We start from the raw sequence: 112,706 nt of genomic DNA on the forward strand, positions 1-112,706 counted from the left end.
CGTAACCGAAACCCCCGCATCCACCAACCGCAACAACGCATCACCGTGACACTCAAAGTCCTCCACAAACGACATGGCCGCCGCAACTCCTCAAATCAAGGTGTTGCGACGACCATGAGAACCCGCCGTAGTCGGGGGCCCTCAGTCAGCTGGCGAAGAGTTGGGTGTCAGCTGGTGGCGGGTCAGCTGAGTGCGGCGGCTTCGGCCTGTTCGGCTCGTAGGGAGCTCTGCAGGGAGGAGTGCAGGATCTTCAGGGTGCTGGCGGACTGCATCAGCGCCTCGCGCTCGTCCGGGTTGCGGTTGGCGAGCGTGGTGATCTCGTGGATGCTCGCCTCGATCCGGGCGATCCGGTCGGCGACGGTGCCCTCACCGCTGCTGGCCCGGCGAACCGCCTCGGAGGTGACGGTCCAGACGTCTTCCTTGTCGTTGGTCCGCCGGGACAGGTCGACCATCTGGCCGAGCGCGGCCAGATCGCTGTCGATCTGCGCGCGCTCCACCGGCGTGGTGATACCGGCCGTCCCCTGCCGCAGCCGGGTGACGTGACCGGACAGCTCCGACCAGCTGCACTTGCCGCTCTTGATCTTGTCCAGCACCTTCGTGTACTCGGTGTTGAACTCGTCGTAATTCACGATCCTTGACTCCTGCCGTTCGTGGGTCGACCAAGACTGTAAGGCGTGCGGACCCGAAACACGGTAACCACACGATCGCAGATCGTGAACGTGTCGGCCAAATTGCAACCTTCGGCCGGGTGAAAACAAAAGCCGCCTGGAACGTGAACGCGTTCCGGGCGGCTTTGTTACTCCGGGATCACCCGGAGATTGTGTCAGTCAGGTCAGGCGACCCGGTTGGAGGCCGAGTTGAAGGTGTTGCAGCGGTTCACGTAGGTCTTCGTGCTGGCCGCGTAGAAGCCGGCCGTCGACCACCAGTTGTGGTTCGCGATCGAGCCGTGGTCACGGACGCCGCCCGGCTGGTCGCCGGAGTGCGAGACGACGTACTTCCACTGCGTGTAGAGACCGCCGGACATCGGGTAGTAGCGCTTGCTGGCGCCGAGCATGGCCGAGCCGAGGCACGAAGCCTGCAGCTCACGGCGACGGCTCTCCTCGAGCTTCGCGGCCAGCGTGGTGAAGGCGTACTGACGGCTCCAGGAGGCGCTGAGGATGCCGCTCTGGTACTGAACGTGGTGGCCGTACTCGTGCGCCAGCGTGTTGGTCGCGTAGGCCCGGGCGTAGGTCGGGCTCTGCTTCCACAACGACGCGATGTAGCCCCACGGGATGTAGATCTCCGACGCGGCGCCGTGCCCGCAGAAGTACGAGGTCGGCGAGCTGATCACACCGCAGTAGGTGGTGGCCTTGGTGTTGTAGATGATCAGCGTCGGCTTGTTCTTGTAGTTGTAGCCGGCCGCGTTGAGGGTGGGCGCCCAGGCCTGCCACATGCAGGTCAGCAGTTGCTGGTCGTAGGCCTTGACGCCGGCCGCGGTCCGCAGCGAGACGTTGACCTCCTTGCACTTCGACGCCATGATCGCGCCGGTGTTGTACAGCTTGTTGAAGCGAACGATGTTGGTGTTCGAACTCGCTGCCTTGGCCGTCGCCTGCTGGCCTTGAACCGCGACCTCGGCGGGCTTGCCCTGGACGGGCGCCGGGACACCGCCAGAGGTCTGGACGGCCTGCGCCGGCATTGCCAGGGCTGCGAACCCGGCGACGGCGGCGACGCCGGCCAGAACACGCAGTTTCTTGCTGGAGAGGTTGACCATAGCTCCACTCTCGGTGAATCGGGGGACCTTGCGGTGTCCATCCTGGGTGACCATGAGGTTCATCCGGACGTGAACACGGGACTCGGACGCTACCGATCGCGAGGAAGTTCCGCTAATCGGAGATTTTCGTACCGAGGAAGGCCAACTGCCCATCCAGCATGCGCCGCCAGTAACCGTTCGTGTGCGCTCCGGCCTGGATTCCACCGTCCGCACCGAGCTCGCCGCGCAGGTCCCGTACCGCCCCGGCAAACGGATCGTCGCGCCCACAATCGATGCGCAAGGCAACATCTTTGAGATCGGCGGCGCGGCCGAACACCTGGTGCTGCTGGAAATCGTCCGGCCCGTCATAGGCGCCGGCCGCGGCCTGGGAAGCCTTGTGCCACAGGGCCGGACTCATCGCCCCGGCCGCCGCGACCCGCGTCGCGCCTTGCTCGGCCGCGAGCAGCAGAGCCCCGTAGCCACCCATCGACCAGCCCAGCACGCCGAACCGCTCGGTCCGCAGGCCGCGTTTCTTCAGCAAGGGAAGGAATTCCGCCATCAACATCCGCTGCGGGTCGTCACCGGATGCGCGCCGATGCCAGTAGTTGTCGGGCCCACCGTCGACGGCTGCGAGCGCGAAGGGCACAGTACCGGCCTGTACTGCGGCTGTGAGGTAGCGGTCGGCGTTCAGGTCGTTGATGGACGACGTGTGGTCTCCACCACGTCCGTGCAGCATCAGGACGACCGGCAGTGCGGCGTCGGGTTGCTGGCCGTTTGGATAGATCACTGACCAGCCGACCTTGGTACTACGTGCAGCCGACTCGAAGCTGCCCGACTCGACCGGGCCGGGCTCAACGTCAGGCGCGACGCCGTCGTCACCAGTCAGGCCCAGTACGTCGTGCAGCCGCGTGCGACCCGGTACTGCGCCCGTCTCCACCAGGCCGACCGCTGCGACCCCTGCGACGCCGGCCGCTGCTCCGGTGAGCAGGAAGGTACGGCGGGACAGCGAACGCGTCATGAGCGCATCATCGCCGCGTCAGGGGTGCATCAGCACATCAGCGCAGCAGCTGGGCGACCACGACGACGACGGCGAGTACGGCGGCGATGGCCAGCTCGGGCACGGCCCAGGTGGTGACGATCCCGGCGTCGGCGGAATCCTTTCCGCCGTACAGGTCGATGTGGTGGTCGACCCGGCCGACGACGAACTCGGCGCGGGACATCGAGGTCTCCGTCTTGCGCTTGCGGGTGCCCGCGCGTTCCTTACGGATGTCCCGCATCACCAGCTGGACACCCGGGCAGCGCAGCCGCCGGTCCGCGGTGTGGATGCGCAGGATGTCGGTCACATCCGCCTCGGTGATCATGCTCCACGGCACGACGTGGTTGCGAACGTGGTTACGGATCAGCAGGCTCTCGGGGCGGAGCGTGACGGACGGGCGGAACAGGCCGACATACGAGGCGACCATCAGCAGGGCGATCACGGCGGCGACCTCGAGACCGCCGAGCGTGCGCCACTCCACCGCGATGTCGACCTGGCCGGCCACGCCGATCACCATCACGATCACGGCGGTGATCCGGTTCGAGGCGGACAGGTACTGCTCGTTCTCCGAGACCTTCGCATTCACCCGGACAACGTAGCCGCAAGCTGTCCACAGACCCAGAATCGGGCGGGCCGAAACACGATTAGACTGCCAAGGGTGACCACTACCGACACTGGCGTCGACAGTCTCGCCGACGTGACCTCGTCCGAGGACCGGCTGCGCCGGTTCCTGCTGGGCCTGCCGGGCGTCGACCAGGTCGGCGCCGAAGCCCGGGCCGCCGCCCTGAGCACCCGGTCGATCAAGACCACCGCCAAGGCGTACGCGCTCGATCTGGCCATCCAGATGATCGATCTGACCACGCTGGAGGGCTCGGACACCCCGGGCAAGGTGCGCGCGCTCTGCGCGAAGGCCAAGCGCCCGGATCCGGCCGACCCGACCGCGCCCTCGGTGGCCGCGGTCTGTGTCTACCCCGACCTGGTGGCCACGGCGAAGTTCGAGCTGCGCGGTACCGGGATCAACGTGGCCAGTGTCGCCACCGCCTTCCCCAGTGGGCGTTCCAGCCTGGCGATCAAGGTGCAGGACACCAAGGACGCGGTCGCCTCGGGTGCCGACGAGGTCGACATGGTGATCGACCGTGGCGCGTTCCTGTCCGGCCGGTACGGGCTGGTCTTCGACGAGATCTCCGCGATCCGCGAGGCTGCCGGTGACGCGCACCTCAAGGTGATCCTGGAGACCGGCGAGCTGGTCACCTACGACAACGTCCGGCGCGCTTCCTGGCTGGCCATGCTGGCCGGCGCCGACTTCATCAAGACCTCCACCGGCAAGGTCTCCCCCGCGGCGACCCTCCCGGTGACGCTGGTGATGCTGGAGGCGGTCCGCGACTACCACGAGTCGACCGGGCTGCACATCGGCGTCAAGCCGGCCGGCGGGATCCGGACGGCGAAGGACGCGATCAAGTACCTGGTCACCGTCAACGAGACGGCCGGACCGGACTGGCTGGACCCGGAGCTGTTCCGCTTCGGCGCGTCCAGTCTCCTGAACGACCTGCTGATGCAACGCACCAAGCTGGCCACCGGGCACTACCCGGGCCCCGACTACTTCACGCTGGACTGAGGGCATTGAGCAGATTCGAGTACGCACCCGCGCCGGAGTCGCGCGCGATCGTCGACATCAAGTCGTCGTACGGGTTGTTCATCAACGGCGCCTTCACCGAGGCGACCGACGGCAAGCCGTTCAAGACGGTGAGCCCGGCGTCGGAGGAGGTGCTGGCCGAGGTCAGCGAGGCCGGTCCGGCCGACGTCGACCGCGCGGTGAAGGCTGCGCGCAAGGCCTACGAGAAGGTCTGGGGCCCGATGGCGGGCCGCGACCGGGCGAAGTACCTGTACCGGATCGCCCGGCTGATCCAGGAGCGGTCGCGCGAGCTGGCCGTGCTGGAGTCGCTCGACAACGGCAAGCCGATCCGCGAGTCGCGTGACGTCGACCTGCCGCTGGTGGCCGCGCACTTCTTCTACTACGCGGGCTGGGCCGACAAGCTCGAGTACGCCGGCGCCGGTGCCGACCCGCAGCCGCTGGGCGTCGCCGCGCAGGTGATCCCGTGGAACTTCCCGCTGATGATGCTGGCGTGGAAGATCGCGCCGGCGCTCGCGGCGGGCAACACCGTCGTGCTGAAGCCGGCCGAGACGACGCCGCTGACCGCGCTGGCCTTCGCGGAGATCTGCCAGCAGGCCGACCTGCCGCCGGGTGTGGTCAACATCGTCACCGGCGCCGGCCGGACCGGGCAGGCGCTGGTCGAGCACGAGGGGGTCGACAAGGTCGCCTTCACCGGCTCGACCGCGGTCGGTCGCGCGATCGCCAAGTCGGTCGCCGGCACGGACAAGAAGCTGACGCTGGAGCTCGGCGGCAAGGCGGCGAACATCGTCTTCGAGGACGCGCCGATCGACCAGACGATCGAGGGCATCGTCAACGGCATCTTCTTCAACCAGGGCCACGTCTGCTGCGCCGGTTCGCGGCTGCTGGTCCAGGAGAGCGTGTACGACGAGGTACTGGCGCGACTGAAGCGCCGGATGTCGTCACTGCGGATGGGTGACCCGCTGGACAAGAACACCGATATCGGCGCGATCAACTCGGCCGAGCAACTGGCCCGGATCCGCGAGCTGTCGCAGATCGGCGAGGACGAAGGCTCCGAGCGCTGGTCGCCCGAGTGCGAGCTGCCCACCCAGGGCTTCTGGTTCCCGCCGACCGTCTTCACCGGCGTCTCCCAGGCGCACCGGATCGCCCGCGAGGAGATCTTCGGGCCGGTGCTGTCCGTCCTGACCTTCCGGACGCCGGCCGAGGCGGTCGAGAAGGCGAACAACACGCCGTTCGGGCTGTCCGCCGGGGTCTGGACCGAGAAGGGCTCGCGGATCCTCTGGATGGCGAGCCAGCTCCGGGCCGGCGTCGTCTGGGCCAACACGTTCAACCGCTTCGACCCGACCTCGCCGTTCGGCGGCTACAAGGAGTCGGGGTACGGCCGCGAGGGCGGCCGTCATGGTCTGGAGGCCTACCTTGCCCACTAAGGACTCGTCGCAGCGCCTGGATGTGCGCAAGACCTACAAGCTGTACGTCGGCGGCGCCTTCCCGCGCAGCGAGTCGGGCCGGTCGTACGTGGTTTCCGATGCCAAGGGCAAGTTCCTGGCGAACGCCTCGCAGGCCTCCCGCAAGGACGGTCGCGACGCGGTCGTCGCCGCCCGCAAGGCGTTCGGCGGCTGGTCGGCCCGGACCGCGTACAACCGTGGCCAGGTGCTCTACCGGATCGCCGAGGTGATGGAGGGGCGGCACGAGCAGTTCAGCTCCGAGGTCGCCTCGTCCGAGGGCTTGTCGATCAGCAAGGCGCGCGCCGTCGTCGACGCCTCGATCGACCGCTGGGTCTGGTACGCCGGCTGGGCCGACAAGCTGGCCCAGGTGGTCGGCTCGAGCAACCCGGTGGCCGGACCGTACTTCGACTTCTCCTTGCCTGAGGCAACTGGTGTGGTCGCGGTGCTCGCGCCGCAGGACTCCAGCCTGCTCGGCCTGACCAGCGTGATCGCGCCGGCGATCGTCTCGGGCAACACGGTCGTCGCCGTGACGTCGTTCGAGCGCCCGTTGCCCGCGGTGACGTTGGGCGAGGTGATGGCGACGTCCGACGTACCGGGTGGCGTGGTCAACATCCTCACCGGCTCGGCCTCGGAGATCGGCCCGTGGCTGGCGTCCCACTCCGACGTCAACGCCATCGACCTGGCCGGCATCAGCGACCACGAAGAAGCGACGGCGCTGGAGGCTGCCTCGGCGGAGAACCTCAAGCGGGTCCGCCGCCCGGCCGAGGAAGACTGGACCGAGTCGCCGGGCCTCTCCCGCCTGACGCAGTACCTGGAACTGAAGACGGTCTGGCACCCGATCGGCCTGTGAGGGCTGGGATCGATCGGCCGGTGAAGGTTGGGCGCGCTGGTGATGCTGCTGTGGAGCGGGGACCGAAATCGGGGCGCTTTCCGGACCGGCACTCTTGTAGTTTGAGCGCATGTTGTTCGCGCGGAAGCTGGTAGCCGGGGATCGGGTAGCCATCGTCTCGCCCTCGGGCGGGTTGCCGGAGATCTTCCCGGGGCCGCACGAGCTCGGCCTGGAGCGGATCCGGGAGTTCGGGCTGGAGCCGGTGGAGTATCCGACGACGCGGAAACTGGGCACGACGCCGCAGGAGCGCGCTGCCGATCTTCATGCTGCCTGGAGTGATCCGTCGATTCGTGCGGTGATCTCCTCGATCGGTGGGGACGATCAGATCACGGTGCTGAAGCATCTTGATCCGGACGTGTTCCGCGCCGACCCGAAGCCGTTCTTCGGGTACAGCGACAACACCAACCTGCTCAACTACCTTTATTCGCTGGGGATTCCGGCCTATCACGGGGCTTGTGTGATGGTTCAGTTCGGGCGGGGTGGCGCGATGCATCCCGACACCGAGCGGTCGGTGCGGGCCGCGCTGTTCGGCTCCGGCGAGTTCGAGCTGACGCCGGCCGCCGGGTGGACGGATCAGGATCACGACTGGGCCGTACCGGAGAACCTCGCGTCGGAGCCGCCGCTGTTCCCCTCCACCGGGTGGAGCTGGTACGGCCCGCGGACGCCGGTGAGCGGGCGGCTGTGGGGTGGTTGCCTGGAGATCATCGACTGGCAACTCGGCGCCAACCGCTGGATGCTGCCCGTCGAGGAGTACTCCGGGGTGCTGTTCCTGGAGACCTCCGAGGACCAGCCATCCGCCGACCAGGTCTATTGGATCCTGCGCAACCTCGGCGAGCGCGGACTGCTGGCCCGGTTCGACGCCGTCCTCTGGGCCCGCCCGAAGGCGTCATCGCTCGACCGTCCGTCGACGCCTGCGGAGTCAGCCGCTTACGTCGAGGCGCAATACGGTGCCGCCCGCCGCGCGCTCGCGGAGTACAACCCCGATGCTGTGCTTGTCACAGGCGTCGACATCGGCCACACCGACCCGCAACTGGTCATCCCCTACGGCGGTACCGCAAGCATCGACCCGGCGGCTCAGCGCATCTCGGTCATTTACTGATGTTGGCGTCGGCTGCGCTTGCGCGAGCCCGGGCTTCCGGGGTGTAGGCGTCGCCGAAGTCGTCTGCCTCGAAGATCTGGCGCAGATCGACGCCGCGCGAGTTGCCCATGTCAGCCTCCAAGCAGCGCGAGGCCCACTCGATCGCCTCCTGTTTCGAGGCCACCTGGATCAGGCAGTAGCCGGCGATCAGCTCCTTCGTCTCGGCGAAGGGGCCGTCGACGATGTGACGCTGACCGTCCCGCACCTCCAGCCGGATCGCCTTGGAGCTCGGGTGCAGCCCGTCGCCGCCGAGGAGCACCCCCGCGGCCGCCATCTCGGCCATCAGCGAGGTCATCGCGGTGATGCTCTCCTCACTGGGCATCTCGCCGTTCTCGTACTCCTCGGTCCCGCGAAACGTCATCATGAAGCGCATCCCCCCATCATGCCCGCCACACAGTCCCACCCACCCCGCCCGCCCATGCGCCGTCCCACCACCCCTTAGAGCACCGCGTAGTCACCGGCCACGCCACATCCGCCCACCTTGTGCACGACGTGAGCATCCCGGCGCCGGGGATCCACTCAGGTGGTGCACAAGGTCGCGAGAGGGGCGGGCCGGCGCGATGGGCGCCGGTGCGATGGGCGCCGGTGCGATGGGTGCCGGTGCGATGGGTGCCGGTGCGGCGGGTTGGTGGCTGGGTGGTGCGCGGGTCAGCGGATTTGGGTTTTGGTGAGGGCGGGATTCGGGTCGGGGTAGCAGGCGATCGGGGACTTGATGGTGATGAACTTCCACTTGATGGTGGCCTGGAGGTTGAGGCCGGGGTTGTCGAAGCTGGTGCCCTGGAGCTTGGTTTCGATCACGCGGCCGCGGGCGCCGGCCTTCAGGCGGACCGATAAGGACGGCAGTTGGTACGACGCTCCGCCGGGCACCGGGCCGCCGACGCGGACGGTCAGCACTCCGCCGTTGCGTTCGAGCGTCGGAGTGGAGTTGAGGCCTGATCCGCCGGTGAGGTACGCGCTGACGAACGAGGTGTTGGCCGGGACCGGGATCCGAAGCGAGAGGTCGCGCACCTCTTTGAGCTTGAACCCCTTGACCTCACCGGGCAGCGAACCCGGCTTGAGGTCCACAGCGACGGTGAACCGCTGGCCGGCATGCACCGTCGCCGGCGCCTTCGCGTCAACACCTTGCCGGAGGGAGAAGGTGTGCCGGCCGAACTTGGCGTCCGCCTGGCAGGCGTAGCTCGCGGTGGGCGCCGCCGCAGCCGCAGTACCGGCGGCTGGTACCGAAAGCAGTAGAGCGATGCTGAGGATTGATGACTTGCGCAACCACATCTTGATGCAGTGAGTAGCCATACAACTACCCTATGTGATCATCGGCCGAAGAGGAACCAGCCTCCGGCGCCCGCGAGCACGAAGAGGACCGGCAGCGCCCCGAGCAGCCACCCGCGGCGGCTCCGGCGGGCCTTAGCCGGCTGCGCGACCGTCGTACGGACCTCGTCTTCCTGGCTGAAGGTCGTGCGCTGGGCGGCGAGCAGCGGGGCTTCCTGCTCCAGGCGGTAGGCCTCGGCCTCCAGGCGCTCGGCCAGGGTGTCCGCGCGGCTCCAGCGGTCGCCGACGCGGAAGGCGAGCGTCCGGGCGAGGATCTCGTCGATCTCGCCGACCGAGTCGTGCAGCAGCGGTTGCAGGCTCGGCGGGTTGCTGTCGGGGTCGCGGGAGATCACGTCGGTGATGGACGAGGCCGCGAACGGCGGCCGACCGGTCATCAGCGCATAGGTCACCGCGCCGACGGCGTACACATCGGCGCGTTCGTCGAAGCCACCGTCACCGCGTCCTTGCTCCGGAGCCATGTACGCCGGGGTGCCGACGGCCTGCGTCAGCCCTGACGCCTCCGCGGCGCGTTTCGCCAGGCCGAGGTCGGCCAGCACGATCCGGTGCGTGCCGCCGCCCGACTCGAGCCCTTGGGAAGGCCGGAGCAGCAGGTTCGCGGGGGTGATGTCGCGGTGGACGACGCCCTCGTCGTGGAGTGCCGCGACGGCCCGGGCCAGGTCTGCACCCCACCAGAGCGCGTCGACCGGATCGAGCGGCCCATGGGCCAGCACTTCGGCGAGCGAGCCGCCGGGGACGAAGTCCATCACGAAGTACGGGCGTCCGTCGGGCAGTTGCCCGAGGTCGAAGACGCGCACGACCCGGTCGCTGGCGATCCGGCGCATCAGCCGGGCCTCCGACAGGAAACGCTCGCGAACGTCCGCGCGGGACGCCCAGTTGTCGGCGAGCACCTTCACGGCGACATCCACGTCGAGGTCGTCGTCATACCCTCGCCAGACCGTCGCGAAAGCGCCTGCGCCGATTTTCGACTGCAGCCGGTACCGTCCGATGACATCCATCCCGGGCTATTGTCGAGCACTGCAGGGATCAAGGCGAACACATAACGCCATGGCGAGTGCCGTCGTTGCGAGCTGGGAGAGAATGAACGAGGAACTGGAAGGCCTCGCGGCCCGCGCGGCAGGCGGTGACGAGAGCGTCATTCCCGAGTTGCTGCAGGCGATCCGGCCGCAGGTACTGCGGCGCGTCGCGAAATTCCTGCCCTTCCGGGAAGACGCCGAAGAGGCCGCGCAGGACACGCTGCTGACGGTCGCGACCAAGATCCACACCTTCAAGGGCACCGGCAGCTTCGCCGGCTGGCTGACCGTGGTGGCGACGAACTGCGCACGGCAGACCTACCGCTCGCTCAAGCGCCGCGCCGTCGAGCAGTCGGCCGAAGTCCTGCCCGAGTCGGTCGACCCACGCACCACCTCGGTGATCGCCGGCTCCCGCCTGGACCTCCTGGAAGCCCTGGAGTCCCTAGAGGCGAACCACCCCCAACTGGTCCAGCCCCTGGTCCTCCGAGACCTAGGCGCGATGACGTACGCCGAGATCGCCGAAGAGCTCGCAGTCCCCCTCGGCACCGTCAAGGCCCGCATCCACCAGGCCCGCAAACAAGTAGCCGAGCACCTCACCATCCGCTGACCAACGCCAGCCGCGCACGTGCCGGCCCCGGGCGACTTGCGCCCGGGGCTTCGTAGTACCGGCTAGCGGAGGCCCTGGCGTTGGGCGCCCGGGTCGATGGTGTTGGTCCTGGTTTGGGCGACTGCTGGGTTGACCGTGACACCCATCCACTTCTGCAAGATCTGGGTGGCTTCGGTGCGCTGGGCTGCCGGCAGGCCGCCGATGCTGGAGCCGTGGTTGCCGTTCGGCTGGGTGTACCAGTGCGAGTCGCGGGTACCCCGCCCCGGCTCGAACTTCTCCGCGCTCCACGGATCGTTCTCGCCGTAGACGAACAGCAGCCGCTTCCCCGACGTCTTCAGCCACAGATCCACGTCGGCCATCGCGAACGGCTCATGCTTCGGCTCGATCGCATCCGGTACTCCGGCCGGCGCGTCGCCCGCCTCGCGGTAGTGCAGCAACCCCTTCAGCCAGGTCGTCTTGCTCGCCACGTCCGGCCAGTTCAGCTGCTGGGTCGCCTGGAAGTAGTACGGGATGTAGTCCGCGATGCCTTCGTCGGAGTAGAACGACCAGCCCGAGATCAGGTCGATGAAGTCGAACAGTTGCTGGTCGGTCGCCGCAGCGGTGCCCGGCACCTCCGGGCAGCTGTCCTGCGTGCTGTACTGCCAGAAGGCGAACGGCGTGTCCAGCACGGCCGCTTCGAGCGCCCGGTCGGCCGACCCGAAGGTGTCCTCGTAGGTCAGCCCGTTCTGCGCCGCGAACTCCTTCAGCTTCGCCACCATCGCCGGCCTGCGCAGCAACGTGTTCCGCTGCAGGTTGCGCAGTGCGAGGTTGCAGGCCGGGTCGGTGCCGGCGTCCTGGATGAAGCCGACGTACGAGTCGCGCCGGTTGTCCACGTCCTGCGGTGCGACGTAGGCGACGGTCGCGTCCACGTCGTTCGGGTAGAACCTGCGGTGGTACACGGACGTCATGCCGCCCTTGCTCGCTCCGGTGGACACCCACTTACCGGAGTACAGGGCTTTCTTGAACGCCTGGACGATCTCGTGGTGGTCGGTCGCCGCCTGCCAGATGTTGAGCTTGGACCAGTTCTTGCTGGCCGGCGTGGAGGTGTTGAAGAAGCGCTGCTCGACGTTCAGCTGGTTGCCGTCGACGAGGCGGGTCGGCTCCGCGGTGAACGCGCCACCGACACCGCCGTACCCAGTCGTGTGCAGCACTGTCGGCCGGTCGAAACCGCGGTGCCAGAGCGTGACGCGTTGCTCGAACTTCTCGCCGCGAGCCTGCTTATGATTGGCCAGTTTGTGATCAGCGGCCTGGGTGTACCAGAGGACGAAGAACGGCTTGCCACCCACGACGCTGCTGCGCTCGATCCGCAGGCCGGGGATCGTCTGCAGCTTCGCCGTCACCTCGGCGACAGGATCGGCAACTGGTGCTGCGGCAGTCTGTACTGCGGGCGCAGCCGCCGCTGTGGTGACCACAGATCCCGCGATCAGGGTTGCAGCCAGGGCTGAACGGATGAACCGGCGCACGGTCGAACTCCTAGGTGTGGGCGACACTCCTGCAGAGCCTAAGCGCCGCCACCGACAACCGCGACCCCCTTGACAACGGGGTACCGTGCGGGCCAGGGGCTCTAGTCCAGCCCGTAGGTACGTCGGACGGCGAGTGCGCGGCGCAGGTCGTCGGTCTGGTCGGCACTGGTGCGGCGGATGCTCGGGGCAACCGTCTCGTCGGCGATCAGAGCCTCGGCTTGGCGGACCGCTGCCTCGTCCACGGCGAACCTCGGGAAGATCCGGGCCACCGTCATCGCGACGGCCATCCCGGCACGGATCTCGCCCGTGTGCGCGATCTCGGTGAAATACCGCTCGACGTACGGCGCCGTCAGCTCGGCCTGAGCGGGATCCCAGAACCCCTCGCAGGTAGCGAACAACTCGCTCACACCGACCGACCCGTCCGTCATGATCCGCTGCCAGGCCGCTTCCCTGCCGTCAGCGGTAGCGGCCAAGCATCGGGCCGCCTGGACGGCACCTTCCGTCGAGCGGTCCTCTGCCAGCTCGGCCTCGACCTCCTCCTTGCCGTAGGCGCCCAGCTGGATCAGGCGTAGTACAAGAGACCACCGGAAGTCCGTGTCCACCTGCAGGCCTTCGGGAACGTCGCTGCCGTCCAGCCAGCACTGCAGGAGCTTGGCGTCGTCAGTGGTCGCTACTAGGCCGCGGGTGATCGCCAGCTGGAGGCTGCTGCCGGCAGGGGTCTCGGCGAGCCTCGCCGTGAGCGCAGCGGCCGCCTGGCCGCGATACGGGTCCTGCGGCAAGTAGGCGCCGAGCAGGCGATCCTCCAGCCAGCGCAGGAGGGAGCCGACGGCGATGTCGCTGTCCTCGGACTGGATGGCTTCGAGCAGGATCGCGAGCGCCTGCCGCGGATCGAGCTCGGCGTCGGTGACGGCGTCCCGGATGCTGTTCCAGATCACCGCGCGCGTGGTGCCGTCGGCGATTTTCGGCAGTACTGCGGGGAGGTTGGCCAGGCTGGTCGCGTCGAGGCGGATCTTGGCCCAGGTGTCGTCGGCCGCGTCGGGCACGATCACGGCCGCCAACGGATCGAGATCCACGTCGACGACCTCTTGGTCGAGCAGCACCTGCACAGAGGTCGCGCGGCCGCTTTCGTCGTACGCGCCGACGGTCAGCTTGTGCGGGCGGTTGGCGGGGTGGTCCGCCGGCGTACTGCGGTGCAGCCTGATCCCCGTCGCGGTACGCTCGGCGCTGATCGTGTCCAGGCCCGCCGTCCGCAACCACTGCTCGGACCAGTTGGGCAGGTCCTCGGCGCCGGCCTCGGTGAGCTTGGCGATGAACTCGTGCAGATCCGCGTTGCCGAACTCGTGCGCGTCGATGTGCGCGTTGACGCCTTTGAGGAAGACCTCGTCACCGAGGTACGCCGCGAGCTGCTTGAGCACTGCGGCGCCTTTGGCATAAGAGATCCCGTCGAAGTCGTCGAGCGACTGGCGGGCGTCCTTGCCGGGCTCGGCGGCGACCGGGTGGGTGGAGGTCCGCTGGTCGGCCTGCAGCCCCCACCACTTGCGCACATAGGCGAAGTCGATCCAGTGACCTTGGTGATCGGTGACGTCGTGCGAGACGCGGTTCGCCATGTACTCGGCGAACGACTCGTTCAGCCAGAGGTCGTTCCACCACTTCATCGTGACCGCGTCGCCGAACCACATGTGGGCCATCTCGTGCACGACGATCCGGGCCCGGAGACTGCGCTCCGCATCCGTCACCGTGGACCGGAAGACCAGGCTGTCGGCGAACGTCACGCAGCCTGGGTTCTCCATCGCGCCGAGGTTGAAGTCGGGTACGAAGACCTGGTGGTACTCGCCGAACGGGTAGCGGTAGCCGAACAAGCGGTGGTACTCGTCGAAGGCCTGCGCGGTGACGGTGAAGAGGTCGTCCTTGTCCTTCTCGAGGTGTTCCTTCAAGCTCTGCCGGCACGCGAGGCTGAGCGGGATGCCGTCATGCTCGTTCTTGATCACGTGGTACGGCCCGGCGACCAGCGTCACGAAGTACGTGGAAAGCGGTTTGGTCTCTTCGAGTTCCCAGCGGCCGGGCGCGGTTCGGATCGCGGCGCCGTTGCCCAGGACGATCCACTCGTCGGGGCATTTGACCGTCATCGTGTACGACGCTTTGAGGTCCGGCTGGTCGAAGCATGCGAAGTACCTCGGCGCCGACTCCAGCGACGACATCCCGTACAGGTAGACCCTGCCGTCGCCTGCGTCGACCGACCTTTGCAGACCTTCCCCGTCGGCCGAATACCTCATCACCGCATCGACCACGAGCTCGTTGTCTGCCTGCAGCCCGTCGAGCCACAACCGCCCGTCGTCCAGCCCGCGGGTGTCGACGCTGCGGCCGTTGAGCGTCACCGCGGCGAGCTCCTGCGGCTTCACATCCACGAACGTCCGCTCATCGGTCGCCGAGAACCGGATCGTGCTGACGGCCCGGAACACCTCGTCCCCAACGGTCAGATCGAAAGCGATCTCGTACGAGCGGACGGTGAGGGTGGCGGCCCGGGTACGGGCTTCTTCCACAGTGAGAGCGGGCATGCCCCCGACGCTACCTAACCCGGCGGCAGCCCGCGCCGCTCACGCTCGTGGCGCAGGTACAACCCGGCCGCCGTCGACACACTGGTGAACAACCAGACGCCGACCCCCGCATCGTCCGCGATCCCGATGATCGGCAACAGATCGGGAAGGATGTCGATCGGCGAGATCAAATACACCAAACCCACCAACCACAAGGCCTTCTGGCCCCCCGAAACTCCCCCATACCCCTCCGCCTTGGCAGCCCGCAACAACCGAGGCAAGGCCCGAGCCCGCTCGAACACATCCCCCACCGGCACCGGCTCGCCCCGCGCAACCTTCCGCTTCCACTTCGCCCGCCTGAGCAACCCGAGCCCGGCAACCACGGCCCCGATCACCAGGAAGGTGCCCCCGATCCCGGCAGCCGGAATCCCGATCACCTCACCGTCGCGAAACACCAGGGTCGCCAGACCCACCAACCCCAGCAGCCCACCAAAGAACACCATCCACCAACCGTAGCCGTCCCCCGGCGCCTACGGACGGACCTCGGACCAAAGCGCGGAACGGATCATGGTCAACACCTGGAAAGCCTCAAAGGCTACGGTGGCCGAGGTGCCGTGCGTCTCTCGGCAGAGGTTGCCTGGCGCAACATAGACCTGACGCGCTTTCCGTCACCCGGCTGCGATTGATTGGATGCGAGTGGCGTGAACAGACGACAGACTTTTGTGGTGGACAGGGACGGGTGGAGCCACACCGAGATGGTCGAGGCGTGCCGGCTGGTTCTGAACGCCGTACAAGGAACAGTGACCGAGTACGAGACCGACGTGCCTCTCACCGCCCCCGACTGGCCCGCGGAGGTGGTGGCAGCGGCCGATGTCCTACGCGGCGTCGCAAGCCGAACCGGGCGGGTTGAAAAGAGCGGCTACGCGGAGACCGGGCTTGTCCGGATGGCCTCTGATGAGCTCTGGTCGGCATTCGTGACCTTCGCCCCCTGGGCGTACTCCGCCACTGCCTCGGATGACAGCGGACGGGTCGTGTCTCTTGCCGATGAAAGCCAGTCGATCGTCGTGTACCTGGACGGGCCCCAACTGGAAGTCCTCCGCCAGGTGATCGAACCCACGAGATTGGTTCCGGAAAAGGAATGGCGGGCGGTACAGAAACAACGTCGCAAGCGCTGAGTGGCCCGCCCGGCATCAGCCCTCGGTCACGAGTACTGCGGGCGACGTGGACCGAACCACGAGAGCGGCAGCCGCCAAACTGGTGCCGGAATGATCATCAGTGGCAATGACGCAGAGCCGCGCAGCACTCCCATCCCGAACCGCAGACCACCTCTGAACGCTCTCGAACCAAACCTCGCGGCCCGGGACAGGTAGCGACCCGCATGGCGCTTCGCACGTCCCCAGAGGTGGCGCCCGAGCGCCCTGAACCCTTCACGCGCGCTGAAAGTGCTTCTTCGATCCGGACTTGTTGAAGTGCCACTTGTTGTCTTTGTCCCACTCGATCGCCCGGATCCCTTGCCAGCCGACGAATTGACAAGAAGCCCGGCCAGCTGTCTCCGCATGTTCAGGCGAAGAAGCCCTGCAAAAGCAGGCGGTCGACCCGCCTCGCGACAGACGCGAAGTGGTCGCACAAGCATGAGATACCCCACAGGCGGACGGGCTCAGATTGGGTTCAGGCGTTGGCTGCCAGGCGGATGTGGTTGGCGAGGGCTTTGATGGGTGGGGTGGTTTGGGGGGTGGCGTAGCAAATGAGGTGGGAGCGGGTGGCCCAGGGGTCTGTCAGGCGGGTGATGTCCAGGGCTGGGTTTCCGTCTACTGAGCGGAGGGGGGCTACGGCTAGGCCTACGCCGGCTGTGGCGAGGGTTATCAGGGTGTGGAGGGTTGGGACGAGGGTGCGGTAGCGGGGAGCCGGGGCGTGGGGGCCTAGGCGGCGGTCCATCCAGGTGCGGAGGGTGGAGCCTAGGTCCAGGCCGATCATGGGGTGTTCGGCTACCTCGGCGTACGTCATCGTCTTACGGCCGGTCAGTAGGCCGCCTGCCTGGCCGATGACTACCAGGGAGTCGTCTACCAGGGGTTCGGTGCGCAGGGTGGTGCCGGTGGTTTCGTCGTCGTCCAGGACTATGCCCAGGTCGGCTTTGCCTTCCGCGAGCAGGCGTAGGGAGCGCGGAGTGCGCTGCTCCGAGACGGTTACGTCGTGTTCTGGGTACTCACGTAGGAAGGATGCGAGGGCGGCTGGGACCACTCGGTGCATGGCTGAGCCGCCGGAGACCAGGATCAGCGGGCGGGAGCGAGCGGCGGTGTAGCTGGCGACGGCGCTGTCCAGGCGGGCGGTTTGGGCCAGTACTTCGCGGGCGTGGCGGGCGAGCGTCGTACCGGCTGGTGTTGGGCGCACTCCACGGCGTTCGCGGATCAGCAGCGGGACGTCGGCGTGGGCCTCGAGTGCTCTGACCCGTGCGCTGGCCGAAGGCAGGCTCAGGTGCATCTGCAGGGCGCCGGCCGTGATCGAGCCTTGGTCCACTACTTGGACAAACAGTCGCAGGTCGTCGAGGTCATAACGCATACCCGACAGCCTACGTCTCAGGCAGAGGCTGGCTGAGGCAAAAACGCATTGTGCTCCTTACCCGGCTCCCCGATGCTCGGAGGGTGACCGCCCTGCTGATCGTGCTGCTCGCCGGGATCGCGGCCGGTGCGCTCAACTCCGTCGGCGGCGGTGGGAGCTTCGTCGCGTTCCCCGCGCTGGTGGCGGTCGGGGTCGGCGCGGTCACCGCCAACGCTGCGACCACCGTCGCCCTGCTGCCCGGCGGGCTGGCCAGCCTCTGGGTCTACCGCCGCGATCTCGAGCCACTGCCCAGTACGTCGATCCGCGTGCTGACCTGGACCAGCGTCGTCGGCGGCGCGCTCGGCGCGGTACTGCTGCTCGCCCTGCCTTCCGAGTCCTTCGACGCGGTCGTACCGTGGCTGCTCGCCTTCGCCACCCTCGTACTCGCCTTCGGCCGCCGGGTCGCCAAGTCCTTGAAGACGAGGATCGCCGGCCGCCCCACGATCATGGCCGGCCAACTGTTGCTCTCGATCTACGGCGGGTACTTCGGCGGCGCGTCCGGGCTCATGATGGTCGCGTTCTGGAGCGTTGCCGCGAGCATCGACCCCGCCCGGGTCAACCCGCTGCGAATGGCCCAGATGGCGGCCATCTACCTGACCGCCGGGGCCGTCTTCCTGGTCGCCTCGGACGTGCTCACCGAGGCGGTCAAACTGCTCGTCATGCTCACCGGCGCGATCCTCGGCGGCTTCGGTGGCGCCACCATCGCCCGCAAACTGCCCACCCCCGTACTCCGGGGGATCGTGGTGACCTCGGCGGCCGCGATGACCGTCGGGTACTTCGTGGTGACGTCGTGATCAGCGAGGAATCCCTGGCCCGCCTGGCGATCGCGTGGGAGGCCTGCCAGCTCGCCGAGACAGCGCGCACCGCCGTCACGCTCGACGGCGACCTGATGGCGCAGGCGCAGGTCGTACTGCAAGCCGCGGAGCGCTACGCGGCAGCCGTCCACGCCTTCACCTCCCGGGAGGCGGCCGGGTCGGTGCCCGGGTGCTGGGGTGGCAGCTTGCGCGAGTACGCCGAAGAGGCGGCTGCGGATCTGGACGACTGGGTGATCCGGCACAGCGACGGCGATGATCCAGGACCCGTACCGATCTCCGGCCGACTGGCAGATGCACCGTGAACCACAACGTCCGGAGAACCCGCTAGCTGGGTTCTCCGGACGCTGTCGTTCTCAGTCGATCAGGCCTTTGACGATCGTCGTCATCCGGTCGACCGGGATGGCGAAGCCGATGCCGATGCTGCCGGAGCGAGACGATGTGCCCAGCGTCGCGATGGCGGTGTTGACGCCGACCACCTGACCGGCCGCGTTCACCAGCGGGCCGCCCGAGTTGCCCGGGTTGATCGCCGCGTCGGTCTGGATCGCCGACTGCCGGTTGCCGTTGTCGCCGAACCGGGCCTGCCGGTCGACAGCACTGACGATGCCGGCCGTCACCGTTCCCTCCAGCCCGAGTGGTGAGCCGACCGCCAGTACCGGGTCGCCCACATGGAGCTGCGAGGACCGGCCGAGCGTGAGCGCCCGCAGTCCCTCGACGTTGCCGCTGACCTGGAGGACGGCGAGGTCGTTGTCGGCGTCGACGCCGATGATGCTCGCGTCCACCGCTCGCCCGTTGGACAGCACCAGTGACACATTGCTCGCTCCCTCCACCACGTGCGCGTTCGTGACCACGTGGCCTTGCTGGTCGATCGCGAACCCGGAGCCGGTCGCCTGGCCGGCGCGCACCGACACCACGCCCGGCAACACGCTCGCCGCAGCCGTCGCGATCGAACCCTGCTCAGTACCGGCCGACGGTGCTGCTGCTTGGGGCAACTCAACCGAGGCTGTCTCCGACGGCGAGTCGCCCCAGTTGCCCGTGACCGCTCCGGCTAGACCGCCGGCTAGTACGGACAGTGCGATACCGGTGGCGAGTACACGGCCAGTACGACGTACCGGCGGTGGTGGGACCGTCACCCCGGCCCGAGGTACCGCGGCCGGAGAGGGGGGAGCCAGCCAGGCGGGGGCCGGGGTGACGGTGAAGGGGACGCCCGGTACGGGTCCATCGGGCAGGGCGGTGGGCGGAGCAGTGGGCGGGGCGGTCGGCGGGGTGCCGGGCTGGTAGTGCGGCCCGCGGAAGGGGAAACCGAGATGAGGGCTCACAGGAGGGCTCCAAAGGAGTTAAGGCAGTCGCGAGAACCACAGCAGCGACGCCAGGCCGGCCAGCAGTGCGACGGCCAGGGCGATTCCCGCCACCAGGTTGGTGATCTCGCGTTCCTCGGTGGTCCAGCCGATCGACGACTGGAGGTCGGAGTAGACGGAGCGCAGTTCCTCGTCACTCTCCGCGGAGTAGAAGGAACCGGAGGTCGCGTCGGCCAGCCCGCGCAGCGAGTCGGAGTCGGCGGGGACCGGGATGTTCCGGCCATCGAGGTTCACCGTGCCATCGGGCGTGCCGTAGGCGATCGTCGTGACCGGTACGCCGGCCTGCGCGGCGGCTTGGGCGGCTTCGTCGATCGGGCGGCCCGCCGTGTTGCCACCGTCGGACAGCAGCACGATCCGGCTCGGCGGCGGGTCGGTGGCCGCGTCGGCGTCCAGGTTCTTCACCGCGGCCAGGCTGGTCAGGACGGCCTCGCCGATCGCGGTGCTGTCAGTCATCGTGAGGCGGTTGATCGCATCGATCGTCGCCTGGTGGTTCGTGCTCGGCGGTGCGACGACGTTCGCAGTACGGGCGAAGGAGACGAGCCCGACGTTGAACTTCTCGGGCAGGCTGTTCACGAACTCGGTCGCGGCGCTCTTGGCGACCTCGAAGCGGTTCGGCTCGACGTCGGTCGCGGCCATCGAGTTGGAGATGTCCATCGCGACCACGATGGTGGCGCGTTCGCGCGGTACCCGGACGTCGGTGACCGGGCGGGCGATCGCGATCGTCAGCACGGTCAGCGCCGCGAGGAAGGCGAACGCGGGCGCGTGCCGGCGCCACCCCGGGCTCTTGGGTGCGACCTTCTCCAGCATCGGCAGGGTCGCGAACCGGACGGCGTAGGTGCTGCGGCGGCGTTGCGCGAAAACGTACGCCACGACCAGAGCCGCGACGATCAGCAGCAGCCAGAGCCACAGCGGTTGCTCGAATTTCATCTGATTCCGGTCCTCCCTCGAGGGCAACGGCGGGTGCTGGCGCGACGCCTTGCGGTGGCGAAGGCGGCGACGTCGCGGACCCAGTCGGTGTCCGTGCGCAGGACGAGATGCGCTGCGCCGGCGGCACGGATCGCTTGGGTGGTGCGCTCACGGTGATCACGCATCGCAGCGGCATACCGCTCCCGCAGCTTGCGGTTGCTGGTCTGTACTTCGCGCCGCTGGCCGGTCTCCGGGTCGACCAGGGTCAGGAGCCCGACCTCGGGCAGCTCGAGTTCCCGCGGGTCGAGGATCTCGACGGCGATCACCTCGTGCCGCGCAGTCAGTCGACGGAGGGGGACTTCCCAGCCTTCGGTGTGAAAGTCCGAGACGACTACCCGCAGCCCGGGTCTCGGGTGCTCGCGGTTGAGGCGGGTGATGGCGTGCGCGAGATCCGTGGCGGGGTGCTCACCTGGCGTTGCTCTAGGCAACGACAACAGCGCGCGCAGGGTACGCCGGAGAGCCGCCGTGCCGCTCACGCCGGGGATCCTTCGTACTTCGTTGCCCAGCGCAACCCGCACGCCGAGGCGGTTGCCGGGGCGGTCTGCCAGCAGGCCTACTGCGCCGACGATGGCGACGGCGAGGTCGCGCTTCTCGGAGAGCGCAGTACCGAAGTCCATGCTGGCGGAGGCGTCGACCAGCGCCCAGGTCTCCAGCTCGCGCTCGGCCAGTGGCGCCCGGACGTGTGGCTCGAGCGATCGCGCGGTGACGTTCCAGTCCATCCGGCGGACGTCGTCCGCGCCGGCCTGGTACGGCCTTGCCTCGTTCGGTTCGCTGCCCGGGCCGCTCCGCAGGCCGGTGATCTCGCCGTGCAGGAAGCCTTCCAGCTTCCGCCTCACCGAGAGCTCCAGCGAGCGGAGCGCCCGCTCCCGCCCGGCCAGCAGGTCGGGACCTGTCATGCCGCTGACCCCTGCTGCTGCTGCGGGGTCTGATCAGCCGGTACTACGTGCGGCTGCTCGATCGCCTGCAGCACCCGCGACACCACGGTTCGCGGATCGATGCCGTCGGCAAGCGCATCGAAGGTCAGCACCAGGCGATGCGCCATCACGTCGTGCGCCACGTCATACACGTCAGCAGGGAGCACGTAGTCGCGGCCGCGCAGCAGAGCGAGCGCACGACCCGCCGCGACCAGGCCCAGCGTCGCCCGTGGGCTCACGCCGAACTCCAGTACACCGGCGAGATCGTTGATCCCGTACTGCTGCGGCACTCGCGTCGCGTGCACCAGCCGGACGACGTACTCCGCCACGGCGTTGTGCACGAAGACGTCTTCCGTTGCCTCCTGCAACTCGGTCACCATGGCCGGCGTCAGGACCGCGTTCGCATGCGGCCGGTGCGAGCTCATCCGCTGCAGGATCGTGAGCTCCTCCAGCGGCGTCGGGTAGTCGACGGTGATCTTCAGCAGGAACCGGTCCCGCTGCGCCTCGGGCAACGCGTAGACGCCCTCGGACTCGATCGGGTTCTGGGTGGCGAGCACGATGAACGGCTCGGGCAGCGGGTAGCTGACGCCACCGATGCTGACCTGGTTCTCGGCCATTGCCTCCAGCAACGCCGACTGCACCTTGGCGGGGGCGCGGTTGATCTCGTCGGCGAGCACGAGGTTGGCGAAGATCGGGCCGAGCTCGGTGTCGAAGCTCTCCGCGGACGGCCGCCAGATCCTGGTCCCGACGATGTCACCCGGTACCAGGTCAGGGGTGAACTGCAACCGGGCGAACCGGCCGCCGATCACCTCGGCCAGGGTCCGGACGGCGAGCGTCTTGGCGACGCCGGGAACGCCTTCCAGCAGACAGTGGCCACGGGCAAGCAACCCGACGAGCATCCGCTCCACCAACTGGTCCTGCCCGACGACGACCCGCTTCACCTCGAAGAGGGCGCGCTCGAGTACTGCGGTCATGCGTTGCTCTGCGGGTTGGCCTGGCTGTCCGAGCCCTGCTCGGGCTGGCTGGGCTGAGCGCCCTGCTGGCCGCCCGAGCCGGCCTTGTCCGGGCAGTCCTTGCCGTCGCGCGCCGTGCCGTCACGACCTTGCGGGGCGGCGCTGGATCCGTCGCTCGGCGTGGTGCTCGGCGTACCGGCCGACGGGCCTTCCTCCACAGTCACATAGCCCTGGTCGGGCGCCGGGTCATTGCCGGCGGCATACGCGACGCCGCCCACACCCAACGCGGCGGCGGCGATCGCAGTACCGAGCAGGAGGCGCTTGCCGGGGAGATTCATGCTGACTCCTTCGAGGTCGAATGATGGAACCAATTCATCAGGTGGCCCCGAAAACGACCGGAAAGCAGAGCGAAAGTCCAGCGAAAGCGCACCCGGCTTTCCGCAGCCTGCGCCGCTACCTTGGACTCGTGCGATTACTGGTGGTGGAAGACGAGGAAGGCCTGGTCAGCGCGCTGCGCTCGGGTCTCGGCCGGGCCGGCTACGCGGTGGATGCCGCGCTGACCGGCGCCGAGGCGGTCGAGAAGCTCGCCACCACGCCGTACGACCTGGCGATTCTCGACATCACGCTGCCGGACACGAGCGGCCTCGACCTGTGCCGCGCAGTACGGCGTGGTGAGATCGAGGTCGCGTCCGGGCGCGAACTGCGGGTGCTGATGCTGACCGCGCGCGCCTCGCTCGCCGACCGGGTGCGCGGGCTCGACGAGGGTGCCGACGACTACCTGACCAAGCCGTTCGCGCTGGTCGAGTTGCTGGCCCGGATCCGTGCGCTGTTGCGTCGCGATGTGACGAACGGGACGACGCAGCTGCATGTCGGCGACCTCGTACTGGACAGCTCGCGTCACCTCGCGACTCGCGCCGGGAGGGAGCTTCCGCTGACGCTGAAGGAGTTCGGCGTACTGCGGTATCTGATGTCGCGGCCCGGTCATGTCGTGTCGGCCGAGGAGCTGCTGGAGCACGTGTGGGACGAGAACGCGGATCCGTTCACCCAGAGCGTGCGGGTCACGGTCGGGACGTTGCGGCGCAAGCTGACGCTGGAGGGCGAGGATCCCCTGCTGGAAACGGTGATCGGGCGCGGTTACCGGCTCAGAGGTGACGTATGAGAAGGCTTGCCCGGCCGACGCTGCCCAGCTGGACGCAGACGATCCGCTTCCGCTTGACGCTGGCCTATTCCGCAGTACTGATCGGACTGTCCGCACTCGTTCTCGGCAGCCTGTACTTCGCGCTGTCGGCCTACCTCGACCCGAAGCCGCTCAACCCGATCACCGTCAAGAAGGTCTACCACGACGAGCACGGCGAGCTGAAGGTCAAGGACGGCCAGACGATCCAGGCGGCCGACCTGTCCAGCATCCAGTCGGCGGTGAACTTCGAGACCCTGGAGACCCTGAAGACCTACTCGGCGGGCGGCATGGGCGTGCTGCTGGTCCTCAGCCTCGGGACCGGCTGGTGGTTGTCGGGTCGTGCGCTGCGGCCGGTACGCCGGATCACCGCGACGGCTCAGGACATCTCGGCGACCGACCTGTCCCGCCGGATCGCGATGGACGGTCCGCGTGACGAGCTGCGGAGCCTCGCGGACACGGTCGACGACATGCTCGAGCGGCTGGAGTCCGCCTTCGTCGCGCAACGGCAACTGGTCGACGACGCGTCGCATGAGCTGCGCAATCCGTTGGCGGTGATCCAGGCCAATGTGGACGCAGTACTGGCTCATGACGACACGACCGCGGAGGATCGGGCGCAGGCCACCGCGATCGTCTCGCGCGCGATCCAGCGGATGACGCGGCTGGTCGAGGACCTGCTGGCGTCTGCTCGCCGGTCGTCGCCCGCTTTCGTCGACGCGGATGTGGATCTGGCCGCGATCGCCGGCGAGGCGGCGGAGGAGTACGCGCTGCTCGCCGCTGATCGCGAGCTTCGGCTGGTACGACGCCTGTCGCCCGGGCCGATCGCCGCCGGGGATGCTCAGGCGCTCCGCCGGGCGGTGGACAACCTGCTCTCCAACGCGGTCCGGTTGGCACGGGGTGGGAGCGAGCTCGTGTTGGCCGTCGGGAGTCGCAACGGCTGGGCCTGGATCGCCGTACGGGACGAGGGCCCGGGGATCGCCGACGAGGACACCGATCGCGTCTTCGACCGCTTCTTCCGCTCCGGCCAACGCCAGCCACCCTCGACCGTCCCACTCACCGACCCCTCCAGCGGTCCGTCAACCAGCCAACGCCGAGCAGGCCTCGGCCTGGCCATCGTCCGCCAGATCGCCGAATCCCACGGCGGCACAGTCGCCCTGCACTCCGAGGTAGGCACCGGCTCAACCTTCATCCTCTGGCTCCCCGAACGCTCCCTCACCAACACCACCCGCAGCTCCCCCACCCCACCCACCGAAGACCCCCTCGGCCCCCGCCCCTAGTCCTCCCCACGCGTTCCTCCTACGCCGCGCAGCCCGACCACGATGGTGCTCGCCGGCCGATGAGGAGGGCAGCCGCGATCAGGAGCAGGAGTGCGCCGAGGCCGCCCAGGAGGTATGAGTCCGTCGATCAGCGGTACTCAGCGGCGAGGAGCGGACGGGTTCCGGCCAGTACAGCGGCGTAGCGCCCGCGGACCGCGGCAGCTTCGTCATCGGTCATCACCTGCGACTCTGGCTTGCTCATAGAGACATCCCAGGTAGGCAGGTTGCCCGAGACGGCCCAGGCGGCCTGGCGAGCCGCGCCTAGCGCGACGTACTCGGCTGGCTCAGGTAGTACGACCGGTGCACCCAGTAGAGCCGGCGCTAGAGCCTGTACTGCGCGGGAGCGCGCCGCTCCGCCGAGGAGCAGGACCCGGTGGACGGGGAGCCCCTGGGCTCGGAGGGCGTCGACCGCGTCGGCCAGGCCGCACAGCATGCCCTCGACCGCGGCGCGCGCCATCGTGGCGGGCTGGGCGGTGGTACGGGTGAGGCCGTAGACGAGGCCGGTCGAGTGTGGGAGGTCTGGGGTCCGCTCGCCGTCCAGGTAGGGCAGCATGACGAGGCCGTTGCTGCCGGTGGAGGTCAGGGCGGCCTCGTCCAATGCGGCCAGGTCCAGGCCGAGCAGTTGGGCCGTTGCCGAGAGCACCCGGGCCGCGTTCAGCGTGCAGACCAGCGGCAGGTAGCCGCCGGTGGCGTCCGCGAAGCCGGCGACGAAGCCACTCGGGTCGGTGGTCGGCGCCGCAGACCGAGCAAACGCAGTACCGCTCGTACCCAGCGAGACAGCCACATCGCCAGGCTGGAGATCAAGGCCGAGGGCAGCAGCCATGTTGTCGCCAGTGCCGGCAGCAAGAGCAGCACCGAAGGCGGTCTGGCCGACGATCTCGGAAGGGCCGGCGACGCGCGGCAGCTGCAGTGAGCGGCCGAAGGCGAGCTCGACCAGGTCGGGCCGGTAGTCGTTCAAAGTCGGCGACCACCAACCGGTACCGGAGACGTCACCCCGATCCGTCGTCAGATCGGCGATGCCCGACCGGTCAGCGGCGAGCTGGTGGGTCAGCCAATCGTGCGGCAACGCAACAGCCTCGGCCCGAGCGGCCGCATCCGGAGCAGCGCCACGCACCCAACGCAGCTTGGTGACCGTGAAGCTCGGCACCGGCACGGATCCAGTCGCCGCGGCCCAAGCCTCGGGGCCACCCAACTCAGAGACCAGTTCAACCGTCGCATCTGCCGAGCTGGTGTCGTTCCACAGCACCGCCGGGTGGACGGCCACCCCCGCGCCGTCCAGCAGGACCATGCCGTGTTGCTGACCGCCGACCGACAATGCGGAGACTCCGTCGAGCAGTCCCTCGGACGCGAGAGACCAGGCTTTCCACCACTCGGCCGGGTCGACCTGGGTGGCGTCGGGATGCGGCGCGCGGCCCTCCCGTAGTACCTCTCCGGTGTCTGCGTCGCACACGACGACCTTGGTTGCCTGAGTCGAGCAGTCGACTCCGGCAACCAGTCTCGGGTCAGTCATCTAGAGATCCTTTGCTGTGTGGTTTCTGCCCCGCCCCCGCCGCCCCGGTCAGGAATCAAGGTGCCGCAGAACATCGCGGGCGAGGTCGGTCGTCGTCACCAGGGTGCTGACCAGGCCGGCCCGGACCGCGGCGATCACCGCCGGGGCGCGATGGGTCCCCGCGGCCAGCGCGACCCGCTCCGCCGGGCGGCGCAGCTGGTCGACCGAGACCGCGATGATCATCTGTTCCAGCGGTGACTCGACCAGTCTGCCGTCCAGGTCCAGAAGATGCCCGCTGACTTCGGCGATTGCTCCTCCGGCCAAGCCTTCTGCCCGGAGCTCCTCCGACACCGCGTCCCAAACCGTCGAGCAACCCGCGCGCCACGCACCGATGGCGACGACCGAGATGTCCAGGCCGTCGGCCAGTGCCAACGTATCGGCGATGCCGGGCTGCCTGCGCAACGCGGTGACGGCCGCGATGTCGTCAACGACTAGTGGTGCGTGGACGGCGTGCGCAGTACCGCCAGCTAGTGCAGCGGCTCGGCGGGCTAGGTCCATCGTGCTGCCGCCACCTGAGGGTGAATGCAGGGAACCGGCCATCTGGATCACCGTGCAGGCAGGCAGTACGTCGATGTGGTCGACCATCGCGTCGACCGCCCGGCTCCAGGTCAGGCCGAGCAGGTCGCCGGCGCGGACCAGCGGCGCGACCGTCCGTGCGGCCGCCTCGGCCACCTGGTCGCGGACCTGCTCGGGCGATCCGGAGGTGTGCGTGGCGACGCAGTGCGGGATGCCGAGCGCCGACGCCAGCTGGTCCGACAACCCGCGATCGATCGGCGACGGGTTCTTGATCTGGATCTGGACGATGCCCCGGCTGCGCGCGTCCTCGAGCAGCCGGGCGACCTTGAACCGGCTCAGGTCGAGCTGCTTGGCGATCTCGACCTTCGAGGTGTTGTCGAGGTAGTAGCGGCGGGCGACCTCGGCCAGCAACTGGTCGTCGTCATCGCCCTCTCCGAGCAGCTGTCCCCGGCTGTTCACCGTCGCCCCGCCACCAATCCTTCTCCCGTGATTCCCCGGCACCGTAACGGTTCAAGGCCCTTGCCGCGAGCCCCTGTTCAGGTAGTCCGCGCTTCGAGCGTTGCTCGCGCTCCGTGCTCGTGCAAGGAGGCCAGCGCCGAGGTGTAGGCCTGCACGAACCGCTCGTCGTCGACGAGGTCACCGAACAGATCCCGGTCGGACACGAAGAGCAGCGGTTCCTCGCGATTGTGCTGCGCCCGCGCGACCAGTTTGTCCCGCAACCGGTCCACTACCTCGATCGGTTCGCCCTGCTCGTCCACGCCCTCGGCGTACCGGGCCCAGGAGGCGATGACGAGTGCGGCGTGCTCGATCCCGCGATCCGCGGCGAGCTGCTCGCGGACGACGGGCACCAGCCATTTCGGGATCCGGTCGGAGCTCTCCGCGCACAGCCGGGCGAGCGTGTCGCGCACCTCGGGATTCGCGAACCGCTCGATCAGCTGGTGCTTGTACCGATCCAGGTCGACCCCCGGTACCGGCGGCAGCGTCGGCGTACCTTCGGTGTCCATGTAGCCGAGCAGGAAGTCGACGAACAGCTTGTCCTGGCAGACCTCGTGCGCATAGCGATAGCCGGCCAGATACCCCAAGTAACAAAGGGCTTGGTGGCTCGCGTTGAGCAGCCGCAGCTTCATCAGCTCGTACGGCTCGACGTCCTCGACCAACTGCACACCGACATCCTCGTACTGCGGCCTGACGCCACCGAAGTCATCCTCGAGCACCCACTGGGTGAACGGCTCGCACACCACCGGCCAGCCGTCCTCGATCCCGTACTGCGTCGCCAGCGCCTCGCGATCCGCGTCGGCCGTGACCGGCGTGATCCTGTCGACCATGCAGTTCGGGAAGCGCACCTCCTGCTCCAGGAAATCCGCCAGTGCCGGGTCCTTCAATCGAGCGAACGCGGCGAGCATCTTGCGCGCCACATGCCCGTTGCCGGGGATGTTGTCGCACGACATCACCGTGAACGGCTCGACGCCGGCCGCCCGTCGCCGGGCCAGCGCCTCGACGATGAAACCGAACGCGCTCCCCGGCAGCGCGCCCGGCTCCAGGTCCGCCGCCAGGCCGGGGTCGGAGGCGTCCAGCTCCCCGGTCACCTGGTTCACGTGGTACCCGCCCTCGGTGATCGTCAGCGAGACGATCCGGGTGGTCGGGTCGGTCAGCCGGGTCAGTACCGCCTCGGGGTCGTCGGGCGCGAACAGGTAGCCGACGATCGAGCCGATCACCCGCGGCTCCAGCGTCCCGTCGGGGTACTTGACCACCAACGTGTACAGGTGATCCTGGGCCGCCATCACGTCGGCCATGTGCCGGTCGTGCGGCAGTACGCCGACGCCCACGATGCCCCAGTCGAGTGCCTTGCCCTCGTTCATCAGCTTGTCGAGGTACATCGCCTGGTGGGCCCGGTGGAATCCGCCGACCCCGAAATGGACGATGCCGGGGCGTACCGAAGTACGGTCGTACGCCGGTACGCCGACCCGCTCGTCGAGGGAACCCACGCTGGCCGCGCTGAGTTGCTGCACCCTGCCTCCTTTGGCGGACTGCTCCGTCACTTGACCGCCCCGAGCGACAGGCCCTGGACGAGCTTGTCCTGGGCCGCGAAACCGGCGATCAGCACAGGCAGCGAAACCACCAGGGAGGCCGCGCAGACCTTCGCGAGGAACAGGCCCTGACTGGTGACGAAGCCGGTCAGGAACACCGGCGCGGTCTGCGCCACGGTACCCGTGAGGACCCGGGCGAAGAGCAGCTCGTTCCAGCTGAAGATGAAGCAGATCAGCGAAGCGGACGCGATGCCCGGCATCACCACCGGTGCGACCACCGAGCGCAGCGTCCGGATCAGGCCGGCGCCGTCGACCTGGGCCGCCTCCAGGATCTCGACCGGTACTTCGGCCAGGAAGCTGCGCAGCATCCAGACCGCGATCGGCAGGTTCATCGACGTGTAGAGCACGATCAGCAGCCAGATGTTGTCCAGCAGCCCGGCGAACTGCGCGAACAGGTAGATCGGCAGCAGACCGGCGACCACCGGCAGCATCTTGGTGGACAGGAAGAAGAACATCACGTCCGTCCACTTCTTCACCGGCTTGATCGACAGCGCGTACGCCGCCGGGAACGCCAGCAGGATCACCAGCAGCGTCGACAGGATGCTCGCGGTGAGCGAGTTCGCGATCGACGGCCAGGGACCGGAGTCGAAGAACGAGCGGAAGCCGTCGAGCGTCAACGGCGCCGTGACGTCCGGCGGGTTCTTCGCCGCGTCCGTCTCGGCGTGGAACGAGGTGAGCGCCATCCAGAGCACCGGGAGCACGAACAGCACGCCCACGATCCAGGCCAGAAAACTCAGTGCCATCCCGCCGCCGCGGTTCTTCTTGCCCGTCACGATCGTCACTTGACCGCTCATCGGCCCTCCTCCTTGAACAGGGTCGAGACCGACCGCAGTGCGAAGGTCGCGATCAAGATGGTGCCGATCACGACGATGACGCCCGCGGCCGAGGCCCGGCCGTAGTCATGGGCGGTGTAGAAGGTCTGGTAGATCGTGTACGGCAGGTTCGCCGTCCCGAGACCGCCGGACGTGATGGTGAAGACGGCGTCGAAGTTCTGCACGACGTAGATCGAGCCGAGCAGGGCGCTCAGTTCGAGGTACTGCCGCAGGTGCGGCAACGTCATGTACCGGAAGATCGCCCACTTGCTCGCGCCGTCGATCCCCGCGGCCTCGATCACGTCGAGCGGCCGGCTCTGCAGACCGGCCAGCAGGATCAGCATCATGAACGGCGTCCACTGCCAGACCAGCGCGAAGATGACCGACCACAACGGCTGGTTGCTGATCCAGTCCGGCTGCGGCGCGTTGTCGCCGAAGATCCACTTGAGCACGCCATTGAAGAGCCCGTACTCCGGGTTGTACAGGGCGTGCTTCCACAGCAGGGCCGCGGCCACCGGTACGACCAGGAACGGCGTGATCATCATCGTCCGGACCGCACCGCGACCGCGGAACTTGCGGTCGAGCAGCAGCGCGATGCCAAGACCGAGCAGCAGGCTGATCAGCACTACGCCCGCGGTCAGCAGGATGGTCACCCAGATCGCCTGCCGGGTGTTCGCATCCGTCAGCACCCGGCGGAAGTTGTCGATCCCGGCGAAGCTGCGCTCGTCGGGGTAGTAGGCGTTCCAGTTCATGAAGGACGCGATGATCGTGACCACGAACGGCAACTGGGTGACGATGATCATGAAGACCAGCGCTGGCATCAGCGGCGCCCGCCGGGCCCAGTCGCCGGTACTGCGCAGCAGGGTGCCCGGCTTCTTGGGCGGGGTGGCCGCGTGGCGGCCCGGACGTACCTCGGTGTCGACAGACATGTCAGCCCCTCACTTCGCTTCTCTGGCGCGATAGCGCTCGGCCACGTCGTCGGCGAGTCCCTGCCCGCGTTTCAGCGCCTCGTCGACGCTCATCCGGCCGGCGATCGCCGAACTGACGTCCTGGCTGACCTGAGTGCCGAGATCGGGGAACTCGGGGATGTCGACGAACTGGATCCCGATCGCCGGCCGCGGCTGGACACCTGGGTTGCGCGGGTCGGCGTTCTCGATCGCCTGCTTGGTCGGATCCGCGAAGGCCGACGCCTCCTTGCGGTAGTCCGCGTTCTCGTACGTCGAGGCGCGCTTGCCGGCCGGTACCCGGGACCAGCCGAGCTCCTTGCCGACGAGCTCCTCGTACTGCTTGCTGGACGCCCAGGAGATGAACTTCCAGGCGTTGTCCTTCTTCTTGCTCGCCTCCTGGATGCTCCACGACCAGGCGTACAGCCAGCCGGAGCTGGCGGTCTTCACGACCGGCGCGGGGGCGTACCCCATCTTGCCCTTGACGGGTGATCCCGGCGCCTCCAGCGAACCGGCGGCGGAGGTGGCGTCGTACCACATCGCGACGTTGCCCTGGACGAGGTTGTTCAGGCATTCGGTGAAGCCGGCCTGCGGTGCGCCGAGCTCGCCGTGCTCGCGGACCAGGTCGACGTAGAACTTGGTCGCCTCGGTGAACTCCGGCGCGTTGACCTTCGCCTGCCAGTCCGCGGTGAACCAGGTGCCGCCGAAGGTGTTCACCACCGTGGTCAGCGGGGCGAACAGCTGACCCCAGCCGGGCTGGCCGCGCAGGCAGATGCCGCGCATCCCGGGCTCGGCGTTGTCGACCTTCGCGGCGATGTCGGCGACCTGCTGCCAGGTCGGCTTGGCCGGCATCTCGACGCCCTTGGCCTGCAGGATGTCCTTGCGGTACATCAGGAACGACGACTCACCGTAGAAGGGTTCGCCGTAGATCTTGCCGTCGTCGGCCGACATCGACTGGGTCATCGGCTTCAGGACGTCGTCCTGGTCGAAGGCCGAATCCTTGGCGATGTAGTCCGAGAGCGGCGCGATCCACTTGCTCTTGGCATAGATCGGGATCTCGAAGTTGCTCAGCGAGGCGACGTCGTACTGGCCGGCCTGGCTGGAGAACTCCTGGCTGATCTTGTCGCGGACGTCGTTCTCCGGCAGGACCGTGTAGTTGACCTTGATCCCGGTCTCTTTGGTGAAGTTGTCCGCGGTCAGTTTCTGCAGGTCGACCATCTGCGGGTTGTTCACCATCAGCACGTTGATGCTGTCGGCGCCACCACCTCCCGCACCGCCACCCCATCCGGCGCAGCCGCTCACTCCACTCACCAGAAGGAGTGCGACGACTGCACCCCCGATGCGCTTGCGCTGTTCCAGCACGGGCTGCTCCTTCGCGATCGGCGGTCACGCTCATATGAGCAGCAGGCTGCTCATCGTTGAGTGAACCTAATGTTTCCGGGGTGTGTCAAGAGTTCGGGTGACAGCCGAGCGGATCGTTGCTCGTTTGAGCGATCTAGCCTGATCGCGGTCCAGCCGCCACACTGTGCCGTGATGCCTGAGGTCGAGACCCGCCTGCTCGGCGGCACCGCCAACCGTGGCCTGGTGGTGCGGGTCGGCGATACCGTGCGCCGCCCGCTGCGGCCGAGCAGCCCTGCCGTGCACGCACTGCTCGACCACCTCTCCGCTGTCGGGTTCGAGGCGGTACCGGAGTTCCTCGGCGTTGATGCGCAGGGGCGTGAGGTGCTGACGTACGTACCGGGCGAGACCGTGACGGCGCCGTACCCGGCCTGGTCGATGACTTTCGGGGCGCTGGAGAGCGTGGCGCGGTTGCTGAGGCGGTATCACGAGGCGGTGGCCGGGTTCGATCCTGCTGGACATGCCTGGGCTGAGGCTGTGCCTTCCGCGTATGACGATGGGCTGGTCGGCCACAACGATCCGAACCTCGACAACATCGTCTTCCGCGATGGGGTGGCGGTGGCTCTGATCGACTTCGATCTGGCCGGGCCCGGGTCGGCGTTGTGGGATGTCGCGGCCGCGGCTCGCCTGTGGGCGCCGTTGCGTCCCGACGCCGACATCCTGGACGCTCGCCAGGGGCAGAACCTGGCCCGCCTTCGCCGATTCGCCGACGCCTACGGGCTCACTGACACCGACCGCAACCGTCTGGTCGACGCAGCCGCCGCCAACCACATCTGGTGCATGGACTACGTCCGCCGGGGCGCCGAATCCGGCCATCCGTGGTTCCACCAACGCTGGACCACCGGCGAATCCACCCTCACCGACCGAACCAACCACTGGTTCACCACCCACCACGCAACCCTCACGGAAGCCCTGGCCTAGCCCCCTCCCGTCAGCATTTCGACGGTTAACCGCCGAAATGCCGACGGGGAGGTGGGGCTCTTGGCTGGGGTGGGGTTGGGGGAGAATGCGCGGGTGAGTGCTCGGGTGGTATTGCTGGCGGGGCCTTCGGGGGCTGGGAAGTCGCGGTTGGCGGAGGTTGTGGGGTTGCCGGTTGTGCGGCTTGACGACTTCTATCGGGATGGGGACGACGCGGCGATGCCGCGGTCGCCGTTGGGGATCGTCGATTGGGACGATCCTGGGTCCTGGGACGGGGACCGGGCGGTGGCGGCGCTGGAGGTTCTGTGCGCTACGGGAGCCTCGGACATGCCGGTCTATGACATCGCCGCGGACGGGACCGTCGGGCATCGCCCTGTGGAGACAGGGGGATCGCCGTTGGTGATTGCCGAGGGCATCTTCGCTGACCAGGTGGTCGGGGCGTTGCGGGAGCGCGGGTTGCTGGCGGCGGCGATCTGCGTCCGGCACCACCGGATCGTGACGTTCGTACGCCGGTTCCAGCGCGACCTGCGTGAGCGTCGCAAGCCGCCGTTCACCCTGCTGCGACGAGGACTGCTCTTGCTCAAGGACGACCCTCGGGTGGTGAAGCGCTGCGTCGACGCCGGCTGCGAACCCCTGCATCCCAAGGCCGCCCGCCGCCGCATCACCGAACTGCTCGCCGCCGCGACCGCAGGCTGAATCGGCCCTCTGTGCTGGGGGCAATTATCACGTTATGGTCCGGTTCCGCGTGAGCTACGTCATGAAGGGCTAGGGATTTGCCTGGTGTTCACCTTTGTCTGGTGGGCTCACGGCGTAATCCCCTGACCCCTGCGGAGGAATCGTGAGGCGAGTTGCGCCCGGTGTTGCCGCTGCGGTGTGTGTTGGGTTGGCAGCGCTGACCGGCTGTGGGAATGACGCCGGTGCCGCGACCACCCCGGTAGCGGCCAGTACGCCGTCTGCGCCGGCTGATGTGGCGGCCCCGGCTGCCGCTGGTGGCTTGGCTGGATTGGCGGTCGTACCGGGTGGGTTTTTGAAGGGTGATCCCGCTGAGCCGGCCCAGGTGAGCGGGCCGTTCAGCCGGCAGAGCTTCGTCGACACGTTGTCCGCTTCGCCTGCGGAAGACCTTGCGCTGTTGCTGAACGCGGGTTGCAAGGAGGGGTACCAGACCTTCCGGCTCAGCCCGGACCGGCACAAGCGCGTCACGGTGCAACTCTTCAAGGCGGCTTCGAAAGCCAAGGCGGATGACCTGCTCAAGGGCTTCTGGGCTCAGGAAGAGCACACCAAGCCCTTCGCGGTGAAGAACCTGCCTGGAGCGCTGACGGATGCACGGACCGAGGTCGCCGGCGTGACCGGGCAGATCGAGGCGATCGCGGAGGCGAGTATCGCGGTCGGCGGGATGGTCGCCGAGGTCACGGTCAGCCAGACCGGCACGCTGGAGAAGCCACCGGTCCCCGACACCAAGCTCGCCGGCACGATGATCCGCCTGCAGCAGGTCCGCCTGACCACCAAGGCAGGCTGATTCCGCGGCACCCCTGCCCGGGGTGGTGGTCTGCGGTCAGCCTGCCCGGGGTGGTGGTCTGCGGTCAGCCTGCCCGGCGGGCACGGCTTGCGGCGGCCGGCAGCAAGTCCTCGATCAGTGCCTCGGTCTCCGGGCTGAGCAGCAGGCCGTGCGCCTGGATCCGCTCGCCCAGCGCCGACACGACCTGCTCGGCCGCTGCCACCCCGCCGTACCGGTGCTCGGCCATCAGCAGGTCGCGCCAGAGCAGGTCCGAGCTGCCGGCCAGCCGCAGGCCGGCGCGCGCCGCGCTGACCGCTCCAGCCGGGTCGTCATCGCCGGCGCTGAGCTCCCAGAGCCGGTGTGCGGCGTCGACGACCAGATCCGGCACCAGCCGTTCCAGGTGGACCCGCGCGATCCAGGAGTAGCTGCCACGGGTCCGCCCGCTGAGGAACGGTCCCCGGACCAGGTGCAGGCTGCGACGGAGCAGTTCGCGCTCGTCACGCTGGGTCTGCGCGGTCCGGCTCCGGCGTACCAGGTCGCAGAAGCAGTCCCAGTCGACCGCGAGTTCGGGGCCGAGCAGGAGCCTGCCGCTCGCGTCCTGGAGCAGGTGATGATGCCCGTTGCTGTCCGCGCCGAGCCACTCCCGAACCCGCGCGACGGTGGTGTCGCGGACCTCGGCGGTCACGCCGCGCGGCCACAGGGACGCCGCGAGCACACTCGGGTGGACGCCACCGGGGTGCAGGGCAAGGAATGCGACGAGCTCGGTGGCCAGCGGGATCCGCTCCGACTCGAGCCGGTTCATCGCCCGTACGTCGACCGGCCCGAGGACACCGATGCGCACGTTCGCCGTCGACCAGTTCGAGTCGTCGCCGAGCCGGCCGCTGTTCGGCACCCGGATCCGGTTCTGGCCGGTCGGCATCGGTACCGACGTCCGGGCCGCGTCCAGCAGCTCGGTCAGTAGCTCGACCGACGGCTCGCTGAGGCGGCTGGCCGACAGGGTGAGCCCGAGCGCCGGGATCCGCAGGGTCCCGGTCTCGTCCACCTGCAACTGCCACCGGGCTCCTGGAACGGTGCCGGCCACCAGCAGGCCGAAGCCCGCCCGGTTGCGGCCAGCCAGGGCGGTCAGCCTGTTGGCCGTCTCCTCACTGGGCGGCGCGCCCAGTACGACGTACTGCGGTGACGCTTCGGCAGACCGGCTGACCCGGCCGGACAGCACCTCGGTCTCGATCCCGCCCGCTTCGAATTCGGGGATGACCAGGTCGATGTCGCCGACCACCCGCAACCGGTCGGCCAGCACCTCCGCCAGCGCGTCCGGCAGACCGGAGGTGGTGACCCGGAGGAGGTCGGTCCAAGGATTCGTAGCCAGCTGGACGGCGACCGAAGTGGCGACCTCGCGGGCCACGACGGTGTCACCCTGCAGGCTCAGGGCACCGCTGGCGGCCTCGAGGTCCACCAGCACGTCACGCTCGTACTCGTCGCGGCCGAGACAGACCAGCGCCGGGAACGGCGCGGGACCGGACCGCTCGGCGGGAATGTCCGCCCGCTCGATCCGCCACCGGCGACCGTCGTCGAGCGCCTGCCACGGGGCGGGCACCTCGCTCTGCGCCGGTGCCAGCAGAAGCTCGATACCGCCTTCGTCGACGAGAACACCGAACAGCGGCGGCAGCGACATGCCCGCAGCCTCACACTGCCCGACCAGCCCGCGCATCGCCCGGTCGAGCGCCCCGGCCCGCTCCGGATCCGCACCAACCCGCAGCGCCACCTCCGCCGCGGCAGCCGCCGCCTCCGGATCACGCCCACGACGCCTGTACCGCTCCACCAGCAACAGCGTCAGCACTCCGGCGGCCACCAGCCCACCGCCGAGCAGGTCCGTCGGCAGCCGCCAGCGGGAGTCCTGCGTCTGGCCGCCGTCCGTGACGTGCTCGCCGCCACCTCCGCCGCCGCCGTTGGGCCCACCCGGTCCCGTGTGACTGCTGCCGGTCTCCCCGGTCGTCGGCGCCTGGACGACGGGACCTTCCTCGTGCTCCGGCGTCGAGGTCGTCGTGGTCGTACTGGGCTTCGCCACCGCGGTCGGGGTCGCCTGGTGGACCGGCACCCGATCCACCCCGACAGCGTCCTCGGGCATGATCAGGTCCCAGCCCGGCATGATCAGCCGGGCGAGGTGCAGGTGCTGGCCGTCGGGCTGCAACCGCTCTTTGTTGAGCTCGTAGATCTCCTTGTACCGGCGGCCGTCACCGAGGTGCTTCTCGGCGATCTCCCACAAGTTGTCGTGGTGGTGCCCGACCGGCGCCTTGACCGTGTAGATCTTCTTGCCGGCCAGCGGATTGGCTTTGTTGTGCGCCCCGTCGAACATGGACGGAGCCCGCTGATCTTCGGCGGCCACCCCCGCCGTCGCGTTCACTGTGGTGGTGGTCGTCGTCGCGGTGACGGACACCTGGGAGCGAGGCTCCGGCGCTCCGCTGCCCGCACCAGTCGCCGCGGCGGCCTGGCCGACCGCGATCCCGGTGAGCAGCAGCGCGCTGACCAGGACCCGCGCCAGCCGTTGGCTGCCACCGCCGAGCGGCACCGCCCGGGGGACGCCGCGGCCGTGGGCGGCGCTGGAGAACTCGGCGACCACGCAGGCCACGAAATGCAGCCAGGCCAGCCAGACGACGGCCCGCAGTACGGTCAGCAGGGCCTCGACGCCGATCGGCGCGGTCAGATCCTCCCGCGTCGGCCAGCCGTGCGGGTACGGCGGCGGACCGCTCAGCACCCACAACAGGACCGGTACGCCGAGCAGGAGCAGGAGCAACGCGAGCGCGGCCACAACGGCCTGCCCCGGCGACCGTCGTACTGGTGGCTGCGCGTCCTGCTGGAAGCGGCCCGGATCCGGTGGCGCTTCCAGGAACCGCCGTGCCCTGGACTCCTGCGTCATGCCTGTCTCCTAGCCGATTTCGGGCTCGGCGACAGCTTCGCCGTGCACGGTGAAGCTGTCGATCCCGACCAGTCCGAGGATCGCGGTGTCGACCGAACTGTCGGCCGAGGCGGTGACCCGGTTCCCGTTCACCGTCACCGAGATGTTCGTGTAGCCGCGGGCGCTCAGGAAGTCCGTGGCCACAGCGCTGGCCTGTCCTTCGTCGATCACCACTTCGTTCCGGTCCCGCAGGACCGCGATGTCGATCGCGCTCGCTCCCGCCCGGGCCGCCTGCTCCGTGTCGTCGGTGAGCTGGCTGCGCTTGTTCAGCGCCAGGCCGCCGTCGACCACCAGACCCGCGCCGACCATCAGTACGGTCGCGAAGCCGAGGACGAAGACCGTCGCCGATCCGCGCTCGTCACCGGCCGGCCGGAGCCGCTTCCAGCAGCGTTTCATCAGCCGGTCCTCCGGTACACGTCGATGGGCGCCGAACTGCTGATCGTGATCCGCTTGGTCCCCGGCAGCCCGATCAGGCCCAGGCCGTCGTAGGAGACCTCGCAGGTGAGGGTGACGGTGATCATGCCGCCCGAGACGAAGTTGCCGCTGAGCTCGGGGTCCTGGCACTGGTCGGGATGCTGCAGCGCCGCGATCGCCGTATCCACCGCGGCTGCCTGGGCCGTGCCGACGTCGCGCTCCAGGGACGCCGCCCGGACGGCGTCGCGGCTCGCGGCCTCGATGTCGCCGCGGACCGCGACGTACCGGCCGCCGGCCACCACCAGCATCATGAAGGCCATCATCACCGGGGCGAGCAGCACGATCTCCACTGCCATCGAGCCACGCTCGCCGCGGCGCTCAGTTGTCCGCACGGAATTCCTCCAGCGGTCCCTGGACGACCTGGGTCACGGTCGGCGGATCGATGAACGGGGTGATCTTCAGGGCGTGGCCGCGGACCTCGACCCGGACCTGGTCGGCGCCGACGGGGGTGACGATCACCTGGACGTCCTCCAGGATCCCCTTGCCGACCTTGCCCGTGTAGGCCACCCCGGCGGCCTCGGCCTGGTTGCGGTCCAACGAGGTCCGCGCCACCCTGGCCGACTCCCGGGCCGCCGCGGAGGCGACCTGGTTGCCCAGATAGATCAGCGAGAACTGGATGGTCAGGAAGATCGCCAGCATCAAGATGGGCATGTAGAGGACGAGCTCGACGGTGCTCGCGCCGCGCTCGTCATGCTTACGCCGGAATCTCCGGGCCCACCTCGCCGTTGCCATCGCCTGAGGTCAGCCCAGATCCAGGTCGTTGGCCTTGCCGGTGAGCTTGTTCAGGATGATCGCGCCGACCGCGATGGCGACACCGATCAGGAGCGCCGAGATCAGCACCCACTCGACCGCGGAGGCGCCGCGCTCCGATCGCCGGGCGCGGTCGATCCGTCCGCCGAGCAGGACCCGCAGGAACACGATGGTCTGGTTGGTCGTGGTGAACATGGTCATCCTTCCTCGGCCGGGTGGTGGCTCACAGCCCCATCACCCGGGCTACTGCTGGATAAGTCAAGAAGAGCAGGAAGCCGACGCACAGCAACATCTGCGCCATCAGCATGGACTGGGACTGGGCCTGGGCCCTGCCTTCGGTGTCGGCCAGCTCACGGCGCCGCATCGACACCGCTCGCGCGACCAGCGAGTCACGCACCTTAGCGCCGTCCTCGGCGACCAGCGCAAGCGCCGCCGACAGGTCCCGCAGCTCGTCGATCGAGACCTCGTCGCCGAGCTCACCGAGCGCTGCCCACGGTGTCACACCTTGTAGCCGGGCAGTCTCCAGTGTGTCCCGGATCCGGACGAACGCCCAACCGTCACTGATCCCGGCCGCCGACGACAAAGCCTCCGGCACACCGCGACCGCCGGCCAGGTTCATCGCGACCAGGTCGAGGAACGAACTGACCACGTGCCGGAAGTCCCGCCGCCGATCGGCGGCCAGCGTCCGCAGCTGCACCGTCGGCAGGAGTGCGCCGACGAGTGCCCCGATAACCCCGAGCCAGACCGGAATGAAGCCAGGCAGGCTGCCGCTGACGATGCTCAGCGGCAGGAGCATCAGGAACGGCGCGACAAACCCCGCCAGAGCTCCGACCAGACTGCTCGCCAGATGCGTCTCCAACGAGCGCCCGGCGATCCCGAGATCGGCCCGGATCGATACCGGCAGCTGCATCCCGCGGGCATCGAGGGCACGGCGCAGGCCGGCCCCGAGCCGGCGCATCCGCAACGACTCCTGCTGGTGCCGCCGGTCAGCGGTCAGGGTCACCTCGTGGCGGTACCGGCGCAGGTCGGCGTCGAGCTGCATCAGCCCGCTCGCTCCGCTCGGAGCCGATCGGGCGAGCAACTGGACGACGAGCAGCAGGCCGACTCCGACCAGTGCTCCGCCGAGCATCACCAACGTCATTTCTGACCCCCGGTCGAGGCGGCGGTCGGCAACCGGTCCCGGGCGTGCAGGAAGCGGGCGGGGGTCTCGAAGCTCGCCAGCCGGCGAAGCCAGAAGAACCCGGCCGCGAACAGTCCAAGGATGACCAGCAGCACCAGCTGCCCGACCGCGGTCGAGTACGGCGCGACGTACGCCCGGTTGAACAACGAGAGTCCGAGCACGAACGCCACCGTCACGACCATCACGATCTGTACGCTCCGGCGGGTACTGCGCCGGCCGGCGTTGACCCGCTGACGCATGTCGAGGGCGGCCCGGGCCGACTCCGACAGCGAGGTCAGCACGTCCCGCAGGCCGGGGCCACGCAGCCTGGCGTTCAGGATCAGGCTCGCCACGATGAGGTCCACGCTCGAGTCGTTCATCTCGTCCGCGAACTTCTGCAGGGCCTGCGACAGTGGCACACGGACCCTGAGACGGTCCGCCAGCGCGGTCAGTTCCGTCGAGATCGCCGGTGCGGCGGCATAGGCCGTCGCGGGAATGGCCTGCTCCAGGCCGACGGCACCGGCCACGGTGTCCCGCAGCGACTCGGTCCACGCCGCCAGGGCCTCCAGCCGGGCGATCGCCTTGGTCTCCGCCCCGGCGCCCCCGAACAACGCCGGCCAGGCGAACACCAGCGCTCCGGTCGCCACCGCGGCGACCGGCCAGCGGGTCAGCAACAAGATCAGCAGGGCGACTCCGATGGCGATCGGCACCCGGGCACCGGCCTTGCGCAACGACTCGAGGAGCGGCGACGGAGCGGACACCGTCTCGGACTCCGGCTGCGGGATCAGCGCCCAGATCAGCACCAGCGCGGCGCCACCCACGATCGCGCCGAGCAGAACGATCAGCAACAGCGTCGGGGACGGTGTGGTCATGACGCCCACCCCGCCGGTGCGGTACCGCGGTAGCCGACCGCCTGGAGCTCGGCCAGGCACGAGATCGGGGCGGCGGGCTGGGCCATACCGTCCGGCCCCGCCTCGAAGATCTCGCTGGACAGCACCCGTCCGTCGACGCCGTTGACCTCACGGACCGAGGTGATCATCCGGCGCAGGCCACCGCCGGCGGAGAAGTCGTTGCGCCGCTCGACGAACACGACGAAGTCGATCGCGCCCGCGATCAGCATCATCGTCGCGTCGGCCGGCAGCCGTTCGGCCGACTGGATCGCGTAGGTGCAGATCCGGTTGAACACCTCCAGCGACGAGTTCGCGTGGATGGTCGACAGCGAACCGTCGTTGCCCTGGCTCATCGCGTTCAGCATGGTGACGATCTCGTCGCCGAGCACCTCACCGACGATCACCCGGCTCGGGTTCATCCGCAGACTCCGGCGGACCAGTTCGGCCATGATGATGGATCCCTGGCCCTCGGAGTTCGGTAACCGTTCCTCGGTGGCCAGCACGTTGGGGTGCAGGTCCTCGAACTCCCCCAGCCCCAGCTCGAGCGACCGCTCGACCGTGATCAGCCGCTCCACCGGCGGGATCTCGTTGGCCAGTGCCCGTAGCAGCGTCGTTTTCCCGGCGTTCGTGGCGCCGGCGATCATGATGTTCTTCCGGGCCGCGACCGCCGCCGACAGGAACGACGCGAGCTCGGGCGAGAGCGTGCCGTACCCGATCAGCATCTCCAGGTTGACCCGGGACAGCCGGGCCCGCCGGATCGACACCGACGGCCGCGGGCAGACACCCATCAGCGCGGACAGCCGGCTGCCGTCGGGCAGCCGCAGGTCGAGCTGCGGGTTGGCCGAGTCGAACGGCCGGCTGGCCAGTCCGGAGTACGCGGCGAGGGTCTGGATCAGCTCGACCAACTCGTCGTCGGAGTCGGCGATCGGCTCACCGATCTCCTCGTGCCCGTCGGCGAACCCGACGAAGACCCGGTCGTACCCGTTGATGTCGATGTTCTCCACCATCGGGTCGTCGAGCAGCGGCTGCAGCCGGCCGACCCCGAACAGCGCGGCATGGATACCGTCCGCGAGTTCCTGCTCCTCGCCGGCACCGGGCGGAGTGCGCCCGGCGGCCATCTCGGCGCGGGCGTGGTTCTCCAGCACTCGCCCGACGACCGCCCGGGCGAACTGGCGTTCGTCCTCCGCGGTCATCTGGGGCAGTCCGTTAGAGGTGTCCTCCCGGCGTTGCCGGGCCAGCACCTCGGCGACCTCTTCGCGCAGTCGGCGTACCAGTGACTGATCCATCAGGCGACACCCCACTCCGCGTTCTGCGACTGCGACACCGGCCGGGCCAGGCGATGCAGGCGCTCGGCCACGGCAGCACCGGAGCGCAGCAGCAACGACTTGGCCGCCCGGCGGCCGTCACCGACCCGGATGGCCTCGGCGGCCTTCTCGTCCTCGGCGAGGATGCCGAGCACGGTCACCGGCAGCCTGGAGCGGTCGAGGATGGACTGAACCTCGCCGACCACCCCGCCGTCGCGGTACGACGTCACCAGCGCGACGCCGGTCGGTACGGCCTCGTGAGTGCCGAACTGGAGCGTCTCGGCGAGACTGTGCAGCCGCTCTCGCAGGTGCGACAGCCCTTCGAGCGTGGGGCGGGCGAGCATCAGCACGGCATCAGCGTGCTGCAGCACCGGCACAGTGGCCGATCCCGGCATCAACCGGCCACAGTCGGCGATGACATCGCGATCCGGAACCACCCGCATCGCCCGGGCAAGATGCAGCCAGGCCGGGCCGAGACCCTGCACCTGGCTGGGCGACGTCACGCCGGCCAGCACCTCAAGGCCGCCGGACACCCGCTGCACGTGATCTGCGAGCCGTACGTCGCTGTTGCCCCGGCGCACCGCCGCTCCCAGCGACAGCAGGCCGCGCTCCGGGTCGAGGGGAGCGCCGGCCTCGTCGCGGTAGCGCAGCGCCACATCTCCACCGGCCGGGTCGAGATCTGCCAGCACGGGCTCGACCGGCCAGGCCCCGGCCAGTACGACAGCCGAGGTGGTGACGCCGGGCGAGCCCTTCGCCGAGGCGACGACGTACAGGCCCACTACTTCTGCCCCAACGAAGAACCCCGGCTCAGCAGGGCGACCGCGATCCGGTTGTTGCCTGAGGCATCCGTAACGGCCATCACGTCCTCGCGATCGACGAGCACGGTCGCCACCAGCGCGCTACTACTCGACTTCTCACCGAGCGAGCTGCCCTTGTCGGCGGCCACCGGCGGCTTGAGCACGACGGCGTCGCCGATCAGCACCGGCGGCACGTTGCCCTGACCGATCCGGACCAGCTCGACCACATCCCCTCCCCGCAGCCCCAAGGCAGGCGTGCGGCCGTCGACGAGGACGATGCCGACCGCGGCCTTGTCCTTGCTGATCGGCGCTTCGTCAGTCAGCAAGGACGCCTCGAGCAGTTGCCCCTTGACCAGGTTGACCGCCGCATACTTCTTGCCGATGAGCAGGCGGGCCTGGTCGGCCGGGATGGTGTTCAGCGCGTCGCCGGACACCCGCGTCTGAGCCAGCAGCTCCTCGGTGATCACGCTGCCGACGTTGATGTTCTGCTTGACCTGGATGACGGCGACCCGCTCGTCCATCCGGACCGCGAGCACCCCCGCGATCAACGCGCCGCCGACGATCAGCAGCGCCGCGAGGGCAGCGATCGCCGGGCGGCGCCGCTTGGAGGCCGCGGGCAGGCGACCGCCCGGCTTGCGCCCGGCACCGCCTGCCCGGTTCGCTCGCTGCCGTTGACTGTCGGCCGTCTCTGTGCCGATGGTGGACATCTGACCCCGCTCCTTGAAATCCACGGGGCAACTCTGCCGGTACGGCGCAGTGGCCCCCGCCTGGCGTCGGGCCGACCCTACCGTCTGCCAGGGGTCAGAATCTCCGGCGACCCGGGCCTCCCCGCCTGCCGGTGATCCATCGCACGTTGCAACAACCTGCAATTCGGCGCAGAAGCTGCCGATTTCCGGGCTCCGAGCCCTCCGGATGCTCGAATGGCGGGATGGAGGAAGACGTCGAGCGTTTGAGTGCCGGCCGCGAAGCCCGGCAGGAGGAGCGGGGCGTCAGCCAGGAGGTGAACAGACTGCAGCGCCAGGTTGATGCCCTGTACGCCGAACGCAGGCACTTCGCGGGCCGGGTGGACCAGCTCAGGGCCGCCGAGGACCATCTCAAGGCCCGGTCCCGCTCGTGGATCAGCTCGTTGTTCTCCCGTGACCTGGCCGCGCAGTTCGAGGCCGCGCGGGAGGAGACCTTCGATGCCGAGGACCGGCTCGACGAGGTGGAGCGCCAGTTCGAGGCCGCCCGGGTGGCGCTGGCAGCGGCTCGCGGGCACCAGGAGGCGATCGCGGGCGTCACGTCCGATTACGAGGCCGCGCTTGATCTCAAGGAGCGCAGGCTTCTCGACGCCGGTGATCCGTGGGCGGAGCGCCTGCGCGAGATCATCGCCGGCCTCGGACAGCAGGCCGAGGTACTACGGGAGACCGACGACCTGCTCACCAGCGTCGGCTGGTCAGACCGGGCGCTGGACACCCTCGAGCACCTGGTCGGCCGCGCGCGCCAGTCGGCCCTGACCGACCTCGCCGACGGCAGCTTCCTGAGCAGCAAGGCCAAGTACGACGAACTCGGTGCCGTCGGCACCGCAGCGGCGTACGCGGAGAGGTGCCTGGCGAAGCTCAAGGACGAGCTGCGGCTGTACGGCGAACGCCGGCCGTTGACAGACGGCCCGCAGGTGGACGCCCGCGCCAGGTTCCTGGACAGCTGGATCGACTCCCCGTACCGCGATCTGCGCAGCTTCCTGGCGATCATGAAGACCCAGAACCGGATCCCCCGGACCCGCAGCCTGCTCCAGCAGATCGGCGACGACCTCCGCCTGCGCCGGGCCGAGATCCTCACCGCGACAGACACCCTGACCGCCGAACGCAGGACATTGCTGTCCCGCTGACCGTTGCCCGGGTCACGTATCGAAGCGCTGTGACGATGTCAATGGCTGCAGTCCGGGGGGCGAATCGGACAGATGAACCCTCGACATGGTTACGTTGGAGGACAGGTGGTGCGGACCGCACCCGGACGAGATGGGGAGATCTATGAACGACATGGTCGGCGGTAGCCTGCCGGAGATGGAAGCTCTGAAGAAGAAGCTTGCAGAGTTCCAGACCGAGCTTGGTCAGCTGAAGACCGCGTCCTCCGGTGTTGTCACGAGCACCACCTGGAAGGGCAAGTACGCGGACGACTTCCGGGGCGCCTGGGAGCAGTGCAAGAAGAACATCAGCAACATCGAGACCGACCTGCAGAACGCGTCGTCGGCCGTCGAGAAGAACCGCCAGGCGATTCAGACCGCCACCGGCGGCTGATCGACCCGGCGAATCGCCTCCAGGAGCCGGCCGGACCGCGAGGTCCGGCCGGCTTCTGTGCGTCTATGGGCGTCTATGGGCGTCTATGGGCGTCTATGGGCGTCTATGGGCGGGCCACCTGCACCGGCTCGTAGCGACCGCCGGTGACCATCAGAGCGCGCCCTGGCGGGGCGCCGCCGGCCATCCCGCGGGGCAACTGGAGGCCGAAGATCTCCGCGTCGTCGTACTTCTGCGGGCTGAGCACGAGGCCGGCCCTGGACTTCTTCATCGACACCACCGGGCCGCGGTACATGCTGGTGAGATCGGGTCCGGTACCGGCGCCGATCATCAGGTTGCCGGTGTCTCGCAGCAACGCGACCCTGGCATCGATCAGCTCGGCCAGCGGGCTGTCCTGCCCGAGCAACTCCAGGTCGTCGACGACCACGGCGAAAGGACTGGTCAGGCCGTCGAGGACCTCCCGCACCATCTCCGCGTCCGCGTCCGCACCGAAGACGCAGGCCACACCGGGTGCCCCGACCAGGTCTCGCAGCGGGCTGCGCCGCGGCGCCACGGCCACCACCTGCCAGCCCTGGGAGGTGACCGAGTCGATCATCGTCATCAGCGTCGTACTACGGCCCGAGCGCGGCGGCCCCACCACGACCAGGCCGGGCCCGTGCTCGAACGCGTCGAACGCCCGTACGTCGAGGTCGTCGCCGCCGACTCCCACCAGGACCTCGGTGGGGCGCAGCGGCGCGGCGGCGAGCTCGAGTGCGGCCGCGACCTCGATCGACGCCGGCAGCGCATCGACCCGAAACGGCCGCAACTGGCGCGGAATCTCCGACTGCGGCGTCGCCTGCGCCCCGATCTGGTGCAACGCGGCCACCTGAGCCGTACCGTCGTCGTCTTCGGCCAGCAACGCGACCTGCGTCTCCAGCAGGCCCTGAGACCGGAAGCCCCGTCCGGCCGGGAAGTGGTCCGGCACCTCTTTGGTCGGCATCCCGATCATCAGGAAGTCCGACGGGTCCGTCATCCGCAGTACCAGCCGGTCCTCCATCAGGGTGGAGATCCGGCCCACCAGCGCGGACCGGTCCGCGGTCATCACCACCTTGACGCCCGCACCGGCGCCCTCCTGCAGGATCTGCAGCCAGGCGTCGACCAGCCGGCCGCCGTCGACCGACTCGAAGGCCGCGACGAATCCCTCCCAGCGGTCCAGCAGGACCACGATGTAAGGCATCCGTTCGTCGGCCGGCACGCTGCGGCGCTGCTCGCCCAGATCGGCGAAACCCTTCGCCGCAAGGTCCTGCTGCCGTCGGCCGATCAGTCCCTGGATCCGGGCCGTGAGCCGGCTGAGCCGGTCCACCTGGTCACGCGACACCACGGCACCGGTGTGCGGCAGGCTGACCATCGGGATCAGGGCGTTGTTGCCGCAGTCGACACCGTACAGATGCACGTCCTTCGGCTCGATCAGCCGCCCGATGGACCCGGCGATGGCCCGCAGGGTCGCCGAGCGCCCACTGCGTGGGGCGCCGATGATCGCCAGGTGGCTGGACGAGCTCAGGTCGTACGTCGCCACCGACCGCGCCTGCTCGGCGGGCACGTCGGCCAGCCCGAACGGGATCGGCGGCAACAGCCCGTCGTCGCCCGGCTTGTCCCCCTCGAGCTCCGCCAGCGTGACGATCCCGGCCAGCGGCGGGAGCCAGGGGCTCGGTGGGGTCTTGACGCCGGCGACCTTGGCGGCCTCCTGCAGCGACTTCACCAAGGTGGCCAGGTCCGTCGGCACCATCACGTCGTCCTCGGCCTCGGCGCCGTCGAAGTACACGGGGCGGCCCAGGTCCTGCCAGCCCACCGGCCGTACACCGATGCTCGCGGCAACCAGTCCCGGCGGGCGGCCGCCGACCCGTGAGGTCTGGAACGGGATCAGCGACGAGTGCCCCAGCCGGGCATAACCACGGCCCGGTGTCGCCTTCGAGATGTGGGCGGCGTCCGCTGCCTCGATCACGTCCGAGCTGTCACCGGCATCGGTCACCCGGAGCGCGATCCGCAGGTTGGTGTTCGCCTTGATGTCGTTGGTGACGACACCGGCCGGACGCTGCGTCGCCAGGATCAGGTGCACCCCCAGCGACCGCCCCCGGCGGGCGATGTCGACGATCCCGGTGACGAAGTCGGGCAGCTCGGAGACCATCGCGGCGAACTCGTCGATCACGATCAGCAGCCGTGGCATCCGCTCGTCGTCCGGGCCCATCCGCTCGAGGTACTCCTCGATGTCCTTCGCGTTGGCGCCCTTGAGCTGGTACTCGCGGCGGTGCAGTTCGGCGGCCAGCGAAGCCAGCGCCCGCGTCGTGAGGTGCCCGTCGAGGTCGGTGACCATACCGACGGTGTGCGGCAGGTGGTTGCAGTCTTTGAACGCCGCGCCGCCCTTGTAGTCCACCAGGACGAACGTCATCTCGTCCGGCCTGTTGCCGATGGCAAGCGATCCGATGATCGTCTGCAGCAGCTCGGACTTACCGGCGCCGGTCGTACCGGCGACCAGGCCGTGCGGACCGTCCCGGACGATGTCGATGCTGAACGGGCCCTCGGCCCCTTCCCCGATCACCGCCTGCGTGGTCCGGCCGCCGGCTGCCCAGTTCATCGCCAGCCGCTGCGGATCGGGCGTCTCCATCCGCAGTACGGTCAGCAACCGGCTCGCGGCCGGGATCGCCGTGGCGCCGTCGCCGCCGGAGACGTCCTGGATCGGGGCCAGCGAGCGGGCCAGCCGGTCGAGCCACTGCGGGCTGACCAGGTCGGGCCGGATGCCGTCCACCGTCGGCGCGCCGGTCTGCCGAAGCCGCCACCACGCACCGTGGGGAGCCAGTACCGCGTGCGCCTCGTCGGGCAGTTGGCGCTCGTCCCCGTCCAGGCAGATGAACCTGACACCGACCGACGGGCCGTCCTTGAGCAGGCCGACCACGCCCGGCAGCAGCCGCAGGCGGCGTGCCCCGTCCATCACCACCACGATCTGCTCGGCGAACAGGGCCGGCTGCGGTGTCGGGTTGGAGGCGTTGAGCGCCTTGCGGCGGGCCTCGACCAGCTTCGCCAGCTCGGTGATCCGGCGCATCGTGGTCTCGTCGTCGTTGCCGAACGAGCCGAGGAAGCCGTCGTCCTCGCTCCCCCGGACGTGCGGCAGCCACCGCATCCACTGCCAGATCGGCGCCGCCTCACGGGGGCACAGCACCATCAGCCGAAGGGTTCGCGGGCTGTGCAGAGCGGCAAGCTGCCCGGCCAGCCAGGCGCCGAGCTGCTGCGCCGATCCGCCGGTACCGGCCACACCGAGCACTCCCACCGAGACCAGCGGCACGGTGGCCGGTACGTCGGGGGCGGTCCAGGTCCGCTTCCGCAGGTGGGCGTCCACGGTCTGGTCCTCGACCATCACCTCGCTCGGCAGGTCACCGATGCCGAGGCGGAGCTCCAGCCAGTCGGGGTCGGTCGGCCTGCGCTCCCACAGCCTCGACCGTGGGCCGGTCGCGAACAACAGCACCGCTGCCGGGTCCGGTACGTCGCGCCGCCGGGCGTTGCGCTCGACCACCAGGGCCCGGCGGGCGTCTCGCTCGACTCTGGCCTTGCGTTCCTTGTACTTGGCGAGCTGCTCGCGGTACGTGGACTTGCCCTCCCGCTTGCTCTGGAAGTACTGGCCGATGTACATGAGCGGGGTGAGCAGGCCGAACAACAGCATGCCGGGCTGCTTGAGGATCAGCGCGAGGGCGACCGCGCCCACCATCGGCAGCAGCATCACCAGCAGCGGGAAGGTCGGCTTCTGGCCCTTCTCCGGCTCGGCGGGCAACGCGAAATCCGTCAGTCGCGGTGGCGGCAGCAGTCTCGGCGGCCGGTTGAAGTCGACCACCCCGCCGGCCGGGTTCGGCGACAGCGAGGCGTCCGGCGGCTCGATCGAGGCCAGTGTCAGCATCACCGGTCCGACCGCGAGCTGCATCCCGGGCTTCCAGTCGATCCCCGCCCACTTGCTGCCCGACTGCAAGGCCTTGCGATCCAGCTCGACCAGCGCGGGCCGCTGGCCGGGCTCGAGGACGTACGTCGTCTCTTCCTCGCCGGTCTCGTCGGGGATCACGATCGGGCCGGCCAGCGGATCGACCGGCCGCTCGGGGCCATTCAGATCGCCCAGCTCGGCCGACCGGATGGAGACCTCGCCGGAGACGTCCACGGTCAGCGTCGCGACCTCTGCGGGAATCCCTTGGCCGACCAGCCTGACGCCGGCCTGCGGCGAGTTGCCGATCGTGTACGTGCCCATGCCCAGCCGGTGGACGGCACCTGCACCGGGCCCGCCGACGATGCGGACCTCGACAACCCCGTGCGGTTCAGGTGGTACGCAGCCGCGTGAGTCACCGACGCTGACCAGCGTGCCCTCTCGCAACGGCGAGTCGGCCAGCGTCACGGCGGGATCGACCGGCCGCCCGTCGACAAAGATCGTCGGCAGGTAGTCGGCGGTCGGCGCTGGGTCGTACAGGTTGATCACCTGGGCCGACCCCGGCCCGGCAACCGGCCGACCGACCGCCTCGATGAGCCGAGGGGTCAACCCGCCAACGGTCAGCCCAGGCTCAGCATCGACGACGACGTCAACCTCGACCCCACGCGCCGGATCAACCACCGTGAGCACGAACCGCATGCAGACATCCCCATCTCGTCGTACAAAACTGTCAGACCGAGGCTACGGCGCACCGCCCCCACTTTGTCCGGCCCGGCCGCTTTCGACCCGGCCGCTTTCGGCTCAGGCCGGCGTGACCTTCACCCAGACGTAGGCGCGTTCTCCCTGCTGGATCGCGGTCACCAGGATGGTGTGGCCTTGCACCGTAGCCTTCTCCCCGACTCCGAGCGTGAGAACTTCGGCCATCTGCTGCCCCTGATGCACGGACAGCATGGCCCGGTCCGGGTTGGTCAGAACGCCGCCGACGCCGACAGTGACACCGTTGACCGTCGGTGCTGTGCCCTGAGGAATCTGCTCGGATCCGTCGGTCGGCGTGGAGAAGGCGCTGGTCGGCCCTGCGGGGCCGGGCTCGTCCTTGGAGCCACAACCTGCCGTCACGAGTGCAACCACCAGTACCAGCGCAGACCACCTCATCGGGTCGCCCCTACCGGCGCGACATCGATCCGCGCGACGTCCAGGCCGCGCTCGTCCTGGATCTCACGCAGGGAGATCCGCCACTCGCCGAACTCGGAGGTCTCGCCGACCGTTATCGTCAGGTAGCTCGCCTCCACATCGTCCCGCCGGTCGGACACCGACAGCATCGCCCGCAGCGGATCGAGCATCACTCCGCCGAGGCCGATGACCAGATCGCCGGCGGTGAACCTGGTGCCCTGCGGTACGAGCACCTCGACCACGCCGTTGCCGCTCTCAGTTGACATCGACACCCTCCACCTTCGTCCCGTACTTGCGTAGATCGTCGATGTGGATGCGCGTGATTCCTTCGCTGCTTCCCCAGGGGTTCTGCAGCAGCACATAGTCGCCGTCGGTGCCCATCACGGTATACGCGTGCGGTCCGAAGAGCGGCCTGGGCTTCAGATCGTTCATCCCCGGATGGTCCTTCGGGCTCTGGGTGCTGAAGGTCACCGCCTGGCCGGCGTCGAGACGCTTCTGGATCTCGCTGGTCGATCCGACATCGCCCGCGTCCGTACGGTCCGAGTTCTGCCCGGTGAGCTCCTCCATCCAGTCGCCCGGCCAGCGGCCCTGGATGTCGTTGTACCCGCCCCTCCATTGGGCAGCAGCCTTCTCGACCACCACCGCCCACAGCTCCGGCGAGGTACCGTCCGGTCGGTCGCCGAAGCCGGTGATCGGCGTACCGTCCGGCTTCCTGAGAACCTCAGGCTGGACGACGATCTGCACCGGCTTGCCGTCCTGGTAGAACGTGACGGTGTAACTGCCGTTGGCGTTGGTGGTGACCATCTTCTCGAGCAGGCCGGGATTCTGCTTGGCCAGCGCTGCCAGCGTCGCCTGCAGACCACAGTCACCGATGCTCATCTGGTCGACGTCGGTCGGATCGGCCCCGCCGTTCTCACCCTTGCCCTGGGCAAAGAGCGTGCCGGTGATCGGGTCCCACCGGTACTCGCTCAGATTGCCACCGACATCCTTCAGACTCGGGCGGAAGTACCCGTTCGCCCACTCCGAGACCTTGCACATCCGCTGGACCACCGGAAGCGAGACCTTGGAGCCGAACAGGTTCAGGAGCTCGCGCTCGCCGTTATCGTCGAGGCCGCCGTCCAGCGCGCCGCCGTCCTTCATCCGGGACAGGAACGCCGCCAGCTCCTTGTCGTTCAGGTCGGCGAGCACTGCCTCCAGCTCGGCCGGCGTCAGCCCGCCCAGCTGTCCCATCACGTTGTCGATGTCGCCCTTGGACAGCAGCAGGAAGTCGTCGAGAACGCCCTTGACCGCCTTGGTCGCGGCATCCACCTTCGCCTTGTCCACCGGGCCCATGTCGTTGAACCAGGTCTGCGGATCCGGGGCCGGCTTGCCGTCCTTCATCGCTTGCATCATCTGCTCGAAGCGAGTCACCCGGCGCAGGTACGCCTGGGAGGAGTCCGTCGCAGCCCCGGCCAGTCCGCGGAGTTGCCCGGACGCGCCCGATCCGAACGGCAGGTTCTCGGTCACCAGCGGCATCGGGCTCCCGCCGGAATCCACCCCTTGACCGATCAGCTCCCGCACCCGGGTCCGGAGCGCCTCGGACGCAGTACTGGTCGTGCCAAGCTCCTTGACCAGAGCCCGGACGCGAGCGGGCGTGATGGAGACGTACCCGGTCATCTGGGACCTTTCTCCTTCTCCGCCTTCTCCTTCTCCGCGCGCCGCTGATCGCCCGCCTGCACATCCAGGTTGTTGGCATCCCGGTCGAAAGCAGTCGCGGCATCCAGGATCGCGGTCTGCGCCGCACCGGCCCTCTTCGCCCAGTCGGTCAACGTCCCACTGAACTCCACGGCAACCGGCCCCTGCCACGTCTCATCGGTATGCAGGTCCTTCACCGGCCCCAGCAACCCACTCACCTTCGTGGCCTCTCTCCGCAAATCAGCCGCAATCTCCCGAAGCCTGACGGCCTTCGCCTCAAGCCCCGCCGGCGTCGTCATCTATTCCTCACCCCGGCATAATGCCCGACCCACAGGGTCGCCCGCCCTCTCCGGTCAGGACGTCGGAGCAGCAGCCGGCCGCGGAAGATGCTCAGACCTCGGCAACCCCAACTGATTCACAACCTGCCGCAACAGAGCCACCGCATCAGCCACCGCATCCCGCCCCTCGACCCTGGGCGTGATCTGCACGAAGTACCTCCAATCACCCCGAATCAGCTGGGCGACAGCAGCTTCACGTCCTTCTTCACCTGCCTGGCCATACCCCTGGCCTTCAGCCGCAGGAAAAACAAAGGTCGACTTCCCAGCCGCCAGCGCCGCCACAACCCTGCTGTAATCCGCCGGTGACGAACCGAGCTGGCTGACAGTGATCGTCAAAGCCGTACCGGGCGCGCCCGTGTAGAAACGACAGCCAGCCAGATTGAGCTTCGACCCGTCAGCATTCTTCATGACTCCAGGCAGATCCTGCTTCGATCCACCCACCGAGAACTTGGTAGTCCCCAACGCAGTGGTCGCACTCTCCTTCGAGACAAATCCGCACACCAGGTCGCCTGGTGCTTTGGTCGGCAAAGGGGCGGTGTCTTTGCTCGAATCCGGTGTGCACCCAGCCAGGAGAAGAGGCACCATCACCAGTACCCCTAGACGCCCCAGGGTCTCAGAGCGCGCCGCTGAGATCGGCGGACACATCAGGACGCCGCCGCCGGCCTGGAGGGAACCAGGTTGTCCCATCTGGCGACCGCACCAATCAGCTCGACCGAGACGTCAGGCGCCTTGAGCGACGCATCCTTGGTGTACGCGCTACAGCCGGCCGTGTTCAGCTTCGACCCATCCTTGTTCTTCGCACCGCCATGCAGATCCTGCTTGGTCCCCTGCAACGAGAGGTCACCGGTACCGAACGCGGTCGCAACAGTCTGCTCGGAGACGAACCCACACACCCGCTTCCCCGACACACTTGCCGTCGGCAACGGAGCCCCGTCTTCGGTCTCGGACGAGTCGGGCGTGCACCCCGCTAGCAGAGCCGACACCACCGGCACCACGACCAGACTTCGTCGTACCCTGCTGATATCCATGCCCGTCATCATCCACCAAACAAGGGGAACTCGTCGCGATAACCATCGACGATGGTGTTCTGGATCCACTCCGTCAGCGCCTGTCCGCCACGCTCACCCTTGTCGAGAACGCCTTGCTCTCGAAATCGAACTCCGGCGGCATGCGCGGCATGCCATCGGCGCCCTTCTTGAACGCCTCCGGCGGCGGGACGACCTTGCTCGGCCGCGGTGTCAGGATGTTGGTGTAGGGGTTGGTCGGGGAAGCGTCTCGACGCTCGGCAGGCCCAGTTGGTTGACGACCTGGCGGACGATCGCCACCACGTCGTCCACCGCGTTCCGGCCCTCGGTCGGCTTCGACAGATAGACGAGGTAGTACCAGTCACCGCGGATCAACTGTGCGGTCGCGGCCGCCTCGCCCGGCCCGCCGGCCACAGCAACTCCTTGGCCTTCCGCCGCGGGGAAGACAAACTCCGCACCCCCGGCCTTCAGCAGGCTCGGAACGGCTCTCTCCTCGTACGGTGGAATCCCGATCAGTTTCACCGAGACATCCAGCCTGTGGTCGTCCTTGGCGAAGAACTCGCACCCGGCCAGATTGAGCTTCGACCCGTCAGGATTCTTGGCGGTCCCAGGAAAGTCCTGTTTCAGTCCGTTACCTGAAAGACCGGACTGACCAAGCGCGATCTCAGCACTTTGCTGCGAGACGAACCCACACGCGTCCCCTACCGCTTGAGCAGGCAACGGCTCTGTGTTCTGCACTGTCTTGTCCGGAGTACAGCCCACCGCCAGCGTTACCCCCAAGACGGCCCCCGCCACCCGGAGCGCGATCACCGGGTCGGAGTACTAGCCGGTCGCGGAAGATGCTCAGACCTAGGCAACCCCAACTGATTCACAACCTGCCGCAACAGAGCCACCGCATCAGCCACCGCATCCCGCCCCTCGACCCTGGGCGTGATCTGCACGAAGTACCTCCAATCACCCCGAATCAGCTGGGCGACAGCAGCTTCCCGTCCTTCTTCACCTGCCTGGCCATACCCCTGCCCCTCAGCTGCAGGAAAAACAAAGGTCGATTCACCCGCAGCCAACGCCGCTACAACCTGGCTGTCGTTAGCCGGCGATGCACCCAGTTGGCTAACAGCGATCGTCAACGCCTCACGCTCGGCATCCGTGCTGAAGCTACAGCCAGCCAGATTGAGCCTCGATCCGTCAGCGTTCTTGTGGGACCCGACCAAATTCTGCACCGACCCTCCCACCGAGAACTCCGTCGTTCCCAACGCGATCGATCCACTGTCCTTGGAGACGAATCCACACACCAAGTCGTCTCCCGCCTTCGTCGGCAAGGGACCGGAGTCCTTGCCAGTGTTGTGCGAAGTACAACCCGCCATGAGCAAGACCGTCGCGGCCGCCACCACCAACCGCCGCAATCCAGCAACCGTCATGACGTCACCCCCCGAACAATGGGAACTTGCTGCGGTACGGGCCGACCACATTCTCCTGGATCCAGTCATATGGCGCTTGACCACCACGCTCACCCCAGTTGATATAAGCATCGCTGGTGAAATCGAACTCCGGCGGGTTCAGCGGTTTCCCGTCCGGCCCCTTCTTGAGTGCCTCCATCGGCGGCGGCACGTACTTGTCGGAGCCTGGTTGGTTGGCGGCAGCATAATGCTTCGGGTCGAAGTAGCCACTCACAAGCAGGTTGTTGAGCGTCAGTTTGGTCAGGCTGTCCTGCGCGTCGCCTGCTGCCGAGTTGTAGAGATTCTTCGCGTCCTGGCTCGGACCCTTCGCGATGGCATCGAACGCAGCCGTCTTCGCCTGATCGAGCAGCAGACCCGTCCACTTCCCGGCGGGTACCGGGATCATCGGCAGCTTCAGAGCGACCCCCAACGCCTTCGAGATATTCTCCGCCCGCTTCTTCTCGAAGGCCTGATCCTTGCTGTCACCCTGGAAGCCGTTTGTCATGATGAATCCGAAGGTATTGCTGAGTTGCTTGGCAGCACCGTTGATCAGTGGCGACTTGTCGCCACCCTGGATCATGTTGACCGCCGCATTCGGATCCTTCTTGATCGCCTCCGACAAGGCGTAGCTGTACATCAGCTGACCGGCCGCCATCACACCTGTCGACACGATCGTCAGATTCTTCTGGTCCTCGCCCACCACACCCATGAGCTTCGCGATCAATTTGTTGTCCATGACGGCACCGAACGGCCCACCAGGAGGGAACAGCACGCCGGCCTCAGCGGTCCAACTACCTCCCAACGGGTCAGCCTTTCCTCCGTCCGGACCTGCAACCCGAACAAGATCCGGGCTGTAGCTCGCCAGCATCTCCGCGAGGCTGTCGCGCATGCCGTCGCTGGGCTTCCAGCCCTCGTGCGAGCCGATCCCGAACAGACCTCCGTCCGACTTGCCGTCGCCGGCCTTCTGGCCCAGCAGGGCGAAGGTCTGGCTGGCGATGACGGCGGAGATTCGGCCGTTCTCGGAGCGGTCGCGCCAGGTGGTGGTGGCGGACTGGAGGGCATTACCGAGGCCGTCGCCGTTGTCGTACTTCCAGGTCCGGTCCTGGAGCAGGTACTTCATCCGGTCGTTGACCTGGAACTTCTGGCCGTTGATCTCGACCTCGGACGTCTTCGCGTTCTTGTTGCCGACGTCGAAGAAGTTCTGCGAGGCCTGCGGGTTGTGGGACAGAGCTTCCATGATGTTCGCCAGCGGATCCGGCATGATCCCACCGTCGGGCATGTAAGCGCCGGCGAACGTGTGGTTCGGCTCGTAGTAGCTGCGCGGCTCCCAGACCGGGTGGTCCTTGCCGTGCTCGCGTTCGTAGTCGTAGACCGTGCTGCTGACCGTGTCGAGGAAGGGCGTCGAGTACTGGCCGTAGCGCATCAGCATGGTGAGCGCGGACGCCTGCCCGTACTTCACCGGATCACCATCGCCCGGCCCGCTGCCGCCTTCGGTGATCGCCGCGGCGTAGTTCTTCGCGTAGTCCGCCGGGAGCGCCAGCTCCCCGGTGTTGCGAGTGGCCGTGCCGATGGTCGTGCCCATGCCGGACACGAGCGCCTGGTAGTTGACCTTCCAAGCCTCGAAATCCTTGTTCATATTGGCGGTCGGATTGCGCAGGATCTGGTCGCGTTCGCGCGATGCCTCGAGCAGTGCGTCCGACAACTCGGTCGGCGTCATGTTCTTGGCGAAGCCGGCCGCGAAGTACGGGTCGTTCTGGTACTTCGTGATCTGCGCGATCAGAGCCGGATCGAGTTTGCCGTCCGACTCCTTGAGCTTGCGGGCCGCCTCGACGCCGTCGGCCTGCGCCTGGTCCGGCGGGATGTTGGACAGCAACGCCTCGTCGATCGAGACCGTTGCCTGCGGCCCCTGCGTCTGCGCCTCGATCTGCTGGGCCAGCGCCAACCTCCGGCGCAGCCCCGGGATCTGGTCGTTGACCCAACCGGCCGCCTGGGTGATCTTGACCGACTCCGCCGCCGTACCCCAGACATGCGTGCTGTTCGACTTGATACTCCCGGCCGAATCGGTCAGCGTCTTCGAGGCCGCCGTCATCTTCTGGATCAGGTCGGCCATCGCCGACAGACCGATGCTCGACATCACCATCGCCAGGACCCCCGTCCGCTCGTCACAGATTGTGCCAGTGGATCTGCCAGGCGTCCGGCTCGACCTTGTCCGGCTCCTTGTTGTAGATCGTCTCGAGCTCCGTCACACACGCGTCCGCCCCGGCCTTCGCCGTACCGGCCCGCCCGGTCAGATCAGCCGAGAACGCATCCGACGTCCCCCCGGTCCATGCCCCGGCCGCAAAAGCCTTCTTGGCCCCATCCAGCGCCGACGACGCACTGGTCGCCTGCCCCCGAACGGTGCCCAAGGCACGCCCCACCGCAGACTTATACGGATTAGGTACCTCACCAGCCATCGTGCCCTCCCCGAAAACTCGACCCAACGGATCGTAGTACCGCCACGGTCCACCACGCAGCGTAACCGCTACCAGCCCCCACCCGTCCGGGCGGATGACAGAAGAGCTCGACTGGTCGAAGCAGCCACCGAGCAAGACGATCGACCCCTGAAGCTTGCTCGACCTCGGCCGTGGCGGTCAGGGTCCCGCCCAGCTTGTCCCCATCCTTGGTTTACGTCCCAGCACTCGGCCCGGCGACAGTCTTCAGCGAGGGATCATCGGTGCTCGCACCAAGGACACAATGGCTCAGCGGGTGCCGATCGCCTCGATTTCGCGGACAGCGATGTTGGTCACGTCGGTCGCGGGGGCGAGCGGGTCCGGGATCGGCCCTTGGGTCGTGCCGTCAACCGACCAGGTCGCCGACCACTGGGTCGTTGCCCTCACCGGCGAGGTGCCGCCCGTCGGGCTGGAGCTGGTGAAGGTGATCGCACACTCGCCGGTGGCTCCCGCGGCATAGGGAACGCCGCCGTCCTTGCAGTCCGCGGAACCGGCGTTCGGCGCTGATACCGTCATCGACTCCAGCGCCGCGTCCACCCGGACCGTGTTGCCTCCAGCGGTTGCCTCGACGTACCGGTTGGTGTTGCGATCGGTCAGCCAGACCCAGGTATCGAAGTTCACCAAGGTTCCCCCAGCGGCCTCTTTCACCTTGGGGTTCCAGTCGATCTTCGGTTCCGGCAGAGTCATCGCCTTCGTCGCGGCCTCGCGCAGCACCTCGGGCGGAATCGGCGGAACCGGTGGCTCGACACCCACCGGCACGTAGACCGATTCGTGCTCGGCGAACCACTTGTCGGAGAACGCGAAGAACTCCTTCAGGTCCTCGAAACCTTCAGATGAGCAGGATCCGCCGTACCAGTGGCCCTTGTCGTCATCCTTGTACTTCTCGTACCCGGGCTTGGGTTTGAACGGCCCGTTAGCGCCGCCACTCTGGTGATACCAGTCCCTGTTCGCCTCACCGGAACTCACCCACTCGTAGTATTCCTTGCCTGTGTAGCCCGCGGTCATCCAGCAGGGGGAATAGACAACCACAGGCGCTCGGCCAGCCTTCCCGGCAGAGCCCCCCTTCACACCGGTACCGACTACGGTGATCGTGACGGTATGCCCCTGCCCGCCGGTAGTCGGCGGCGGTGGTGGCTTGGGTGGATCCCAGGCGAACGCGGTACTCGACACCGTCAGCAATGCCAGCGCACCAATGGCCACGGCACCGGCCAGGGTTCTTGCCGTCAGCATTTTCCATCCCTGAACGCGTAGTCCGAGATTTTCCAGATTCCGGTTCCTCTGGAAAGCGTCATGCGCACCGGAAGGGCAGGATTCCGGCCGATGCTTGGGTCGACGAAACGGCTGCCGTCGGGCCTGATCGTGACGACCTTCGACTGGTTGAAACAACCATCGACCACGGCCAGCGTTGTGCCTGGCTGCACCTTCGTCACGCTCACGGTGAGGGTCCCACCGGCGTGCTGCTTCGCCTTACGGTCAGCTGCAAGAATTTCGTTCAGATACTTCACCGCGGACGGATCCGCAATCTTGGACAGTTCGGCCGGCGCAGACTGCCCGCCCGCCATCACTGCGAACAGTTGATGCACTTGCTGGAACAGCAAAACGATGGGTCCCGCTTTCGCGTCCACTGCGGCGGGGCGATTCAGCACCAAAGTCAGATCGCGGTACTTCGCTGTCGTCTGCGTAGGCACCGCGGTCGGCTTGGTCGGTGTCGGCGAAGCGCTGGATGGCGGCGTCGACAAGGTACTGCTTGACGACGGTGGAATGGTCGGCAGGTCGGAGGATTTGTCGTCGTTGCCGCCGCAGGCTGCGAGGGTGAGCAGCAGGGTCGGGGTGACCAACAGCGGCCAGAGACGGGACCTGGTCATGACGTCGAACTCCTCAGCACGGGTGACAGCTAGCAGTCAGTCACGGTAACGGATCAGCACTTGCCGTTGACCAGGTAGTACTCGTCTACTCGCCAGGGGCCGGTGGTGTTCGAGAGGACGGCTCGCATGGCCATGGTTGGGTTCTGCCGCTGCGGCTTCAGTAGATCGTTGAACCGCTTGACGGTCACGGCATTCGCCAGTTGCGAGAACTCGGCCGAGGTGGGAGCACCGGCGATCATCGACGCGAACAGGGCCTGAAACCGTTGCAGGCGCTCGAACGCCACGCTCGCTTTCCGGTCCAGCTTCGCCGGGCGTACCAACTCGAGCGTGAGATCCTGATACTTGGTGACCGCCACGGTCGGCGCGGCCGTCGGCTTATGCGACGTGGATGGCGTACTCCGCGCAGGCTGTGTCGGGGCGCTCGAGCTGCTGTCGCTCAAGGTCGGCAGACCGCCGTCATTGTCGCCGCTTCCACCGCAAGCCGCCAGGACAGCCGTCAGCAGGCCTGCCAGTAGTACAGCAGCGAGACGCGAACAACGCACGGCAACCTCCGGTCGAACTCCACGACAGACCTCGTGAAGCTACCCCAGGTCTGACCCCTCGCGGCCGAATTTGCTGGAAGTTGCAATGCCCTCAGGCGGTGATGCGGTCGATGATGAGGGGCGTGGGTTCGTACTGGGTGTCGTTGGTTTCCACCGCGTCCGTCAGGGCTTCCAGGGCGCGGGCGAAGCGCGTCGGGTCGTCGGCGTGGAGGGTCAGGAGGGGCTGGCCGGCGGTGATGGTGTCGCCTGGTTTGGCGTGGAGTTCTATGCCGGCTACCGGGGAAACGGGGTCTTCCTTGCGGGCCCGGCCGGCTCCTAGGCGCCAGGCGGCTACGCCGATGGCGAGCGCGTCCAGTTTGGTGAGGGTGCCCGACAACGAGGCGGTGACCACGTGGGTTTCGGGGGCTACAGGTAGCGGGGCATCGGGGTCGCCGCCCTGGGCGGAGATCATTTGGCGCCAGGCGTCCATGGCGGAGCCGTCGCGGAGTTTCTCGGACGGGTCGATGTCTGTGACGCCTGCTGCGGCGAGCATCTCTACCGCCAGAGCGACAGTCAGTTCGATGACGTCGGAGGGTCCGCCGCCGGCCAGGACCTCGACGGATTCTCTGACCTCCAAGGCGTTTCCGGCGGTCAGGCCGAGGGGGGTCGACATGTCGGTCAGCAAGGCGACCGTGCGAACGCCGGCATCGGTGCCCAGGGCAACCATGGTGGAGGCGAGTTCGCGGGCGTCGGCCAGGTCCTTCATGAAGGCGCCGGTGCCGACCTTTACGTCCAGTACCAGCGCACCGGTGCCCTCGGCGATCTTCTTGCTCATGATGGAGCTGGCGATCAGCGGGATCGCCTCGACCGTGCCGGTCACGTCGCGCAGCGCGTAGAGCTTCTTGTCCGCCGGAGCGAGCCCGTCACCCGCGGCGCAGATCACTGCGCCGACATCCTCGAGCTGCTGCATCATCTCGTCGTTCGAGAGCGCCGCCCGCCAGCCCGGGATCGACTCGAGCTTGTCGAGCGTGCCGCCGGTGTGACCGAGACCGCGGCCGGACAGTTGCGGTACGGCGACACCGCACGCCGCCACCAAAGGGGCCAGAGGCAACGTGATCTTGTCGCCGACGCCGCCGGTCGAGTGCTTGTCAGCCGTCGGGCGGGACAGCTTGGCGAAGTTCATCCGCTCGCCCGACGCGATCATCGCGGCGGTCCAGCGGGCGATCTCGCGCCGGTTCATCCCGTTCAGCAGGATCGCCATCGCCAGCGACGACATCTGCTCGTCGGCGACCGCGCCACGCGTGTAGGCATCGATCACCCAGTCGATCTGACCGTCGCTCAGCTCGCCCCGGTCGCGCTTGGTACGGATGACGTCGACGGCGTCGAAGCTCTCGGTCACTTGTTCTTCTCCAACTCCTCGGGCCCGAAGGCGTCGGGCAACAGGTCGCTCAGCGGCCTGATCCCAGTTGTCGTCTCGAGCAAGAGCCCGGAACCACCATGCTCCTGCAGCAACTGGCGGCAGCGGCCACAGGGGGTCAGCAGGTCACCGTGACCGTTCACGCAGGTGAAGGCCACCAGCCTGCCACCACCGGTGTTGAGGAGCTCGGACACCAGCCCGCACTCAGCACAAAGACTCAACCCGTACGACGCGTTCTCCACGTTGCAACCGGTGATGACCCGCCCGTCGTCCACCAGCGCCGCCACCCCGACCGGGAAGCCGGAGTACGGCGCGTAGGCGCGACCCATCGCCTCGACCGCGGCCGACCGGAGAGCCGGCCAGTCCACGGACGAAGCGTCAGTCGGCATGGGAGCTAACCCGCCTGACCGCGTCGATACCTGACCCCGTCGGCGGCAGGCATCCGGAGCCGCTGGGCCGCCAGCCCGAGCACCAGGATGGTGGTCACGTACGGCGTCATCCGGGTGAAGTCGCCCGGTACCTCGTCGGTGGTGAAGAACCAGACCGCGAAGCCGATGCCGATCACCAGCGAGGTGATCGCGGCGGCCCGCATGCCACGGCGGTACTGCAGGACGGCGACGCCCAGCAGGATGACGGCGACGATGATCAGCAGCGCGTGCACCGCCTCACCACCGGCCCGGAGCTGGAGGGCGTCGGTATAGCCGAACAGCACCGACCCCATCACCAGGCCGGCGGGACGCCAGTTGCCGAAGATCATCGCCGCCAGGCCGATGTACCCGCGGCCGCCGGTCTGACCGTTCTGGTAGATCCCGGACGAGACGAGCACGATGAACGCGCCACCGATACCGGCGATCGCACCCGAGGTCAGGACGGCAAGGAACTTGTACCGGTAGACGTTGATGCCCAGCGTCTCGGCCGCCATCGGGCTCTCACCGCAGGACCGCAGCCGCAGACCGAAGGCGGTACGCCAGAGCAGCAAGGCGCTCCCGACGATCAGGACGATCGCCAGCACCGTCAGGGTCGACAGGGACGTGGTCACCGCCGCGACCACGGAGGCCAGGTCCGAGACCACGAACCAGTGCTTGTCCTGCAGCGTGTTCATGGCATCCGAGATACCGGGGATCGTGATCGCCAGCGGTTCGTCGAGCGGCGGCGACTGGGTCGGGCCACCACCTTGCAGGCCGGAGAAGAAGGTGTCGGCGAGGAAGGCCGCCGCACCGATCGCGATGATGTTGATGGCCACACCGGAGACGATGTGATCCACCCCGAAGGTCACCGTCGCCAGCGCGTGCAGCGCGGCGCCGATCATCCCGAAGAGCATCGCGCCGACGACGCCCGCCCATGGTCCGTACCAGTAGCCGAAGTAGCCGGCCCCGATCGTGCCGAGGATCATCATGCCCTCGAGGCCGATGTTCACCACGCCGGCGCGTTCCGACCACAGACCGGCCAGCGCGGCCAAGGCGATCGGGACGGCGGCGTTGACCGCCTCTCGCATCGTTCCGGCGGAGTCGACCTCGTGGGCGCCGGTCAGTACCCGGACCAGTGAGAGCAGGGCGAACCCGGCCAGCACCCAGATCCAGATGCTGATCCGCCTGCGCGGTACCAACGCCTCCGCCGGCGCTCCGGCCGGCCGGAGCTCTTCGGGAGCCATCGTCATCGGGTCGCCTCCGAGGTCGCCTCGGCCGGAGCCGAGCTGCTGAGTACCGCTGCCACCCGGTGTTGCTCAAGCGCCGTTCTGTACCTGCGCACCACCTCGTAGGCGATGACCACGGTCAGGACGATCACGCCCTGGGTGATCGAAACGATGTCGGGTGAAACCTGGGCCTTGATCTCGAGCAGGTTGCTCTGCTCGGTGAGGTAGGAGAACAGCAGCGCGCCGACGGCGATGCCGAACGGGTTGTTGCGGCCGAGCAGCGCGACCGCGATCCCGGCGAAGCCGATACCGGTCTGGAACGTCGTGCCGTAGCTGTGCGAGCTGCCGAACAGCAGCGGCAGGCCGATCAGCCCGGCCACCGCTCCCGAGATCACCATCGAGACGACGACCATCCGGCGTACGTCGATGCCGCTGGCAACGGCTGCACTGGCCGACGTGCCGGTGGCGCGCAGTTCGAAGCCGAACCTCGACCGGTTCAGCAGTACGCCGTACGCGATACCACCGACGACGGCCAGCAGCGACAGGCCGAGCAACTCGTTGGGAGCCGAAGGCAGGAACGGGATGCCGGGCACCCAGCTGTCCTTCGGGAGTTCCTTGGTTGCCAGGTTGCTGCCGGTGGTCACCCCGAGCTTGCGCAGCAGGTACGCCGTCAACGACACCGCGATGGCGTTGAGCATGATCGTCGAGATCACCTCGCTGACGCCACGGGTGACCTTCAGCAGACCGGCGATCGAGGCCCAGACCGCGCCCACCACCATCGCCAGGATGATCGCGACCACGACGTTCAGCGCGCCGGGCAGCCAGCCCTGCGAGGCGAAGACGGCCGCGGTGAAGACCGCCACCCGGTACTGCCCCTCGACGCCGATGTTGAACAGGTTCATCCGGAAGCCGATCGCGGCCGCCAGGCCGGACAGGTACAGGATCGAGGCGTTGTTCAGGATGTTGATCACGTTGCGCTCGGCCGGCGCGGTGAAGATCGTGCTGAGGAAGCCCGAGACGGAGCTACCGGCCGCCAGCAGGATCACACAGGTGATCAGCAACGCGACGACGACGGCCAGGACCGGGGCGGCGAGTGCCAGCCCGATCCGGCGGGGGTCCAGCCTGGTGCCCATCACTCCTCGTTTCCAGCGCCGGTCATCGCGGAGCCCAGCTGCTCCGGAGTGACCGTCTCAGGGTCGAACTCGCCGACCAGCCGGCCGCGGAGGATCACCTGGATCTGGTCCGACAATCCGATCAGCTCGTCCAGGTCGGCCGAGATCAGCAGAACGGCCAGGCCCCGCCGCCGCGCGGCCCGGATGTGGTCCCAGATGGCGGCCTGGGCGCCGACGTCGACGCCACGGGTCGGGTGGGAGGCGATCAGCAGGACGGGGTCGCCGCTCATCTCCCGGCCGACGATGAACTTCTGCTGGTTACCGCCGGACAGTGCCCTGGCGGTCGTGTCGATGGACGGCGTGCGTACGTCGTACTCCGCGACGATGCGCTCGCTGTCCTTGCGGGCACCGGCCTTGTTGATCCAGGGACCGCTGACGCTCGGCGCCCGGTCCTGGTGACCGAGGATCCGGTTCTCCCACAGCGGGAAGTCCAGCAGGAGCCCATGGCGATGCCGGTCCTCGGGGATGTACCCGATCCCGGCCCGCCGCCGGGCCGCGGTCGTCCAGCCGGTGATGTCGTCGCCGCCGAGCAGAACGTGCCCGGACGTCGCCGTCCGCATGCCCATGATCAGCTCGACCAGCTCGGTCTGGCCGTTGCCCTCGACACCGGCTATGCCGAGCACCTCGCCGCGGTGGATCCGTAGCGAGACCGTGTCCAGGAGCGCCCGGGTGCCCGGTCCGGCCAACGTGACGTCCTCGAGCGCCAGCTGCACCGTGTCGGTCACGGTGGACTCCTCGGTACTGGGCGACGGCAGCTCGGATCCGACCATCAGCTCGGCCAGCTGGCGCGCCGTCACGTCCTCGGGCTGGACGGACGCGACGGTCGTACCCCGCCGCATCACGGTGATGTCGTCGGCGACGGCGAGCACCTCGTCGAGCTTGTGCGAGATGAAGAGCAGGGTGAAGCCCTGGGTCTTGAGCTCGCGCAGGTTGTCGAACAGCGCGTCGACCTCCTGCGGGACCAGTACTGCGGTCGGCTCGTCCAGGATGATGATCTTCGCGCCGCGGTACAGGACCTTGAGGATCTCGATCCGCTGCCGCTGCCCGACGCCGAGGTCCTCGACCAGGTCGTCGGGGGACAGCCCGAAACCGTAGGTGTCCGACAGTTCCTTGATCTTCGCCCGGGCCCGGTCGCCGATGCCGTGCAGCTTCTCGGCGCCGAGAACGACGTTCTCCGCCACGGTCAGGTTGTCGGCCAGCATGAAGTGCTGGAAGACCATCCCGACGCCCTGTTTGATGGCGTCGGCCGGTGAGTGCAGGGTGACCGGTTCGCCGTTGATCTCGATCGTGCCGTCGTCCGGCTTCTGCACGCCGTACAGGATCTTCATCAGCGTCGACTTGCCGGCGCCGTTCTCCCCCACCAGCGCGTGCACGGTGCCGCTGCGGACCTCGATGTCGACGTCGTGGTTGGCAACCACTCCGGGGAATCTCTTGCCGATTCCCTGGAGCCGGACTGCCGTCGTCTGAGTCCTGGTGTTGATGTCACACGCTCCCAGATCCCCCGGCGACCCCGTTGTCGGCCGGAACGAGCCTCGGGCCCGGGCGAGAACGCTACCGCGTCACCGGCCGAGCCCGAGGTCTGTTGTGGTCAGAGTTTCGAGGGAGCCTTCAGCTCGCCCGAGATCAACTTGGCCTTGTACTCGTCGATCTTCGGGGCGACGTCCTTGAGGAAGTCGCCGCTGGTGGCGTACCCGACACCGTCGCGCTTGATGTCGTACACATCGAAGCCGGCCTTGGTGGTGCCGTCCTTGAACGCCTTCACGAAGTCGAAGACGGCCACGTCGACGCGCTTCAGCGACGAGGTCAGGATGTGCTTCTGCTGCTCCGGGGTCGCGCTCAGGTACTGGTCGGCGTCGACGCCGATCGCCCAGATGCCGTCGGGCTTCGTCGCGACTGTGTCGAACAGACCGCCACCGGACAGGCCGGAGGCGTGGAAGACGATGTCCGCGCCGCCGTCGTACAGCGCCGTGGCCGCGGTCTTGGCGCCCGCGGGGTTCGCGAAGGCCTTCGCGTTGCCCTCGTCGGACAGCCACTTGATGGCGACCGTGATCGTCGGGTCGACCGCGGCGGCTCCGGCCTTGTAGCCGGCCGCGAACGGATCGATGACCGCACCCGGCGCGCCGCCGATGAAGCCGAGTTTCTTGGTCTTGGTCTTGAGCGCGGCGGCGACACCGACCAGGAACGCGCCCTGCTCGGCCGAGAACACCAGGTTGGTGACGTTCGGAGCCTCGCCGAAGCCGTCCACGACCGCGAACTTGACGTTCGGGTACTCCTTGGCGACCTTCACAACCTCTTCGGTGTAGACGAAGCCGACACCGATGATCGGGCTGTAGCCCTGGTCGGCCAGCGTCCGCAGCCGCTCTTCCTTGGCGGAGTCGGGCTCGCCGTCGGCCGCCTCGGCCTCCTCGCAGGTGGCGTCCAGGTCGTCCAGGGACTTCTTCACGCCCGCGGCGGCGAGGTCGTTGAACGAGTGGTCACCGCGACCGCCGATGTCGTAGGCCAGGCCGATCTTGGGGCCCGCGCCCGTCTTGTCGGCGCACAGCTCGTCGCTACCGGCGGCAGCGCCCGTGTTTTCCTTCTTCGCGCAGCCCGTGACGATGAGTGCCACCGTGACGGCGACGGCCGCCAGCTTGGTCGTGTGCCGCAAGATGCCTCCTCGATCTCTGATCGCCCCGTGCAGGCGTTCGCAGCGACACGATAGACCGCGATTCACCCCCCAGCCACCGACGATGCGCCGGAAGGATGCTCGTTACTCAATCGTAGTTTCCGGGAGTGACGCTCTGACAGAGAGTGATCGCGCGGGGTGAGACGGCTGCGACCGGATCCGTCCGGCGGGTGCCCGGGGTCAGGCCGCCACCGGAGTCTGCCTTCGGCGACTACTATCTGGAGTATTTCATGTCGACCGAATCAGTCATCTTCAGTGGCGTCGGCCCGGACGCCGACCCGTGGCACCCCCTGCCGGAGACGAGCGCGCGGCTGGCGGGGGTGCTGGCCGAGCTCGGGCCCGTGCACACCGTCAGTACGCCCGACGAACTCGCCAAAAGGCTCGACCAGGCGGCCGTACTGGTCGTCAACGCCAGCGCGAATCGCACCGGCCCGACGCCTGCTGACCAGCAGTTCGGCCGGCTGCTCGAGGGCTTCCTGGCCCGCGGTGGCGGCCTGCTCGCCATCCACAGCTCGACCATCGCCTTCCCCGGCCTGCAGAGCTGGCACCAGGCGGTCGGGGCGATCTGGGAGCAGGGCAAGACCTTCCACCCGCCGCTCGACCGCACCCTGGTACGGCGTACCGAGGTCAAGCACCCGATCGCCGACGGCCTGGGCGACTTCTGGGTCGAGGACGAGCGCTACAGCGACCTCGATCTCGCCGACGGCAGCGCGATCGAGGTCGTCTACGTCCATACCCACGACGACGTGACGCACCCGCTCGTGTGGGCGCGGGAGTACGGCGGAGGCCGGGTCGTCTACAGCGCCTTGGGCCATGACGCGCGCTCCTACGAGTCGTCCGACCACGTCGAGCTGCTGCGGCGCAGTACCGAGTGGTTGAAGGCGGCAAGGAGCTAGTCCTGGTTCGCCTGCTGGATCAGGGATGCAAGGATTGGTAAATGACGACTTCGCACGAGCTGCGGCTTGCTGACGTGAAGGCTCGCGTCGACGAGGTGCGGAAAGAAGCGGTCGCAGTACGCCGTGACCTGCACACCCACCCCGAGCTCGGCTGGCACGAGGTCCGTACGACGGAGCTGCTCGCGCGGCGACTCACCGAGGCCGGGCTCTCCCCCCGCGTACTGCCGACCGGGACCGGACTGATCTGCGACATCGGGTCGGGCGACACCTGCGTGGCGTTGCGGGCCGACATCGACGCGCTGCCGGTGCCGGACATGGTGGAGGCGCCTTGGCGCTCGACCATCGAGGGCCAGGCGCACGCCTGCGGGCACGACGTACACACCGCTGCTGTGCTCGGAGCCGGTCTCGTGCTGGCGGGCATGGCCAGGGACGGCCTGCTCGACCGTCGCATCAGGTTGATCTTCCAGCCGGCCGAGGAGGTCATGCCGGGCGGCGCTCTCGGAGTGATCGCGGCTGGCGGGATCGATGGGGTACACCGGATCTATGGGCTCCACTGCGACCCGAGGCTGGAGGTCGGGCAGGTCGGGCTGCGGACCGGCGCACTGACCGCCGCGGCCGACCGCATCCTCGTCCAGCTGACTGGCCCGGGCGGACACACCTCCCGGCCGCATCTGACCGGCGACCTCGTCTACGCGCTGGCGACGCTCGTCACCGAACTCCCAGCCGCTCTGTCCCGTCGGGTCGACCCGCGAGCGGGCATGTCGCTGGTGTGGGGCCGGATCACCTCAGGGTCGGCCGCCAACGCGATCCCGGCCCGTGGCGAGGCAGAGGGCACGCTGCGTTGCCTCGACGTCAGCGCCTGGCGGCTCGCGGCCGAGCTGCTCCCCACGCTCGCGGAGCAGCTCGTAGCGCCGTACGGCGTGGAGGTGGACACCGAGGTCACGCATGGCGTCCCGCCGGTCATGAACGACGCGCTGGCGATCGACGTCTTCCGGTCAGCCGTAGAGCAGACGATGGGCTCGGGTGCGATCGCCCAGACCGACCAGAGCATGGGCGGCGAGGACTTCGCCTGGTACCTCGAACACGTCCCCGGCGCGATGGCCCGCCTCGGCGTCCGCCCGGCCGGCCTCGAAACCGCCCCCGACCTCCACACCCCCGGCTTCAACCCTTCAGAGGAAGCCATCGCGCTCGGCACCGGAGTACTAACCGCCGCCGCCCTGCTGGACTAGCCGGCTACAACTGATCCCTGAAACGAAACCGCCGGCCGTCCGAGGAGGACGACCGGCGGTTTCGTGAAAACGACGTGGGTCTCAGCGGTTCGGAACCTGGATCTCCGCCACCGGGACGACGACTGTGGTCGAGCGGGTCAGCGTCGCGGTACCGGTCTGCGGTCCGCCTGCGTCCTGGCCGGTCCAGTTGGCCACCCAGTTGACCGTCGCGGTGACCGGCCAGCCGGCATTCGACCGGTCGAAGATCACCGTGCAGGCGTTCGCCTCGGACTTGCCCTGGCCGTAGCCGTACTTCGCCTGGTCGACCGGACAGCTGTTGGATCCGGCCGCCGAGGTGATCGCCACGTCGCCCGACTTCGCCACCAAGGTCATGTTGACCGGGGTATTGGGCACGGAGGCGTTCAGCGTCAGCGTGCCGTTGTCTGCCAGCGAACCGTCCGGGTTCGTCACCCAGAACCAGGTGGGCAGGTTGACGATGGATGCACCGTTCCTGTCGGTCACCTTGGGGTTGTAGTCCAGCGTGGGAGCCACGATCTGCGCCTGCGCCTCATCCCAGAGCACGTCGGCGAGATCGTCGACCGCGACCAGTGGCTCGGGAACTTGACCGGGGAGGAAGGCGCGGTAGGAAATCCCGATCCGTGTCCCCATGAAGGTGCCACCGAGGCTCGTATAGCCCTCGTCCAGCGCGTTGAAGCCGTCGGCACAGTCAACCGTGTACCACTTGTAGGCCTGGCCCGCCTGGTTCGCGGCGACGACCCGGGCCATCTCCTCTCCCGACGGCCGGGCCAGCATGCCCGCCCCGGCGTGCCCCTGCAGCGGGTTCTCGTTCATCCACTTCTCGAAGTCCTCGGGCTTGCTCGCGTCGGTGCCGTCGATGGTGAAGGAAGCCGGCTTCCACCAGCACTTCGCGGGGACCGAGTACGTCCTGGAGCCGCCCGTCATGATCTTGCCGGAGGAGCTGGTGACGACCACCTTGACCGCGACCTTGAATCCGCCGCCGTCGTCCGTCTTGCCGCCGGTGATACCGCCTGCTCCGGCTGACGGAGCCGCCACGACGACAGCCATCATCGCCAGAGCGGTGATCGAGATCGCTCGCTTCATGAGTTTGCTCCCCAGACTGCGGTCAAGGTGGTCAATGGTAGTGGGACGGGGGTTCAGCCGCTTTATGACGCAGCAGGCGTCACTTGCAGCGTTGCTCCACGAATGAGATGTTGCTGACCACCCAAACGGTTCCGCCGGCTTTCTGGAGCGTGCCCGTCGCGCTCAGGTAGGGCACCAGGTCCTCCACCGGTTTGCCCGCCGCGTCGGCATCGAGTGACGTGTTGTCCATGCAGGACTTCAGCGTCGCGGTCGAGCCCTTCACCGCGATCGACGAGATGTCCACCCAGATCTCACCGATCGCGTGATGCTTCCTGGACTTCAACTCGGTCACATAGGAAGTCACCTCGGTGAGCGCCTTTCCGGAAGCGACCCGGCCGAGGGCGTCCACATCGACGGAGGCCTTGTTGTAAGCCGTCAGGCGGACCAGCAGGTAGTTCAGGAAGGCGTCGGCCGCCGCCTTCTGCTCCGCTGTGGTCGCCGTCACCTTCCGTCGATGAACGGCAACCGTCTTCGACGGCAACCCGGCCGGTGGCGACGTCGGGCCGGTGGTAATAGGCGTCGTCGGCGCCTCGGTGGGCGCCGACGTCGGCGCCTCCGTGCTGTTCGAATCCCCGCCCAGAGTCGGCAGGCCCCCATCATCGGACCCACCAGAGCAGCCGAGTGGCACCACCAGGGCAACCATCATCACGCCGGTCACCACGAGCTTCTTCATCGCCGAACCTTTCAGGCCGAGGTCGCCTGATGCTACCTAGAGACTCGGGCCACGCCGCGGTCTAGAAGGTGTCGGCGGGGACGTAGGTGCCCCAGACCGCGCGGAGGGCGTTGGAGACCTCGCCTACGGTGGCGCGGGCCTTGAGGGCTACTTTCATTGGGTAGAGGCAGTTGTCGTTGCCTCGGGCAGCGTTCTGGAGATCGGTGAGGGCCTTGTCGACCGCGGCCTGGTCGCGTTCGGCGCGGAGGTTGGCGAGGCGTTCGACCTGCTGGGCCTCGATCAGGGGGTTGACCCGGAGCGGCTCGTAGGGCTCTTCCTCGGCGACCCGGTACTTGTTCAGGCCGACGACGACCCGCTCGGCCGAGTCGATCTGCTTCGCGATCCGGTACGCCGACTGCTCGATCTCCTGTTTCTGGAAGCCCTTCTCGATCGCCGCGACGGCGCCGCCGAACTCCTCCACCTGATCCATCAGCTCGCGGGCGGCCGCCTCCACCTCGTCGGTGAGCGACTCCACGACGTACGAGCCGGCGAACGGATCCACGGTCGCGGTGATGTCGGTCTCGTAGGCGAGCACCTGCTGGGTGCGCAACGCGAGCCGGGCGGCCTTCTCGGTCGGCAGCGCGATCGCTTCGTCGTACGAGTTGGTGTGCAGCGACTGAGTTCCGCCGAGCACGGCGGCGAGCCCCTGGATCGCGACCCGGACGAGGTTGACCTCGGGCTGCTGGGCGGTCAGCTGGACGCCGGCCGTCTGGGTGTGGAAGCGCAGCATCAGCGACTTGGGGTTCTTCGCGCCGAACTCGTCGCGCATCACCTGCGCCCAGATCCGCCGGGCCGCGCGGAACTTGGCGACCTCCTCGAGCAGCGTGGTCCGGGAGACGAAGAAGAACGAGAGCCGCGGCGCGAAGGTGTCGACGTCGAGGCCGGCCGCGACCGCGGTCCGGACGTACTCGATCCCGTCGGCGAGGGTGAAGGCGATCTCCTGCGCGGGCGTCGCGCCGGCCTCGGCCATGTGGTAGCCGGAGATCGAGATCGTGTTCCAGCGCGGCAGCTCGGTCTGGCAGTACGCGAAGATGTCGCTGATCAGCCGCAGCGACTCCTTCGGCGGGTAGATGTAGGTGCCGCGGGCGATGTACTCCTTCAGGACGTCGTTCTGGATCGTGCCGGTGAGCTTGTCACCGGACACGCCCTGCTCCTCCGCGACGAGCTGGTAGAGCAGCAACAGCACCGAGCCCGGCGCGTTGATCGTCATCGAGGTGGAGACCTGGTCCAGCGGGATCCGGTCGAACAGCACCCGCATGTCGTCGATCGAGTCGATCGCCACGCCCACCTTGCCGACCTCGCCGGACGCGATCTCCGCGTCGGAGTCGTAGCCCATCTGGGTCGGCAGGTCGAACGCGACCGACAACCCCATCGTGCCGGCGTCGATCAGCTGGTGGTACCGCTGGTTCGACTCGGCGGCAGTACCGAACCCGGCGTACTGACGCATGGTCCACGGCCGTTGCGTGTACATCGTCGGGTAGACGCCCCGGGTGAACGGGTACTCCCCCGGCGCGCCCAGCTTGGTTGCAGCGTCGAACCCTTCGAGCCGCTCAGGTCCGTAGACCGGCTCGAAGTCCCATCCCGACTCGGTCTGATGACTCATCCCCCAACCGTAGGCCGTACCACCCCACCACTGGTACGCACCAGGCTGGTGACATCCAGCACTCTCGGTGACCAAAGTCTCGTGGTAGCAATCTGACTGCCGGATTCCTACCAGGAGGCAGCGCCGTGCGGCTCAGATCCAAGGGACAGCTGACAGTGCCGATCGAGGTCCGCGAACATCTCGGACTGCACGAGGGCGACGAGGTCAAGTTCGTTATCCAAGGCGACGCCGTGCAGATCGTCCGGGCGAAGGCCAGCGCCTCGCCCGGACGCCGGGTAGCGGCCCGGCTCCGTGGCCGCGGGTCGAGCGGGATGAGCACAGACGAGATCATGAACCTGCTTCGCGGCGAGGACTGACCTCAGGCCGCTCCTGCGGCGAGCTGGTCACTTAGAGCACGATGAAGCCAAGCTTGGCGGCCACTTCCGCCTGAGCCGAGTCCCGGCTCGCAAATCCGCAGGCCTCTGGGGACGACAGCGGCAACGCGGCCAGCTCTGCGACAGCCAGGTGCAGGGCGTCCAAAGATCTGATCGCGTGATCGCGGACGATCTCGATTGCGCGAGCCTCGATCGCCACTGCGTCCGGACGAAGCAGAGTGACGGGTCCATCGACGGCGGTGTCCGCTTCAAAAGCTGCCAGGAGGTCGTCCAGGTTCGCCCGGCCGCCTCGGGCCGCACGGGTCAGAGCGCTGGTGACCTCGACCAGAGTCCAGGTGGAGGTCACCAAAGCGTCTTCACCGATCAGCAGGTCGTTCGCAGCAGTGTGCCCATGCTCGTCCGGCAAGTAGGCACGTACCAACACGGACGAGTCGACGTAGATGATCACTCAGCGACCGTCTTCCAGGATTTCATCGATGACCCGGCCCAACCCACGGGCCGAGTCGAGCGCGGCTCGCCGCTCTGCCGGGGAAAGCATCCGGCGTGGCGCATGTGGTTCCGCCAGCACGCCCAACTGATGGGCTCGGGCTCGCAGCCTTCGCCGTACCGACGCAGAGTCCTCCTCGATCACGTGGTCGAGGAGCTCGGTGGCCAGCGCGTTGACCGACTGTCCCTGTTCCTGGGCACGAGCCGTCAGCCTGGCATGCAGGTCGTCGGGGACACGGAGCAGCAGCTGTCTCATGAACAAATGATATCAACTCTCGCCATACAGTGCTATCACGCGTCGAGAATCTCAGTGTTTGTGTTTTGGGGGCTGGGTGGTGCCGGCTGGTTGCTTGGTGGTCATGTGTTGGTCGGGGATGCGTCGACAGGGGATCGACGCGGTGTTACGGGAGTGTCGCCCAGGGTTCATGCGGGGTCGGGAACCTCACAGTGTGCGCATAGTGATGGTCGCCGAGTCCTTCCTGCCGCAGATCAATGGTGTGGCGAACACAGCTCGCCACGTCGCCGATCGGCTGCTGGCCCACGGGCACCAGCTGCTGATCATCGCCGCCGGGCCCGGTCCCGACAGCTATCAGGGCATCCGGGTGATCCGGGCCCGGAGCTTCGGGATCCCCGGCTACAAGGAGTTCCCGGTCGGGCTGCCCGACCCGGCGATCGAACGGGCGATGGCGGACTTCAAGCCGGATCTCGTTCACCTGGCGTCTCCCTTCATCATCGGCGCCTACGGCCTGCGCAGCGCGCGCCGGCTCGGGCTGCCGACGGTGGCGATCTTCCAGACCGACCTGGCGGCATTCGCCCGCCAGTACCCGTTGTTCGCGAAGGCGGACCGGGGCATCCAGGCGTGGATCCGGCGGGTGCACTCCCGCGCGGACCGCACCCTCGCCCCGTCGTCGGCCTCGGTCGCCCAGCTCGTCCAGGCGGGTGTCCCCCGCGTGCACACCTGGGGCCGGGGCGTGAACCTCGACCTGTTCGACCCGGCCAACCGCGACGAGCAGTGGCGCCGGGAGATCTCGCCGGACGGCAAACCGATCGTCGGGTACGTCGGCCGGCTGGCCGCGGAGAAGAAGGTCAAACGGCTGGCCGAGCTGGCCGATCTCGACTGCCACCTGGTCGTCGTCGGTGACGGACCGGATCGCGCCACCCTGGAACACACGTTGCCCAGCGCAACCTTCCTCGGGATGCGCCGCGGGACCGACCTGGCCTCGATCTTCGCCGGGCTGGACGTCTTCGTGCACACCGGTGAACACGAGACCTTCTGCCAGACCATCCAGGAGGCGCAAGCATCCGGAGTCGTCACGGTCGGCCCGGCAGCGGGCGGGCCGCTCGACCTGATCCACCCGGGCGAGAACGGGCTGCTCTTCGAGCCCGGCCAACCTGGTTCACTCCGCCAAGCGGTCGCCCAACTCCTGGACGACCCGGTACAACGCCAAGCAATGGCAGCCAAAGGACAACAAAGGGTGCAGACAAGGACGTGGCCGGCAGTGGTAGACGACCTGGTCAACAGGCACTACGCCGAAGTACTGCAAGAAGCCCGGCAGGTTCCCGCTCGTACGACGTTCCCGCGGCGCGTCGCATGAGCCTGCGGATCGCCCAGCTGGCCAACTTCGTAGGCCCGACGTCCGGCGGCATGCGGACCGCGATCGAGCACCTCGGTCAGGGGTACTGCGAGGCCGGCGCCGAGCGGATCCTCATCACCCCCGGCGAGCGCGACAGCGTGACCGAGACCGAGGTCGGCACGATCGTCCGGATGAAGGCGCCCAAGGTCGGCGGCGGCTACCGCCTGATCACCGACCCCTGGCGGGTGATCGAGACCCTGGAACGCTTCCGCCCGACCACCGTCGAGATCTCCGACAAGTCCACTTTGTTGCCGGTGGCAAGGTGGGCGCGCAGGAACGAGATCGGCTCGGTGCTGTTCAGCCACGAGCGCCTCGACGCGATGCTGTCCTTGCGCACCGGTCGCCAACTGGGTGTCGCCGCAGGCGTCGGCGCGCTCTACCGGCTGCTCAGCCGCACGTACGACGCTGTCGTGGTGACCTCGAGATATGCCGCCGCGGAGTTCGACGAGGTCACCACCCCACTCGTCCGGATCCCCCTGGGTGTCGACCTGGAGACGTTCCACCCATCCAGAGCCACGCCGGCAGACGACGGCGTGCTCAAGCTCGTCCACGCCGGTCGCTTGTCCCGCGAGAAGAGCCCACACCTAGCCGTCGCCACCGCTGTCGAGCTGCACAAGCGAGGCGTCAACCTGCGAATGGACGTTTACGGTTCGGGCCCGCACCTCGACGAGCTGATCGCGATCGCGGCCAGCGCGCCGATCGTCTTCCACGGGTACGTCGACGGCCGGGTCAAGCTGGCCCGCCACCTCGCCGAGGCCGACATCGCCCTCTCGGTCTGCCCGGGCGAGACGTTCGGCCTCGCAGTACTGGAAGCATTAGCAGCCGGTACGCCGGTGGTCACCGCCGACACCGGTGGAGCACGGGAGCTAGTCGACGAGACCTGTGGCCGCTGGGGACGCCCGACCCCCGCGGCGCTCGCGGACGCAGTACTGGACCTGATGAAGCAGCCCGGTCGCAGAGCCGCGGCCCGTCAACGGGCCGAGCTCTACGACTGGGACTCCTGCATCCAGCACATGCTCAACTTGCACACCAGATTGGCATTGAAGAGGCTGGCCGCCTAGGTCAGGTGGTCGTAGTCGCCGCGGGCCCACGCTGCGTGCCGGTCGGCCGAGAAGCGGACGACCGCGCGGGCGTCGACCGGGATGGCTCCGCCGAAGTTGCCGTAGAGGCGGTCGTACTCGAACACGTCGAGCGCCTTGGCGACCCGGTCGACCACCGCGCCCGACAACGGGATGCGGTTCGGGTAGCTGCGCATGAAGCTCACCGACGTCCGGTCCGGGTTGGCGAAGAGGGTGTCGCCGGCCAGGATCACTCCCTTGCCCTCGGCGCCTTCCGCCCAGTGCACGACCGCGCTGCCCGGGAAGTGCCCGCCAGGCTGGATCAGCGTGACGCCGGGCAGCAGGTCGAGCGTCCCGGACCAGAGCTTGATCGCCTCGTCGTCCCGCGCCACCCACTGTTTGTCGGCCTCCGACACGAACACCGGTACGCCGCCGAGCCGCCTGCTCCACTCGACCTGTACGCCGTACATGTGCGGGTGACTCGCGATGATCGCGGCCACGTCGCCCAGTGCGCGCACCTGCTCGACGGCCTCGTCGTCCAGGTAACCGATCGGGTCCCAGAGCAGGTTGCCCGCGGCGGTCTGGACGACCATCGACTGCTGCCCGATCCCCGCACTCGGCGTCGAGGTGACGCCGTACAGGCCGGGCTCGACCTCCTTGACGTCCACCTTGTAACCCGCGCCGGCCAACTGCTCGAGCGTGGTCCAGTGCTGCCCGTCGGCGGGCACCCACTGCCGATCGTCGGCGCAGATCGCGCACACCTCGACCTGCTCGGAATGCTCGACCGCGCAGGTCTCACAGATCCAGAAACTCACTGTCGTCCCCTCTCCCTCCGGCTACACCGGAACACTTCGTCGCTCACCGACACTAAGACCGGAAAGGCCCCTCGGCCTGGTCCAATCGGCCGCGGTCACGCCGGGCCAATCCGAAGCTTCCGGGTTCAAGGACGGTTGAAGTCAACAGCCACCAGCGCCTTACCGACCTCGTCGGCCTCGGGAGCCTCCACTGCTGCGAACATACGCTGCGCGGAGGTCCATCGATCCCGTGCTTGCGGCAGATTTCCGGTGGCAGCCGCGACCGCTCCCAGCCCCTGCAGAGCCCGCGCGTACTCATACCGGTCGCCGGCCGGCTCGACCAGGTCCTTCGCCAGCCGGTAGGCGTCGCCGGCCTCGGCGTACCGGCCCAGGAGGACAAGCGTGTCGCCATAGCCGTTGTAGGCCGCCGCCTCCACCTGATGATCGGTGCCGAGCACCAGGTTCAGTGACCGACGGTGGTGGCGCAGAGCGTCACTGTCACGCCCTGCCGACCTGCAACTGACCGCTAGCGCCGTGAGCACCCGGCCCTCGCCCGCGCTGTCCCCGATCTCGGTGAAGACCTCCAGTGCCCGCTCGTGCCAGGAGATTGCCTCCAGTGGCTGCCCGGACGCCTCCTGAACAAGGCCGATCCCCGTCAGCGAGCTGGCCTCGCCGTCGCGGTCACCCAGCTCGATCCGGATGGCCAGCGCCTCCTTGTAGTGGCTCAAAGCAACATCGAGCCGTCCCAGCCGAAGCAGCGCCTGGCCGAGGTTGTCCAGAGCGACCCCCCGGCCGTACCGGTCGCCGAGGTCGGTGAACTCCGTCAACGCCTCCCGGTAGCTCCGGACCGCTACCGACGGCTTCCCTGTGCGCAGGTGCATGGTGCCCAGGTTGTTCACCGAGCGTGCGTTCCCATAGCGATCACCCAGCTCCCGGCTGATCGCCTGAGCCGCACTGAACAGGCTCGCGGCCGAGTCATAGCTGCCTAGCCGCTCATGGACGAGACCGAGGTTGCTGAGGGTCGCACTCGCCCCCGCCTGGTCGTGGATCTCCTGGCGGATCCGCAACGCCTGTTCGTACTCCTCACAGGCCTCGTCGTACCTCCCCAGCCGGTACGACGCGATGCCCAGTCCGCCGAGCATGAATGCCTCACCCCGGCGATCCCCGATCTCCAGACACGCCTGCCGCCCGTACTGCAGGATCACCCGGATCTGGTCGTACTGCCCGGACATCTCGAGACGCCTCCCGATCGTCTTGGTGAGATCCCGGACAAGTAGCGGCCAGTCACCGACCGCAGCGATCTCGATGCAGGCGAGGAGGTTCGCCTCTTCGGTCTCGAGCCAGTCCTTGGCATGGGCGGGCCCGGTGAGGTCCGGGCCGGTGCCCTCCCTGGTACTGGGATGCCGTCGCCGGTCGCCTGGGTGCAGCAGTTCCATCGCCTCGACAGCGCCATCCAGGTAGTGCCTGAGCAGCCGTACTGTCGCGCGATCCCGCTCCTCCTTCGGCAACTCGGCTGCCTGCTCGACGGCGTACGCGCGCAGCAGCTCGTGCATGCCGAAGCGGTGGAGGGCAACCTCTTCCCAGAGGTTGGCCCGGACCAGGTCGGTGATCACCTGAACCGGCTCGCCAGTGTCGATCATGGCTCGCACGGCGGCGAAGCAGAACTCGTTTCCCGGTGCGAGTCCCCCGATCACGAAGGCCTTGCGCGCCGCCTCGGGCAGGTTGTCGAGCGACCAGGAGAGCACGGAGCGCACCGAAGTACGGGGGTCTCCGCCTGCGGACAGGCTGTCGAGCACATGCCGGTCCAGCTCGGCCACCAGCTCCTCGAGAGGCACCCGCGATCGCGTGATCGCCAGCTCAGCAGCCACCCGTACGGCGAGAGGCAGGCGGGCGCAGCGATCCGCCATGGCGATCACAGCTGCCGCGTTCCCTACCGCACGGCCGCCGACGAGCCCCTGGAACAGCTCCACAGCGTCCTCCAGCGGCAACCGGTCGACCTCGACCCGCACAGCGCCGTACCGGACGACCAGTCCAGCCAGGTCTCCCCTACTGGTGATCACCGTGCAGCAGGAGTCCCCACTCGGCAGGAGGTCGGTGACTTGCTCGATCCCGGCCGCGTTGTCGAGCACCACGAGCAACCGCCTCTGAGCCGTCAACGCGCGGTAGCGGGCGACCCGCTCGGCGTAGTCCGACGGCAGCACCGCATCCGGCCCCAGCAGGCGACGCAGCAGCTGGTCGAGCGCCTCTGCCGGCCGCAGTGGCTGCTCCGGGTCGAACCCGCGCAGGTCAACGAACAGCACCCCGTCGGGGAACTTGTCACGCACAGTACGAGCCCAACGAACCACCAGAGCCGTCTTACCAACCCCTGCCGTACCGGAGACCACTACTAGGCGCTCGAGGCGGTCAAGCTCGCCCAGTTCAGCCTGCCGGCCGGTGAAGCCCGGCACCTCGCCAGGGAGGTCCGCCAGCGCGACGCCCCGATCGTCAACCTCGCGGGAGCTCTTCACCCGGTCCCCTTCAGCTGATTCCAGCTTCGCCGCCCGCCCCCGGCCCGCGGTGATCGGCTGATCACGTCCAGCCATCATGCAACCCCTTGCGCCGCGAAGGAACCGATCCGGCCACGAATTCGCCGGGCTGTCGATTGTCCGGCCGGAGGGGCGGGCGTCGAGAGCGAAGTCACACCTGTCAGGACAAATCGGCCACGAGGGCAGCGATAGCATCAAGAACGGCCTGGTTCCCTGCCAAGCCGAGCCGATCGTGGTCCCCTTTGCTGATCTGACGCCCCGGAGGGTCTGCGCTGACCGGCTCTGGTCCGTCGTCCGATCGGAGGATCGGTTTGCCCAGCAAGCCAGTCGGCACGCTGTACCGCGGCCACGAGGGCATGTGGTCGTGGGTGGCGCACAGGATCACCGGCGTCGGGATCTTCTTCTTCCTGCTGGTGCACGTGCTCGACACCGCGCTCGTCCGGGTCTCCCCCGAGGCGTACAACGAGGTGATCGGCACCTACAAGAACCCGATCGTCGGACTGATGGAGGTCGGCCTCGTCGGCGCCATCCTGTTCCACGCCTTCAACGGCATCCGGCTGATCCTGGTGGACTTCTGGGCCAAGGGCCCGCGCAACCAGCGCAAACTGATGATCGGCGTCGGCGTCGTCTGGGTGCTGCTGTTCGTGCCGTTCGTGATCCGGCACCTGATGCACGTCTTCGGCGGGGAGTGAGCATGTCCGAGATCGCAGCTCCGCGCTCCTCCAGCCGGGCCCGCTCGCTCAAGGGCGGCGGCCGCAACCGCTCCGGCCAGACCAACTTCGAGCTCTACAGCTGGCTGTTCATGCGGCTGTCCGGCCTCGCCCTGGTCGTCCTGGTGCTCGGCCACCTGTTCGTCAACCTGATGCTCGGCGGCGGGATCACCGCGCTCGACTTCGGCTTCGTGGCCGGCAAGTGGGCCAACCCGCTGTGGCAGGTCTGGGACCTGCTGATGCTGTGGCTGGCGATGCTGCACGGCACCAACGGAATGCGCACGATCATCAACGACTATGCCGAGAAGGACCAGACGCGGTTCTGGCTGAAGAGCCTGCTGATCACCGCCTCCATCGTGATCGTCGTGCTCGGCACCCTGGTCATCTTCACCTTCGATCCCTGCCTAGACCCGAACAGCACGCTGTCGGTCTGCAAGTAAGGAAAGTTCAAGATGCAGCGGCATCAGTACGACGTAGTGATCGTTGGCGCGGGTGGCGCCGGTATGCGCGCCGCGCTGGAGTCCAGCAAGCGGACCCGGACGGCGGTGCTCACCAAGCTCTACCCGACCCGGTCGCACACCGGCGCGGCCCAGGGCGGCATGTGCGCCGCGCTGGCCAACGTCGAGGAGGACAACTGGGAGTGGCACACCTTCGACACCGTCAAGGGCGGTGACTTCCTGGTCGACCAGGACGCCGCCGAGGTGATGTGCCGCGAGGCCGTCGACGCCGTACTCGACCTGGAGAAGATGGGCCTGCCCTTCAACCGCACCGCCGAGGGCAAGATCGACCAGCGCTTCTTCGGCGGCCACACCCGCAACCACGGCGAGGCGGTCGTCCGCCGCTCCTGCTTCGCCGCGGACCGTACCGGCCACATGATCCTGCAGACGCTGTACCAGCAGTGCATCAAGCAGAACGTCGAGTTCTTCAACGAGTTCTACGTGCTCGACCTGCTGATGGTGGCCGGCCGCGCGACCGGTGTGGTCGCCTACGAGCTGGCCACCGGCGAGCTGCACATCTTCAGCGCCAAGTCGATCGTGTTCGCCTCCGGCGGCTTCGGCAAGGTCTTCCGCACCACCTCGAACGCGCACACCCTGACCGGCGACGGGATGGGCATCGTCTGGCGCAAGGGCCTGCCGCTGGAGGACATGGAGTTCTTCCAGTTCCACCCGACCGGCCTCGCGGGCCTGGGCGTCCTGCTGTCGGAGGCCGCTCGCGGTGAGGGCGGAATCCTTCGCAACAGCGACAACGAGCGCTTCATGGAGCGGTACGCGCCGACGGTCAAGGACCTCGCGCCGCGCGACATGGTCGCCCGCGCGATGGCGAACGAAGTACGGGAAGGCCGTGGCTGTGGGCCCGACAAGGCCTACGTGATGCTCGACCTGACCCACCTGGAGCCCGCGCACATCGACGCGAAACTGCCGGACATCACCGAGTTCGCGCGGACCTACCTCGGCGTCGAGCCGTACACCGAGCAGATCCCGGTGTTCCCGACCGCGCACTACGCGATGGGCGGCATCCCGACCAACATCAGGGGCGAGGCGCTCGCCACCAACGAGGACGTCATCCCCGGCCTGTACGCCGCCGGCGAGGTCGCCTGCGTCTCCGTGCACGGCGCCAACCGGCTCGGGACCAACTCGCTGCTCGACATCAACGTGTTCGGACGACGGGCCGGGATCGCCGCCGCGGAGTACGCCGAGACGGCCGTTTTCGAAGAGTTGCCGGAGGCCCCCGAAACCTTCGTGGTCGACCTGATCGAAGGCATGCGCAACGCCACCGGCGAGGAGCGGGTGGCCGCGATCCGCGGCGACCTGCAGGCGACGATGGACCTGAACGCGCAGGTGTACCGGACCGAGGGATCGCTCAAGCAGGCGCTCACCGACATCGAGGCGCTCAAGCTCCGCTTCGCCGACGTGGCCGTCCAGGACAAGGGCAAGCGGTTCAACACCGACCTGCTCGAGGCGGTCGAGCTGGGCTTCCTGCTCGACCTGGCCGAAGTACTGGTGGTATCGGCGCTGGCCCGCAAGGAGTCCCGTGGCGGGCACTTCCGCGAGGACTACGCGACCCGGGACGACGTGAACTTCATGCGGCACACGATGGCCTACCGGTCGGTCGATGCTGAAGGCAACGTCAATATCCGGTTGGACTACAAGCCGGTCGTACAGACCCGCTACAAGCCGATGGAGCGGAAGTACTGATGGACGTCAAGGTCAAGATCCTTCGGTACAACCCCGAGGTCGTCGACGAGGCCGAGTGGAAGACCTACTCGGTCACCCTGCAGCCGACCGACCGGGTGCTCGACGCGCTGCACAAGATCAAGTGGGAGCAGGACGGCACGCTGACCTTCCGGCGGTCCTGCGCGCACGGCGTCTGCGGCTCGGACGCGATGCGGATCAACGGCCGCAACCGGCTGGCCTGCAAGACGCTGATCAAGGACCTGAACCCGGAGAAGGAGATCACCGTCGAGCCCATCAAGGGCCTGCCGGTGCTCAAGGACCTGATCGTCGACATGGAGCCGTTCTTCGACGCGTACCGCTCGATCATGCCGTTCCTGGTCACCGACGGCCACGAGCCGAGCCGCGAGCGGATCCAGTCGCAGTCCGACCGGGAGCGCTTCGACGACACCACCAAGTGCATCCTCTGCGCCGCCTGTACGACGTCCTGCCCGGTCTTCTGGTCCGACGGCCAGTACTTCGGCCCGCAGGCGATCGTCGGCGCGCACCGATTCATCTTCGACAGCCGCGACGAGGGCACCGAGCAGCGGCTGGAGATCCTGAACGACAAGGAAGGCGTCTGGCGCTGCCGCACCACCTTCAACTGCACCGAGGCCTGCCCCCGCGGCATCGAGGTCACCAAAGCGATCCAAGAGGTCAAGCGAGCCCTGATCTTCCGCCGCGTCTGACCCTCCCCCGTGCTGTGATCTGAGTCACAGCACGGGACGCCGGCAACCAACCTCTGTCCGCCAGGAGTCACTTCCGGACAGAGGTTGACTGCTGTTCGGGGAGGATCCGATGGGCGAGGACGAAAGTCTGCGCGAACTCTACGAAGGGTGTTACCGGCGCATCGTCGGGCAGTTGTTCGCGATCTGCGGGAACCGGGGTGAAGCCGAGGACGCCGTCCAGGAGGCCTTCGTCCGGGCGGTCGAGAAACCGCGGCGGTTCGCCCAGGTCGACAACCCGGAGGCGTGGCTGCGTACGGTCGCGCTGAACGTACTCCGCAGCCGGTACCGCCGCGCCACCCGGTTCCACGGGCTGCTCTCCAAAGCAGCCCCACCGCCCGCCTCGACGGCCGGCCTGTCACCCGACCGGGTGGCGCTGGTCGAAGGCCTGCGGCAACTTCCGTACGAGCAGCGCGAGGCGATCGCGCTGCACCACATCGTCGATCTCCCGGTGCGCGAGATCGCCGCGCAACTCGGCGTACCGGAGGGAACCGTGAAGGCCCGGCTGTCCCGGGGCCGGGCGCGACTCGCGCCACTGGTCCGCGAATTCGCCGACGACGCCGAGGAGGTCGGTCATGTCTGAGCTGAAGGATCTGTCCTGGGAGATCCAGGAAACCGTCGAGCCACTGCCGTTCGAGGACCTGCAGCGCCGCGGCGTCCGTCGTCGCCACCGCCGCCAGGCCCTCGCCGGAGCGGGAGTCGCCGCAGCCACCGCCATCGCGGTACTGGTCGTCCTGCTGCCGTTCGGCAACACCCCCGGCACCGAGAAGCCGCCGATCGCGACGTTGCCGACCGCACCCGTATCGGTTCCGGTGGACCAGGCAGCCTTCGCCCTGGCGCACGCCAAAGGCTCGCACCTGATGTCGATGACACTGGCCTCGCCGAGTCGCTGGGCAGCCGGCTGGATCAGCGCGTCCTGCGCGACCGGTACCGGAGGCTGTACGTCGGTCGCGGTACTCACCCGGGATGGAGTCAAGGCGTTCGCGCCAGTGCGGGTCAGCCACTACGCGACCGTGCAGGACGGCGACGAGGTGATCGCGGTCGCGGGACCGGAGAACCTGGATCAGGGCAAGAACGACCCGTCCTGGTCCAACGCGACGATGGTCCGGCTGACCGACCAGGGCCTGGTCCAGAAGCCACTGCGCTGGGCCGCGCCGACGACGACCTTCGCCCCCGGCGAGATCCTGATCGACACGATCACCCAGACCGGCGAGGTGATGGTGCTGAACCCGGGGCAGGGGACGCTGCGCCTGCTCCGGATCGACGGGACGAACTACGCCGGCTCGCCGACCCGGGACGACACCGGACGCTGGTGGCTGGTGGCCGGCAAGAACGACCCACCGACCTCCGAGATCCGCTGGACCGACGACGGCAAGACCTGGAACCGCAAGGAACTGGACCCGGCGAACGGCGCCGCCAAGATCGCCGTCAGCTCCGACGGCAACACCATCGTCGCCAGCTCCGGCGGCGACGGGGCCACCCCGGAACCGATCATCAAGATGCTGATCTCCACCGACCGCGGAGCCACCTGGCAGCAGGTGACCTCGACCCCGTGGGGACGGGTCGGCGGGCCGGTCGTCTTCAACGACCGCTCGGCCGTCCTGCTCGGCCAGCCGAGCGCAGACGACCCGGAAGGCACCATCCCTTCGATCTACACCATCACCGGCAACCGGGCGAAGACGCTCGGCAAGGCGCCGGCCCTGCTCCAGGACCTGACCGGCAACGAGCAACTGCTGTACGGCATCACGCTCGGATCACCGAGCGCCACCCAGGTCGCCAGCAGCACCGACCGCGGCAAAACCTGGGAGTTCGCCGAACCGCGCTAGGAATGCTTTCGCGAAGGCCCTCGGTTTCAGCCGAGGGCCTTCGTCAGCAGTTTCAGCAGGGTGCTGCGTTCGGTCGGCGACAGGCTGCCGACCGAGGCGGTCAGGACGGCGGCGAACAGCTCGGCGCCTTCCTCACGGATTCGCTCGCCTTCCGGGGTCAGGCGGTGGCGGATGGCTCGGCCGGGGCCTTCGAGGCGTTCTATCAGGCCGCGGGCGATCATTCGGGTGGCCAGGGAGCCCATTGATTGGTCGGTTTGGAAGGTTAGTTGGGCCAGGTCGTGGAGAGACGCGTCCGGCACTTCGTGCAGGCGGCGGAGGACGTCCCACTGCGGGAGGGAGACGCCCAGGTCTGCCAACTGCTTGCTCGCCTCGGTGTGGTGCAGCCACTGGAGCCGCTTCACCGCCACGCCGATCTCCTGAACCGATGCTTCCATGGCGCGAAGATTACCAGGTTGCTTATATAAGGATGCTGATCTAAGGTTCCTTATATGACTTCTTATACCGCTCAAGGCACCGGCCCGAACATCCTTCTGCTGCACGGCGGCGGTGGGCCGCAGACCGTGGCCGGCTTCGCCGAGTTGCTCGCCGTCGATCATCACGTCGTCACGCCCACCCACCCCGGCTTCGGTGGTACGCCGCGGCCCGAGGGGCTGACCACCGTCGCCGGGCTGGCCGAGCTGTACCGCGATCTGCTCGACGAGCTTGACCTCGACGAGGTGACCGTCGTGGGCAACTCGATCGGCGGCTGGATCGCCGCGGAGCTCGCGTTGCTCGGCTCCGACCGGCCAGGACTGGATCGGGTGGGCTCGATCGTGCTCGTCGACGCGGTCGGCATCGAGGTCGCCGATCACCCGGTGGTGGACTTCTTCGCGCTCGACTTCCCGACCATCGCCAAGCTCAGCTACTTCGACCCGGAGAAGTTCCGGATCGACCCGGCCGCGCTGCCGCCCGCCGCGCAGGAGCTGATCGCCGGCAACCGGGCCACCCTCGCCGTCTACGCGACGGAGATGACCGACCCGACCCTGCGCGACCGGCTGGCCGGCATCAAGGCGCCGACGCACGTCATCTGGGGTGACTGCGACCGGATCGTCGACCCCGAGTACGGCCGCGCCTTCGCCGAGGCGATTCCCGGCGCGACTTTCGAAGTACTGGCCGAGACCGGTCACCTGCCGCAGCTCGAGAGCCCGGAACTGCTCGCGTCAGCAGTACGGCGGGTTGCTGGTGATCGCGGTCGCGACGCGTAGGAACAGGTTGAACAGCCGGTACAGGTCCGGCATCGGAGCTTCGACGGTGACCGTGCGGTCGTCGGTGCGGGTGACGCCGGGGATGGCCGGCAGATGCGAGGCGACCGAGGCGTTCTGCCACCGCACGGCCAGCCGGTGCGCCGACGGGCTGGCAGCCGGAGTGGCCCGCGCAGTACGAAGGGCTGACTCGACGCCGCTCTCGATCGCGGCGCGAGCCTCGGCGACCGGTACCAGCTGGGCGGCGAACCGGTCCTTGGCGAACTTGACCGGCACGGTCGCCACCGACGGGTCCCATCCGGTCATCTCGGCGCAAGCACTGTCATCGCCGGTCAGCAGAGCCACCGGTACGCCGTACGCCGCGGCCGTCGCGTGCAGCAGCCCGATCTCGCCGGCCGGGCGGTCGTCGAGCCAGATGTCCTCGATCTCGTGGCCCATGAAGCTGTGGCTGAGCACCCCGAGGATCCCGGCCCGCGCGTGGAAGCCGACGCAGACGACGGCGTCGTACTCCGGGGTCAGCCCCTCGATCATGCCCATCGGCTTGGGCCGGCCCTTGATCAAGGTGACCCGCTGGTCGAGCTGGTCCGGCAGCAGGTTGCGCATCGGACCGTGGGCGTCGTTGACCAGAACCGTCGACGCCCCGCCCGCAAAGGCCCCGCGAACGGCCGCGTTGACGTCCTCGGTCATCATCACCCGGCCGCGCTCGTAGTCGCGCCCAGCGGGCTGGACATCCTCCGCGTCGACGAGTCCGGTGATGCCTTCCATGTCCGCGCTGACGTAGACCTTCATCCCCTGGGCGTCAGTCCGTCGCAGCTGGTGCGGTCTGCGCGGTCCGTGCGGTCTTGAGGGCTTTGATGCCCCACTTGCCGAGCACGGCCGCGATCGCCAGGTTCACCACGATCAGCACCGAGTGTGCGATGTAGTACCCCTTCGGGCGGCCTTCGGTGCCGGCCAGGTTCTTGATGAACGTCACGTAGGTGACGACGTTCCAGACGGCGATCCCGATCAGGACCAGGGCGTGCTTTCGCTCGAGCTTCACGCCTCTAGTGTCCGTTGCGGTCGACCGTGCGGAGCAGTTGGGTGCGGTTGGCGACGCCGAAGCGCCGGTAGAGCCTGGTCAGCTGGGACTCGACTGCCTTGACGCTCAGGTAGAGCGCGGCCGCGATCTCCCGGTTGGTCGAGCCGTCGCGGACCATCGCGACGATCTGCAGCTCGTTGTCGGTCAGCTCGGACGGCTGCCGGCTCCGGCTCGGTACGTCCAGCCGCGCGAGCTCCGTCTCGGCCACCTCGCGCCAGGCGGGAGCGCCGTACGCCTCGAACTGCTCGATCGCGTCCAGGAACGCCGTCCGGGCCACCGAGCGGCGGCGAGCCTGCCGGGCCACCCTGCCACGGGTGAGCTCGCAGCGCGCCAGGTCCAGCGGGTAGATGTGGTCCCCCGCGGTACTGATCGTCTTCTCCAGCAGCTCCAGCGCCGCGGCCGGGTCGCCCTGCTTGGCGATCAGCAGCGCCTCGGAACGCGCCAGCCCGATCAGCACCACGCCCCGGTCGAGCGTCTCGGCCCGCTCCCGGATGTCCGCGATCAGCGCCGCAGCGTCGTCCAGCCGGCCGGCGGCGACCAGGGCCTCCGCGTAGTCCGCGTGCCACGGGATCACGGCCGGGTCGTACGGCATCGCGCCCTCGCCCGACTCGGCGATCGCGTCGAAGGCCTCCACCGCGCGCTGCGGGTCACCGGTCAGTACGCCGATCATGCCGATGCCCGAGAGCGCCGGGCCGGTCCACTCCTCGTTGCCGACCAGCCGGCAGCCTTCCAGCGCCGCCTCGGCCAGCTGGCGTGCCATCGGCGCCGTCCCGCCGGCCCACTCCGCGCGGCAGGCGACGACCAGCCCGACCTCCGGCTCATCGCCCAGATCCTGCGTCAGCTGGTAGCACTCGTGGCCGGCGGCGAGTGCGTCGGCGCCACGACCGCTGCGCTCGTAGATGGCTGTCGCGGAGATGAGAACCGAGGCCAGCCAGCGGACCGCACCAGCCGTCCGCACCTCGTCGACCAGCGCGGTGATCTGCTCGATCGCCTGACTGGTACGGCCGCGGAACAGTTCACGCATCGCCGCCATCTGCCGGGCGCCCACCACGGACTTGGTGAGCGGCAGGCCACGGGACAGCTCTGCGGCCTGCTTCAGGAGAGCATCGGCGCTCTGCTCGCCGTCACGGGCCATCTGCACGTTGCTGGCCGCGCTCAGGGCGTCGACGAGCGCCTCGGTATCGCCACACTCGCGTGCAAGCTTCTCAGCGGCCTGTGCGTCGACCTGGGCGTCGTCGAGCCGCCGGTCGAAGTACGCGCTGTTGCTTCGCAGGATCCGGACCCGTGCCTCGAGCTGCGCGTCCCCGACCGCAGCTTCGAAGGCCTCGGCGAGCAGGGCGAGCCGCTGCTCACGATCAGGCCAGGCTGTGTCCACCAGCAGTAGCAGCGCAGCCACCTTGGTGTCAGGACGAGTAGCAGCCTGTATGGCGAGCCGCGCCATCTCGGCGGACTCCACCAAATGCCCGGCCGCGGCTGCCGCGTCTGCTGCGGCTGTGAGCCGCATGGCCCGGTCGTCCTGCTCGTCAGCGGGCGTGCGCTCAGCAGCGAGTCGCCAGAGGGTTGCTGCAGCTCCGAGCGCGCCCCGGCCGCCGGCGACGACTGCTGCGGCCTCGATCGTGGCAGCGAGGTCGGTGTCGGCTTCTTGCGTCGCGAGTGCTCTGTGCGTGGCGTTCTCGACCGGCTCATCCACCACTGCGGCCAACTGCGCGTGGGCCTGCCGCCGGGCCGCAGAGGTGGCCTCGGCGTACACGAACTCTCTGAGCAGTGGGTGGGAGAACCGCAGCCGCTCGGACGACACATCGACCAGCCCGAGCGCCTCCGCCTCGGCCAGCTCGGCGTCGACGGGCCGGTTGAGTGACTGGGCCAGCTGGTTGGTCGTCGGGCGCGGCGAGGAGGCAGCGAGTAACAGCAGCTCGTACGTCGCCGGGGAGAGGTCGGCGAGCCTGTCCCCCAGGAGGGTCTTGAGTCGGCTCGACACCGGCAGCGGATCGTTCGGCGAGACGCCCTGCGGGTGACGCAGGATCGCCCGGCCCAGCTCCAGCGCCATGAACGGGTTGCCGGCGCTCGCGGTGAAGATACGGCGCGCAGTACGGACCGGGAGTGGGCTGGAGAGTCTGTTGCGGAGTAGTGCCAGCACGTCGGGCTCGGTGAGTGGCGGGACTTCCAGCTGCAGCACCGGCTCGGGGCAGGCCTCGGCCATCACCGGGAGGTCGCCGTCGGCCACCTGCTCGGTGGCGAGCATCTGGACACCTTCGGTGAGGCGTCGCGCGCAGAAGGTCAGCACTTCGAGACTGGACGGGTCGACCCACTGGATGTCGTCCACGACCAGCAGGACGGGGCCGGAGGCCGCTAGGCGGCGCAGTACGTGCAGGACTGCGAGGCGCACGGCCAGCTCGTCGCGGACGGTGTCAGGGGCGCTCGCCTTGAGCAGCGCCACCTCGAGCGGCTGGCGGAGGTGGTCGGGCAGGACCTGCCAGGCGAGCTCGAGCTGGTTGGAGAGGAGGTCGAGGAGCGTGACATACGGCAGGCCGGCCTCGCTCTGGGACGGCGCGGCGCTCAGCACGCGACAGCCGGCCCGGGCGCGCTCAGCGACCAGTGCCCGGCCGGTGGCGGACTTGCCGATGCCCGTCGGGCCATAGAGCAGCACTGAGCCACTGGTCTCGAGCTGCTTCTTGGCACGCTCGACCAGTCCGGCGCGCCCGACCAGCTCGTCGTCAGTCATCGATCCACATTCTCCCCGAAGGATTACATTCGCCGACATCACAGTCGAGTGCCAATGGACACGGCGAGTGTCACATATGGAGATCGAACGGCCATCACCTCGTCACCTGGCTGTTCAAACGGCCAACTAGTCCATAGTTGCGCATTTCCCCGGCGTGTCGGGCAAAACTCGCCGAAAAAAGACCATGGCACAGCAGTGCCTCGACACAGTCCCGCCCCGCTCACCCTCGCCAGACACCGCCGCGTCCCCGCTCACCCCTACCCCCAACCGACTCATCATCGGTCCCTTGTGTCCCTCCTCACGCGCAATGCTCAAGCTGGACGCAAAACGGTGGAGGGACACAAGGGACCGATGATGAGTCGGCTGGAGGTGGAGGTGGGCGGGGGGTTGGGGGGTTGGGGGGTTGGGGGGTTGGGGGGTTGGGGGGGTTGGGGGCGAGGGGGTGGGGGTCAGATGGATTCGAGGTCGCGTTCGATGGCGGCCAGTTCTTCTTCGGAGCCCTGGACCTTGGGGCCGGTGAACCACTTGCGGGCGGAGAACAGCCACCAGAGGCCGGCGAAGCCGAGGACGACCAGGACGGCGATCGGGGTGTAGTTGAAGTTGCCCTTGGCGACCGGGCTGACCGTCGGGAGCATGAACAGGATGGTGATGAAGATGACCCAGGCGACCGCGACGATGCCGATCGGGCGGCTCCAGCGGCCCAGGTGCCACGGTCCGGGTTCGAACCGCTTGCCCTGCAGCAGTCGCAGGAAGGTCGGCAGCACGTAGGCGATGTAGAGCCCGATCACGGCGATCGAGGTCACCGCTGCGTACGCCGTCGCGTTCCACAGGTACGGCAGGCCGAGCAGGAAGGCACCGCCGCCGGCCAGCCAGATCGCGTTGGTGGGCGTCCGGGTCTTCGGGTTGATCTTGTGCCAGAACCTCGAGGCCGGCAGCGCGCCATCGCGGGAGAACGCGTAGATCATCCGTGAGTTGGCCGTCATCGACGACATCCCGCAGAACAGCTGGGCGCCGATCACGACCAGCAGCAGCACCTTGCCCAGCGAGGCGCCGACCGCGTCGATGAAGATCTGCGCGGGCGGTACGCCGATATCGCTGCCGAGCGCGCCGTCGTAGCTCTGGATCGCGAAGGTCAGGCCGATCAGCAGCACCCAGCCGGCCGCCAGCGAGACCAGGATCGACATCACGATGCCGCGCGGGCCCGAGCGGGCCGCGTCGTGCGTCTCCTCGGTCATGTGCGCGGACGCGTCGTACCCGGTGAAGGTGTACTGCGCGAGCAGCAGGCCGAGCAGTGCGACGTAGAGGGTCGAGCTCCAGCCGGTGTTGTTGACGAAGTGCCCGAAGACGAAGCCGGCCGACTGGTGGTGGTCGGGCACGAAGGCGAGGATCGCGACGATGAAGACGACGCCGACGATGTGCCACCAGACGCTGATGTCGTTGAGCCGCGCGACCAGCTTGACGCCGACCGAGTTCAGCAGCGCGTGCACGAGCAGGATGCAGCCGAACAGCAGGATCGTGTGCCCGGGGGTCGCGCTGAAGCCGAACTGCAGGTCGAGCAGCGCGTTCAGGAAGAAGGCCGCGCCGAAGTCGATCCCGGCGGTGACGGCGACCTGGCCGAGGAAGTTGAACCAGCCGGTGAACCAGGACCAGGCCGCGCCGTTCGACGGCGCCAGCTTGGCCGACCAGTAGTACAGGCCGCCGGCGGTCGGGAAGCTCGAGCAGACCTCGGCCATCGCGAGCCCGACCATCAGCGTCATCAGGCCGACGATCGGCCAGCCCCAGATGATCATCACCGGGCCGCCGGTGTTCATCCCGAAGCCGTACAGGGTCAGGCAGCCGGACAGGATCGAGATGATCGTGAACGAGACGGCGAAGTTCGAGAACCCCGACATCGTTCTGGACAGCTCCTGGGCGTATCCCAGCTGGTGCAAGCGCTTCTCGTCGTCGGTCAGGTCGTTGCTCACGAGTGCCTCCCAATGGTCTTCAGACAGACCTTTGCGGACCATTGAGACATGTGCCACACCCGCTGTCAAGGAATCAGGTGAGGAAGCCCCGCAGTAGTGCGGCGGTACCGGACAGGTGCTCCTGCATCGCCTGCCGGGCGGCGGCCGGGTCGCCGGCCAGGATGGCGCTGACGATCGCGGCGTGCTGGTCGTTGGAGTGCTCCAGATTGACCGCCAGCAAGGGAATCGCGTCGAGCAACTCGTTCAGCCGCATCCGGACATCAGCGGTGGCCGAGGTCAGCGACGGCGAGCCGCTGACCTCCGCGATCGCCAGGTGCAGGCGGGAGTCCATCCGGCGATAGTCCGCCAGCTTCGCCGCCGCAGTATCGGCCAGGCAGCGTTGGAGGTGGTCGACCTCGCCCTCGGTCAGCGCCCGTGACGCCGCGGCTTCGGCTGCTCCTGTCTCCAGTGCGGACCGGAGTACGAGGGCGTCGTCGACGTCGGCGCCCTGCTCGCGGGTGAGCTGCTTCACGCTGGTACGACGGGGTTTGGGCAGTCGCTCGTTGACGAAGGTACCGCCATACCGGCCACGGCGGGACTCGACGTAACCGGAGTCGGTCAGCGCCTTGATCGCCTCGCGCAGGGTCTCCCGGCTGACGTTCAGCCGGGCGGCCAGGTCGCGTTCGGCGGGCAGCCGTTCGCCCGGGCCGACCACGCCGAGTTTGATTGCCTGCAGCAACCGTTCGACCGTCTCCTCGAACGGGTTGCCGGCCCGGACCGGCCGGAACACCGCCTCGTCCGCAGTTGCCACCCCGCCACCCACTCTCCCCGTAGCTTCCCTCACCTTAAATCCCTTACGTCCGAAGAAGCGGAGGGACGTGCCACTCACTTCTTCGGACGTAAGGGAATTAGAGCGGAGTGACGTACGCGCCTGAGATGCCGCCGTCGACCAGGAAGGTGTTGGCGGTGATGAAGGACGAGTCGTCGCTGGCCAGGAAGGCGACCGCGGCGGCGATCTCCTCGGGTTCGCCGAAGCGGCCCATCGGCACGTGCACCAGGCGCCGGTTGGCCCGCTCCTCGTCCGTGGCGAAGAGTTCCTTCAGCAACGGCGTGTTGACCGGGCCGGGGCACAGTGCGTTGACCCGGATGCCCTGCCGCGCGAACTCGACCCCGAGCTCACGGCTCATCGCGAGCACGCCGCCCTTCGAGGCGGAGTACGAGATCTGCGAGGTCGCGGCGCCCATCACGGCCACGAAGGACGCGGTGTTGATGATGGAGCCCTTGCCCTGGCGCTGCATGTAGGGGATGACGTGTTTGCAGCACAGGTACACCGAGGTCAGGTTGACCTCCTGCACCTTGCGCCACGCCTCCAGGCCGGTCTCCAGGATCGAGCCGTCCTCGGGCGGTGAGATACCGGCGTTGTTGAAGGCGATGTCGACGCTGCCGAAGGTGTCGTAGGCCTGCTTGAACAGGTTCTCGACATCCGCGTCACTGGTCACGTCGGTCTGCACGAACAAGCCGCCGACCTCGTCCGCGGTCGCCTTGCCGGCCGCCGGGTCGACGTCGCCGACGACCACCTTCGCACCCTCGGCCGCGAGCCGCCGGACCGAGGCCAGGCCGATCCCGCTGGCGCCGCCCGTGACGACCGCTACTCGCCCGACCAGCCGGGTTGCCTGCACGTCTGTCATTTCTCAGTCCTCTGTGGAGATGTAGATGTTCTTGGTCTCGGTGAACGCGTCCAGCGCGTCCGGCCCGAGCTCACGGCCGAGCCCGGATTGCTTGTAGCCGCCGAACGGCGTCGAGTAGCGCACCGACGAGTTCGAGTTGATCGACAGGGCGCCCGCCTCGACACCACGACCGACGCGCAGCGCGCGACCGACGTCCCGCGTCCAGATCGACCCCGACAGCCCGTACTGCGAATCGTTGGCGATCCTGATCGCGTCGGCCTCGTCCTCGAACGGGATGACCGTGACGACCGGCCCGAAGATCTCCTCGCGTGCTGCCCGGTCATCGGGCGACACCGGCGCGAGCACGGTCGGCGCGAACCAGTACCCCGGCCCGCTCGGCGCGCTACCCCTGAACGCGACGGGCGCGTCGTCCGGCACATAGCTCGCCACCCGCTCGAGTTGCCGCGCGGAGATCAGCGGGCCCATCTCGGTCGCGGGATCACTCGGGTCGCCGACCTTCACGCCCTGCACGGCCGGCTCGAACAGCTCCATGAAGCGGTCGTACGCCGTCCGCTCGACCAGGATCCGCGAGCGGGCGCAGCAGTCCTGCCCGGCGTTGTCGAACACCCCGTACGGCGCCTGCGCGGCCGCCTTGGCCAGGTCGGAGTCGGCGAAGACGATGTTGGCCGACTTGCCGCCGAGCTCGAGCGTCACGCGCTTCACCTGGTCCGCGCAGCCGGCCATGATCTGCTTGCCGACCCCGGTCGACCCGGTGAAAACCACCTTCCGCACGGCGGAATGCGTCACGAACCGCTGTCCCACCACAGTCCCCGCACCCGGCACGATCTCCAGCACTCCTGGCGGCAGCCCGGCCTCCAGCGCCAGCTCGCCCAGCCGGATCGCGGTCAACGGGGTCAGCTCGGCCGGCTTCAGGACGACGGTGTTGCCGGCCGCCAGCGCGGGCGCGAAACCCCAGCCGGCGATCGGCATCGGGAAGTTCCACGGCACGATGATGCCGACCACGCCGAGCGGTTCCTTGAAGGTCAGATCGATGCCATCGGCAACCGGGATCTGCCGGCCGAACAGTCGCTCCGGCGCGGCCGAGTAGTAGCCGAGCACATCGCGGACGTTACCGGCTTCCCAACGGGCGTTGCCGATCGTGTGCCCGGCGTTCTCGACCTCCAGCTGGGCGAGGTTCTCCAGGTCGGCGTCGACCGCGTCGGCGAATCGTCTGAGCAACCGGCCCCGATCAGCCGGCGCCACCGCGCGCCAGGTCCTGAACGCCTCGGCTGCCCGGGCGATCGCGGCATCGGTGTCCTCGACCGAGGCCAGCTCGACGCTCCGGACGACCTTTTCGGTCGCGGGGTTGATCACGTCGTACGTCACCGGCCGGCGCTCCTTTTCTTGCCTTCAGCAACAAGTGCGGCGATCAGCCGCAGGTCTTCGGGGTTCTCCTCGGGATGCCACTGCACTCCGAGTGCGAAGGTCTTTCCGTCGACCTCGACCGCCTCCACGGTGCCGTCGCCCGCCCGGGCGGTCACCCGCAGCTCGTCGGCGACGACGTCGAGCGCCTGGTGGTGGTAGCAGTGCACGGTCGTGCTCTCACCGAAGAGCCCGGCGGTCAGGGTGTCCGGCTCGATCTTCACCTCGGTCCGGCCGAAGACCGCGGGCGACGGCCGGTGCTGTTCGTCCGCACCGGTGTCCGGCAGGTGCTGCTGCAGCGTCCCACCGAGCGTCACGTTGAGCATCTGCAGACCACGGCAGATCGCGAGCAACGGGAGGTCTGCGGCCAGAGCCGCCGCGATCAGGATGGCTTCGTGCTCGTCCCGCCCGGGCCTGGTGTCGACCGTCTCGGGGTGCGGCACAGCGCCGTACGAGGCTGGATCGACGTCGCAGCCGCCCGCGATGATCAGCCCGTCGAGCAGTTCCAGGACCGTTGGATCGGTGCCGACCGGCGGGAGCAGCAGCGGTACGCCGCCCGCCGCTGCCACCGAGTCCAGGTAGACGCGCGGCAGCAGGGCCGCGTCGCGCTCCCACACTCCCCAGATGATCGGCTCCAGGTAGGTGGTGATGCCGATACGGGGCCTAGAGGCGTTCGAAACCACGGATCCGCTCCCAGTCGGTGACGGCGGCGTCGTAGGCATCCAGCTCCACCCTTGCCGCGTTGGCGTAGTGCTCCACTACCTCGTCGCCGAACGCCTCGCGGGCGATCCTCGATCCGGTGAACAACGCTGCCGCTTCGCGCAACGTGGTCGGTACGTGCGGCTTGTCCGAGGTGTAGGCGTTGCCCTCGAGCATCGGTTCCAGCTCGAGCTCGTTCTCGATGCCGTGCAGGCCGGCGGCGATCAGCGCGGCGACGGCGAGGTACGGGTTGACGTCGCCGCCCGGCAGCCGGTTCTCCACCCGCAGCGACTCGCCATGCCCGACGACGCGCAGCGAGCAGGTGCGGTTGTCGATGCCCCAGGCAACGGCGGTCGGCGCGAAGCTGCCCGGTACGAATCGCTTGTAGGAGTTGATGTTCGGCGCGAGCAGGTAGGTGAGCTCCTCCAGGCAGGCGAGCTGGCCGGCGATGAACTGCTCCATCAGCTCGGAGAACCCGTACTCCCGGTCACCCGCGAGGACCGCCGCACCGTCGGTACTGCGGAAGCTCAGGTGGATGTGGCAGGAGTTGCCCTCGCGCTCGTCGAACTTCGCCATGAAGGTGAGGCTCTTGCCGTGCTTGACGGCGATCTCCTTGGCCCCGGTCTTGTAGATCGAGTGGTTGTCGCAGGTCGCCAGCGCCTCGTCGAACCGGAACGCGATCTCGTGCTGGCCGAGGTTGCACTCGCCCTTGGCGGACTCGACGTACAGGCCGGCGCCCTCCATCGAGTTGCGGATGTCGCGCAGCAGCGGCTCGATCCGGGCGGTGCCGAGCAGCGAGTAGTCGACGTTGTACTGGTTGGCCGGGGCGAGGTCCTTGTACGTCTTGGTCCAGGCCTGCTCGAAGGTGTCGTTGAAGACGATGAACTCGAGCTCGGTCCCGACGTACGCCTTCAACCCACGCTCGGCCAGCCGGTCGAGCTGCTTCTTGAGGATCTGCCGCGGCGAGGCCGGCATCGGCTCACCGTCGAGCCACTGGATGTCGCAGAGCACCAGCGCGGTGCCCTCGAGCCAGGGCAGCAGCCGCAGGGTGTCGAGGTCCGGCGCCATCAGCAGATCGCCGTACCCGCGCTCCCAGGACGACATCTCGTAGCCGTCGACGGTGTTCATGTCGACATCGACGGCGAGCAGGTAGTTGCAGCCCTCGGTGCCGTGCGCGAGCACCTCTTCGACGAAGTACCGCGCACCACACCGTTTGCCCTGCAACCGGCCCTGCATATCGGTGATCGCCACCAGCACGGTGTCGATCACACCGGCTCCAACCTGGTCCCGGAGTTCCTGCACGGTCAGCCTGCCGGTCTTCGAGCTCACGGTCGCTCCCGGATTCTATTGGTCTGTGGTCAGTCCATTGACGCAAGCCTAGGCGCCGATGTCAATGTGGGCCCGGCTTCCGGCGCAGTACTGCCTTGGCACCTTTCGGACAGGGAACTGCTTTCCACCGGGCCGGGATGGCGCTCAAAATCGGCTGATCCGGCCGCCCGCCCAGCGGCCATTGATCCGAGGAGCGCTTCCATGCGATCTCTCATCACCCGCCCCCGCGTCCTGGCCGTCCTGCTGGCCGGTTCGGCGCTCGCCTTCAGTCCGCTCGGTGGTCAGGCCACCGCGCAACTGCCGGTGGACCAGTTGACGAACCCGTGTTTCACCCCGGAGAACCCCACCTCCGCGCGTGGCGGCCAAACCGCCGACCACCGCGAACTGTCGCCGGCCGAGCAGAAGTCGATCGACGCCAAGACCGCTGCCCTGGTGGCGGCCAAGCAGGCTCGCGGGCTCGCGCCCAAGGCCGGCAAGCTGGCTGCGGCCAACGTTCCGGTCTACATCCACGTCATGCGCAGCAGCTCCGGCGCCGGTGACGTGACCGCTACCCAGATCAGCCAGCAGATCGCCGAGCTGAACCAGGACTTCGCCGGTGGCGAGTCGTCGGCCGCGGCGAACACCGGCTTCACCTTCACCCTGGCCGGCACCTACCGGTACAACAACAGCACCTGGCACACCGACGGCCAGAGCACGACGTACCGGGCGCAGACCCGCAAGGGTGGCAAGAACGCGCTCAACATCTGGCTGGTCAACTTCTCGTACCTCGGGATCGCGACCTTCCCGTGGGACTACGCCAGCAACCCGGGCATCGACGGCATCCGGGTGCAGTACACCTCGCTGCCCGGCGGTTCGGCCACCAACTACAACCTCGGCAAGACCGCGACCCACGAGGCCGGTCACTGGTTCGGGCTGTACCACACCTTCCAGGGTGGCTGCACGAGCACGAACGACTCCGTTTCGGACACCCCGGCCCAGACCAGCGCCACCTCCGGCTGCCCGGCCGGCCGCAACTCCTGCTCGCTGCCCGGCGTGGACCCGATCTACAACTACATGGACTACTCCTACGACTCCTGCTACAACCAGTTCACCCCGGGCCAGAGCACCCGTATCTCCAACGCCTGGACCGCCTACCGCGCGTGACTGTGAGCCGCAGGCCGTCTAGAGTGCCGCCGATGCGTGTCCTCCTGACGGTCTGCGCCACCGCGGTAGCCTCCACGGCTCTCGCGGTGACCGGTCCTCTAGCTGCGACCGCCGTCGGCCAGGGTGTCAGCACCCCGGTCGGCGGCGCCCAGCTGACCACGGAGCCGACGGTTGTCGCCGCTGGGGCGACGCCGCCGGCCGTGCAGGCGTCGGCGTACGTCGTGGCCGACGTGGACACCGGCAACGTACTGGCTGCCAAGGCGCCGCATGCCAAGCTCCGGCCGGCCAGCACACTCAAGACGCTCACCGCGCTGGTGCTGCTGCCGCGGCTCGACAAGGCCGACCAGGTGGTCGGTACGGACGAGGACGCGCGCATCGTCGGGAGCAAGGTCGGGGTCTACCCCGGTCTGCGCTACACGGTCGACCTGCTGTTCCAGGGCATGTTCCTGGCGTCGGGCAACGACGCGGTCCACGCGCTCGTGTGTCACGACCAGGGCGGCGTGCCAGGAACCATCCAGCGGATGAACCAGAAGGCCGCGGCCATCGGGGCGCTGGACACCCACGTGACCGACCCGACCGGGCTGGACGCGGATGGGCAGTACTCGAGCGCGTACGACCTGGCGCTGTTCGCCCAGGCGGGCCTGGGGATGCCGGACTTCGCGAAGTACGCGTCGACGAAGTACACGAACTTCCCGTTGGCCAAGAAGGGCGGCAGCTACCAGGTCGCGAACCAGAACAAGCTGCTGTTCAACTACGACGGCGCGCTGGGCGTGAAGACCGGCTACACGTCGCTGGCCCGCAACACGTTCGTCGGCGCCGCCCGGCGGAACGGGCACACGCTGGTCGTCACGATGATGAACTCGCCGCACGGCATCACCGAGGACGCCACCAAGCTCCTCAACTGGACCTTCAGCTCGTACTCCGTCCTGACGCCGGTCGGCAGCCTGGTCAAGCCGGCGGCCGCCGCCCCGCCCAAGACGGCCGAAGAGAGCACCGAAGGCCCCAACACCTCGAAGAAGGCCTCGGCGCTCCCGCCCCGCCGCACCCGCGCAACCCAGGTTGCCGCCGCGATCACCGAGTCGGTCGCCTACCGAATCCCGGTCTGGGCGTATGCCGCCCCGCCGCTGCTCCTCCTCCCGCTCTTCCTCCGCCGCCCGAAGGCCCTCCGCCCACGCGCCAAAGCCGCAGCCAAAGCCCGCCGCCACTGAACCATTTCGGCGGTTAACCGCCGAAATGCGGTGAGGGAGGTTAGCGCTTCAGGGCGCGGGCGGCTCGGCCGAGTTGGACTGCGATGGCTGTGGCGGTGACGCCTAGGAGGGCACCGGCGGCTACTGCGACCGTGTCGGCCTTGCGGGCCGGGATGGGGATCACCTTGTACTTCTTCCCGGGCGGGCCGGGCAGGAGGCCATCCGCGTCCGGTGCGGCTGTACGGGCTGCCGTCGCGTACGGCGTACTGGGGGCGGCCTCGAAGGGCATTGCGGCCCGAGCTGGCTCCTCGGCCTCGCCGGTGTGCCAGCGGTGGTCCAGGGTGGCTTCCTTGGTCCAGGCGGCGATCAGCATGATCACTCGCGTCATCAGGTAGATCCACACCAGGAGAGCCAGCGGCAGCGCGAGGGTGCCGTAGGCGGCGTTGTTGCCGATGACATTCTTGACGTAGCTGTTGCCCAGGCGCTGGGCGACGTAGAAGACGATGCCACCGGCCAGCGCCGCGATCAGCATCACCTTGCGCGGCAGGATGATCCGCGGCAGGGCGGTCTGCAGGTACAGGAAGAGCACGGCGCCGGCGGCGACGCCCACGACGATGCTGATCAGCTGGATCCCCCAGCCGGCCAGCCAACTGCCTTCCAGGTCGAGCCAGCCGACGATCTTGTTCGACAGGCCGACCAGCAGGGACGAGGCGCCGGTGGCGATCAGGCCGATCACCCCGAGCCCGATCAGCGCGCCCAGGTCGGTGACCTTTAGCTTGACCGGGTTGCCGGGCTGGTCGTCGAGCTCGTGCATCGACCGGATCGAGGCACGCAGCGAGTCGATCCAGCCCAGGCCGGTCAGCAGCAGCGACGCGCCGGAGATCAGGCCGATGGTGCCCGCGTTGCTGATCAGCGAGTCCAGGTCGATCTGGTCGCCGATCCCGGGCAGGTTCGTCTTGATCGCGTCCTTCAGATCGCCGACGGCCTTGGCGTTCAGGAACTTGCCGGTCACCGCCGCGGCCAGCACGATCAGCGGGAACATCGACAGGAACCCGAAAAAACTCGTTGCCCCGGCCAACCGGTTACCGCGGCGATCGCCGTACCGTTTCCAGGCCCGCCACAACTGCGTGCGACTGAAGCGTGCCCAGCCGGCTTTGGCCCGATCCTTGATCCCCATGTGACTCCTGTACCCCGGGTAAGGGGTCCTAGCCTGCCAGCGGGAACGACCGCTGCGGCCGCCACACGCCGTCGGCGCCGTGCTCGTACCGGCTGAAGGCCGCCACGTCGAAGGCGCAGTCGTACTCCGACAGGGCGTCGTACGCGAGATCCAGGGCGTCCTTGTCCAGATCGTGCGCAACGGTCACGTGCGGGTGGTACGGGAAGCGCAGCGCGACGTCCAACGGTCCTGAGCGCACCTGCGACTGGAGCACCTCGCAGGACGAGATCCCCTCGGCCAGCGGCACGAACACCACCGGCGAGATCGGCCGGAAGGTCGCCGTACCGCGCAGGCGGATCCGGAAGCTCGGGAAGCGCGCCGCGACCGCCAGCAGGTGCTCGTCGACGATGGCCAGGTCGTCGTCGGCCACCTCGGTCGGCGGCATCAGCGTGACGTGGGTCGGGATCGAGGACGCCATCGGATCGCCGAACTCGGCCCGGTACTTCTGCAGCTCGGCGCCGTAGGGTTCCGCGATCGGGATCGCCACACCGATCGTTGCCATCCGGCGCCTACCGGCCCTGCACGGAGGCTGACCCAGGGCCGGGCACGAAGCCGAGCCGGTCGTAGACCCGCTGCAGCGTCGGCTCGGTCACGGCGCGAGCGCGCTCGGCGCCGGCGGCCAGGATCGCGTCCAGCTGGGCCGTGTCGTCCAGGTACTCCATCGTCTTCTCCCGGAACGGGGTGACGAACTCGACCACCTGCTCGGCCAGGTCCTTCTTGAAGTCGCCGTACCCGCGGCCGGCGTACTCGTCCTCCAGTTCAGAGATCTTCTTGCCGCTAAGTGCGGAGTAGATGGTCAGCAGGTTGGCGACGCCGGCCTTGTTCTCCGGGTCGAAGATGACGTCGCGACCTGAATCCGTGACGGCTGACCGGATCTTCTTCGCGCTCACCTTCGGGTCGTCCAGCAGCTCGATGATGCCGGCCGGCGAGGAGGCCGACTTGCTCATCTTCGCGGTCGGCTCCTGCAGGTCGGAGATCTTCGCGGTCTCCTTGACGATGTGCGGCTCCGGCAGCCGGAAGGTCTTGCCGAACCGGTGGTTGAAGCGCTGCGCCAGATCGCGGGTCAGCTCCAGGTGCTGGCGCTGGTCCTCGCCGACCGGGACCCGGTCGGCCTGGTAGATCAGGATGTCCGCGGCCTGCAGGATCGGGTACGTGAACAACCCGACGGTGGCGCGGTCGGCGCCACCCTTGGCCGACTTGTCCTTGAACTGGGTCATCCGGCTGGCCTCGCCGAAGCCGGTGATGCAGCCGAGCACCCAGCCGAGCTGGGCGTGCTCGGGCACGTGCGACTGGACGAACAGCGTCGACCGCTCCGGGTCGATCCCGGCGGCCAGCAGCTGCGCGGCCGAGCGACGGGTGCGCTCCCGCAGCACCTTCGGGTCGTACTCGACCGTGATCGCATGCAGGTCGACCACGCAGTAGAACGCGTCGTGATCCTCCTGCAGCGCCACCCACTGGCGAACCGCGCCCAGATAGTTGCCGAAGTGGAAGGAGTCCGCGGTCGGCTGGATACCGGACAGAACACGCGGACGCCGCGGACTTCCGGCGGCCTGCACAGGGGTGTCCCCAGGGACGGCTGCTGACATGCCCCCGATTCTGCCAGCGACCCGGCTCTTCACCACACCCGGGAGCCCCTCACCGGCCATAAGCTCAGAATTATGAGCTCTCGCGAGGCCATCATCCTGCCGGGCGGCCAGTTCGGCCCGCATACCCCACTGCTGATGTTCGCCGCCGACGCGGCCGAGCACCGCGGCGCCCGGCTGACGCCGGTCTCCTGGGACGATCCGGACGGTCTACTGACGCTGTCCCCGGAAGAACTCGGTCCGTGGGTGCTTGGCCAGCTCGACCGCGCCGCACCGTCGCTCCGCTCGGCGGACGAGAGGCCGCAGGACTCAGCGACCCTGCTGATCGCCAAGTCCTTGGGGACGCATGCGGCGGTTGTGGCTGCCGAGTTGGGGTTGCCGGCGGTGTGGTTGACGCCGGTACTGACGAGCCAGTGGGTTGTCGACGGGCTGCGGCGGGCTACTGCGCCGTTCCTGCTGGTGGGTGGGACGGGTGACCGGCTGTGGGATTCCGGGCTGGCGCGTGAGCTTTCGCCGTACGTGCTGGAGATAGCGGAAGCCGACCACGGCATGGGCTGACACTTTCGTGACCCAATCGTCCTCGGCAAAGCAAGCGGCCCGCTCGTCACCGAGGTGACGGGCGGGCCGAGCTCGCGTCTTGTTACTTCACGCCTCCGGCGGTGACGGAGACCTGCAGTTGACGCTGGAAGATGATGTAGACGACCAGAACCGGCGCCACCGTGATCACCACGGCCGCGAACAGCGCGCCGAAGTCCACCGCATAACCGGCTTGCGACGCGAACGAGGCCATGCCCTGCGAGAGCACGTAGTTCTTCGAGTCGGTGTTCAGGGCAACGGGGAGCAGGAACTGGTTCCACAACCCCAGGAAGTTGAAGATGGCGACCGACGCCATCCCCGGCCGCGCCATCGGCAACATCACCGAGAAGAACGAGCGCCACTCACCGGCCCCGTCGATCTGCGCCGCCTCGTACACCTCGCCCGGCAGCTGCTTGAAGAAGCTGTGCAGGAAGAAGACGGTGAACGGCAGCGCGAACGCGACGTAGGTGATGATCAACCCTGGCAGGGTGTTCAGCAGCGACAGGTTCTTCAGCACGAAGAACAGCGGCACGATCGCCAGGAAGACCGGGAAGGTCAGCCCCGCCAGCATGGAGTAGTAGATCAGCCGGTTGCCGGGGAACGAGAACCTGGCCAGCACGTACGCGCACATGGCACCCAGGATCATCACCAGCACCAGCGCGGAGGTCACAACGATCACCGTGTTTGCGAAGTAGCGACCGATGCCGGCTGTCGTCCAGGCGGTTTCGTAGTTGCTGAAGCGCAGCTTGCCCGGCAGCGACAGCGGGTTGCCCAGGACCTCCTGCGTCGACTTGAACGAGGACAGCACCGTCCACACCAGCGGCAGGATCACCAGCAGCGACCAAAGGATCAGCGCGATGTGGGCGGCCGTGGCAACGCCCCTGCCCTCCTTGGCCCGCTTCTGGGGCGCGCGGGACCCGGCGACGACGTCGTCGACCCGGTCGGCGGCGGTGGTAGTCATCGGCGTCCCTTCGCAATCCGGTTACTTCCGCCGGTCAGAGCGTTCACTGTGAAGACCACGAGCGCGAACAGCATCGTCACCGCGGCCAGGACCACGCCCATCGCCGTCGAGTAACCGAACTGCCCCTTGGCGAAGGCCGTGGTGAACAGTTGCTGGGGCATGACCAGGGTCGAGTTCTGCGGCCCACCGCCGGGGTTCAGCGCCTGCATGTAGACGAAGGCGTCGAGGGCGGCGATCCCCAGATAGATGTAGGCCGTCTGCACGTTGTCCCGGATCAGCGGCACCGTCAGGAAGATCGCGGTCCGGAATCGGCCGGCGCCGTCGATCCGGGCCGCCTCGAACACCTCGGGGTCGATGCCCCGGATGGCGGCGATGAACAGCACCATGTAGAAGCCGACGAAGCCCCAGACCATCACGAACATCGAGGCCGGCATCGCGGTCCGCGCGTCACCGAGCCACGCGTAGTTCGCGAACCCGTCCAGCCCGATCTTCGACAGCAGCGCGTCCAGCACGCCCGAGGTCGGCGTGAACACCTGGGCCCAGATCAGGCCGATCACGATCGCGGGGATCACGTACGGGAAGAACGAGACGATCCGGTAGAGGCCGGAGTTGCGCAGTCCCCGGACGGTCCCGGTGCCCGAGCCGCCGATCGTCACCAGCGTGGCCAGGGTCAGCGCCAGCACGATCGTCACGATCGGCACGACGATCGCCAGCTCGACGTTGTTGCGGACGGCCCTCAGGAAGATGTCGTCGTGGAACAGCTTGACGTAGTTGTCGAAGCCGACGAAGTTCATCTTCGAGCTGAAGCCCGACCAGTCGGTCAGCGAGTACCACAGCGCCTGCACGAACGGCGAGACCACGAAGATCACGAAGACCGCCAGCGGCAGGCCGAGGAACACGACCATGAAGCTTGCCCGGTCGAAGGTCAGCGGCCGGCGGCGCCGCCGGGCGGCGGACCGCTTGGGTCCACCGCCCGGCACGACATCTTGCGTCATGGTCACTTGGTGACCGGGATCTTCTTGACGGAACTGTCGTTACGCACCTTGTCGGTGATCTGCTGCAGGCCCTTCGTCAGGCCCGCCGCGTCGATCGCGCCGGACAGGAACGAGTTCCAGACCACGAGCTGGTCGGTGTTCATGCCGTACAGGCCGAAGACCTGGTAGTCGAAGATGTTCGTACCGGCCGCGTCCAGCATCGCGGTCTGCGACTGCAGTGCGGTCGAACCGAAACCGTCGGCGGGAACGAGACCCTTGACGATGGTCGGCGCGAGCCGCGTCTTGGCGAAGTTGGTCGCCGCCTCCTTGGACAGCATCGCCCGCAGGAGCTCCTTGCCGCCGGCAACGTTCTTGCCCTTCGCCGGGATGATGAACGGCTCGCCGGCCGCGCTGCGCAGCGACTCGTACGGCAGCTTCGGGCTGGCGGTGAGCGTCGGCTCCGGGATGCCCTTCATGTCGAAGCCCGTCTTGGTGGCCTTCTTCATCTCGTTCTCGATCCACGAGCCCGAGGGGTAGAGGATGGCCTGCTGGTCGTTGCTCCACTTCGCCTGCGCGGCGGTGAACTGGGTGCCGGCGCCGCCGGGGACGAAGTACCCGCTCTTGACCATGGTCTCCATGGCCTTGAAGACGCCCTGGAGCTGCGGCAGTGACCAGCAGTTCTCCTTGAGGTTCTCCAGTGCCAGCCGGACCTCGTCGCCACCCTCCTTGATCGCCGAGTCGACGGCCAGGGTGTGGTAGTAGGTCGCGGCTTCCTTGCCCCAGACGAACAGGTACTTGCCCTTCGCCTTGGCCTTGGCGCCGAGGTCGAGCAGGTCGTCGTAGGTCTTCGGCGGCTCCCAGCCGTTCTCCTTGAACAGGCTCTCGGAGTACCACAGGCCGTAGAGGGTGAGCACGTAGTTCATCGCGACGAACTTGCCGTCGAAGGTGCCGGGGATCTTGGCGCCGGGGTACAGCGTGTCGGCGATCTTCGTGCCCTCGTAGTTGTTGGCCTCGAAGACGTCGTCCAGCGTCACCAGCTGGTCCAGGATCGTGTTGAAGCCGATCTGGTTCGCGCCCGAGTTGTCGATCAGGTCCGGCGGGTTGCCACCGACGAAGCGCGGCTGCAGCTGCTGGGCGATCTGGGTGGACGGGGCGACCTTGAACGTCGAGCCCGCGAACTTCTTCTGCGCGATGTCGGCCGCGAACGTCACATAGTCGAAGCCGTACCCACCGTTGAAGATCACCGCGTCAACGGTTGCCTTGTCCGCCAGGCCGAACGGGTTTTCCGCGGACTTGTCGGCGCCCCCACCGCTGGAACCGGTGTCGTCGCTGCCGCTGCTGGCGCAGGCCGCGAGAAGCGTGCTGCCGCCGGTGGCCAGCAAGGTGCCGACCGCCGCGCGCTGCAGGAACAGCCGCCGCGACAGGTTCTTGGGAGTACTCATTGGTCCCGCCTTCCGAGAGTGTTTCAAGCAGTACGGCGGATCCGGCCGACGTACTGTGCTTCAAGGGCATGGTTGTGGTCGTCGCCGCCCGGGATGTTCGCGGACAGGTAGACCGGTGGCTTGTCGCCGGCCTCGGTCAGCCGGCGCAGAACCTCCGCCACCAGCATCTGCGCTATCAGGGCCGCAGTGATGGACGACACGGCGCAGACCTTGCCACCATCGGGCAGATCGAGCACGGAGTCGCCGTACGGAGCGTGGTTGTCAAGCACCACGTCGGCGAAGTCGATCAACTTCTTGCCCGACGGGTGCCGCGAGTCCACCCCACTGGTGTGCTGCAGCGAGGTGATCGCGATCAGGGGGTGGCCCTTCTCCTTCACCACCGAGGCGAGCTCGACGATCGAGCCGTTCACGCCGGAGTTGGAGGCGATCACGAACAGGTCGTTCGGTTGTGCCGCGGACAGTTCGTAGAGCTTGCGGGAGTACTGCGGGTCGCGCTCGAGCTCGCCGCCACGCAGCAACTCGGGCGATTCGCCGCCGAGCAGGACCAGGTCGCGCAGGGCGATCCGGTTCGTCGCGATCAGGCCACCCGCGCGGCCGGCGATCTCCATCGCCAGCGCCTCGGAGTGGCCGGACCCGAAGGCCTGGATGACGCCGTTGGCGCGCAGGGAGGTGGTGAACAGGTCGGCGGCCTGCTGGATCGGACCGTCGATCTGCGCGGTCACGGCGGTCATGATCGGAGTGAGTGCGTGAACAAACGCCTGCGCGCTCAAACCGCCTTCATTCCCACCGGCAACCTGCCCGCTGCCGTCTGCCGTGCTGGCCATCAGAGGCCCCACCCCTCGACTAAATTGATCGCCGCGACACACCTGATGCCGACAAGTGCGCAAGTTTGCGGTTTGCTGGACAGAACTTTTCTCACCTGGCAGCTAAAGTCAAGGCTCATCTCACTCTTCCTCCCAGATCGGGACCGTTGCGTGACCTTGTCCGTTGTTGTTCAGGAGTAGACCTTTTCGAGCAGTTTGGAGCATTGCTTATGTCGGTCGAACGCCCACTCGCGCAACCAAAGGAATCAGTGGTCTTGATGCCAGCATCCACACTGGTCCTGGGCGGCGACCTCGGCGGCACCTCCACCCGGATCGTGATCGCGGACCCTGAGGGCAACGTAATCGGCCGCGGGGCCGCGGCCGGCGGAAATCCGACCAGCCACCCCGCGACCGCCGCGGCCAACTTCGGCCAGGCCGTTCACGCGGCCCTGGAAGGCGTCGATCCGGCCTCCGTCCGAGCCGCTGTGATCGGTACCGCCGGCGGCTCGGCGCTCGGCCGGCCGGACGTGAAGGCGCAGTTCGACGCCGCTTGGTCCGGGGCCGGACTGACGGTCGAACCGCGCTTCATCGGCGATCTCGAGGTCGCTTTCGCCTCTGGTACACCGGAGCCGGACGGCACCGTGCTGATCGCGGGCACCGGGAGCAACACCGGACTGGTCCGCGACCACGAACTGGTCCGGACCGCGGGCGGCCACGGCTGGCTGCTCGGCGACGACGGCTCGGGCTTCTGGCTCGGCCGGGAGGCAATGCGCAGTGTGCTGCGCGGGATCGATCTGGGCGAGCCGCTCGGCGTCCTCGGCGAAGCCGTCGTCCAGGCCGTCCTGCCGGACCGCGATCCGGCCGTCAGCGCGGAGCGTGAGGGCTACGATCTGCTCCGTGACGACCTGATCCGCACCGTGAACTCGCGTCCGCCGGTCCTCCTGGCCGAGCTCGCCCGTCCGGTGGTCGCGGCGTACGACCAGAACGACAAGACCGCCCATGCCCTGGTGAAACGCGCAGCCGAACTGCTCACAGAAACGGTCAGCCGACTGTGGACAACGTCGGACAACGGCCCGCTGGTGCTCGCCGGCAGTGTCGCGGGTGAATCATCACCGGTCGGCCGGTTGCTGCGGCAAAGTATTCACGAGCACTTCGACGGCGAGGTACTGACCGCCCGCGACGGTGTGGGTGGAGCGACCTGGCTCGCACTCGGCGTCCTCGACCCCGCCCTGGCCACCCGCTCCAACCACGCCCGTCTGGTCAGCTAGCCTCAGTTCTTACCCCAGTACTAGCTAAGTACTGGATCAGTCGAGCACCGCGATCGGGCGGAGCTCGACAGCGAAGAACTGCGCCTCGGGGATCCGGGCCGCGATCTCCTCGGCGCGCTCGGGGCTGTCGACGTCGACGATGAAAACGCCGGCCAGCTGCTCCTTCGCCTCGGAGTACGGGCCGTCGGTGGTGGCGCGGACGCCGTCGCGGACGCGGACGACCTTGGTCTCGCGCGGGGCGGCCAGCGGTTCGGCGACGACCAGCTCGCCGCGCTCACTCAGCTCGGTGAGCAGCTTGTCCAGCTGCGTGGACAAGACCTCGAGGGCGGACTTGGACAGCTTCTTGCCCTCCTCGGTGTGCAGGAAGCTCGGATGTCCCCAGGTCACCGGGTTGCTGTGGATCAACAGCATGTACTTCATGGGTGGTTCCTTTCGGTCGTCTGGATCCTCGCAGCACAGGTCGGAGGCCCGCTGCCCTTCTCGACATTTCCGGAATGTCGAGCGGTTCCGCACCGGTCCGACGTACCGGCTGAGACAGCGGACCCGAAACTAAGGTGAACCCCATGAACGAGACGGATCTCCAGCTGAGCGACGGCCGGACCCTGCACGTCTACGACACCGGCCGTGGCGGCCTGCCCGTCTGCTGGCACCACGGCACCCCCAATCTCGGTGCTCCGCCGGAGCCGCTGTTCGAGGTGGCGGAACGGCTCGGGCTGCGGTGGTTCTCGTTCGACCGGCCCGGGTACGGCGGTTCCACGCCGGCGCCCGGCCGGACGATGGCGTCGACCGCCGATGACCTCGCGCAGGCCGCCGACTCCCTCGGGTTCGACCGGTTCGCAGTCGTCGGGTACTCCGGCGGCGGGTCCTACGCATTGGGCAGTGCGGCAACCCTGGGCGATCGGGTGCGCGCCGTCGTCACGCTCGCCGCCATCGCGCCGTACGGCGTGGACGGGCTGGATTGGTTCGAGGGGATGGTGCCGTCGGGGGTGGCGTCCTTGCGGGCGGCGCTCGGTGGGCGCGCGGCGAAGGAGGCGCACGAGGCCACTGGGGTCGAGTACGACCCGGAGTTCACTCCTGCTGACCACGCGACGTTCGACGGCCCGTGGGGCTGGCTGGGCAAGGTTGCCGGGGGTGGGCTCGACGCCGGACCGTACGGGCTGATCGACGACGACGTCTCCTACGTCACCCCCTGGGGCTGCGAACCGGCCACGATCACGGCGCCGACCCTGCTCCTGCACGGCGACCGGGACGGGATCATCCCCAGCTCCCACGGCCGCTGGCTCGCCGCCAACTGCCCGACCGCCGAGCTACGAAGCTTCCCGGACGACAGCCACTTCACCATCGTCAAGCACGCCGAGGCCGGCCTCGACTGGCTGACCACCCACTCCTGACCCTGCATTCCAAGCAAGGGCTTGACATCTGGTTGACGCCTGGGTCATATTCCAAGCATGTCTTTGGAATCTTCGGACGATCCTCGCCGCCGGCGGTTGCTGGACGACCCGCTGGCGATCAGGGCGATGGCACACCCGGTGCGGCTCGATCTGCAGGCGCTGCTGGGTAAGGAGGGTCCACTGACTGCTGCGGATGCGGCGCGGCGGTTGGGGATCAGCCAGGCGCTGGCGTCGCATCACCTGCGGCAGCTGGCGAAGTACGACTTCGTGGAGCCGGCGCCAGGCAAGGACAACCGCGAGCGGCCGTGGCGGCTGGTCTCCACGTCGCAGTCGTGGCGTGACGCCGAGCTCTCGCCCGAGGCTTCCGCGGCGGCCGACGTGCTGGAGCAACTGCTGGCCGAGCGCGCCTTGGGGGACCTGGCCGACTGGCAGCAGCGGCGCAGTGCCGGGGACCGGATCTGGTGGGAGAACTCGGGGATCGGACATACCGGGATCTATTTGACCGGCGAGGAACTGGCCGAGATCGAGGCGGCGATCGTCGCGCTGCTCCAGCGGTACGTCGACGAGCGACCGATCGACGACAAGTCCACCCGGCCACCGGGAAGCCGGCTGGTCGACATCACCCGGATCGTCACCGTGCACCCCGAGGAGGAGCAATGAGGAATCTGTGGGAGGTGCTCGCCCAGCGACGGGACTACCGGCTCGTGCTCGGCGCCGGACTGGTGTCACTGACCGGCGACTGGATCCTGCGGATCGGGCTCGCGTTCCATGTCTACGCGTTGACCGGCTCGACCCTGGCTTCCGGCGGACTGTTGCTGGCATCGTTCCTGCCGCTGGTGCTGCTGGGCTCGCTGGCCGGCGTCTTCGTCGACCGGTGGGACCGGCGGCGGACGATGATCATCACGAATGTCCTGCATGCGTTGGTGTTACTGCCCTTGCTGCTGGTCCGGGACGGCAGCACACTCTGGGTGATCTATCTCGTCATCCTCGCGCAAAGTTGCCTTCAGCAATTTTTCCAGCCGGCCGAGCAGTCGCTCGTCCCCACCCTGGTCGAGCCCGGGCAGCTCGTCACCGCGAACTCACTGAACAGCCAGGCCGGCGACATCGCCCGACTGGTCGGCGCGGGGCTCGGCGGGGTGCTCGCGGCGGCGGGCGGCCTGCCCTTGCTCGCCTTGGTCGATGCGGCGACCTACCTGATCGCGATGGCTTTTCTGTTCCGCGTGCGGCAACGGCCCGAGCGGGTGCAGGTGGAGCGCGCCGGCGGCCTGCGGCCCGCAGTACAAGGGCTGAAGGACGAGTGGGTCGAGGGGATCCGGATCTGCGTGAGCGGGCCGGCGATGCGGCTGGTGTTCGTCTTCGGGCTGGTGACCGGCGTCGGGCAAGGGGTGATGAGCACCTTGTTCGCGCCGTTCGTCTCGGCCGAGCTGGGCGGCGACGGTACGGCGTACGGGCTGATCACCTCGTCGCAGGCGATCGGCGGGATCGCGGGCGGGCTGATCGCGGCCGCCATCGGATCGCGCTTCCCGGCGGCCAAGCTGTGGGGGTACGGAGCGGTCGCGTTCGGGCTGATCGACCTGGTGATGTTCCTGTATCCCTTGTTCTGGAAGGGTTTGGCGCCCGCCTTCGCCTGCATGATCGTCGTCGGCGTACCAGGTGCCTTCATGATCGCCGGGTTGATGACGGTGATCCAGCGGCTCACCGACGACGCCTCGCGCGGTCGCGTCTTCGGTGCGCTCTTCGCGGCGGAAGGCGCCGCGCTCCTGGTGGGCATCGCCGCCGCGGGCGTGCTCGGCGACGTGGTCGGCATCATCCCCCTGCTGGTCATCCAGGGGCTCGGCTTCTCGGTCGGCGGCCTGGTCGTGCTCAGCCGGCTGCGGATCCTGACGCCGGCTCCGGCTGAGCCCGTCGCTGTCTAGTCGATGCTTGCCTGCTCCGAGTCGCCTGCTGCGACGCGGTGGACCCGGACGCGAGCCACCCGGCGGCCGTCCATCTCCGTCACGGTGATCTTGTAGCCGTCGACGCCACCCTCGTCGCCGACCGCGGGGACCCGGCCGAGCTGGGCAGCGACGAAGCCGGCCACCGTCTCGTACGGGCCGTCGGGCAGTTCGACGCCGGTCTCGTCGGCGAAGTCGTCCAGGTTGAGCAGGCCGTCCACCTCGACGTCGCCGCTGCGCAACCGGGTCGTCTCGGGCGACACCTCGTCGTACTCGTCCTTGATGTCGCCGATCAGCTCCTCGACGAGATCCTCGAGCGTGACGATGCCCGCGGTACCGCCGTACTCGTCGAGGACGATCGCCAGGTGCGTGCTGCGCCGGCGCATCTCGGTCAGCGTCGGCAGCAGCTTGGCGGTGTCGGGAAGCATCAGCACTTCGCGGGCCAGGTCGCCGACGCGCACCGACCGGGTGGCGACCGCCGGGTCGAACAGGTCGCGGACGTGCACGAAACCGACGATGTCGTCGGCCGAGCCGTTCATCACCGGGTAGCGCGAGTGCGGCCGCTCCGCGGCGAACTTCACCGCCTTGTACGCCGGCATCTCCGCGTCGACGAAGTCCACCTCGGTCCGCGGCAGCATCAGCTCCCGGAGCTGGCGTCCACCCGCCTCGAAGACGTCGTCGACGATCCGCCGCTCCTCCTCGCCGAGCGACTCGTGCGCGGAGACGATCTCGCGCAGCTCCTCGTCCGACATCACCTCGCGGTTCGCGTTCGGGTCACCGCCGAGCGCGCGGACGACCAGGTCGGTCGACCTGGACAGCAGCCAGATCACCGGCCGGGCGCCGGACGCGATCCGGTCCACCAGCGGCGCCAGGCCGAGCGCGAACGTCTCGGCCCGCTGCAGCGCGAGCCGCTTGGCCGCGAGCTCGCCGATCACGATCGAGACGTAGGAGATCGCGATCGTGATCAGGATCAGGGCGACCGTGTTCGCCACGCCCTCCGGCAGACCGAGGTCCTGCAGGTGCGGCGAAAGGCTGTCGGCCAGCGTCGCGCCACCGAAGGCGGCCGACAGGAAGCCCATCAGGGTCACGCCGATCTGTACGGCGGACAGGAAGCGGTTCGGGTTCGCGGCGACCCGGGCGACCGTCTCGCCGCGCTTGCCGCGCTGGGAGATCGACTTGAGCTGGCTGTCCCGCAGGGAGACCAGCGCCATCTCGGCGGCGGCGAAGACGCCACCGATGAGCACGAAGATGAAGATCAGGACGATATTGAGCAGGGTTTCGTTCATGGCTTGCGGATTCCTAGCGCCCTCTCCGGATAGACAGGAGAGGACGCGACCTTAGGGCGACGTCCATCGATCAAGAGTACCGGTGGCGGGTCTCACGATGCATGTTCGAAATTGTTGGTTTACGATGGTTAACGACTGCATTTGTCACAAGAGGGTCGATTCTCGGCCTACTTCGGGAAAGGTCGGTTGATGAACACCACCCCGCGCGGCACTCGCCGGACAGACGCCACCCTGTCCGACGGCCGGCAACTGATCTACTACGACCCGGCCGACGCGCCGGTCCGGGTGCCGCTCGAGGACAGCCGCGGCCTGCCCGAGCCGAAG

General features: G+C 68.1%; 113 protein-coding genes (1 of these 113 running past the window's edge). 35 read left to right on the plus strand and 78 right to left on the minus strand.

From position 1 onward, the window contains the following. Positions 1–182 precede the first annotated feature (182 nt). The 4 genes from G3I17_RS07305 to G3I17_RS07320 form a co-directional block, all read right to left on the minus strand. Complete coding sequence (locus G3I17_RS07305; protein WP_164595163.1) at positions 183–629, minus strand: hypothetical protein; 447 nt, start codon at positions 627–629, stop codon at positions 183–185. Between the two features lie 203 nt (positions 630–832). After that, the gene (locus G3I17_RS07310; RefSeq protein ID WP_164595164.1) at positions 833–1,750 is read right to left on the minus strand and encodes a neutral zinc metallopeptidase; all 918 of its coding nucleotides are present in this window, start codon (positions 1,748–1,750) and stop codon (positions 833–835) included. A 112-nt stretch (positions 1,751–1,862) separates the two neighbouring features. Next, complete coding sequence (locus tag G3I17_RS07315) at positions 1,863–2,747, minus strand: alpha/beta hydrolase-fold protein (protein WP_164595165.1); 885 nt, start codon at positions 2,745–2,747, stop codon at positions 1,863–1,865. 37 nt (positions 2,748–2,784) lie between these two features. Then, positions 2,785–3,351, minus strand: coding sequence for a PH domain-containing protein (locus tag G3I17_RS07320; protein ID WP_164595166.1), 567 nt, complete (start codon positions 3,349–3,351; stop codon positions 2,785–2,787). A gap of 72 nt (positions 3,352–3,423) precedes the next feature. On the opposite strand from G3I17_RS07320, the gene deoC reads away from it, so the two are divergent. From deoC to G3I17_RS07340, 4 genes are all read left to right on the plus strand, one after another. Next, positions 3,424–4,380: a deoxyribose-phosphate aldolase gene (deoC, locus tag G3I17_RS07325; RefSeq protein WP_164595167.1), complete on the plus strand. Its 957-nt coding sequence runs from the start codon at positions 3,424–3,426 to the stop codon at positions 4,378–4,380. A 5-nt stretch (positions 4,381–4,385) separates the two neighbouring features. Further along, a complete protein-coding gene (locus G3I17_RS07330; RefSeq protein ID WP_164595168.1) occupies positions 4,386–5,822 on the plus strand; it encodes an aldehyde dehydrogenase family protein in 1,437 nt (478 codons plus the stop codon). Next, positions 5,794–6,690 carry an aldehyde dehydrogenase family protein gene (locus G3I17_RS07335; RefSeq protein WP_203589883.1) on the plus strand — a complete coding sequence of 299 codons (897 nt, stop codon included), beginning with the start codon at positions 5,794–5,796 and terminating at the stop codon, positions 6,688–6,690. Before G3I17_RS07330 ends, G3I17_RS07335 begins: the two co-directional genes overlap by 29 nt. A gap of 109 nt (positions 6,691–6,799) precedes the next feature. Beyond that, a complete protein-coding gene (locus G3I17_RS07340; RefSeq protein ID WP_164595170.1) occupies positions 6,800–7,828 on the plus strand; it encodes a S66 peptidase family protein in 1,029 nt (342 codons plus the stop codon). On the opposite strand, the gene G3I17_RS07345 is transcribed toward G3I17_RS07340, so the two are convergent. The 3 genes from G3I17_RS07345 to G3I17_RS07355 form a co-directional block, all read right to left on the minus strand. Then, a complete protein-coding gene (locus G3I17_RS07345; RefSeq protein ID WP_203589884.1) occupies positions 7,818–8,231 on the minus strand; it encodes a YciI family protein in 414 nt (137 codons plus the stop codon). The genes G3I17_RS07340 and G3I17_RS07345 overlap by 11 nt on opposite strands. A 284-nt stretch (positions 8,232–8,515) precedes the next feature. Further along, the gene (locus tag G3I17_RS07350) at positions 8,516–9,157 is read right to left on the minus strand and encodes a hypothetical protein (protein ID WP_164595172.1); all 642 of its coding nucleotides are present in this window, start codon (positions 9,155–9,157) and stop codon (positions 8,516–8,518) included. Between the two features lie 17 nt (positions 9,158–9,174). Then, entirely contained in the window at positions 9,175–10,188 is a 1,014-nt protein-coding gene (locus G3I17_RS07355; protein ID WP_164595173.1) for a serine/threonine-protein kinase, read from the minus strand. Between the two features lie 82 nt (positions 10,189–10,270). On the opposite strand from G3I17_RS07355, the gene G3I17_RS07360 reads away from it, so the two are divergent. Beyond that, positions 10,271–10,810, plus strand: a complete 540-nt coding sequence (locus G3I17_RS07360; protein ID WP_203589885.1) for an RNA polymerase sigma factor — start codon at positions 10,271–10,273, stop codon at positions 10,808–10,810. A 62-nt stretch (positions 10,811–10,872) separates the two neighbouring features. Here the strand turns inward: G3I17_RS07360 and G3I17_RS07365 are convergent, their stop codons facing one another. From G3I17_RS07365 to G3I17_RS07375, 3 genes are all read right to left on the minus strand, one after another. Beyond that, entirely contained in the window at positions 10,873–12,312 is a 1,440-nt protein-coding gene (locus G3I17_RS07365; protein ID WP_164595175.1) for a S28 family serine protease, read from the minus strand. A 101-nt stretch (positions 12,313–12,413) separates the two neighbouring features. Beyond that, on the minus strand, positions 12,414–14,867 hold the full coding sequence (gene pepN, locus G3I17_RS07370) for an aminopeptidase N (protein WP_164595176.1): 2,454 nt from the start codon (positions 14,865–14,867) through the stop codon (positions 12,414–12,416). A gap of 14 nt (positions 14,868–14,881) precedes the next feature. Further along, positions 14,882–15,349 (minus strand): YkvA family protein, encoded by a 468-nt coding sequence (locus G3I17_RS07375; protein WP_164595177.1) that lies wholly within the window; start codon positions 15,347–15,349, stop codon positions 14,882–14,884. 222 nt (positions 15,350–15,571) lie between these two features. Here G3I17_RS07375 and G3I17_RS07380 point away from each other — a divergent pair, with 222 nt between their 5' ends. Then, positions 15,572–16,021 (plus strand): hypothetical protein, encoded by a 450-nt coding sequence (locus G3I17_RS07380; protein ID WP_164595178.1) that lies wholly within the window; start codon positions 15,572–15,574, stop codon positions 16,019–16,021. A gap of 493 nt (positions 16,022–16,514) precedes the next feature. Here the strand turns inward: G3I17_RS07380 and G3I17_RS07385 are convergent, their stop codons facing one another. Further along, positions 16,515–17,402 (minus strand): LysR family transcriptional regulator, encoded by an 888-nt coding sequence (locus G3I17_RS07385; protein ID WP_164595179.1) that lies wholly within the window; start codon positions 17,400–17,402, stop codon positions 16,515–16,517. 83 nt (positions 17,403–17,485) lie between these two features. Here G3I17_RS07385 and G3I17_RS07390 point away from each other — a divergent pair, with 83 nt between their 5' ends. Together G3I17_RS07390 and G3I17_RS07395 are read left to right on the plus strand one after the other, a co-directional pair. Next, positions 17,486–18,235: a sulfite exporter TauE/SafE family protein gene (locus G3I17_RS07390; RefSeq protein WP_164595180.1), complete on the plus strand. Its 750-nt coding sequence runs from the start codon at positions 17,486–17,488 to the stop codon at positions 18,233–18,235. Further along, entirely contained in the window at positions 18,232–18,558 is a 327-nt protein-coding gene (locus G3I17_RS07395) for a hypothetical protein (protein WP_164595181.1), read from the plus strand. Before G3I17_RS07390 ends, G3I17_RS07395 begins: the two co-directional genes overlap by 4 nt. 51 nt (positions 18,559–18,609) lie before the next feature. Here G3I17_RS07395 and G3I17_RS42015 read toward each other — a convergent pair whose 3' ends face one another. The 5 genes from G3I17_RS42015 to G3I17_RS07420 are packed head-to-tail and all read right to left on the minus strand — an operon-like array spanning position 18,610 to position 22,782. After that, positions 18,610–19,572 (minus strand): trypsin-like peptidase domain-containing protein, encoded by a 963-nt coding sequence (locus G3I17_RS42015; protein WP_164595182.1) that lies wholly within the window; start codon positions 19,570–19,572, stop codon positions 18,610–18,612. 18 nt (positions 19,573–19,590) lie between these two features. After that, positions 19,591–20,538, minus strand: coding sequence for a VWA domain-containing protein (locus tag G3I17_RS07405; RefSeq protein WP_164595183.1), 948 nt, complete (start codon positions 20,536–20,538; stop codon positions 19,591–19,593). Then, positions 20,535–21,473: a DUF58 domain-containing protein gene (locus G3I17_RS07410; protein WP_164595184.1), complete on the minus strand. Its 939-nt coding sequence runs from the start codon at positions 21,471–21,473 to the stop codon at positions 20,535–20,537. Before G3I17_RS07410 ends, G3I17_RS07405 begins: the two co-directional genes overlap by 4 nt. Further along, a complete protein-coding gene (locus G3I17_RS07415) occupies positions 21,470–22,465 on the minus strand; it encodes a MoxR family ATPase (RefSeq protein WP_164595185.1) in 996 nt (331 codons plus the stop codon). Before G3I17_RS07415 ends, G3I17_RS07410 begins: the two co-directional genes overlap by 4 nt. Next, positions 22,462–22,782 carry a hypothetical protein gene (locus G3I17_RS07420; RefSeq protein ID WP_164595186.1) on the minus strand — a complete coding sequence of 107 codons (321 nt, stop codon included), beginning with the start codon at positions 22,780–22,782 and terminating at the stop codon, positions 22,462–22,464. The genes G3I17_RS07415 and G3I17_RS07420 overlap by 4 nt, the downstream gene beginning before the upstream one ends. Before the next feature lie 128 nt (positions 22,783–22,910). Here G3I17_RS07420 and G3I17_RS07425 point away from each other — a divergent pair, with 128 nt between their 5' ends. After that, positions 22,911–23,603, plus strand: a complete 693-nt coding sequence (locus tag G3I17_RS07425; RefSeq protein ID WP_164595187.1) for a response regulator transcription factor — start codon at positions 22,911–22,913, stop codon at positions 23,601–23,603. Continuing rightward, positions 23,600–24,895, plus strand: a complete 1,296-nt coding sequence (locus G3I17_RS07430; RefSeq protein WP_164595188.1) for a HAMP domain-containing sensor histidine kinase — start codon at positions 23,600–23,602, stop codon at positions 24,893–24,895. The genes G3I17_RS07425 and G3I17_RS07430 overlap by 4 nt, the downstream gene beginning before the upstream one ends. Positions 24,896–25,022: 127 nt before the next feature. Here G3I17_RS07430 and G3I17_RS07435 read toward each other — a convergent pair whose 3' ends face one another. From G3I17_RS07435 to G3I17_RS07460, 6 genes are all read right to left on the minus strand, one after another. Then, positions 25,023–26,444: an FGGY family carbohydrate kinase gene (locus G3I17_RS07435; protein ID WP_164595189.1), complete on the minus strand. Its 1,422-nt coding sequence runs from the start codon at positions 26,442–26,444 to the stop codon at positions 25,023–25,025. Between the two features lie 48 nt (positions 26,445–26,492). Continuing rightward, positions 26,493–27,458, minus strand: a complete 966-nt coding sequence (locus tag G3I17_RS07440; RefSeq protein ID WP_164595190.1) for a sugar-binding domain-containing protein — start codon at positions 27,456–27,458, stop codon at positions 26,493–26,495. A gap of 77 nt (positions 27,459–27,535) precedes the next feature. Continuing rightward, positions 27,536–29,008 (minus strand): mannitol dehydrogenase family protein, encoded by a 1,473-nt coding sequence (locus tag G3I17_RS07445; protein ID WP_164595191.1) that lies wholly within the window; start codon positions 29,006–29,008, stop codon positions 27,536–27,538. A 26-nt stretch (positions 29,009–29,034) separates the two neighbouring features. Further along, the gene (locus tag G3I17_RS07450) at positions 29,035–29,829 is read right to left on the minus strand and encodes a carbohydrate ABC transporter permease (RefSeq protein ID WP_239062334.1); all 795 of its coding nucleotides are present in this window, start codon (positions 29,827–29,829) and stop codon (positions 29,035–29,037) included. 47 nt (positions 29,830–29,876) lie between these two features. After that, positions 29,877–30,827 carry a sugar ABC transporter permease gene (locus G3I17_RS07455; RefSeq protein WP_164595193.1) on the minus strand — a complete coding sequence of 317 codons (951 nt, stop codon included), beginning with the start codon at positions 30,825–30,827 and terminating at the stop codon, positions 29,877–29,879. 9 nt (positions 30,828–30,836) lie between these two features. Beyond that, positions 30,837–32,156 (minus strand): sugar ABC transporter substrate-binding protein, encoded by a 1,320-nt coding sequence (locus G3I17_RS07460; protein ID WP_239062335.1) that lies wholly within the window; start codon positions 32,154–32,156, stop codon positions 30,837–30,839. A gap of 219 nt (positions 32,157–32,375) precedes the next feature. Here G3I17_RS07460 and G3I17_RS07465 point away from each other — a divergent pair, with 219 nt between their 5' ends. The 3 genes from G3I17_RS07465 (at position 32,376) to G3I17_RS07475 (ending at position 34,674) form a co-directional block, all read left to right on the plus strand. Continuing rightward, positions 32,376–33,161 (plus strand): aminoglycoside phosphotransferase family protein, encoded by a 786-nt coding sequence (locus G3I17_RS07465; protein WP_164595195.1) that lies wholly within the window; start codon positions 32,376–32,378, stop codon positions 33,159–33,161. A gap of 93 nt (positions 33,162–33,254) precedes the next feature. After that, entirely contained in the window at positions 33,255–33,854 is a 600-nt protein-coding gene (locus G3I17_RS07470; protein WP_343238232.1) for an ATP-binding protein, read from the plus strand. A gap of 142 nt (positions 33,855–33,996) precedes the next feature. After that, positions 33,997–34,674, plus strand: a complete 678-nt coding sequence (locus G3I17_RS07475; RefSeq protein WP_164595196.1) for a hypothetical protein — start codon at positions 33,997–33,999, stop codon at positions 34,672–34,674. A gap of 64 nt (positions 34,675–34,738) precedes the next feature. Here G3I17_RS07475 and G3I17_RS07480 read toward each other — a convergent pair whose 3' ends face one another. From G3I17_RS07480 to G3I17_RS07525, 10 genes are read right to left on the minus strand one after another with little or no spacing between them, the layout of a single operon-like run. Continuing rightward, complete coding sequence (locus tag G3I17_RS07480; protein WP_164595197.1) at positions 34,739–37,567, minus strand: BTAD domain-containing putative transcriptional regulator; 2,829 nt, start codon at positions 37,565–37,567, stop codon at positions 34,739–34,741. 9 nt (positions 37,568–37,576) lie between these two features. Beyond that, on the minus strand, positions 37,577–38,002 hold the full coding sequence (locus G3I17_RS07485; RefSeq protein WP_164595198.1) for a Tad domain-containing protein: 426 nt from the start codon (positions 38,000–38,002) through the stop codon (positions 37,577–37,579). Next, positions 38,002–38,412: a TadE family protein gene (locus G3I17_RS07490; RefSeq protein WP_343238233.1), complete on the minus strand. Its 411-nt coding sequence runs from the start codon at positions 38,410–38,412 to the stop codon at positions 38,002–38,004. The genes G3I17_RS07485 and G3I17_RS07490 overlap by 1 nt, the downstream gene beginning before the upstream one ends. Beyond that, a complete protein-coding gene (locus G3I17_RS07495; protein WP_164595199.1) occupies positions 38,399–38,812 on the minus strand; it encodes a TadE family protein in 414 nt (137 codons plus the stop codon). Before G3I17_RS07495 ends, G3I17_RS07490 begins: the two co-directional genes overlap by 14 nt. 9 nt (positions 38,813–38,821) lie before the next feature. Then, positions 38,822–39,025, minus strand: a complete 204-nt coding sequence (locus G3I17_RS07500; protein ID WP_164595200.1) for a hypothetical protein — start codon at positions 39,023–39,025, stop codon at positions 38,822–38,824. A gap of 28 nt (positions 39,026–39,053) precedes the next feature. Continuing rightward, entirely contained in the window at positions 39,054–39,971 is a 918-nt protein-coding gene (locus G3I17_RS07505; protein WP_164595201.1) for a type II secretion system F family protein, read from the minus strand. After that, the gene (locus G3I17_RS07510; RefSeq protein WP_164595202.1) at positions 39,968–40,861 is read right to left on the minus strand and encodes a type II secretion system F family protein; all 894 of its coding nucleotides are present in this window, start codon (positions 40,859–40,861) and stop codon (positions 39,968–39,970) included. Before G3I17_RS07510 ends, G3I17_RS07505 begins: the two co-directional genes overlap by 4 nt. After that, the gene (locus G3I17_RS07515; RefSeq protein WP_164595203.1) at positions 40,858–42,165 is read right to left on the minus strand and encodes an ATPase, T2SS/T4P/T4SS family; all 1,308 of its coding nucleotides are present in this window, start codon (positions 42,163–42,165) and stop codon (positions 40,858–40,860) included. Before G3I17_RS07515 ends, G3I17_RS07510 begins: the two co-directional genes overlap by 4 nt. Then, positions 42,165–42,962: a hypothetical protein gene (locus G3I17_RS07520; protein ID WP_164595204.1), complete on the minus strand. Its 798-nt coding sequence runs from the start codon at positions 42,960–42,962 to the stop codon at positions 42,165–42,167. Before G3I17_RS07520 ends, G3I17_RS07515 begins: the two co-directional genes overlap by 1 nt. Then, entirely contained in the window at positions 42,962–43,687 is a 726-nt protein-coding gene (locus G3I17_RS07525; RefSeq protein ID WP_164595205.1) for an SAF domain-containing protein, read from the minus strand. The genes G3I17_RS07520 and G3I17_RS07525 overlap by 1 nt, the downstream gene beginning before the upstream one ends. A 221-nt stretch (positions 43,688–43,908) precedes the next feature. Here G3I17_RS07525 and G3I17_RS07530 point away from each other — a divergent pair, with 221 nt between their 5' ends. Both G3I17_RS07530 and G3I17_RS07535 read left to right on the plus strand, forming a co-directional pair. Continuing rightward, a complete protein-coding gene (locus G3I17_RS07530; protein WP_164595206.1) occupies positions 43,909–44,847 on the plus strand; it encodes a hypothetical protein in 939 nt (312 codons plus the stop codon). 175 nt (positions 44,848–45,022) lie between these two features. Further along, positions 45,023–45,256, plus strand: coding sequence for a WXG100 family type VII secretion target (locus G3I17_RS07535; protein ID WP_164595207.1), 234 nt, complete (start codon positions 45,023–45,025; stop codon positions 45,254–45,256). A 103-nt stretch (positions 45,257–45,359) separates the two neighbouring features. Here the strand turns inward: G3I17_RS07535 and G3I17_RS07540 are convergent, their stop codons facing one another. The 20 genes from G3I17_RS07540 to G3I17_RS07635 form a co-directional block, all read right to left on the minus strand. After that, on the minus strand, positions 45,360–49,889 hold the full coding sequence (locus tag G3I17_RS07540) for an FtsK/SpoIIIE domain-containing protein (RefSeq protein WP_164595208.1): 4,530 nt from the start codon (positions 49,887–49,889) through the stop codon (positions 45,360–45,362). A 102-nt stretch (positions 49,890–49,991) separates the two neighbouring features. Next, positions 49,992–50,342 (minus strand): hypothetical protein, encoded by a 351-nt coding sequence (locus G3I17_RS07545; RefSeq protein WP_164595209.1) that lies wholly within the window; start codon positions 50,340–50,342, stop codon positions 49,992–49,994. Continuing rightward, positions 50,339–50,626 carry a hypothetical protein gene (locus G3I17_RS07550; RefSeq protein ID WP_164595210.1) on the minus strand — a complete coding sequence of 96 codons (288 nt, stop codon included), beginning with the start codon at positions 50,624–50,626 and terminating at the stop codon, positions 50,339–50,341. Before G3I17_RS07550 ends, G3I17_RS07545 begins: the two co-directional genes overlap by 4 nt. Further along, positions 50,616–52,016, minus strand: coding sequence for a C2 family cysteine protease (locus G3I17_RS07555; RefSeq protein ID WP_164595211.1), 1,401 nt, complete (start codon positions 52,014–52,016; stop codon positions 50,616–50,618). Before G3I17_RS07555 ends, G3I17_RS07550 begins: the two co-directional genes overlap by 11 nt. Next, the gene (locus tag G3I17_RS07560) at positions 52,013–52,333 is read right to left on the minus strand and encodes a hypothetical protein (RefSeq protein WP_164595212.1); all 321 of its coding nucleotides are present in this window, start codon (positions 52,331–52,333) and stop codon (positions 52,013–52,015) included. The genes G3I17_RS07555 and G3I17_RS07560 overlap by 4 nt, the downstream gene beginning before the upstream one ends. Positions 52,334–52,387: 54 nt before the next feature. Further along, positions 52,388–52,780 (minus strand): hypothetical protein, encoded by a 393-nt coding sequence (locus G3I17_RS07565; RefSeq protein ID WP_164595213.1) that lies wholly within the window; start codon positions 52,778–52,780, stop codon positions 52,388–52,390. Positions 52,781–53,016: 236 nt separating this feature from the next. After that, positions 53,017–53,400 (minus strand): hypothetical protein, encoded by a 384-nt coding sequence (locus G3I17_RS07570; protein ID WP_164595214.1) that lies wholly within the window; start codon positions 53,398–53,400, stop codon positions 53,017–53,019. 210 nt (positions 53,401–53,610) lie between these two features. After that, positions 53,611–54,207, minus strand: coding sequence for a hypothetical protein (locus G3I17_RS07575; RefSeq protein ID WP_164595215.1), 597 nt, complete (start codon positions 54,205–54,207; stop codon positions 53,611–53,613). Continuing rightward, the gene (locus G3I17_RS07580; protein ID WP_164595216.1) at positions 54,204–54,815 is read right to left on the minus strand and encodes a hypothetical protein; all 612 of its coding nucleotides are present in this window, start codon (positions 54,813–54,815) and stop codon (positions 54,204–54,206) included. The genes G3I17_RS07575 and G3I17_RS07580 overlap by 4 nt, the downstream gene beginning before the upstream one ends. A 4-nt stretch (positions 54,816–54,819) precedes the next feature. Next, on the minus strand, positions 54,820–56,967 hold the full coding sequence (locus G3I17_RS07585; RefSeq protein WP_164595217.1) for a DUF6571 family protein: 2,148 nt from the start codon (positions 56,965–56,967) through the stop codon (positions 54,820–54,822). A gap of 28 nt (positions 56,968–56,995) precedes the next feature. Then, on the minus strand, positions 56,996–57,250 hold the full coding sequence (locus G3I17_RS07590; protein ID WP_164595218.1) for a hypothetical protein: 255 nt from the start codon (positions 57,248–57,250) through the stop codon (positions 56,996–56,998). 321 nt (positions 57,251–57,571) lie between these two features. Further along, the gene (locus G3I17_RS07595; protein WP_164595219.1) at positions 57,572–58,552 is read right to left on the minus strand and encodes a hypothetical protein; all 981 of its coding nucleotides are present in this window, start codon (positions 58,550–58,552) and stop codon (positions 57,572–57,574) included. Next, positions 58,546–59,187, minus strand: coding sequence for a hypothetical protein (locus G3I17_RS07600; RefSeq protein WP_164595220.1), 642 nt, complete (start codon positions 59,185–59,187; stop codon positions 58,546–58,548). The genes G3I17_RS07595 and G3I17_RS07600 overlap by 7 nt, the downstream gene beginning before the upstream one ends. 53 nt (positions 59,188–59,240) lie before the next feature. Further along, entirely contained in the window at positions 59,241–59,729 is a 489-nt protein-coding gene (locus G3I17_RS07605; protein WP_164595221.1) for a hypothetical protein, read from the minus strand. 91 nt (positions 59,730–59,820) lie between these two features. Beyond that, positions 59,821–61,107, minus strand: coding sequence for a thymidine phosphorylase (locus G3I17_RS07610; RefSeq protein WP_164595222.1), 1,287 nt, complete (start codon positions 61,105–61,107; stop codon positions 59,821–59,823). Beyond that, on the minus strand, positions 61,104–61,514 hold the full coding sequence (locus tag G3I17_RS07615) for a cytidine deaminase (protein WP_164595223.1): 411 nt from the start codon (positions 61,512–61,514) through the stop codon (positions 61,104–61,106). Before G3I17_RS07615 ends, G3I17_RS07610 begins: the two co-directional genes overlap by 4 nt. Before the next feature lie 5 nt (positions 61,515–61,519). Then, complete coding sequence (locus G3I17_RS07620; RefSeq protein WP_164595224.1) at positions 61,520–62,782, minus strand: ABC transporter permease; 1,263 nt, start codon at positions 62,780–62,782, stop codon at positions 61,520–61,522. Continuing rightward, a complete protein-coding gene (locus G3I17_RS07625; RefSeq protein ID WP_164595225.1) occupies positions 62,779–63,891 on the minus strand; it encodes an ABC transporter permease in 1,113 nt (370 codons plus the stop codon). Before G3I17_RS07625 ends, G3I17_RS07620 begins: the two co-directional genes overlap by 4 nt. After that, positions 63,891–65,426 (minus strand): ABC transporter ATP-binding protein, encoded by a 1,536-nt coding sequence (locus G3I17_RS07630; protein WP_164595596.1) that lies wholly within the window; start codon positions 65,424–65,426, stop codon positions 63,891–63,893. Before G3I17_RS07630 ends, G3I17_RS07625 begins: the two co-directional genes overlap by 1 nt. Before the next feature lie 92 nt (positions 65,427–65,518). Next, positions 65,519–66,577, minus strand: coding sequence for a BMP family ABC transporter substrate-binding protein (locus G3I17_RS07635; protein WP_164595226.1), 1,059 nt, complete (start codon positions 66,575–66,577; stop codon positions 65,519–65,521). Positions 66,578–66,825: 248 nt separating this feature from the next. Here G3I17_RS07635 and G3I17_RS07640 point away from each other — a divergent pair, with 248 nt between their 5' ends. Together G3I17_RS07640 and G3I17_RS07645 are read left to right on the plus strand one after the other, a co-directional pair. Continuing rightward, on the plus strand, positions 66,826–67,491 hold the full coding sequence (locus G3I17_RS07640) for a ThuA domain-containing protein (protein ID WP_164595227.1): 666 nt from the start codon (positions 66,826–66,828) through the stop codon (positions 67,489–67,491). Positions 67,492–67,532: 41 nt separating this feature from the next. Beyond that, positions 67,533–68,720, plus strand: coding sequence for an amidohydrolase (locus G3I17_RS07645; protein ID WP_164595228.1), 1,188 nt, complete (start codon positions 67,533–67,535; stop codon positions 68,718–68,720). 81 nt (positions 68,721–68,801) lie between these two features. Here the strand turns inward: G3I17_RS07645 and G3I17_RS07650 are convergent, their stop codons facing one another. The 3 genes from G3I17_RS07650 to G3I17_RS07660 all read right to left on the minus strand — a co-directional run bounded on the left by G3I17_RS07650 (position 68,802) and on the right by G3I17_RS07660 (position 72,175). Beyond that, positions 68,802–69,821, minus strand: a complete 1,020-nt coding sequence (locus G3I17_RS07650; RefSeq protein WP_164595229.1) for a hypothetical protein — start codon at positions 69,819–69,821, stop codon at positions 68,802–68,804. Positions 69,822–69,900: 79 nt separating this feature from the next. Continuing rightward, complete coding sequence (locus G3I17_RS07655) at positions 69,901–70,533, minus strand: hypothetical protein (protein ID WP_164595230.1); 633 nt, start codon at positions 70,531–70,533, stop codon at positions 69,901–69,903. Between the two features lie 61 nt (positions 70,534–70,594). Then, positions 70,595–72,175 (minus strand): methylmalonyl-CoA mutase family protein, encoded by a 1,581-nt coding sequence (locus G3I17_RS07660; protein ID WP_164595231.1) that lies wholly within the window; start codon positions 72,173–72,175, stop codon positions 70,595–70,597. A gap of 125 nt (positions 72,176–72,300) precedes the next feature. On the opposite strand from G3I17_RS07660, the gene G3I17_RS07665 reads away from it, so the two are divergent. Beyond that, the gene (locus G3I17_RS07665; RefSeq protein WP_164595232.1) at positions 72,301–72,531 is read left to right on the plus strand and encodes an AbrB/MazE/SpoVT family DNA-binding domain-containing protein; all 231 of its coding nucleotides are present in this window, start codon (positions 72,301–72,303) and stop codon (positions 72,529–72,531) included. A gap of 31 nt (positions 72,532–72,562) precedes the next feature. Here the strand turns inward: G3I17_RS07665 and G3I17_RS07670 are convergent, their stop codons facing one another. Both G3I17_RS07670 and G3I17_RS07675 read right to left on the minus strand, forming a co-directional pair. Further along, on the minus strand, positions 72,563–72,997 hold the full coding sequence (locus tag G3I17_RS07670; protein ID WP_164595233.1) for a type II toxin-antitoxin system VapC family toxin: 435 nt from the start codon (positions 72,995–72,997) through the stop codon (positions 72,563–72,565). Further along, entirely contained in the window at positions 72,998–73,291 is a 294-nt protein-coding gene (locus G3I17_RS07675) for a toxin-antitoxin system HicB family antitoxin (RefSeq protein ID WP_164595234.1), read from the minus strand. A gap of 193 nt (positions 73,292–73,484) precedes the next feature. Here G3I17_RS07675 and G3I17_RS07680 point away from each other — a divergent pair, with 193 nt between their 5' ends. Together G3I17_RS07680 and G3I17_RS07685 are read left to right on the plus strand one after the other, a co-directional pair. Beyond that, complete coding sequence (locus G3I17_RS07680; RefSeq protein ID WP_343238234.1) at positions 73,485–74,630, plus strand: glycosyltransferase family 1 protein; 1,146 nt, start codon at positions 73,485–73,487, stop codon at positions 74,628–74,630. Further along, on the plus strand, positions 74,627–75,730 hold the full coding sequence (locus G3I17_RS07685) for a glycosyltransferase (protein ID WP_164595235.1): 1,104 nt from the start codon (positions 74,627–74,629) through the stop codon (positions 75,728–75,730). Before G3I17_RS07680 ends, G3I17_RS07685 begins: the two co-directional genes overlap by 4 nt. Here the strand turns inward: G3I17_RS07685 and G3I17_RS07690 are convergent. Next, positions 75,727–76,542: a hydrolase gene (locus G3I17_RS07690; RefSeq protein WP_164595236.1), complete on the minus strand. Its 816-nt coding sequence runs from the start codon at positions 76,540–76,542 to the stop codon at positions 75,727–75,729. The genes G3I17_RS07685 and G3I17_RS07690 overlap by 4 nt on opposite strands. Positions 76,543–76,667: 125 nt before the next feature. Then, positions 76,668–79,103 carry a tetratricopeptide repeat protein gene (locus G3I17_RS07695; protein ID WP_164595237.1) on the minus strand — a complete coding sequence of 812 codons (2,436 nt, stop codon included), beginning with the start codon at positions 79,101–79,103 and terminating at the stop codon, positions 76,668–76,670. 254 nt (positions 79,104–79,357) lie between these two features. On the opposite strand from G3I17_RS07695, the gene sdhC reads away from it, so the two are divergent. The 6 genes from sdhC to G3I17_RS07725 all read left to right on the plus strand — a co-directional run bounded on the left by sdhC (position 79,358) and on the right by G3I17_RS07725 (position 84,517). Next, entirely contained in the window at positions 79,358–79,738 is a 381-nt protein-coding gene (sdhC, locus tag G3I17_RS07700) for a succinate dehydrogenase, cytochrome b556 subunit (protein WP_164595238.1), read from the plus strand. Between the two features lie 2 nt (positions 79,739–79,740). Continuing rightward, positions 79,741–80,196: a succinate dehydrogenase hydrophobic membrane anchor subunit gene (locus tag G3I17_RS07705; protein ID WP_164595239.1), complete on the plus strand. Its 456-nt coding sequence runs from the start codon at positions 79,741–79,743 to the stop codon at positions 80,194–80,196. 12 nt (positions 80,197–80,208) lie between these two features. Next, positions 80,209–81,951, plus strand: a complete 1,743-nt coding sequence (sdhA, locus tag G3I17_RS07710) for a succinate dehydrogenase flavoprotein subunit (protein WP_164595240.1) — start codon at positions 80,209–80,211, stop codon at positions 81,949–81,951. Beyond that, a complete protein-coding gene (locus G3I17_RS07715; protein ID WP_164595241.1) occupies positions 81,951–82,655 on the plus strand; it encodes a succinate dehydrogenase iron-sulfur subunit in 705 nt (234 codons plus the stop codon). Before sdhA ends, G3I17_RS07715 begins: the two co-directional genes overlap by 1 nt. Before the next feature lie 109 nt (positions 82,656–82,764). After that, a complete protein-coding gene (locus G3I17_RS07720) occupies positions 82,765–83,274 on the plus strand; it encodes a sigma-70 family RNA polymerase sigma factor (RefSeq protein ID WP_164595242.1) in 510 nt (169 codons plus the stop codon). Continuing rightward, the gene (locus G3I17_RS07725) at positions 83,267–84,517 is read left to right on the plus strand and encodes a sialidase family protein (RefSeq protein ID WP_164595243.1); all 1,251 of its coding nucleotides are present in this window, start codon (positions 83,267–83,269) and stop codon (positions 84,515–84,517) included. The genes G3I17_RS07720 and G3I17_RS07725 overlap by 8 nt, the downstream gene beginning before the upstream one ends. A gap of 26 nt (positions 84,518–84,543) precedes the next feature. On the opposite strand, the gene G3I17_RS07730 is transcribed toward G3I17_RS07725, so the two are convergent. After that, complete coding sequence (locus tag G3I17_RS07730; protein ID WP_164595244.1) at positions 84,544–84,951, minus strand: MarR family transcriptional regulator; 408 nt, start codon at positions 84,949–84,951, stop codon at positions 84,544–84,546. Positions 84,952–85,005: 54 nt separating this feature from the next. Between G3I17_RS07730 and G3I17_RS07735 the strand changes: the two genes are divergently transcribed. Then, complete coding sequence (locus tag G3I17_RS07735; protein WP_164595245.1) at positions 85,006–85,761, plus strand: alpha/beta hydrolase; 756 nt, start codon at positions 85,006–85,008, stop codon at positions 85,759–85,761. Here the strand turns inward: G3I17_RS07735 and G3I17_RS07740 are convergent. From G3I17_RS07740 to G3I17_RS07780, 9 genes are all read right to left on the minus strand, one after another. Next, entirely contained in the window at positions 85,717–86,547 is an 831-nt protein-coding gene (locus G3I17_RS07740; protein ID WP_164595246.1) for a M55 family metallopeptidase, read from the minus strand. The two genes, G3I17_RS07735 and G3I17_RS07740, sit on opposite strands and share 45 nt — an antisense overlap. Positions 86,548–86,557: 10 nt before the next feature. After that, entirely contained in the window at positions 86,558–86,797 is a 240-nt protein-coding gene (locus tag G3I17_RS07745) for a hypothetical protein (protein ID WP_164595247.1), read from the minus strand. 4 nt (positions 86,798–86,801) lie between these two features. After that, entirely contained in the window at positions 86,802–89,558 is a 2,757-nt protein-coding gene (locus G3I17_RS07750) for a LuxR family transcriptional regulator (RefSeq protein ID WP_164595248.1), read from the minus strand. Between the two features lie 449 nt (positions 89,559–90,007). Continuing rightward, entirely contained in the window at positions 90,008–91,450 is a 1,443-nt protein-coding gene (locus G3I17_RS07755) for an amino acid permease (RefSeq protein ID WP_203589935.1), read from the minus strand. Positions 91,451–91,595: 145 nt separating this feature from the next. After that, positions 91,596–92,312 (minus strand): FCD domain-containing protein, encoded by a 717-nt coding sequence (locus tag G3I17_RS07760; RefSeq protein ID WP_164595250.1) that lies wholly within the window; start codon positions 92,310–92,312, stop codon positions 91,596–91,598. A gap of 97 nt (positions 92,313–92,409) precedes the next feature. Next, entirely contained in the window at positions 92,410–93,189 is a 780-nt protein-coding gene (locus G3I17_RS07765; RefSeq protein ID WP_164595251.1) for a 3-oxoacyl-ACP reductase, read from the minus strand. A gap of 3 nt (positions 93,190–93,192) precedes the next feature. Then, positions 93,193–94,554, minus strand: a complete 1,362-nt coding sequence (locus G3I17_RS07770) for an aldehyde dehydrogenase family protein (RefSeq protein WP_164595252.1) — start codon at positions 94,552–94,554, stop codon at positions 93,193–93,195. After that, positions 94,551–95,273, minus strand: coding sequence for a gamma-glutamyl-gamma-aminobutyrate hydrolase family protein (locus G3I17_RS07775; protein WP_343238235.1), 723 nt, complete (start codon positions 95,271–95,273; stop codon positions 94,551–94,553). Before G3I17_RS07775 ends, G3I17_RS07770 begins: the two co-directional genes overlap by 4 nt. Beyond that, a complete protein-coding gene (locus tag G3I17_RS07780) occupies positions 95,254–96,618 on the minus strand; it encodes a glutamine synthetase family protein (protein ID WP_164595254.1) in 1,365 nt (454 codons plus the stop codon). The genes G3I17_RS07775 and G3I17_RS07780 overlap by 20 nt, the downstream gene beginning before the upstream one ends. 201 nt (positions 96,619–96,819) lie before the next feature. Between G3I17_RS07780 and G3I17_RS07785 the strand changes: the two genes are divergently transcribed. Next, complete coding sequence (locus G3I17_RS07785) at positions 96,820–97,761, plus strand: zinc metalloprotease (protein WP_164595255.1); 942 nt, start codon at positions 96,820–96,822, stop codon at positions 97,759–97,761. A 32-nt stretch (positions 97,762–97,793) separates the two neighbouring features. Continuing rightward, positions 97,794–98,969, plus strand: coding sequence for a D-alanyl-D-alanine carboxypeptidase (locus G3I17_RS07790; RefSeq protein WP_164595256.1), 1,176 nt, complete (start codon positions 97,794–97,796; stop codon positions 98,967–98,969). Positions 98,970–99,009: 40 nt separating this feature from the next. On the opposite strand, the gene G3I17_RS07795 is transcribed toward G3I17_RS07790, so the two are convergent. The 3 genes from G3I17_RS07795 to trpS are packed head-to-tail and all read right to left on the minus strand — an operon-like array spanning position 99,010 to position 101,750. After that, a complete protein-coding gene (locus G3I17_RS07795; protein WP_164595257.1) occupies positions 99,010–100,125 on the minus strand; it encodes a YihY/virulence factor BrkB family protein in 1,116 nt (371 codons plus the stop codon). 28 nt (positions 100,126–100,153) lie between these two features. Beyond that, complete coding sequence (locus G3I17_RS07800; protein WP_164595258.1) at positions 100,154–100,666, minus strand: 2'-5' RNA ligase family protein; 513 nt, start codon at positions 100,664–100,666, stop codon at positions 100,154–100,156. Positions 100,667–100,673: 7 nt separating this feature from the next. Next, positions 100,674–101,750 carry a tryptophan--tRNA ligase gene (gene trpS, locus G3I17_RS07805; RefSeq protein ID WP_164595259.1) on the minus strand — a complete coding sequence of 359 codons (1,077 nt, stop codon included), beginning with the start codon at positions 101,748–101,750 and terminating at the stop codon, positions 100,674–100,676. A gap of 72 nt (positions 101,751–101,822) precedes the next feature. Here trpS and G3I17_RS07810 point away from each other — a divergent pair, with 72 nt between their 5' ends. After that, entirely contained in the window at positions 101,823–102,305 is a 483-nt protein-coding gene (locus G3I17_RS07810) for an alpha/beta hydrolase (RefSeq protein WP_203589889.1), read from the plus strand. A gap of 82 nt (positions 102,306–102,387) precedes the next feature. On the opposite strand, the gene G3I17_RS07815 is transcribed toward G3I17_RS07810, so the two are convergent. Genes G3I17_RS07815 through G3I17_RS07830 form a run of 4 tightly spaced genes read right to left on the minus strand, consistent with a single transcriptional unit; the run spans position 102,388 to position 106,470 of the window. Further along, positions 102,388–103,284 carry a carbohydrate ABC transporter permease gene (locus G3I17_RS07815; RefSeq protein WP_164595260.1) on the minus strand — a complete coding sequence of 299 codons (897 nt, stop codon included), beginning with the start codon at positions 103,282–103,284 and terminating at the stop codon, positions 102,388–102,390. Continuing rightward, positions 103,281–104,279, minus strand: coding sequence for a sugar ABC transporter permease (locus G3I17_RS07820; protein ID WP_164595261.1), 999 nt, complete (start codon positions 104,277–104,279; stop codon positions 103,281–103,283). Before G3I17_RS07820 ends, G3I17_RS07815 begins: the two co-directional genes overlap by 4 nt. A gap of 2 nt (positions 104,280–104,281) precedes the next feature. Next, a complete protein-coding gene (gene ngcE, locus G3I17_RS07825) occupies positions 104,282–105,700 on the minus strand; it encodes an N-acetylglucosamine/diacetylchitobiose ABC transporter substrate-binding protein (protein ID WP_164595262.1) in 1,419 nt (472 codons plus the stop codon). Positions 105,701–105,723: 23 nt separating this feature from the next. Next, positions 105,724–106,470 (minus strand): SIS domain-containing protein, encoded by a 747-nt coding sequence (locus G3I17_RS07830; RefSeq protein WP_275402408.1) that lies wholly within the window; start codon positions 106,468–106,470, stop codon positions 105,724–105,726. 311 nt (positions 106,471–106,781) lie between these two features. On the opposite strand from G3I17_RS07830, the gene G3I17_RS07835 reads away from it, so the two are divergent. Continuing rightward, complete coding sequence (locus G3I17_RS07835) at positions 106,782–107,771, plus strand: BadF/BadG/BcrA/BcrD ATPase family protein (protein WP_203589890.1); 990 nt, start codon at positions 106,782–106,784, stop codon at positions 107,769–107,771. A 36-nt stretch (positions 107,772–107,807) separates the two neighbouring features. On the opposite strand, the gene G3I17_RS07840 is transcribed toward G3I17_RS07835, so the two are convergent. Beyond that, positions 107,808–108,191 (minus strand): YciI family protein, encoded by a 384-nt coding sequence (locus G3I17_RS07840; RefSeq protein WP_164595265.1) that lies wholly within the window; start codon positions 108,189–108,191, stop codon positions 107,808–107,810. A gap of 143 nt (positions 108,192–108,334) precedes the next feature. Between G3I17_RS07840 and G3I17_RS07845 the strand changes: the two genes are divergently transcribed. From G3I17_RS07845 to G3I17_RS07855, 3 genes are read left to right on the plus strand one after another with little or no spacing between them, the layout of a single operon-like run. Beyond that, complete coding sequence (locus G3I17_RS07845; protein WP_164595266.1) at positions 108,335–109,162, plus strand: alpha/beta hydrolase; 828 nt, start codon at positions 108,335–108,337, stop codon at positions 109,160–109,162. A 57-nt stretch (positions 109,163–109,219) separates the two neighbouring features. Further along, the gene (locus tag G3I17_RS07850; protein ID WP_164595267.1) at positions 109,220–109,822 is read left to right on the plus strand and encodes a helix-turn-helix domain-containing protein; all 603 of its coding nucleotides are present in this window, start codon (positions 109,220–109,222) and stop codon (positions 109,820–109,822) included. Then, complete coding sequence (locus tag G3I17_RS07855; protein ID WP_164595268.1) at positions 109,819–111,078, plus strand: MFS transporter; 1,260 nt, start codon at positions 109,819–109,821, stop codon at positions 111,076–111,078. The genes G3I17_RS07850 and G3I17_RS07855 overlap by 4 nt, the downstream gene beginning before the upstream one ends. Here G3I17_RS07855 and G3I17_RS07860 read toward each other — a convergent pair. Beyond that, entirely contained in the window at positions 111,075–112,382 is a 1,308-nt protein-coding gene (locus tag G3I17_RS07860; RefSeq protein WP_164595269.1) for a hemolysin family protein, read from the minus strand. The genes G3I17_RS07855 and G3I17_RS07860 overlap by 4 nt on opposite strands. A 189-nt stretch (positions 112,383–112,571) precedes the next feature. Between G3I17_RS07860 and galT the strand changes: the two genes are divergently transcribed. Further along, positions 112,572–112,706 carry the 5' portion of a galactose-1-phosphate uridylyltransferase gene (gene galT, locus G3I17_RS40530; RefSeq protein WP_164595270.1) on the plus strand. The gene runs 915 nt beyond the window's last position, so 135 of the gene's 1,050 nt are visible here — the first part of the coding sequence; its start codon is at positions 112,572–112,574; its stop codon lies off the right edge, out of view.

This window comes from Streptomyces sp. SID13031, assembly GCF_010548305.1.
Taxonomy (GTDB): domain Bacteria; phylum Actinomycetota; class Actinomycetes; order Propionibacteriales; family Kribbellaceae; genus Kribbella.

Excerpts from the sequence above, each read along its gene's own strand:
- G3I17_RS07725 (WP_164595243.1), top strand. The coding sequence starts at position 83,267 with ATGTCTGAGCTGAAGGATCTGTCCTGGGAGATCCAGGAAACCGTCGAG.
- G3I17_RS07620 (WP_164595224.1), bottom strand. The coding sequence starts at position 62,782 with ATGACGATGGCTCCCGAAGAGCTCCGGCCGGCCGGAGCGCCGGCGGAG.
- G3I17_RS07850 (WP_164595267.1), top strand. The coding sequence starts at position 109,220 with ATGTCTTTGGAATCTTCGGACGATCCTCGCCGCCGGCGGTTGCTGGAC.
- G3I17_RS07845 (WP_164595266.1), top strand. The coding sequence starts at position 108,335 with ATGAACGAGACGGATCTCCAGCTGAGCGACGGCCGGACCCTGCACGTC.
- G3I17_RS07405 (WP_164595183.1), bottom strand. The coding sequence starts at position 20,538 with ATGAAATTCGAGCAACCGCTGTGGCTCTGGCTGCTGCTGATCGTCGCG.
- G3I17_RS07695 (WP_164595237.1), bottom strand. The coding sequence starts at position 79,103 with ATGGCTGGACGTGATCAGCCGATCACCGCGGGCCGGGGGCGGGCGGCG.
- G3I17_RS07410 (WP_164595184.1), bottom strand. The coding sequence starts at position 21,473 with ATGACAGGTCCCGACCTGCTGGCCGGGCGGGAGCGGGCGCTCCGCTCG.
- G3I17_RS07515 (WP_164595203.1), bottom strand. The coding sequence starts at position 42,165 with ATGGATCAGTCACTGGTACGCCGACTGCGCGAAGAGGTCGCCGAGGTG.
- G3I17_RS07730 (WP_164595244.1), bottom strand. The coding sequence starts at position 84,951 with ATGGAAGCATCGGTTCAGGAGATCGGCGTGGCGGTGAAGCGGCTCCAG.
- G3I17_RS07600 (WP_164595220.1), bottom strand. The coding sequence starts at position 59,187 with ATGACCAGGTCCCGTCTCTGGCCGCTGTTGGTCACCCCGACCCTGCTG.
- G3I17_RS07345 (WP_203589884.1), bottom strand. The coding sequence starts at position 8,231 with ATGATGACGTTTCGCGGGACCGAGGAGTACGAGAACGGCGAGATGCCC.
- G3I17_RS07505 (WP_164595201.1), bottom strand. The coding sequence starts at position 39,971 with ATGACGTTGGTGATGCTCGGCGGAGCACTGGTCGGAGTCGGCCTGCTG.
- G3I17_RS07310 (WP_164595164.1), bottom strand. The coding sequence starts at position 1,750 with ATGGTCAACCTCTCCAGCAAGAAACTGCGTGTTCTGGCCGGCGTCGCC.
- G3I17_RS07435 (WP_164595189.1), bottom strand. The coding sequence starts at position 26,444 with ATGACTGACCCGAGACTGGTTGCCGGAGTCGACTGCTCGACTCAGGCA.
- G3I17_RS07485 (WP_164595198.1), bottom strand. The coding sequence starts at position 38,002 with ATGAAACGCTGCTGGAAGCGGCTCCGGCCGGCCGGTGACGAGCGCGGA.
- ngcE (WP_164595262.1), bottom strand. The coding sequence starts at position 105,700 with ATGAGTACTCCCAAGAACCTGTCGCGGCGGCTGTTCCTGCAGCGCGCG.
- G3I17_RS07550 (WP_164595210.1), bottom strand. The coding sequence starts at position 50,626 with ATGTCAACTGAGAGCGGCAACGGCGTGGTCGAGGTGCTCGTACCGCAG.
- G3I17_RS07835 (WP_203589890.1), top strand. The coding sequence starts at position 106,782 with ATGCCAGCATCCACACTGGTCCTGGGCGGCGACCTCGGCGGCACCTCC.
- G3I17_RS07820 (WP_164595261.1), bottom strand. The coding sequence starts at position 104,279 with ATGACGCAAGATGTCGTGCCGGGCGGTGGACCCAAGCGGTCCGCCGCC.
- G3I17_RS07585 (WP_164595217.1), bottom strand. The coding sequence starts at position 56,967 with ATGTCGAGCATCGGTCTGTCGGCGATGGCCGACCTGATCCAGAAGATG.
- G3I17_RS07790 (WP_164595256.1), top strand. The coding sequence starts at position 97,794 with ATGCGTGTCCTCCTGACGGTCTGCGCCACCGCGGTAGCCTCCACGGCT.
- G3I17_RS07810 (WP_203589889.1), top strand. The coding sequence starts at position 101,823 with ATGAGCTCTCGCGAGGCCATCATCCTGCCGGGCGGCCAGTTCGGCCCG.
- trpS (WP_164595259.1), bottom strand. The coding sequence starts at position 101,750 with ATGTCAGCAGCCGTCCCTGGGGACACCCCTGTGCAGGCCGCCGGAAGT.
- G3I17_RS07660 (WP_164595231.1), bottom strand. The coding sequence starts at position 72,175 with ATGAGTCATCAGACCGAGTCGGGATGGGACTTCGAGCCGGTCTACGGA.
- G3I17_RS07570 (WP_164595214.1), bottom strand. The coding sequence starts at position 53,400 with ATGGATATCAGCAGGGTACGACGAAGTCTGGTCGTGGTGCCGGTGGTG.
- sdhA (WP_164595240.1), top strand. The coding sequence starts at position 80,209 with ATGCAGCGGCATCAGTACGACGTAGTGATCGTTGGCGCGGGTGGCGCC.
- G3I17_RS07350 (WP_164595172.1), bottom strand. The coding sequence starts at position 9,157 with ATGGCTACTCACTGCATCAAGATGTGGTTGCGCAAGTCATCAATCCTC.
- G3I17_RS07415 (WP_164595185.1), bottom strand. The coding sequence starts at position 22,465 with ATGACCGCAGTACTCGAGCGCGCCCTCTTCGAGGTGAAGCGGGTCGTC.
- G3I17_RS07735 (WP_164595245.1), top strand. The coding sequence starts at position 85,006 with ATGACTTCTTATACCGCTCAAGGCACCGGCCCGAACATCCTTCTGCTG.
- G3I17_RS07335 (WP_203589883.1), top strand. The coding sequence starts at position 5,794 with ATGGTCTGGAGGCCTACCTTGCCCACTAAGGACTCGTCGCAGCGCCTG.
- G3I17_RS07525 (WP_164595205.1), bottom strand. The coding sequence starts at position 43,687 with ATGTCCACCATCGGCACAGAGACGGCCGACAGTCAACGGCAGCGAGCG.
- G3I17_RS07815 (WP_164595260.1), bottom strand. The coding sequence starts at position 103,284 with ATGACTACCACCGCCGCCGACCGGGTCGACGACGTCGTCGCCGGGTCC.
- G3I17_RS07785 (WP_164595255.1), top strand. The coding sequence starts at position 96,820 with ATGCGATCTCTCATCACCCGCCCCCGCGTCCTGGCCGTCCTGCTGGCC.
- G3I17_RS07450 (WP_239062334.1), bottom strand. The coding sequence starts at position 29,829 with ATGGCACTGAGTTTTCTGGCCTGGATCGTGGGCGTGCTGTTCGTGCTC.
- G3I17_RS07640 (WP_164595227.1), top strand. The coding sequence starts at position 66,826 with ATGTCGACCGAATCAGTCATCTTCAGTGGCGTCGGCCCGGACGCCGAC.
- G3I17_RS07420 (WP_164595186.1), bottom strand. The coding sequence starts at position 22,782 with ATGAATCTCCCCGGCAAGCGCCTCCTGCTCGGTACTGCGATCGCCGCC.
- G3I17_RS07545 (WP_164595209.1), bottom strand. The coding sequence starts at position 50,342 with ATGAGGTGGTCTGCGCTGGTACTGGTGGTTGCACTCGTGACGGCAGGT.
- G3I17_RS07495 (WP_164595199.1), bottom strand. The coding sequence starts at position 38,812 with ATGGCAACGGCGAGGTGGGCCCGGAGATTCCGGCGTAAGCATGACGAG.
- G3I17_RS07455 (WP_164595193.1), bottom strand. The coding sequence starts at position 30,827 with ATGTCTGTCGACACCGAGGTACGTCCGGGCCGCCACGCGGCCACCCCG.
- G3I17_RS07675 (WP_164595234.1), bottom strand. The coding sequence starts at position 73,291 with ATGAGACAGCTGCTGCTCCGTGTCCCCGACGACCTGCATGCCAGGCTG.
- G3I17_RS07430 (WP_164595188.1), top strand. The coding sequence starts at position 23,600 with ATGAGAAGGCTTGCCCGGCCGACGCTGCCCAGCTGGACGCAGACGATC.
- G3I17_RS07375 (WP_164595177.1), bottom strand. The coding sequence starts at position 15,349 with ATGGTGTTCTTTGGTGGGCTGCTGGGGTTGGTGGGTCTGGCGACCCTG.
- G3I17_RS07560 (WP_164595212.1), bottom strand. The coding sequence starts at position 52,333 with ATGACGACGCCGGCGGGGCTTGAGGCGAAGGCCGTCAGGCTTCGGGAG.
- G3I17_RS07580 (WP_164595216.1), bottom strand. The coding sequence starts at position 54,815 with ATGACGGTTGCTGGATTGCGGCGGTTGGTGGTGGCGGCCGCGACGGTC.
- G3I17_RS07530 (WP_164595206.1), top strand. The coding sequence starts at position 43,909 with ATGGAGGAAGACGTCGAGCGTTTGAGTGCCGGCCGCGAAGCCCGGCAG.
- G3I17_RS07645 (WP_164595228.1), top strand. The coding sequence starts at position 67,533 with ATGACGACTTCGCACGAGCTGCGGCTTGCTGACGTGAAGGCTCGCGTC.
- G3I17_RS07840 (WP_164595265.1), bottom strand. The coding sequence starts at position 108,191 with ATGAAGTACATGCTGTTGATCCACAGCAACCCGGTGACCTGGGGACAT.
- G3I17_RS07555 (WP_164595211.1), bottom strand. The coding sequence starts at position 52,016 with ATGACCGGGTACGTCTCCATCACGCCCGCTCGCGTCCGGGCTCTGGTC.
- G3I17_RS07860 (WP_164595269.1), bottom strand. The coding sequence starts at position 112,382 with ATGAACGAAACCCTGCTCAATATCGTCCTGATCTTCATCTTCGTGCTC.
- G3I17_RS07465 (WP_164595195.1), top strand. The coding sequence starts at position 32,376 with ATGCCTGAGGTCGAGACCCGCCTGCTCGGCGGCACCGCCAACCGTGGC.
- G3I17_RS07765 (WP_164595251.1), bottom strand. The coding sequence starts at position 93,189 with ATGACAGACGTGCAGGCAACCCGGCTGGTCGGGCGAGTAGCGGTCGTC.
- G3I17_RS07385 (WP_164595179.1), bottom strand. The coding sequence starts at position 17,402 with ATGCGTTATGACCTCGACGACCTGCGACTGTTTGTCCAAGTAGTGGAC.
- G3I17_RS07535 (WP_164595207.1), top strand. The coding sequence starts at position 45,023 with ATGGAAGCTCTGAAGAAGAAGCTTGCAGAGTTCCAGACCGAGCTTGGT.
- G3I17_RS07685 (WP_164595235.1), top strand. The coding sequence starts at position 74,627 with ATGAGCCTGCGGATCGCCCAGCTGGCCAACTTCGTAGGCCCGACGTCC.
- G3I17_RS07500 (WP_164595200.1), bottom strand. The coding sequence starts at position 39,025 with ATGTTCACCACGACCAACCAGACCATCGTGTTCCTGCGGGTCCTGCTC.
- G3I17_RS07755 (WP_203589935.1), bottom strand. The coding sequence starts at position 91,450 with ATGTCGGGGTTCTCGAACTTCGCCGTCTCGTTCACGATCATCTCGATC.
- G3I17_RS07740 (WP_164595246.1), bottom strand. The coding sequence starts at position 86,547 with ATGAAGGTCTACGTCAGCGCGGACATGGAAGGCATCACCGGACTCGTC.
- G3I17_RS07705 (WP_164595239.1), top strand. The coding sequence starts at position 79,741 with ATGTCCGAGATCGCAGCTCCGCGCTCCTCCAGCCGGGCCCGCTCGCTC.
- G3I17_RS07795 (WP_164595257.1), bottom strand. The coding sequence starts at position 100,125 with ATGGGGATCAAGGATCGGGCCAAAGCCGGCTGGGCACGCTTCAGTCGC.
- G3I17_RS07355 (WP_164595173.1), bottom strand. The coding sequence starts at position 10,188 with ATGGATGTCATCGGACGGTACCGGCTGCAGTCGAAAATCGGCGCAGGC.
- G3I17_RS07625 (WP_164595225.1), bottom strand. The coding sequence starts at position 63,891 with ATGGGCACCAGGCTGGACCCCCGCCGGATCGGGCTGGCACTCGCCGCC.
- G3I17_RS07800 (WP_164595258.1), bottom strand. The coding sequence starts at position 100,666 with ATGGCAACGATCGGTGTGGCGATCCCGATCGCGGAACCCTACGGCGCC.
- G3I17_RS07650 (WP_164595229.1), bottom strand. The coding sequence starts at position 69,821 with ATGAAGCGAGCGATCTCGATCACCGCTCTGGCGATGATGGCTGTCGTC.
- G3I17_RS07720 (WP_164595242.1), top strand. The coding sequence starts at position 82,765 with ATGGGCGAGGACGAAAGTCTGCGCGAACTCTACGAAGGGTGTTACCGG.
- G3I17_RS07855 (WP_164595268.1), top strand. The coding sequence starts at position 109,819 with ATGAGGAATCTGTGGGAGGTGCTCGCCCAGCGACGGGACTACCGGCTC.
- G3I17_RS07510 (WP_164595202.1), bottom strand. The coding sequence starts at position 40,861 with ATGACCACACCGTCCCCGACGCTGTTGCTGATCGTTCTGCTCGGCGCG.
- G3I17_RS07750 (WP_164595248.1), bottom strand. The coding sequence starts at position 89,558 with ATGACTGACGACGAGCTGGTCGGGCGCGCCGGACTGGTCGAGCGTGCC.
- G3I17_RS07565 (WP_164595213.1), bottom strand. The coding sequence starts at position 52,780 with ATGAAGAATGCTGACGGGTCGAAGCTCAATCTGGCTGGCTGTCGTTTC.
- G3I17_RS07540 (WP_164595208.1), bottom strand. The coding sequence starts at position 49,889 with ATGCGGTTCGTGCTCACGGTGGTTGATCCGGCGCGTGGGGTCGAGGTT.
- G3I17_RS07480 (WP_164595197.1), bottom strand. The coding sequence starts at position 37,567 with ATGACGCAGGAGTCCAGGGCACGGCGGTTCCTGGAAGCGCCACCGGAT.
- G3I17_RS07655 (WP_164595230.1), bottom strand. The coding sequence starts at position 70,533 with ATGAAGAAGCTCGTGGTGACCGGCGTGATGATGGTTGCCCTGGTGGTG.
- G3I17_RS07360 (WP_203589885.1), top strand. The coding sequence starts at position 10,271 with ATGAACGAGGAACTGGAAGGCCTCGCGGCCCGCGCGGCAGGCGGTGAC.
- pepN (WP_164595176.1), bottom strand. The coding sequence starts at position 14,867 with ATGCCCGCTCTCACTGTGGAAGAAGCCCGTACCCGGGCCGCCACCCTC.
- G3I17_RS07595 (WP_164595219.1), bottom strand. The coding sequence starts at position 58,552 with ATGCTGACGGCAAGAACCCTGGCCGGTGCCGTGGCCATTGGTGCGCTG.
- G3I17_RS07315 (WP_164595165.1), bottom strand. The coding sequence starts at position 2,747 with ATGACGCGTTCGCTGTCCCGCCGTACCTTCCTGCTCACCGGAGCAGCG.
- G3I17_RS07340 (WP_164595170.1), top strand. The coding sequence starts at position 6,800 with ATGTTGTTCGCGCGGAAGCTGGTAGCCGGGGATCGGGTAGCCATCGTC.
- G3I17_RS07715 (WP_164595241.1), top strand. The coding sequence starts at position 81,951 with ATGGACGTCAAGGTCAAGATCCTTCGGTACAACCCCGAGGTCGTCGAC.
- G3I17_RS07615 (WP_164595223.1), bottom strand. The coding sequence starts at position 61,514 with ATGCCGACTGACGCTTCGTCCGTGGACTGGCCGGCTCTCCGGTCGGCC.